The sequence below is a fragment of the Fervidobacterium changbaicum genome, from assembly GCF_004117075.1.
Lineage (GTDB): Bacteria > Thermotogota > Thermotogae > Thermotogales > Fervidobacteriaceae > Fervidobacterium > Fervidobacterium islandicum.
The window spans coordinates 2,133,843-2,249,185 of sequence record NZ_CP026721.1; the positions used below are offsets into that span (position 1 = coordinate 2,133,843).

At 39.3% G+C, this 115,343-nt stretch carries 106 protein-coding genes, 1 tRNA gene and 3 pseudogenes (2 of these 110 cut by a window edge); 44 read left to right on the plus strand and 66 right to left on the minus strand.

What is annotated here, in order from left to right; genetic code table 11:
• The 7 genes from CBS1_RS09720 to CBS1_RS09750 form a co-directional block, all read left to right on the plus strand.
• Positions 1-573: the 3' portion of an acetyl-CoA hydrolase/transferase family protein gene (locus tag CBS1_RS09720; protein WP_090222382.1), read on the plus strand. The gene continues 711 nt to the left of window position 1, outside the view; 573 of the gene's 1,284 nt are visible here — the last part of the coding sequence; its start codon lies off the left edge, out of view; it ends in the stop codon at positions 571-573.
• 39 nt (positions 574-612) lie between these two features.
• Positions 613-1,773: an ABC transporter substrate-binding protein gene (locus CBS1_RS09725; RefSeq protein WP_090222384.1), complete on the plus strand. Its 1,161-nt coding sequence runs from the start codon at positions 613-615 to the stop codon at positions 1,771-1,773.
• 192 nt (positions 1,774-1,965) lie between these two features.
• Positions 1,966-2,727 carry an ABC transporter ATP-binding protein gene (locus CBS1_RS09730; protein ID WP_090222387.1) on the plus strand — a complete coding sequence of 254 codons (762 nt, stop codon included), beginning with the start codon at positions 1,966-1,968 and terminating at the stop codon, positions 2,725-2,727.
• Positions 2,728-2,764: 37 nt separating this feature from the next.
• On the plus strand, positions 2,765-3,502 hold the full coding sequence (locus CBS1_RS09735; protein WP_090222388.1) for an ABC transporter ATP-binding protein: 738 nt from the start codon (positions 2,765-2,767) through the stop codon (positions 3,500-3,502).
• The gene (locus CBS1_RS09740; RefSeq protein WP_033191092.1) at positions 3,499-4,377 is read left to right on the plus strand and encodes a branched-chain amino acid ABC transporter permease; all 879 of its coding nucleotides are present in this window, start codon (positions 3,499-3,501) and stop codon (positions 4,375-4,377) included. Before CBS1_RS09735 ends, CBS1_RS09740 begins: the two co-directional genes overlap by 4 nt.
• The gene (locus CBS1_RS09745; protein ID WP_090222390.1) at positions 4,377-6,089 is read left to right on the plus strand and encodes an alpha/beta fold hydrolase; all 1,713 of its coding nucleotides are present in this window, start codon (positions 4,377-4,379) and stop codon (positions 6,087-6,089) included. The genes CBS1_RS09740 and CBS1_RS09745 overlap by 1 nt, the downstream gene beginning before the upstream one ends.
• Before the next feature lie 113 nt (positions 6,090-6,202).
• Complete coding sequence (locus tag CBS1_RS09750; RefSeq protein ID WP_090222392.1) at positions 6,203-6,670, plus strand: hypothetical protein; 468 nt, start codon at positions 6,203-6,205, stop codon at positions 6,668-6,670.
• A 148-nt stretch (positions 6,671-6,818) separates the two neighbouring features.
• On the opposite strand, the gene CBS1_RS09755 is transcribed toward CBS1_RS09750, so the two are convergent.
• A complete protein-coding gene (locus tag CBS1_RS09755; protein ID WP_090222394.1) occupies positions 6,819-7,988 on the minus strand; it encodes a TM0106 family RecB-like putative nuclease in 1,170 nt (389 codons plus the stop codon).
• A 48-nt stretch (positions 7,989-8,036) separates the two neighbouring features.
• Positions 8,037-8,807, minus strand: a complete 771-nt coding sequence (locus tag CBS1_RS09760; RefSeq protein ID WP_090222396.1) for an SDR family NAD(P)-dependent oxidoreductase — start codon at positions 8,805-8,807, stop codon at positions 8,037-8,039.
• A gap of 150 nt (positions 8,808-8,957) precedes the next feature.
• Between CBS1_RS09760 and CBS1_RS09765 the strand changes: the two genes are divergently transcribed.
• The 3 genes from CBS1_RS09765 to CBS1_RS09775 are packed head-to-tail and all read left to right on the plus strand — an operon-like array spanning position 8,958 to position 11,692.
• Positions 8,958-10,340: an MATE family efflux transporter gene (locus CBS1_RS09765; RefSeq protein ID WP_052107053.1), complete on the plus strand. Its 1,383-nt coding sequence runs from the start codon at positions 8,958-8,960 to the stop codon at positions 10,338-10,340.
• Between the two features lie 25 nt (positions 10,341-10,365).
• Positions 10,366-11,202: a fumarate hydratase gene (locus tag CBS1_RS09770; protein ID WP_176759481.1), complete on the plus strand. Its 837-nt coding sequence runs from the start codon at positions 10,366-10,368 to the stop codon at positions 11,200-11,202.
• On the plus strand, positions 11,195-11,692 hold the full coding sequence (locus CBS1_RS09775; protein ID WP_090222397.1) for a FumA C-terminus/TtdB family hydratase beta subunit: 498 nt from the start codon (positions 11,195-11,197) through the stop codon (positions 11,690-11,692). The genes CBS1_RS09770 and CBS1_RS09775 overlap by 8 nt, the downstream gene beginning before the upstream one ends.
• 24 nt (positions 11,693-11,716) lie before the next feature.
• Here CBS1_RS09775 and CBS1_RS09780 read toward each other — a convergent pair whose 3' ends face one another.
• Together CBS1_RS09780 and CBS1_RS09785 are read right to left on the minus strand one after the other, a co-directional pair.
• Positions 11,717-12,211: a flavodoxin family protein gene (locus CBS1_RS09780; protein WP_090222399.1), complete on the minus strand. Its 495-nt coding sequence runs from the start codon at positions 12,209-12,211 to the stop codon at positions 11,717-11,719.
• 31 nt (positions 12,212-12,242) lie between these two features.
• Positions 12,243-12,698 (minus strand): YkgJ family cysteine cluster protein, encoded by a 456-nt coding sequence (locus tag CBS1_RS09785; protein WP_090222401.1) that lies wholly within the window; start codon positions 12,696-12,698, stop codon positions 12,243-12,245.
• 144 nt (positions 12,699-12,842) lie between these two features.
• On the opposite strand from CBS1_RS09785, the gene CBS1_RS09790 reads away from it, so the two are divergent.
• Positions 12,843-13,403, plus strand: coding sequence for a methionine synthase (locus tag CBS1_RS09790; RefSeq protein WP_407918644.1), 561 nt, complete (start codon positions 12,843-12,845; stop codon positions 13,401-13,403).
• Positions 13,404-13,530: 127 nt separating this feature from the next.
• Here CBS1_RS09790 and CBS1_RS09795 read toward each other — a convergent pair whose 3' ends face one another.
• The 5 genes from CBS1_RS09795 to CBS1_RS09815 form a co-directional block, all read right to left on the minus strand.
• Complete coding sequence (locus tag CBS1_RS09795) at positions 13,531-13,947, minus strand: type II secretion system protein (RefSeq protein WP_090222404.1); 417 nt, start codon at positions 13,945-13,947, stop codon at positions 13,531-13,533.
• 191 nt (positions 13,948-14,138) lie between these two features.
• The gene (locus tag CBS1_RS09800; RefSeq protein ID WP_164969267.1) at positions 14,139-14,591 is read right to left on the minus strand and encodes a type II secretion system protein; all 453 of its coding nucleotides are present in this window, start codon (positions 14,589-14,591) and stop codon (positions 14,139-14,141) included.
• A gap of 244 nt (positions 14,592-14,835) precedes the next feature.
• Entirely contained in the window at positions 14,836-15,429 is a 594-nt protein-coding gene (tsf, locus tag CBS1_RS09805; RefSeq protein WP_090222407.1) for a translation elongation factor Ts, read from the minus strand.
• Positions 15,430-15,482: 53 nt separating this feature from the next.
• Positions 15,483-16,211, minus strand: coding sequence for a PHP domain-containing protein (locus CBS1_RS09810; RefSeq protein WP_176759482.1), 729 nt, complete (start codon positions 16,209-16,211; stop codon positions 15,483-15,485).
• Complete coding sequence (locus CBS1_RS09815) at positions 16,208-17,785, minus strand: CTP synthase (protein ID WP_090222409.1); 1,578 nt, start codon at positions 17,783-17,785, stop codon at positions 16,208-16,210. Before CBS1_RS09815 ends, CBS1_RS09810 begins: the two co-directional genes overlap by 4 nt.
• Before the next feature lie 209 nt (positions 17,786-17,994).
• On the opposite strand from CBS1_RS09815, the gene uvrC reads away from it, so the two are divergent.
• From uvrC to CBS1_RS09840, 5 genes are all read left to right on the plus strand, one after another.
• Positions 17,995-19,686 (plus strand): excinuclease ABC subunit UvrC, encoded by a 1,692-nt coding sequence (gene uvrC, locus CBS1_RS09820; protein WP_090222411.1) that lies wholly within the window; start codon positions 17,995-17,997, stop codon positions 19,684-19,686.
• A gap of 136 nt (positions 19,687-19,822) precedes the next feature.
• Complete coding sequence (locus CBS1_RS09825) at positions 19,823-20,860, plus strand: ABC transporter permease (RefSeq protein ID WP_033191105.1); 1,038 nt, start codon at positions 19,823-19,825, stop codon at positions 20,858-20,860.
• 41 nt (positions 20,861-20,901) lie between these two features.
• Positions 20,902-21,816 (plus strand): ABC transporter permease, encoded by a 915-nt coding sequence (locus CBS1_RS09830; protein WP_033192413.1) that lies wholly within the window; start codon positions 20,902-20,904, stop codon positions 21,814-21,816.
• A gap of 27 nt (positions 21,817-21,843) precedes the next feature.
• Positions 21,844-22,860, plus strand: a complete 1,017-nt coding sequence (locus CBS1_RS09835; protein WP_033191106.1) for an ABC transporter ATP-binding protein — start codon at positions 21,844-21,846, stop codon at positions 22,858-22,860.
• Complete coding sequence (locus CBS1_RS09840) at positions 22,857-24,041, plus strand: ABC transporter ATP-binding protein (RefSeq protein ID WP_052107056.1); 1,185 nt, start codon at positions 22,857-22,859, stop codon at positions 24,039-24,041. Before CBS1_RS09835 ends, CBS1_RS09840 begins: the two co-directional genes overlap by 4 nt.
• A gap of 66 nt (positions 24,042-24,107) precedes the next feature.
• Here CBS1_RS09840 and CBS1_RS09845 read toward each other — a convergent pair whose 3' ends face one another.
• The 4 genes and pseudogenes from CBS1_RS09845 to CBS1_RS09860 all read right to left on the minus strand — a co-directional run bounded on the left by CBS1_RS09845 (position 24,108) and on the right by CBS1_RS09860 (position 27,128).
• Positions 24,108-24,395, minus strand: coding sequence for a hypothetical protein (locus tag CBS1_RS09845; RefSeq protein WP_052107057.1), 288 nt, complete (start codon positions 24,393-24,395; stop codon positions 24,108-24,110).
• A gap of 168 nt (positions 24,396-24,563) precedes the next feature.
• Complete coding sequence (gene tnpB, locus CBS1_RS09850) at positions 24,564-25,838, minus strand: IS200/IS605 family element RNA-guided endonuclease TnpB (RefSeq protein WP_206732138.1); 1,275 nt, start codon at positions 25,836-25,838, stop codon at positions 24,564-24,566.
• A 1-nt stretch (position 25,839) separates the two neighbouring features.
• Positions 25,840-26,241: pseudogene (tnpA, locus tag CBS1_RS09855) on the minus strand (IS200/IS605 family transposase); the annotation flags it as partial.
• A 14-nt stretch (positions 26,242-26,255) separates the two neighbouring features.
• Entirely contained in the window at positions 26,256-27,128 is an 873-nt protein-coding gene (locus CBS1_RS09860; RefSeq protein WP_033191108.1) for an ABC transporter ATP-binding protein, read from the minus strand.
• Positions 27,129-27,374: 246 nt separating this feature from the next.
• Between CBS1_RS09860 and CBS1_RS09865 the strand changes: the two genes are divergently transcribed.
• Positions 27,375-28,553: a hypothetical protein gene (locus CBS1_RS09865; protein ID WP_052107059.1), complete on the plus strand. Its 1,179-nt coding sequence runs from the start codon at positions 27,375-27,377 to the stop codon at positions 28,551-28,553.
• A 543-nt stretch (positions 28,554-29,096) separates the two neighbouring features.
• On the opposite strand, the gene CBS1_RS10760 is transcribed toward CBS1_RS09865, so the two are convergent.
• From CBS1_RS10760 to rnr, 9 genes are all read right to left on the minus strand, one after another.
• A complete protein-coding gene (locus CBS1_RS10760; RefSeq protein WP_338323361.1) occupies positions 29,097-29,639 on the minus strand; it encodes an extracellular solute-binding protein in 543 nt (180 codons plus the stop codon).
• Positions 29,573-30,352, minus strand: coding sequence for an extracellular solute-binding protein (locus CBS1_RS10765; RefSeq protein WP_256329730.1), 780 nt, complete (start codon positions 30,350-30,352; stop codon positions 29,573-29,575). Before CBS1_RS10765 ends, CBS1_RS10760 begins: the two co-directional genes overlap by 67 nt.
• Before the next feature lie 114 nt (positions 30,353-30,466).
• Positions 30,467-30,727, minus strand: coding sequence for a hypothetical protein (locus CBS1_RS09875; protein WP_033191110.1), 261 nt, complete (start codon positions 30,725-30,727; stop codon positions 30,467-30,469).
• A gap of 32 nt (positions 30,728-30,759) precedes the next feature.
• Positions 30,760-31,452, minus strand: a complete 693-nt coding sequence (locus tag CBS1_RS09880) for a ComF family protein (protein WP_236938659.1) — start codon at positions 31,450-31,452, stop codon at positions 30,760-30,762.
• Positions 31,433-31,945 carry a metallophosphoesterase gene (locus tag CBS1_RS09885; protein ID WP_236938657.1) on the minus strand — a complete coding sequence of 171 codons (513 nt, stop codon included), beginning with the start codon at positions 31,943-31,945 and terminating at the stop codon, positions 31,433-31,435. The genes CBS1_RS09880 and CBS1_RS09885 overlap by 20 nt, the downstream gene beginning before the upstream one ends.
• Positions 31,890-32,954: a lysylphosphatidylglycerol synthase transmembrane domain-containing protein gene (locus CBS1_RS09890; RefSeq protein ID WP_033191111.1), complete on the minus strand. Its 1,065-nt coding sequence runs from the start codon at positions 32,952-32,954 to the stop codon at positions 31,890-31,892. The genes CBS1_RS09885 and CBS1_RS09890 overlap by 56 nt, the downstream gene beginning before the upstream one ends.
• Positions 32,955-32,994: 40 nt before the next feature.
• Positions 32,995-33,711, minus strand: a complete 717-nt coding sequence (locus CBS1_RS09895) for an IspD/TarI family cytidylyltransferase (RefSeq protein ID WP_090223269.1) — start codon at positions 33,709-33,711, stop codon at positions 32,995-32,997.
• Positions 33,708-35,726, minus strand: coding sequence for an NAD-dependent DNA ligase LigA (gene ligA, locus CBS1_RS09900; RefSeq protein WP_090223267.1), 2,019 nt, complete (start codon positions 35,724-35,726; stop codon positions 33,708-33,710). Before ligA ends, CBS1_RS09895 begins: the two co-directional genes overlap by 4 nt.
• On the minus strand, positions 35,674-37,983 hold the full coding sequence (gene rnr, locus CBS1_RS09905; RefSeq protein WP_090223266.1) for a ribonuclease R: 2,310 nt from the start codon (positions 37,981-37,983) through the stop codon (positions 35,674-35,676). The genes ligA and rnr overlap by 53 nt, the downstream gene beginning before the upstream one ends.
• 215 nt (positions 37,984-38,198) lie before the next feature.
• Here rnr and CBS1_RS09910 point away from each other — a divergent pair, with 215 nt between their 5' ends.
• The 6 genes from CBS1_RS09910 to CBS1_RS09935 are packed head-to-tail and all read left to right on the plus strand — an operon-like array spanning position 38,199 to position 43,492.
• Positions 38,199-39,335 (plus strand): CD0519/CD1768 family membrane protein, encoded by a 1,137-nt coding sequence (locus CBS1_RS09910; RefSeq protein WP_090223264.1) that lies wholly within the window; start codon positions 38,199-38,201, stop codon positions 39,333-39,335.
• A gap of 35 nt (positions 39,336-39,370) precedes the next feature.
• Entirely contained in the window at positions 39,371-39,988 is a 618-nt protein-coding gene (locus CBS1_RS09915; RefSeq protein WP_033191116.1) for an MBL fold metallo-hydrolase, read from the plus strand.
• A gap of 19 nt (positions 39,989-40,007) precedes the next feature.
• Positions 40,008-40,946 (plus strand): ribonuclease, encoded by a 939-nt coding sequence (locus tag CBS1_RS09920; protein WP_090223263.1) that lies wholly within the window; start codon positions 40,008-40,010, stop codon positions 40,944-40,946.
• A gap of 50 nt (positions 40,947-40,996) precedes the next feature.
• The gene (locus tag CBS1_RS09925; RefSeq protein WP_090223262.1) at positions 40,997-41,638 is read left to right on the plus strand and encodes a Maf family protein; all 642 of its coding nucleotides are present in this window, start codon (positions 40,997-40,999) and stop codon (positions 41,636-41,638) included.
• Positions 41,601-42,260: a RadC family protein gene (gene radC / locus CBS1_RS09930; RefSeq protein ID WP_090223260.1), complete on the plus strand. Its 660-nt coding sequence runs from the start codon at positions 41,601-41,603 to the stop codon at positions 42,258-42,260. The genes CBS1_RS09925 and radC overlap by 38 nt, the downstream gene beginning before the upstream one ends.
• Positions 42,261-42,295: 35 nt before the next feature.
• Positions 42,296-43,492: a hypothetical protein gene (locus CBS1_RS09935; protein ID WP_090223258.1), complete on the plus strand. Its 1,197-nt coding sequence runs from the start codon at positions 42,296-42,298 to the stop codon at positions 43,490-43,492.
• Between the two features lie 19 nt (positions 43,493-43,511).
• On the opposite strand, the gene CBS1_RS09940 is transcribed toward CBS1_RS09935, so the two are convergent.
• Complete coding sequence (locus CBS1_RS09940) at positions 43,512-44,711, minus strand: IS110 family RNA-guided transposase (protein WP_241685479.1); 1,200 nt, start codon at positions 44,709-44,711, stop codon at positions 43,512-43,514.
• A gap of 213 nt (positions 44,712-44,924) precedes the next feature.
• On the opposite strand from CBS1_RS09940, the gene CBS1_RS09945 reads away from it, so the two are divergent.
• The 4 genes from CBS1_RS09945 (at position 44,925) to CBS1_RS10370 (ending at position 48,002) form a co-directional block, all read left to right on the plus strand.
• A complete protein-coding gene (locus CBS1_RS09945; protein WP_033191121.1) occupies positions 44,925-46,055 on the plus strand; it encodes a DegT/DnrJ/EryC1/StrS family aminotransferase in 1,131 nt (376 codons plus the stop codon).
• A 1-nt stretch (position 46,056) separates the two neighbouring features.
• Entirely contained in the window at positions 46,057-46,284 is a 228-nt protein-coding gene (locus CBS1_RS09950; protein ID WP_052107060.1) for a hypothetical protein, read from the plus strand.
• Between the two features lie 89 nt (positions 46,285-46,373).
• Positions 46,374-47,738: an NCS2 family permease gene (locus CBS1_RS09955; protein WP_033191122.1), complete on the plus strand. Its 1,365-nt coding sequence runs from the start codon at positions 46,374-46,376 to the stop codon at positions 47,736-47,738.
• Between the two features lie 111 nt (positions 47,739-47,849).
• Entirely contained in the window at positions 47,850-48,002 is a 153-nt protein-coding gene (locus tag CBS1_RS10370; protein WP_158510126.1) for a hypothetical protein, read from the plus strand.
• Between the two features lie 28 nt (positions 48,003-48,030).
• Here CBS1_RS10370 and CBS1_RS09960 read toward each other — a convergent pair whose 3' ends face one another.
• Positions 48,031-48,996, minus strand: a complete 966-nt coding sequence (locus CBS1_RS09960) for an alpha/beta hydrolase family protein (RefSeq protein ID WP_052107061.1) — start codon at positions 48,994-48,996, stop codon at positions 48,031-48,033.
• Between the two features lie 45 nt (positions 48,997-49,041).
• Positions 49,042-49,716 (minus strand): phosphatase PAP2 family protein, encoded by a 675-nt coding sequence (locus CBS1_RS09965; protein WP_052107062.1) that lies wholly within the window; start codon positions 49,714-49,716, stop codon positions 49,042-49,044.
• A 148-nt stretch (positions 49,717-49,864) separates the two neighbouring features.
• Here CBS1_RS09965 and CBS1_RS09970 point away from each other — a divergent pair, with 148 nt between their 5' ends.
• The 5 genes from CBS1_RS09970 (at position 49,865) to CBS1_RS09990 (ending at position 54,017) form a co-directional block, all read left to right on the plus strand.
• Entirely contained in the window at positions 49,865-51,139 is a 1,275-nt protein-coding gene (locus CBS1_RS09970) for a S41 family peptidase (protein WP_033191123.1), read from the plus strand.
• A gap of 29 nt (positions 51,140-51,168) precedes the next feature.
• A complete protein-coding gene (locus tag CBS1_RS09975; RefSeq protein ID WP_090222507.1) occupies positions 51,169-52,233 on the plus strand; it encodes a SpoIIE family protein phosphatase in 1,065 nt (354 codons plus the stop codon).
• A gap of 121 nt (positions 52,234-52,354) precedes the next feature.
• Complete coding sequence (locus CBS1_RS09980; protein ID WP_052107064.1) at positions 52,355-52,651, plus strand: ArsR/SmtB family transcription factor; 297 nt, start codon at positions 52,355-52,357, stop codon at positions 52,649-52,651.
• A 5-nt stretch (positions 52,652-52,656) separates the two neighbouring features.
• Positions 52,657-53,748, plus strand: coding sequence for a permease (locus CBS1_RS09985; protein ID WP_090222544.1), 1,092 nt, complete (start codon positions 52,657-52,659; stop codon positions 53,746-53,748).
• Positions 53,749-53,777: 29 nt separating this feature from the next.
• Positions 53,778-54,017, plus strand: a complete 240-nt coding sequence (locus CBS1_RS09990) for a thioredoxin family protein (protein WP_033191124.1) — start codon at positions 53,778-53,780, stop codon at positions 54,015-54,017.
• Between the two features lie 293 nt (positions 54,018-54,310).
• Here the strand turns inward: CBS1_RS09990 and CBS1_RS09995 are convergent, their stop codons facing one another.
• From CBS1_RS09995 to CBS1_RS10075, 18 genes are all read right to left on the minus strand, one after another.
• On the minus strand, positions 54,311-57,277 hold the full coding sequence (locus CBS1_RS09995; RefSeq protein WP_033191125.1) for a DEAD/DEAH box helicase family protein: 2,967 nt from the start codon (positions 57,275-57,277) through the stop codon (positions 54,311-54,313).
• Between the two features lie 4 nt (positions 57,278-57,281).
• The gene (locus CBS1_RS10000) at positions 57,282-59,843 is read right to left on the minus strand and encodes a site-specific DNA-methyltransferase (RefSeq protein ID WP_236938521.1); all 2,562 of its coding nucleotides are present in this window, start codon (positions 59,841-59,843) and stop codon (positions 57,282-57,284) included.
• Positions 59,830-60,312 carry a hypothetical protein gene (locus CBS1_RS10005; RefSeq protein WP_033191126.1) on the minus strand — a complete coding sequence of 161 codons (483 nt, stop codon included), beginning with the start codon at positions 60,310-60,312 and terminating at the stop codon, positions 59,830-59,832. The genes CBS1_RS10000 and CBS1_RS10005 overlap by 14 nt, the downstream gene beginning before the upstream one ends.
• Before the next feature lie 15 nt (positions 60,313-60,327).
• Positions 60,328-62,310 carry an AAA family ATPase gene (locus CBS1_RS10010; RefSeq protein WP_033191127.1) on the minus strand — a complete coding sequence of 661 codons (1,983 nt, stop codon included), beginning with the start codon at positions 62,308-62,310 and terminating at the stop codon, positions 60,328-60,330.
• Positions 62,311-62,361: 51 nt separating this feature from the next.
• A complete protein-coding gene (locus CBS1_RS10015; protein WP_033191128.1) occupies positions 62,362-62,577 on the minus strand; it encodes a hypothetical protein in 216 nt (71 codons plus the stop codon).
• Positions 62,574-63,932 (minus strand): DEAD/DEAH box helicase, encoded by a 1,359-nt coding sequence (locus CBS1_RS10020; protein ID WP_052107065.1) that lies wholly within the window; start codon positions 63,930-63,932, stop codon positions 62,574-62,576. Before CBS1_RS10020 ends, CBS1_RS10015 begins: the two co-directional genes overlap by 4 nt.
• Before the next feature lie 232 nt (positions 63,933-64,164).
• Positions 64,165-64,947: an MBL fold metallo-hydrolase gene (locus CBS1_RS10025; protein WP_090222510.1), complete on the minus strand. Its 783-nt coding sequence runs from the start codon at positions 64,945-64,947 to the stop codon at positions 64,165-64,167.
• A 135-nt stretch (positions 64,948-65,082) separates the two neighbouring features.
• Positions 65,083-66,798 carry a hypothetical protein gene (locus CBS1_RS10030; protein WP_090222512.1) on the minus strand — a complete coding sequence of 572 codons (1,716 nt, stop codon included), beginning with the start codon at positions 66,796-66,798 and terminating at the stop codon, positions 65,083-65,085.
• Between the two features lie 225 nt (positions 66,799-67,023).
• Positions 67,024-67,362, minus strand: coding sequence for a carboxymuconolactone decarboxylase family protein (locus CBS1_RS10035; RefSeq protein WP_033191130.1), 339 nt, complete (start codon positions 67,360-67,362; stop codon positions 67,024-67,026).
• Positions 67,363-67,658: 296 nt separating this feature from the next.
• Entirely contained in the window at positions 67,659-68,915 is a 1,257-nt protein-coding gene (locus CBS1_RS10040) for an FAD-dependent oxidoreductase (RefSeq protein ID WP_241685524.1), read from the minus strand.
• 229 nt (positions 68,916-69,144) lie between these two features.
• Positions 69,145-69,522, minus strand: coding sequence for a YkvA family protein (locus CBS1_RS10045; RefSeq protein ID WP_090222513.1), 378 nt, complete (start codon positions 69,520-69,522; stop codon positions 69,145-69,147).
• Positions 69,509-69,679 carry a hypothetical protein gene (locus CBS1_RS10375; protein WP_155804085.1) on the minus strand — a complete coding sequence of 57 codons (171 nt, stop codon included), beginning with the start codon at positions 69,677-69,679 and terminating at the stop codon, positions 69,509-69,511. The genes CBS1_RS10045 and CBS1_RS10375 overlap by 14 nt, the downstream gene beginning before the upstream one ends.
• Before the next feature lie 23 nt (positions 69,680-69,702).
• Positions 69,703-70,377 (minus strand): M48 family metallopeptidase, encoded by a 675-nt coding sequence (locus CBS1_RS10050; protein WP_014451156.1) that lies wholly within the window; start codon positions 70,375-70,377, stop codon positions 69,703-69,705.
• A 5-nt stretch (positions 70,378-70,382) separates the two neighbouring features.
• Positions 70,383-73,589, minus strand: a complete 3,207-nt coding sequence (locus tag CBS1_RS10055) for a type I restriction endonuclease subunit R (protein ID WP_090222515.1) — start codon at positions 73,587-73,589, stop codon at positions 70,383-70,385.
• Complete coding sequence (locus CBS1_RS10060) at positions 73,579-74,877, minus strand: restriction endonuclease subunit S (RefSeq protein WP_090222516.1); 1,299 nt, start codon at positions 74,875-74,877, stop codon at positions 73,579-73,581. Before CBS1_RS10060 ends, CBS1_RS10055 begins: the two co-directional genes overlap by 11 nt.
• Positions 74,878-74,932: 55 nt before the next feature.
• Positions 74,933-76,246, minus strand: a complete 1,314-nt coding sequence (locus CBS1_RS10065) for an AlbA family DNA-binding domain-containing protein (protein WP_090222518.1) — start codon at positions 76,244-76,246, stop codon at positions 74,933-74,935.
• Positions 76,233-78,677, minus strand: coding sequence for a type I restriction-modification system subunit M (locus CBS1_RS10070; protein WP_090222520.1), 2,445 nt, complete (start codon positions 78,675-78,677; stop codon positions 76,233-76,235). The genes CBS1_RS10065 and CBS1_RS10070 overlap by 14 nt, the downstream gene beginning before the upstream one ends.
• 135 nt (positions 78,678-78,812) lie before the next feature.
• A complete protein-coding gene (locus CBS1_RS10075) occupies positions 78,813-78,962 on the minus strand; it encodes a YkvA family protein (RefSeq protein ID WP_158510125.1) in 150 nt (49 codons plus the stop codon).
• A gap of 396 nt (positions 78,963-79,358) precedes the next feature.
• Between CBS1_RS10075 and CBS1_RS10910 the strand changes: the two genes are divergently transcribed.
• The gene (locus CBS1_RS10910; protein ID WP_082204731.1) at positions 79,359-79,655 is read left to right on the plus strand and encodes an RsiV family protein; all 297 of its coding nucleotides are present in this window, start codon (positions 79,359-79,361) and stop codon (positions 79,653-79,655) included.
• A gap of 1,486 nt (positions 79,656-81,141) precedes the next feature.
• Here CBS1_RS10910 and CBS1_RS10085 read toward each other — a convergent pair.
• Positions 81,142-81,852 carry a DUF3298 and DUF4163 domain-containing protein gene (locus CBS1_RS10085; protein WP_052107070.1) on the minus strand — a complete coding sequence of 237 codons (711 nt, stop codon included), beginning with the start codon at positions 81,850-81,852 and terminating at the stop codon, positions 81,142-81,144.
• A 734-nt stretch (positions 81,853-82,586) separates the two neighbouring features.
• Between CBS1_RS10085 and CBS1_RS10090 the strand changes: the two genes are divergently transcribed.
• The 3 genes from CBS1_RS10090 to CBS1_RS10100 all read left to right on the plus strand — a co-directional run bounded on the left by CBS1_RS10090 (position 82,587) and on the right by CBS1_RS10100 (position 86,622).
• A complete protein-coding gene (locus tag CBS1_RS10090; RefSeq protein WP_164969269.1) occupies positions 82,587-85,118 on the plus strand; it encodes an HD domain-containing phosphohydrolase in 2,532 nt (843 codons plus the stop codon).
• Between the two features lie 116 nt (positions 85,119-85,234).
• Complete coding sequence (locus tag CBS1_RS10095; protein ID WP_164969270.1) at positions 85,235-85,756, plus strand: hypothetical protein; 522 nt, start codon at positions 85,235-85,237, stop codon at positions 85,754-85,756.
• Positions 85,757-85,833: 77 nt separating this feature from the next.
• Positions 85,834-86,622, plus strand: a complete 789-nt coding sequence (locus CBS1_RS10100) for a TspO/MBR family protein (protein WP_090222525.1) — start codon at positions 85,834-85,836, stop codon at positions 86,620-86,622.
• Between the two features lie 64 nt (positions 86,623-86,686).
• Here the strand turns inward: CBS1_RS10100 and CBS1_RS10105 are convergent, their stop codons facing one another.
• Positions 86,687-88,678 (minus strand): hypothetical protein, encoded by a 1,992-nt coding sequence (locus tag CBS1_RS10105; RefSeq protein WP_090222526.1) that lies wholly within the window; start codon positions 88,676-88,678, stop codon positions 86,687-86,689.
• 195 nt (positions 88,679-88,873) lie between these two features.
• On the opposite strand from CBS1_RS10105, the gene CBS1_RS10110 reads away from it, so the two are divergent.
• Positions 88,874-88,949, plus strand: a tRNA-Ala gene (locus CBS1_RS10110).
• A 56-nt stretch (positions 88,950-89,005) separates the two neighbouring features.
• Here the strand turns inward: CBS1_RS10110 and kamE are convergent.
• Genes kamE through atoD form a run of 11 tightly spaced genes read right to left on the minus strand, consistent with a single transcriptional unit; the run spans position 89,006 to position 99,349 of the window.
• On the minus strand, positions 89,006-89,800 hold the full coding sequence (gene kamE / locus CBS1_RS10115) for a lysine 5,6-aminomutase subunit beta (protein ID WP_090222527.1): 795 nt from the start codon (positions 89,798-89,800) through the stop codon (positions 89,006-89,008).
• A gap of 25 nt (positions 89,801-89,825) precedes the next feature.
• The gene (kamD, locus tag CBS1_RS10120; RefSeq protein ID WP_090222529.1) at positions 89,826-91,394 is read right to left on the minus strand and encodes a lysine 5,6-aminomutase subunit alpha; all 1,569 of its coding nucleotides are present in this window, start codon (positions 91,392-91,394) and stop codon (positions 89,826-89,828) included.
• Between the two features lie 46 nt (positions 91,395-91,440).
• Positions 91,441-92,871 carry a lysine 5,6-aminomutase reactivase ATPase KamC gene (gene kamC / locus CBS1_RS10125; protein WP_090222530.1) on the minus strand — a complete coding sequence of 477 codons (1,431 nt, stop codon included), beginning with the start codon at positions 92,869-92,871 and terminating at the stop codon, positions 91,441-91,443.
• Between the two features lie 17 nt (positions 92,872-92,888).
• On the minus strand, positions 92,889-93,959 hold the full coding sequence (gene kamB, locus CBS1_RS10130; protein ID WP_090222532.1) for a lysine 5,6-aminomutase reactivase subunit KamB: 1,071 nt from the start codon (positions 93,957-93,959) through the stop codon (positions 92,889-92,891).
• A gap of 7 nt (positions 93,960-93,966) precedes the next feature.
• Entirely contained in the window at positions 93,967-94,368 is a 402-nt protein-coding gene (locus CBS1_RS10135; RefSeq protein WP_033191144.1) for a MaoC family dehydratase, read from the minus strand.
• Positions 94,358-95,641, minus strand: a complete 1,284-nt coding sequence (kamA, locus tag CBS1_RS10140; protein WP_090222533.1) for a lysine 2,3-aminomutase — start codon at positions 95,639-95,641, stop codon at positions 94,358-94,360. Before kamA ends, CBS1_RS10135 begins: the two co-directional genes overlap by 11 nt.
• 21 nt (positions 95,642-95,662) lie before the next feature.
• Positions 95,663-96,700, minus strand: a complete 1,038-nt coding sequence (gene kdd / locus CBS1_RS10145; RefSeq protein WP_090222535.1) for an L-erythro-3,5-diaminohexanoate dehydrogenase — start codon at positions 96,698-96,700, stop codon at positions 95,663-95,665.
• Between the two features lie 26 nt (positions 96,701-96,726).
• Entirely contained in the window at positions 96,727-97,542 is an 816-nt protein-coding gene (gene kce, locus CBS1_RS10150) for a 3-keto-5-aminohexanoate cleavage enzyme (protein WP_090222537.1), read from the minus strand.
• A 38-nt stretch (positions 97,543-97,580) separates the two neighbouring features.
• A complete protein-coding gene (gene kal, locus CBS1_RS10155; RefSeq protein WP_176759485.1) occupies positions 97,581-98,000 on the minus strand; it encodes a 3-aminobutyryl-CoA ammonia lyase in 420 nt (139 codons plus the stop codon).
• Positions 98,001-98,040: 40 nt separating this feature from the next.
• Complete coding sequence (locus CBS1_RS10160) at positions 98,041-98,691, minus strand: 3-oxoacid CoA-transferase subunit B (protein WP_164969231.1); 651 nt, start codon at positions 98,689-98,691, stop codon at positions 98,041-98,043.
• A gap of 1 nt (position 98,692) precedes the next feature.
• Positions 98,693-99,349 (minus strand): acetate CoA-transferase subunit alpha, encoded by a 657-nt coding sequence (gene atoD / locus CBS1_RS10165; RefSeq protein WP_090222538.1) that lies wholly within the window; start codon positions 99,347-99,349, stop codon positions 98,693-98,695.
• Positions 99,350-99,706: 357 nt separating this feature from the next.
• On the opposite strand from atoD, the gene pgeF reads away from it, so the two are divergent.
• Positions 99,707-100,516: a peptidoglycan editing factor PgeF gene (pgeF, locus tag CBS1_RS10170; protein ID WP_033191151.1), complete on the plus strand. Its 810-nt coding sequence runs from the start codon at positions 99,707-99,709 to the stop codon at positions 100,514-100,516.
• A 21-nt stretch (positions 100,517-100,537) separates the two neighbouring features.
• A complete protein-coding gene (locus CBS1_RS10175) occupies positions 100,538-101,260 on the plus strand; it encodes an Mpv17/PMP22 family protein (protein WP_090222540.1) in 723 nt (240 codons plus the stop codon).
• A 22-nt stretch (positions 101,261-101,282) separates the two neighbouring features.
• Here CBS1_RS10175 and CBS1_RS10180 read toward each other — a convergent pair whose 3' ends face one another.
• The 3 genes from CBS1_RS10180 to CBS1_RS10190 are packed head-to-tail and all read right to left on the minus strand — an operon-like array spanning position 101,283 to position 103,494.
• The gene (locus CBS1_RS10180; RefSeq protein ID WP_090222541.1) at positions 101,283-101,861 is read right to left on the minus strand and encodes a cysteine hydrolase family protein; all 579 of its coding nucleotides are present in this window, start codon (positions 101,859-101,861) and stop codon (positions 101,283-101,285) included.
• Between the two features lie 44 nt (positions 101,862-101,905).
• Positions 101,906-102,238, minus strand: coding sequence for a hypothetical protein (locus tag CBS1_RS10185; protein ID WP_090222543.1), 333 nt, complete (start codon positions 102,236-102,238; stop codon positions 101,906-101,908).
• Entirely contained in the window at positions 102,238-103,494 is a 1,257-nt protein-coding gene (locus CBS1_RS10190) for a DUF1576 domain-containing protein (protein ID WP_033191154.1), read from the minus strand. Before CBS1_RS10190 ends, CBS1_RS10185 begins: the two co-directional genes overlap by 1 nt.
• Before the next feature lie 212 nt (positions 103,495-103,706).
• Between CBS1_RS10190 and CBS1_RS10195 the strand changes: the two genes are divergently transcribed.
• On the plus strand, positions 103,707-104,906 hold the full coding sequence (locus CBS1_RS10195) for an IS110 family RNA-guided transposase (RefSeq protein ID WP_241685499.1): 1,200 nt from the start codon (positions 103,707-103,709) through the stop codon (positions 104,904-104,906).
• Positions 104,907-105,114: 208 nt separating this feature from the next.
• Here the strand turns inward: CBS1_RS10195 and CBS1_RS10200 are convergent, their stop codons facing one another.
• On the minus strand, positions 105,115-105,807 hold the full coding sequence (locus tag CBS1_RS10200; RefSeq protein ID WP_033191155.1) for a queuosine precursor transporter: 693 nt from the start codon (positions 105,805-105,807) through the stop codon (positions 105,115-105,117).
• Between the two features lie 128 nt (positions 105,808-105,935).
• Between CBS1_RS10200 and CBS1_RS10875 the strand changes: the two are divergent.
• From CBS1_RS10875 to CBS1_RS10590, 3 genes and pseudogenes are all read left to right on the plus strand, one after another.
• Positions 105,936-106,007, plus strand: a pseudogene (locus tag CBS1_RS10875) (hypothetical protein); the annotation flags it as partial.
• A 114-nt stretch (positions 106,008-106,121) separates the two neighbouring features.
• Positions 106,122-106,865 carry a DDE-type integrase/transposase/recombinase gene (locus CBS1_RS10585; protein WP_338323362.1) on the plus strand — a complete coding sequence of 248 codons (744 nt, stop codon included), beginning with the start codon at positions 106,122-106,124 and terminating at the stop codon, positions 106,863-106,865.
• Positions 106,866-106,874: 9 nt separating this feature from the next.
• A pseudogene (locus tag CBS1_RS10590) lies at positions 106,875-107,513 on the plus strand (DDE-type integrase/transposase/recombinase); the annotation flags it as partial.
• Positions 107,514-107,539: 26 nt separating this feature from the next.
• Here the strand turns inward: CBS1_RS10590 and CBS1_RS10205 are convergent.
• The 6 genes from CBS1_RS10205 to CBS1_RS10230 form a co-directional block, all read right to left on the minus strand.
• Entirely contained in the window at positions 107,540-107,872 is a 333-nt protein-coding gene (locus CBS1_RS10205) for an STAS domain-containing protein (protein WP_033191156.1), read from the minus strand.
• A 46-nt stretch (positions 107,873-107,918) separates the two neighbouring features.
• Positions 107,919-109,292 (minus strand): ArsB/NhaD family transporter, encoded by a 1,374-nt coding sequence (locus tag CBS1_RS10210; protein ID WP_090222355.1) that lies wholly within the window; start codon positions 109,290-109,292, stop codon positions 107,919-107,921.
• 34 nt (positions 109,293-109,326) lie between these two features.
• On the minus strand, positions 109,327-110,274 hold the full coding sequence (locus CBS1_RS10215; RefSeq protein WP_033191158.1) for a SufB/SufD family protein: 948 nt from the start codon (positions 110,272-110,274) through the stop codon (positions 109,327-109,329).
• 12 nt (positions 110,275-110,286) lie between these two features.
• The gene (locus CBS1_RS10220; protein ID WP_090222353.1) at positions 110,287-111,021 is read right to left on the minus strand and encodes an ATP-binding cassette domain-containing protein; all 735 of its coding nucleotides are present in this window, start codon (positions 111,019-111,021) and stop codon (positions 110,287-110,289) included.
• 26 nt (positions 111,022-111,047) lie between these two features.
• The gene (locus CBS1_RS10225; RefSeq protein WP_062946212.1) at positions 111,048-111,788 is read right to left on the minus strand and encodes a 2-phosphosulfolactate phosphatase; all 741 of its coding nucleotides are present in this window, start codon (positions 111,786-111,788) and stop codon (positions 111,048-111,050) included.
• Positions 111,789-111,942: 154 nt separating this feature from the next.
• Positions 111,943-114,492 carry an EAL domain-containing protein gene (locus CBS1_RS10230; protein ID WP_090222350.1) on the minus strand — a complete coding sequence of 850 codons (2,550 nt, stop codon included), beginning with the start codon at positions 114,490-114,492 and terminating at the stop codon, positions 111,943-111,945.
• A gap of 179 nt (positions 114,493-114,671) precedes the next feature.
• Here CBS1_RS10230 and CBS1_RS10235 point away from each other — a divergent pair, with 179 nt between their 5' ends.
• Positions 114,672-115,343: the 5' portion of an NAD(P)-dependent malic enzyme gene (locus CBS1_RS10235; RefSeq protein ID WP_090222348.1), read on the plus strand. Its footprint extends 450 nt past the window's final position; the window shows 672 of its 1,122 coding nt (coding positions 1-672); its start codon is at positions 114,672-114,674; the stop codon falls past the right edge of the window.

Genomic DNA, 115,343 nt, shown 5'->3' on the forward strand with positions numbered 1-115,343 from the left:
GAAAGCATGATAGATCTCTTTGAAGCTGGTGCCATAACGAATAAAAGAAAGACGCTTTGGAACGGGAAATTTGTCTGTACGTTTGCTTACGGCAGTGAGAGAATGTATAAATTCATCGATGATAACCCAGCTGTATTGTTTTTAAGAGGACGCTACGTGAATGATCCATTCGTAATCGCACAAAATGAAAAGATGGTTAGTATAAACACTGCACTTATGGTTGATTTAACTGGAAACGTATGTTCGGAAGCGATAGGAACCAGTCATTACAGTGGTACTGGAGGTCAGCTTGATACTCACAGGGGAGCTGTAAAGAGCAAAGATGGAAAAGGCATCATTGCGATAAGGTCAACTGCAAAAGACGGACAAATTTCAACGATAGTACCACTGCTCCCTCAAGGTTCGCCGGTAACAGTCCCACGGCAAGAACTTGATTATGTTGTAACAGAGTGGGGTGCTGTGCGACTTAGAGGACTACCAACGCGTAAACGTGCACTTGCACTGATATCGGTGGCCCATCCGGATTTTCGCGATTATTTAACCAAAGAAGCCCAAAAACTAGGATTAATCTGATTTTAAGCTTTTCCTATTCCATCAGAGGAGGTGTGTCATATGAAAAAGTTTCTAAGTGTTATTCTTATGCTTGTATTTTTGGTAAGCTTGTTTGCGGAAGTTGGGGTTTACGATGACAAAGTAGTCATTGGAACTTTCCAAGCACTGTCCGGTCCATATGCGATTATTGGCCAAGAGATGAGCAAAGGTATGAAGGCATATTTCAACTGGATTAACAGCAGAGGCGGAGTTTACGGAAGAAAGATAGAGCTCATAATTGCTGACGACCAACTCAACCCGGCAAAAACTGTTGTTGAAGTCAAGAGGTTAGTTGAACAAGACAAAGTCTTTGCAATAGTTGGTGGACTTGGAACGTACGGTTGTTTAGCGGTTATGGATTACCTTGAGCAGAACAAAGTTCCATTCGTGTACCAAGGTGCAGGTACATCAAAACTTGTTATCCCACCGAAAAAGTACATCTTCGGAGTCCAACCAGACTATACACTTGAAGGAACACTGATTGCCAAGTACGTCGGAGAGATTGCAAAATTCAAGAACCCGGGGATTATTTACATGAACAACGATATTGGTTTGGAAGGATACGCAGCGTTCAAGGCTAAGCTGGAAGACTACAAGATGAAGCCAATTGTAGAAATTTCTTACAATCCAGCAGATACGGATTACAGCGGGCTTGTTGTAAAACTTCTTGAAAAGAACCCAGATGTGATAGTTATTTACGGATTAATTACAGATACAATCCGCTGGATAAAGACCATTCGTGACTACGGTCTCAACAGCAAGATAATTACGATATATCCGAACGCAGACCCATCATTTATAACACTTGCTGGAAAGTACGCTGAAGGTATCATCTTCACTGGTTGGGTACCACTTGCAACACCAGACAGACCAGAATTTGTAAGAGACTATCAAAGGGCAATTTCCATTTACCAACAGACGTACCCAAAAGAAGTTATGTCGTCCTACGCAGTTGCAGGTTTCATTGCCGCTGAAGTTTTCACGGAAGGTTTGGTCAGGGCAGGAAAGAACCTAACAAGAGAAGGGCTTGTAAAAGCACTTGAAAGCTTCAAGAACTGGAACGGTATACTTGCCAAAGATATCACGTGGGGTCCGAATATCAGACGCGGTAAGACGTCCATGTACTTCATGGTTGTGAAAAATGGACAGTTTGTACCTCTTACTGATTTAATCAGGCCGTGATCACCGTAATTCCAATACTATAAAGAAACTATATACCAAACAGCTGGCTACTAAGAGTGGTACGCCGCGGGCTACAAGGTTAAGGTTAATTACAGACCCCTCCCGATGAAGCCCGCGGCTTTTGTAAGTAAAAGTACGTCTCATAGAGAGCTGTTTAGCGACAAGAACAATAAAGACAGGAGTTGAGAAGAGATGCTAAAACTTGAGAATATAAGTGTAAGGTTTTCGGGTCTTGTTGCTGTTGACAACCTTACTATGGAGGTTAAAGATAAAACGATACATTCGTTAATAGGTCCTAACGGAGCGGGAAAAACAACGGTTTTTAATGCTATATCCGGCTTAGTAAAACACGATGGTAGAGTCCTTCTTGACGGCAAGGATATCACACACTTACCAGTGCACAAAAGAGTCTATCATGGTCTTGGAAGAAGCTTCCAAAATATCATTATCTTCAAGTACATGACCGTGTTGCAGAACTTGATGCTCGGTTATCATTCGAAACTTCAATACAATCATTTCGATGAAATTGTCTACACAAATAGATTTACTTTAGAGGAACGTAAAGCGAGATTGAGAGCCATAGAAGTTGCCGATTTGCTTGGTATTAAGACCATATTGGGAGTTTACGCTGGAACGCTTCCTTATGGTTTTCAAAAACTTATTGATGTAGGAAGAGCACTTATGACGGAGCCAAAAATACTCCTTCTCGACGAACCTGCTGCGGGTTTAACGGAGAAGGAATCAGATATCCTTAAAGAGAAAATCATTAGGATAAGAGACAACGGCATTACGGTATTTCTCATTGAGCACGATATGAGAATGGTCCTTGATATATCAGACAGAATAACCGTGATCAACTTCGGCAAAAAGATCGCAGAGGGAACAACACAGGATGTGGTAAATAACGAGGAAGTTATTAAAGCGTACTTGGGAACAGCTGTAACAGTTCAATGATCACATCCAGTTGCATTAGCATAGTGAGGTGAAATTGATGGAGAATGAAAAACTTGGTGAGCATTTAGATGTGAAAGATATCCTCGTTAAAAGCCTTAATGTATGGTATGGACCAGTGCATGCAGTTAAGGGTGTTGAACTTAGCATTCCAGCTGGAAGTATCACAGCGATCCTCGGAGCAAATGGAGCAGGCAAGAGTTCAACGTTGAAGGCGTTTGCGGGAAGTGTGAAATACTCAGGGACAATAATTGTCGGTGATGAGTCTATCGATAGACTGCCCGTGCATGAAAGGGTAAGAAAAGGTCTTGTTCTCTGTCCAGAAGGCAGAGGGATATTTTACCATATGACGGTAAAAGAAAATCTTCTGGCCGGTGCTTACACAAATAAAAAAGCGAACCTCGATTTCGTTTTTGGCATATTCCCATTTTTGAAGGAACGGCTCAATCAAATTGCCGGTACTTTGTCTGGTGGGGAGCAGCAGATGCTGGCAATAGCACGTGCACTGATGGCAGCCCCAAAGTATCTAATGTTAGATGAACCTTCTCTAGGCCTTGCGCCTATCGTTGTTCAGAGAATCACGGACGTCATAAAATACATAAACGAGAATTTAAAGATCACCGTAATATTGGTGGAGCAGAATACTTCTGTGGCTCTGAGTATCGCTCACCATGGTTATGTTTTAGAAAATGGAAAAGTTGCACTCCAGGGAAGAGCCGAGGAGCTCAGAGACAATCCTGTCGTGCGTGAGAAATATCTTGGGGGTGTTAAAAAGTGATAAACCAAATCCTTCTTGGACTTTCAACAGGTGCCATTTACTCTCTTGTTGCTATAGGGCTCGTCATGATGTACAAAGTGAGCGGTGTGATGAACTTTGCGTATGGAAATATGGGGATGTTTGTAACTTATGTAATCTGGTGGTTGAGTTCTTCCGCGGGTTTGAATTTGTATTTCTCAATAGCTATAGGGATAATTTTCGCGGCGATTATGGGTATCGCTGTTGAACGCTATGGTCTGCGCCCTATAAGACATCTTTCGCATGCTTCAATGCTAATCGTCACATTCGGAATTTTGATGATTTTAGAAGGTCTCGCAGTTGAAATTTGGGGAACCCAATACAAGGCATTCCCTGAAATCGTTACGGGTACACCGTTTGTTATCCGCGGAGATTTCGGTATTGTGGTTATTCGTAGGCAGGATATTCTTGTATTCTCAATACTTGCCATCATTTCCCTTTTGTTAGCTCTATTCACGAAATTCACAAAATTTGGGATTGCTGTGCGTGCAGTTTCTGAAAATGAGGAAGTCGCCGGTTACATGGGAATAAATGTTGGATCTGTGCTTGCATTTTCATGGGCTTTTGGAACAGCCATGGCGGCGATTGTTGGTGTGATTTCTGCACCAAAAGTGTTTGTTTCGCCTACAATGCTTACATTTTATCAAATACAAGGCTTCACCGCCGCTGTCTTAGGAGGATTTGAAACTTTCACAGGAGCTGTTCTTGGTGGCTTGTTGCTTGGTGTCTTAGAGAAAATTGTAGGTAACTACATCTCCGAAGGTTTTAAGGCTTCCTTCTCACTTGTCATAATCGTTTTGGTATTAATTTTCTTCCCGAACGGGCTGTTTGGAAGAAGATTAAGGAGGCGAGCTTGATGCTGTGGACTTGGCTGTTACTTGCACTACTGCCTTTCTTGCTTTTGAAGAGCGCGTTTATGATAACTATACTTAGCCTTGTTGGGATTTACGCACTCGCCGCCTTAGGTTTGAATTTGATAATGGGCTATTCAGGTCAGATTTCAATAGGGCATGCCGCTTTTATGAGCATAGGTGCATATACCTCAACGCTACTGGTAATGAATTTTAATGTCCCTCTTGTCTTTGCGATGTTAATCGGTGGTTTAATTGCATTTGCCTTCGGCATTTTGATAGGTTTTCCTGCATTAAGGCTATCCGGATTTTACCTAGCCATTGCAACTATGGGATTTGTCGTAGCTATTGAGCAGATTTTTGGATACTTCGAACATATAACCGGCGGACATGCAGGTATAAGGAATATCCCGTTTCCACATTTGTGGAATTCTGATGTGGAAAAGTACCTCCTCGTGCTTTCTGTGCTCTTTGTGAGCTATGTCATCTCTGAGAGGTTGATAAATTCGAGAACCGGTAGGGCTTGGATGGCAATAAGAGAGAACGAAACAGCTGCTGCAGTCATGGGAGTAAACAACGCATGGTTCAAAGTACTTGCTTTTGCGGTAGGTTCCATGTTCGCAGGACTTGCCGGCGCACTTTATGCGCATGTTATAGGTTACATAGCACCAAGCGATTTTGGAATTGCCAAGTCACTCGATCTATTGGCAGTCTCGGTCATTGGTGGAATGGCATCCGTTGATGGACCATTTTACGGAGCACTTATTTACGTTGCTATGCCATTTCTATTCAGCAGATCCAATGTCCCACTTTCTATAATCTTCGGCGCTCTTTTGATCTTTGTTGTCCTCTTCATGCCGTTAGGAATTAGCTACTACATTAGAATGTTCAGAATGAACTATCTCAACGCACTACTTGTGCATTTAAAGAAATCCAGAAGGCCGTATGGAATGCTTGTTCAAACTCCAGCTGGACGGATTCACTACATAAAGTACGGAAATGGGAATATTCCTATCGTGTTGGTTCACGGGAACTTCGCTTCAGCAAGATTTTTTGAACCACTTATAAAGAAAATTCCTCAAGAGAAATACACAGTCTACGCGCTTGACTTGCCAAATTTCGGTTTCTCAGACGAACTCCCAGGAGATGTTAGCATTGAGAAATACGTTGATGCGCTAGAAAAATTTGTAGAAACTCTCGGGATAAGGAATTTCATTTTACTTGGTCACTCGCTTGGCGGTGCAGTTGCTATGGGCTACGCTGTGAGAAACCCCAAGAATCTGATTAAATTGATTTTAGTTGACCCAGCACCCGTCTTCGGTATGCCGCGATACGATGAATCAGCCTACAAAATTATAGATGTCTACAGGAAAAATCCGGAGCTGATTAAACGAGCCTTAATGATGAACGCTCCAACTTACGATGATGAAAAATTCTTCGAAAGAATAACAGCAGATGCTCTTAGAATGGCAAAGAAAGCCTTTATAGGCAACGCAAAGGCACTGGCTGAATACAACTATTCTGACAAAGCCAAGAACGTTGAGATTCCTGTTGTTGTCATCTACGGCGACAAGGACGTGATACTTGATTACATAAGTATGCAGAAAACCGCAGCGGCTTTCCCAAATGGTAAGTTAATAGTGCTAAAAGACATTGGGCACAGTCCTGCTATTGAATCACCGGAAGAGGTAATAAGACATTTTTCTGCCCGAGTTTAAACAACGACTGTGCTTGAACGATTTTCATTTTCAGAAGGTCTAAATTAATGAGTAGTAACAGTTAGCAACGAAGAGTTTTCAATTTTCACACCACATTCGGAGGAGGGATAAAGATGAGAAAGTTGCTGTTGGTAGCTGTTCTTTTGGTGTTATCAACTGTTGGATTATCGTTCATTGGTGTTGAAGCGGCCAACCTTCAAGAACAAATGTATGAACTCTATGCGCGCTTTGATGCAGGTATATTAGCGTTCTTGTATCCTGTGGGATATTACGATTTCGAGACACAGGAGTTCAGTCTATCACAAGAATTCAACGTTGAAAATCTCTATTTCGGCCTGAATTTGAAGCTACCACTCAGCATGTTCTATCTGCGAGGTGCGGCTTACACAACTGTTGGCGATGTGATGAGCTTTACTGAGACAAACAAGTTAGGTATATTTGGAAGAGTAGGCGCTGGGATCGACCTGTTTATTCTGAGTGCAGAGGCCGGAGTAAGGATTTATTACCTGTTCGGCGATCCGGAATTCGAAACCAGCTTCAACCCAAGTTTGTTCTACGTTGCACTCGGACTTTCTTTCTGAATTGATATATTGTCAGTGAAGTGTTGACTGGTTACATAGCAAGATTGGAAAGCGAAAGAGCAAAATAGTCAAAAGCGCCAAGAAAAAATTAAACCTTCTGGAAGGTTCGGTTTTTTGAACTTTCCGGAAGGTTTTTTTATCATGTATTTTAGAAAATTTCTTTCAGTTTTTTCAATATAAATTCCGTTGCTCGCACATCGTCCTCGTTGTACACGAGTATTTCTTGCAGTATTCTTTCATCACCTGTGGCCAAATACTCAGCATAGGAATGTACTACAAGCTGACCGTTTAATTGAGTGCGCCAATTAAAGCCAAAGTATCGTGCAATGCTCTTCAACGAATACGATGGGACTGGCAAAGCTACGTAGTCAACGTACAGTTTGTAAACATCGATAAACCGACTGAAGAAACTTTTGGGAAGTTCTATGTTGTACCTTCGAGCTAACTTCTTGAATCGATTTACTTCGTAGTTATGGAAATGGTATACGGGATTGCCACTCTTAGAGATATATTCTATCACTTTCTTAAACGTGTCCTCTTCATGATTTGGGTCTGGGGCTAAGAATGGTACATACAAACCGTTGTCCAAGATCCCGAAAAGGTAATCGAAGCTTATGGGAGTATAACTTTCAATATCAAGATACAGCCCCTCTGAAATCTTAGGGAGCGGTTTTATGAGTATTGGCTTATTGTTCAAAATGCTCTGCGCTTGGAAGACAAGTCGCTTGGTTTTCTCTTTACCGATGAGTTCTTCAATAATTGGGCTCATGTTGATTACATCCTTCAAAGTCCTGATTCCATACGATTTCAATTTTTCCAAAGTCTTTTCCTTAACACCGTGAAGGAAGGTTAGGCTTTCTGTGTTCACTATTTCTCTAAAGCATTCTGCCGAATACTGACATGTGCGACACAAGTGTGTTTTCACTACCCTGAAATCGTCTGTTTCGCAAAAAGTTCCTATCATCGAGAGCATCTTACTGACATATGGTTTCCAATTAACGGTCACGCTGTAATATGGACTTTCGACTATTATTGATTCTAAATGCTTCCCGCAGCTTTCTATGACGTACCCTACAAACGCACTTTCCAGCATGTGGTATTCTGCTAACTTCTTGCCGGTCTTTGATACTTTCACGATAAGCGGCTTTTCCGAAACAACTTCGTCCACATCTGCGACAAGCGTGCAACCGAATGCATCCGTCTGAAAGTTCGTGCCGCTTGACTGTAAACCAGATGTCTGCTTTCTACTTCTTATTTCGAACTTCGCCTTTCTTGGGCAAAAGTATATGGTCTTTACATCCTTACTCGAAATTACCATCTTTCACACCTTCAACTTTTACAACTTTTTCCATCATAATACTAGAGGCTAAAAATACTTAGCCAAAAAGTTTGCAATGAACTTGTCACCAAAGAACTTTCTAACGAAATAGTAAGTCAGCTTATTCCCAAAACCGGGCACGTATAGTGGATTACCATTTTCAAATGCTTTTAGTGCACCTGCAACAACATGCTCGGGCTTCATTAATTTCCCTTTTGTCTCCATCCGTGCTCTTTCGAAAAACCTTGTCTCTGTGGGACCGGCTGCAACACAAAGCACGTTGACGTTCTTGTCCTGCAACTCCGCCCATAAGCTCATTGACAAGCTGTAAACATATGCCTTCGTCGCGGAGTAAACGGCTAAATGTGGAATTGGGAAAAATCCTGCAACTGATGCGATATTTATAATCCCGCCGCTTTTTCTTTTAGCCATCTCCGCACCGTAATAATGCGTAAGCTTCGTCAGTGCAGAGATATTCAAATCAATCATTCTAATGTAGTCGTCCAAAGAGTTGTTAAAGAAGTCTCCGTAAAGTCCAAAACCTGCGTTGTTTACAAGTAGGTCGATGTTAAATCTTGAAGTGTTATCGAATATCATATCCAAATCCTTGGTTAAGTCTGCCTGTAATATGACAACGCTTGAACTGGATATCTTATGTATCTCATCTGCTACACTTGTTAATGCGGGCATACTCCTTCCTATCAGTATTAAATTAAGCCCCTTTTTGGCAAGCTGGTAAGCGAATTCTTTACCGATTCCGGAAGAAGCCCCAGTCACGAGTGCCCATCGATATATTCGTAAGTCGTATTTTTTTGCCATACCATATCAACCTCCTCACATTGAATTATACACTCTCTATGGTAGAATAGGAAGTGACAATTTCGCTCCTCGAACAAAACTGTGAATTCGGCAAGGGGATTGTTTAGAATTTCGGCTAAAATTCTTCACAGAGAGGTGAAAAAGCTGCATATGAGTAGCACTGTCAAAGACATTCTCAAAATAGCGATACCCGTTTCGGTAGAAAACCTGATAGCTAATACCGGTACTTTCATACTCACTGTTTTTCTCTCCAGAATGGGAGAAAAGCAAGTTACAGTGAACGGAATTGCTAATCAAGGGTCTTTTCTCGTCATTCTTTTTCTTTTCGGTTTGAACACAGGTGGAGCTATCTTTGTCTCGCAGTATTGGGGTAAAAAGGACAGAGAAGGAATTAAGCGCACATCAACTTTGATGATTTACTCATCTTTAATAATCGCACTTGGCTTTTTTGTTCTCACTTTCTTCTTTCCAGAAATGTTCTCTTCAATATTTACTAAAGACAAAGAGGTTATAGCAGCTTCTGTACCTTTTCTCAAGGTTATCTCGATTTCGTATTTTGGTTTTGCCTTGGAAATTGCGTTCAGAACACTTCTACGTGGCATAGAACTTGCTATTATTCCTATGGAATCCTACGTTTTCGGTACAGCTTTGCAAATTTTTCTTGCCTATAATCTCATTCACGGATTGTTAGGCTTCCCAAGACTTGGACTGCTTGGAATAGCGATTGCTACTACGGTTGCAAGGTTTTTCATCCCGGTATATCAAATAATACGCGCATCTTTCTTGAGGGTTCCTTACAGCTTTGCATTCTCGCACATCGATAGAAATTTTGTGAAGAAATTCTTCGAATTTGCGACACCTACGACACTCAACGAAATCTCGTGGTCCTTGGGGATGACCGTATACGGCATCATCTTTGGCCGCATGGGAGTCAGCGTGTACGCCGCAAGGAACATTCTATCTTCTTTCGAGAACTACGTCTGGACAATCACATTTGGTTTGGTCATAGCTGCCTCTGTCATGGTGGGAAAGATGATAGGTAGATTGGAGTACGAAAGAGTTCACAAGTTCAGTGCAAAGATGTTGGTCACAAATTCGGTAACCGGCTTAGTATCAGCAGTAATAATTATCGTTATTTATTATTCGTTGCTCCCGACTTTTAAGATAGACCTTGCAACAAAAAGAATGCTCACAGCTACCATGTGGGTCATGCTCGTCGGTGCGCCTATAAAATCATTCAACGGTGCTGGTATTGTCGGAATCTTGCGTGCCGGGGGCGATGCGAAATTCGCGTTCCTTCTTGAAACATTCACACTCTGGGCTATTGGTATACCGCTTACCTTAGTTGGAGCATTTGTATTGAAATTATCGCTTCCATGGGTCTATTTCCTAACCCTGTCCGATGAAATTGTAAAGGCTATAATTGTTCTGCTAAGAATAAGAGGAAAAAAGTGGATAAAGAATGTGACCATAGAAGGCAAAGAAGGCACAGAAAGTGATATTGGGCTAACTATCCCTGAAGAGCATCTATAAAAATTACTAACAAGGGGAGATATCAATGCGACTGGTCTCAAATCAACAGATATACGAAAAGGTTTGCGAAAAACTTGTAGAGATGAATACAAGACTAAACCCAGACATGCGAAAGGTTTTTGAAAATTACTCCGGACCATTCGCTGATGAAATCAGGCAAAACATAAAAATTGCAGCGGAGAAAAAGCTTCCGCTATGCCAAGATACAGGGATGGTTGAGTTCTTCGTGTTCCGACCTTACGATTTGCTGCTCGAAGAACCGCTTCAACTAACTTTATCCAAAGCAGTTAAAGACACGTACGAAAAGAACGGCTATCGTAAAAGTACTGTTTTAGATCCGCTGTATTCAAGAAGGAACAACCTCGATAACTTACCAGCTGTAATCCACGAGTTCGAAGTTGAAGATTCAAATGAATTGGAAATTTGGATGCTAGCCAAAGGCGGGGGAAGTGAGAATTTAACCGCGCTCTACATGATGTCACCGTCTTCTTCAGAGGACGAAGTGATCGCCGTAGTGACTCAGCACATTCAAAAGAACGGACCGAACGCATGTCCACCAATTAACGTTGGGATAGGTATAGGTGGAACAGCCGACATGGCGGTCCTCTTATCGAGGCTGGCTCTATTCACAGGTGAGGAATACACGCCCAGAATCGGTTATATTGAAACATACGACAAACTTGCTGACAAACTTCATAACCTGCTCAACAAGCTCCACATCGGCGTTCAAGCGCTCGGTGTTGGACCTACCTGCAATGCGGTAAAGGTTTACGCATATCCGACTCACATAGCAACACTACCCCTTGCAATAAGTGTGGACTGCTACCTTTCACGCACAGGGAGAGTGATTATAAATGCGTGAAATAGATTTGTGCATGTTGAAAGCTGGAGAACCTTTCTACTATTCGGGCACACTTATTGTTATGCGGGATGCAGCGCACAAGAAAATTATAGAATTTGAGAACCAAACGGGAAATCTGCCCCTACCTCTCAACGGCAGAATTATATTCTACGCAGGTCCAACGTTTTCGAACGAAAAGATGGTCATAGGTCCGACGACTTCAAAGAGAATGGATAAATTCTTGGAATACACACTTTCAAAAGGTGTCATAGCAACCATCGGAAAGGGCGAAAGAACACCCGAAGCAGTAGAGATTATAAAAAAATACAGAGCACCGTATCTCATTGCTCCAAGTGGCTGTGCCGCGTACCTGTCGGAAAAGATATTGGGATGGAAAATCGTGGCGTTCGAAGAACTTGGACCAGAAGCAATTTATGAAATCACCGTCGAAGACTTTCCACTAATTGTAGCGATTGATTGCAACGGCAACACGTTCAATCAAAATCGATAGTTTTCAATACCGTAATCTATTCTATCAGTTATTTATTGCTTGAACCCAATCTCTTATCTTCTTGACAATTTCCTCTTCTTTATCTTTCGAAGGGTTAACAAAATGAAGGGGTTCTAAGAACTCGTTGCCCGTAAGTGTCTTTTGAATCTGCTTGACGCACTTACTTATTGACCCACCACCGTTGGTGACCAATACGGCTATTTTCTTGCCCTTGATTTGTTGGTCTTTGGTTATACTTACCAAAAGTGAATTAATTGGTGATGCACACTTTCCAGCCCACACAGGTGTTCCTATGACAATGATGTTGTAGTCTTTCAGAGAAGGAATCTTGGTTTTCAACTCGGGTTTTTCGTTGAACACGGCGGATTTCCCGCACCAGAAGAACTTGCTGAAACCTCTTGTTGGAAATGGCTTGGCCAATTTCAACTCAAGTACCTCTGCTTTCAACTCCTTTGCTAAAAGCTGCGCAACCAACTTCGTGTGTCCTTCAAGAGAGTAATAGATAACGATGCTTTTCATACCCCATCCCCCTTTTTCAAATCTCAGTTCTTCAGAAACTGACACTTTCCACTTCGATAGCCACATCCATAAGAATTTCGTAGTATTCCTTCCAGCGCTGCGACACAACGGCCCGTGTATAACCCTGCGGATCGCACCTTTCATCGATCTTTGGCACAAGCATCCTGCAACTTTCAGGACGATTTTCAAAAGCAAGCTCACAACCATTCGGTGTTAGAAAAGTACATTCTCCAGAATACCTGTGGTCGAACACACTACCTTCAAATCCTTTTACAGCAGGCCTAACGAAATACAGCCCCTCGTCTTGATTCACCCAGTCAACCGTCCACCTACCTGATGACAGGGCTTTAAATATGTTTTCTCTTAATTTCTCAATGTCCGGTGCTCCAAAATCTTCGGGTGTAGCAAGCCCCGGGTAGGTTTTACAACACTTCCCACCACAGACTTTGCAAATTTCGGGGTTTTCAACACCTACGGGCTTATTCATCGACAGAACCTCCTGACTTAAGTAAAAATCTTGAATCTTAACTTGGCGAGATTTTGTGATATTATAAAATGAAGATGCATTTACTACATATATTTTACACCTTTTCGCGTAAATACTCAATGTTAAATGCCGGAGGTGTCTGGATTGAAAATATTCATTCCAGAAAAATACCAGTACATGCCACCCAAGAAAATCTTCCTTGCACGAGCAGGGGCGGTTTATTCGAAGATTCTGAACGATGAAACTTTGATGGAAGTTGCCAACAGGATATACCTGAGAGGGCTTGATATTGCAAGACCGGTGGTGTATTGGGAGGTTTTCAAAAAACACCAGCTTCCAGAAAATGCAGTGCCGGGGATTTACAAAACTTACGAAACTTTTCTCATCTGCGTTTCCACGCTTGGTGCGGAAATCGACGAAGAGATCGAAAGACTTTCGCATATTTCCACACTTGAAGCAGCGCTCCTTGATGCATGGGGCTCGGAAGCGTTAGAAAAGCTCAACGACAGCTTTGAAGAAACCTTCAAAAAGCAAAACAACAGCAAGCTTACGATGAGATTTTCTCCTGGATACGGTGATTTACACATCAGTGTGAATAAAATCTACGTTGAACTGCTGGGCATAGCTGATAAAGTAAGAGTGCTCGATACTGGGTTGATGATTCCAAGGAAGACGACGGCGTGTATAGTGGGGATTGGTGAGTGAATATAGATGCCATCACTGATGAAAAAGATTGCTGAAACTGAAAGCGAGAATTAAGCAAAAGTTAAACAAACAAAAATAAAATGCCCCTGCCATCCGGCAGGGACGTTCTGTAATTACACTCTTAAATTTACCACCATTTTTGGACTTGGAATGTGAGCTTTGGGTTATCACCTGTTGTGTCAACATCTTGTAGTGTTTTCTTTAACACGTTTTTGTCAACATCTCCCGCTGTATATTCAATTGTCACCTCGTATACTCCATTTCCTTTATCTGCTACTGTCAAAGTATTATTAAAACCTGTTGGAACACTGCTGAGATATCCATTATCTTTGAGTTGTTGCAAAGTCATATTTCCAATCGTGGTTGGCTTTTCCGTGTTGAACCAATTTTCATATGCCGTCTTGATGTTTCTGAAGTTCTGCGCAACCTGACTTGCCTTTGCGTTCTTTACAGCGTTCAACGCAAGTGGTGTTGCAACCGCCATGAGTGCCGCGATAACCGCAAGGACGATCAAAAGTTCAATCAACGTAAAACCTTTTCTCATACTACCGACCTCCTTCTCTTAGGGTTTTAGTTTTTCTCTACCTTGAAACCGAAATGTTTAAACTGTACACTTATATTATCGCACAATTTTCGAAAGTTATACCACTCCGTGGTTGAACTGCTCAAATTCAAAGATGAAATGCAAGAAATCAAGGACGAACAGCAGTAGTATAGGGATGTATGCAAAAAAGATTACTTTCGAACGTTGAACGTGTAAACTATTGACCTTGTTCCATTTGAAGTACCTTCCTCAACATCTGGCAACATGCCTTTTACTTTCTCAAAGTTGACATCGTCTTTCAAATACATAATTTGAACTTTGTAACTGCCCAATTCATCAGAGCCGTCGACAATGATTGAAAACCCATTAGGAACATGGGATATGTACTTTTTATCGGCAAGTTCTTGAACGTTTGAGAGGGCATTATCCTCGGTTTGGAAATACGCCTCAACAGCCTTCTTTAAGTTTACAAAGTTTTGGGCAACTTGGACAGCTTTGGTATTGGACACAACTGAACGAGCGGGAGTTAGGTATACCGCAACGACGATAAGAAGGGCTATTATAGCAATCGCTACAAGAAGTTCTACCATTGTAAAGCCTGATTTTGAATTTTTCAAACTGCTAAGAGTTTTTAGGTTTTTCATAATCATTCTTCCCCTCGTTTTGATAAAACGAATGAGAAAAATTAGACCCCAGGTTTAAAATATTAATCTTTGATAGTGTACGCATATTTTATACCACGATTCACTCGAATTTTATCGCTGGCGGGATGAAAGGAAGAAAATAGAGGATGAACTGCGGAAAATGGCAAATGAAAGTAAGAAAATAAAAAACCACCGCAACAAAATCAGAAACTTGCGGTGGTTTGTGATTGTCCTTGTGTAAGCCTTATTCTCCTACCTGCATTCTAACAAATCTTGAGACTTGGATGTTTTCTCCTATCTTTGCGATTGCTTGCTGGATCATGTCGTTGATTGTTATTGTCTGATCAAGTGCGTATTTCTGTTCGAGTAAGCAGTTGTCCTGGTAGAAGCTTTCGAGTTTTCCTTCGATTATCTTTTCAATAACTTGAGCAGGTTTACCAGAGTCTTTGAGCTGTTCTCTATATATTTCTTTTTCTTTTTCAATTACGTCTGCTGGAACGTCTTCTCTTTTGACCCATCTTGGTGCCATAGCTGCGATGTGCATTGCGATTTTGTTTCCAAGTTCTTTGAATTCATCTGTTCTGGCAACAAAGTCTGTTTCACAGTTGAGTTCAAGAAGGACTCCAATTTTACCGTTGTGGTGAATGTAAGAAATGATGAGACCTTCTTTTGTTTCTCTTCCCGCTTTCTTTGCAGCTTTTGCAAGACCCTTTTTTCTGAGTATCTCAATAGCCTTTTCCATATCGCCGTTGGCTTCTTCAAGTGCGGCTTTACAATCCATCATACCTGCGCCTGTTCTTTCGCGAAGTTCTTTAACCATCTGAGCGCTAATTTGCATGCTTTCCAACCTCCTCTATGTGATGTATTTGAAGATAATTTTGATAGAACTTTTTAAATTCTTACTTCTCGCCATTCAGCGTCGAACACTAAGATATTATTGTAACCTAATTCCTTGAGTATTTCAATACCTCTCTCGATGCCTCTGCCAATCTGCTCAAGTGAGTGCGCATCGGAACCGATGGTTATGTTTCGCCCTCCAAGTGATTTGTATAGCTTTAGTATTTCCATTGAAGGATGCGGTTCACCGTAGAGTTCTATTGTAGCAGTGTTGACTTCAAGCATCTTCCCGTTCTTTATAACCAGCTTCAGAATTTCGGTTATTAGGTCGTAGAGCTCTACCGAGAATGGTTCCCTTGTTCTGTGGTATCTTCTTGGAAAATCAAGATGCGCAAGTGCATGGTATTCGTCAAAGCGCTGCATAATGTCAAGAAGTCTAACTAAGTAGTTTTTATAGCTCTGTTGAGTTATCGGTTCTTCTACATAGTGGTGTGAAAGCAAGACGTAATCGAACTTTTTGGTATCTATGTTCAGTTCTTTGATTCCATCCCAACCCAGCTCTACTCCAACTGGAAGGGAGTATTTCTCCATTACGTTTCGGTAGAGATCGATATTTAGCGTGTTAGCATGTTGATCGGCAAGTTCGTAATGGTCCGTGATGATGATGTACCTTATGCCTTTTTCAGATGCAGTTTCGATTATATCTTCTATCTCCGACTCAGAATCTGGGGAGAAACGGCTGTGTATATGATAGTCAGCGATGATTGTCTTCTTCGCGCTCACCTACTAACCTCCTCTATCGCTTTAATTAATGCTGTGAAAAGCGGATGCGGTGACCCCACTTTTGACTTGTACTCCGGATGGTACTGAATACCTACGAAAAACGGATGGTCATCGAGCTCAATCGCTTCAAGGAATTCGGACCTTCCAGATATCGTCAGCTTGTAACCTTCTTCTCCTGGTAGTTTGTACATGTAGCCAAAATTGATCGTGTCTGCTTCGTATCGGTGCCTGTGCCTTTCGTAAACTTCTTCCAGTCCGTAGATGTTGTAGAGCTTCGTTCCTTTAAGGACCTGCATTTTCTGCGCACCAAGACGCATAGTACCACCGAGGTTCATAATCTTCTTTTGTTCTTCCATCATGTTGACAACCGGATAAGGTGTTTCAACATCGAATTCCGTTGAGTTTGCACCTTTCAAGTTGAAGACATTTCTTGCAAATTCTATCACCATCAGCTGCATTCCAAGGCAGATTCCCAAAATTGGCTTTTTATTTTCCCTTGCGTACTTGATAGCCTTTACCTTCCCTTCTATTCCGCGCCTGCCAAATCCACCAGGGATAATCAGTGCGTCGAAGCTGGAGAGCTTTTGCGCAACGCCGTCATCGTCCAATTCCTCAAGTTCCTGCGCATCTATCACAACTGGTTTTTGAACGCCGGAAAGGAAGATCGATTCAATGATACTTTTGTAAGCATCGTCGGTTCCAAGGTATTTACCAACGAGTGCTATTCTGTAAGGTTTGAAAGACTTTGGATAAGTCCAGTTCAGTGGTTTGTCTTGAATTTCGATGTTCAATCTGTTGGCAACAAGCTTGTGCACTTGTGCTTCATAGAGTGTTTCTGGAATTTGGTAAACGTTGCCAACATCCGGCAGATTAATGACCATGTCCCTTGGAACTCCGCTGAAGAGCGCAATTTTGTATAGGCTTTGGGAGTCTATCGGCATTTCACTTCTAACAACGATAACATCAGGTTGGATACCTATCTTCCTAAGCAATTGAACAGACTGTTGAGTTGGCTTTGTCTTGAACTCATTGGTAACCCTGAGGTAGGGTACGTATGTAACGTGGATAAATAGGAAATCGTTTCTGTTCTTCTCAAACGCAAGTTCCCTTACAGCTTCAAGGAAGACTTCACCCTCAATGTCACCGACGGTCCCACCAATTTCGATCGATAGGACCTTTCCTGGCATGGAGGTGATTCTTTCCTTTATCTCAGACGTCACGTGTGGAACAACTTGGACAGTAGAGCCGAGGTACTTTCCTTCGCGTTCGCGTTGTATTATTGTCGAATAGATCTGCCCTGCTGTGATATTGTTCCTTCTGGACATGCTGACACCGAGGAATCTTTCGTAGTGGCCAAGGTCGAGGTCAGCTTCGTAACCGTCGTCGGTAACAAAGACTTCCCCGTGCTGATTTGGGTTCATCGTACCTGCATCCACATTCAGATACGGGTCGATCTTCAAAACGTTTATATCTACTCCGACTTCCTTCAGCAACCTTGCAAGCGATGCTGAGAATATCCCTTTGCCTATTCCGCTTAGAACACCGCCTGTTACCACTATATACTTTTCAGGCATCATTGCACCCCCACCAAGCAGTGTGAGATTTTTTTAGCTAATTCACTCAATCAATGTTAAGTTTACTCTCAAATAGATTTTTCTTCAACGAAAAACTCATTAACTTTAGTTAACTTTTGCGTTGAATATGCAACTTGAGTGAAGGGTAGTATAATAGAACATGCAGCAGGTAAGTGTGGTCGAGCAAAGAAGAGGTGAGAAGGTGTGCTATGCTCAGTGTAGATGTTTTAAATGATATTCCGCACAAAGCTGGGGTTTATTTGTTCAAAAGAGAAAAGGAATATATTTACATAGGTAAGGCGAAAGATTTAAAAAAGCGTTTGACATCTCACTTCAAGGCGACTGCGGGAAAAAGTAAGTTAATAGTTGAGGAAGCGGATGACCTTGAAGTAATACTTGTTTCAAACGAGAAGGAAGCACTCATTCTCGAAGCAAATTTGATTTTTGAATACAAGCCTAAGTACAACGCTATGCTAAAAGATACGCAAGTGTACCCGTATATACGCATAAGTGATGACGAGGTTCCGTACTTGGAGATTGTTCGTTCTCGCAAAGGTGCTGGCAGTTTCTACGGTCCTTATACTAATGTTACTTTTACACGCCAACTTTTCGAAGTACTTAGGAAAGTTTACAAATTCAGAACATGTAAGAGAGATTTAAAGTTGATAAAGAAACCTTGCATGGATTATCACCTCGGACTATGCTCCGGAGTATGTGTGGGTGAAGAAAGTACTGAAGAATACAAAAAAAGATTAGAGAAATTAAGGACAGTTTTGAGCGGGAAATTTTCGGATGTTGTTGAATACGTAAAATCTAAAATGGAGCAACACGCAAAACTTCTTGATTTCGAAAATGCCGCAAAGTACAGAGACGTACTGTTGAACTTCAATAAGGTCATGGAAACACAGGGAGTTGTACTACCAGAGCAAGTTAATATCGATGTCATAGCCGGTAAGGACAACACTTATTTGGTCTTGAGGATACGCTCAGGATATCTAATTGGTAAACTACTTTACGAATTTGAAGGCACTCTGGAAGACTTTGTAGAACAGTTCTATGTGTCGAAAGGTTCAGAAACACCTGAGATTGTCTTGGTTGAGCACAAGACTAAAGAACTGGAAAAGTTGTCGAAAATACTTGGGATAAAGATTTTAGTTCCAACGCAAAAGGATGAGCTCTATTACCAACTGCTCGATAAAGCCGTGGAAAATCTCAACTACGAGATCGGACTCATTCTGTCCAGCAAAGCGGTGCTCAGGCAGATGAAAGAGCTCTTAGGACTGAGTAAGGTTCCGTACAGAATAGAAGGTGTTGACATATCTCACACATCCGGTAAGAACACAGTTGCTTCGCTTATTGTTTTTAAAAACGGGGAAGTCAAAAAGGATGAGTACCGTAGGTACAAATTGGGTGATATATTAGATGATTACGAGAGCATAAGGCAGCTTATTAAAAGAAGATACACGAAACATGAGTTACCAGACCTAATATTCGTTGATGGTGGTATTGGGCAGGTCAACGCAGCGTACGAGGCACTTGAAATTATAGGTAAAAAGTGTGATGTGGTCGGTCTTGCCAAAGAAGAAGAAATCATCATAACAAACCACGGGAATATAAGGTTGGATTACGAACATCCCGTTTTAAGACTCTTGGTTAAGCTCAGAGACGAAACGCACAGGGTTGCGAATACGTTTGCAAGACAGCTGGCAACGAAGAAGTCACTGAGGAGTTTCTTGGATGAGGTAAAATGGATAGGACCTAAGAAGAAGAGATTATTGCTCGAGCGTTACTCTTCGATTGCTGAATTGAAAAAAGCGTCAAGGGAAGAAATTGAGCAATTAATTGGAAAAAAGGCAGCTGAAAGTTTATTAAACGAACTATCTTACCTGAAAGACATTTAAAATACTGTTAAGTAAGTTGATAAACGGTTCATTGGTGTTATAATTTAACCAAGGAAAAACTCGGCAATGTTTCAAGTAGTTAAGAATTAGTCTAAATAAGCAATTTCGTCAAAATATCCTCGGGAGGTGGATGTAGTTGACTACGTTTATCATCAGAAGACTGCTTTTGCTACCACTCATCGTTCTTGGTGTATCACTGATCATCTTCTCACTCTTCCAAATACTTGGTCCAGATAAGCTTCTTGCTTCGTACGTCAACCCGAACGTGTTTGACAAGATGACACCGTCCGAATTGGAGGCTCTGAAAGAGAAGTACGGGCTGAACAAACCTTTTGTGGAGAGGTATGCCAAATGGTTGTTTAATGCCCTCAAAGGTGACCTAGGCTGGTCTCAGGTAGGAAAAGAACCTGTGTTGAAAGCTATCTGGAGCAGATTCCCATACACCTTGGAATTGGCACTCTATGCGCTCTTCCCAGTGGTAGGAGTTGGTATTTGGCTCGGTGTAGCGGCCGCGGTTAATCGTGATAAGTTCTTGGACCACTTCATCAGAATTATTGCGATCATTGGATGGTCTTTCCCAGATTTTGTCTTTGGTTTGCTTGTTCTGATGGTCTTTTATTCCGTTCTCGGTTGGTTCCCTCCAGGAAATCTTTCTCAGTGGGCGGAAGAAATTGTCAAATCTTCTGGCTATTTAAAAGTTACACATCTTCTTACGATTGATGCATTAATTAATGGTAGGCTCGATATATTCTGGGATGCACTTAGGCACATTATCGGACCTGTTATAACGCTTTCGTTCCTCTGGTGGGCGTACTTGTTGAGAATTACAAGGTCCAGCATGCTTGAAGTTCTTTCGAAAGAATATGTCAGAACAGCAAGGGCAAAAGGTGTTCCTGAAAAAGACGTTATTCACAAACATGCCAAAAGGAACGCTATGATTCCGGTTGTAACGGTAGCAGGTGCTATGGTCATTGGGTTGTTGTCCGGTACGGTTATAATCGAGGTTATATTCAATAGAACAGGTATAGGAAGGCTTGCAGCAGAAGCTGCTGTTCAGCTCGATTATGCAACGGTACTTGGAACAACTTTGTTCTATTCGATAATTCTTGTTCTCGGTAACCTCATTATCGATATACTTTACGCAGTCTTTGACCCAAGAGTCAGACTTGGTTAAGGAGGTGCCAAAAGATGAGTGAGACGGCAACAAAAACAAAGATGAACACAGAATTTAGACGTGTTTTAAGGAAAATACTTCGAAATCCTTCTGCAGTTCTTGGATTTTCTCTTCTGATATTTTTTATCGTAGTTGCCATATTAGCACCAGTCATTGCAAAACCATTAAATCCTATGATGATTGATGAAAATGGGAAGCCTATGAAACTAGATAATCCATACATAATGCCTATTATTACATGGAGTTCTGAGCCCGTACCACCATCACGCGAGCATCCGTTTGGTATGATCCAAGGAAGAGACATCTTTTATGGTGTTGTATGGGGCACAAGGACAGCGTTTTACATAGGTTTGACAGTTACGATACTCTCAACGCTCTTTGGTATCATTATCGGCTCGATCGCAGGTTATTACGGTGGCTGGATTGACGAGATATTGATGAGAATTACCGATGTATTTATGTCCATCCCGTTTCTTTTGGCGGCGATGGTTTTGACTACTATTCTTGGTAACGGTCTTGATAAGGTTATGATCGCTATGACTGTCTTCGGCTGGATGGGTGCAGCAAGGCTTATCAGGGCGAATATTTTGCAAGTAAAAGAGGAACAGTTCGTACTTGCAGCAAAGGCATTGGGAATTAAGGACCTGTTCATAATTTTGAGACACGTGTTACCAAATACGATATTCCCAGTTCTCATTCAGGCATCGATGCGTATGGGTTCGCTCGTTATTACTGCAGCAGGTCTTTCATTCTTGGGACTTGGTGCACCACTTGGATACGCTGACTGGGGTTCGATGCTTAATTTCACAAGGAACTGGATTCTTGGAACAAGTGGTTCTGCTTTCACTTATTGGTATGCTGTCTTTTATCCAGGTATGGCAATGGTCTTGTTTGTTCTTGCTTGGAACCTTGTCGGTGATGCTCTAAGAGACGTATTCGACCCAAGATTGAAATAATTGGTGGAATGGCTGGAGGTGAATGAATTGAGCAAGCAACCACTTTTGAGCGTAAGAAATCTGCGAACGTATTTCTATACAGAAGACGGTGTTGTAAAAGCAGTTGACGGTGTTGACTTCGATGTTTACGAAGGAGAAACCCTTGGGATCGTTGGTGAATCCGGAAGTGGTAAGAGTGTTACCTCCCTTGCCATCATGAGATTACTTGACCCCAAAGGTAGGATTGAAGAGGGTAGCCAGATAATCTTCAATGGGAAGAACCTACTTGAACTGAGCGATGATGAAATGAGGAAGATTAGAGGAAATGAAATCGCTATGATATTCCAAGAACCGATGGTGGCTCTCAATCCAGTCTTCACAATTGGCGAGCAGATAATGGAGGCTATCCTCCTGCATCAGGATGTGGATAAGAAGACTGCGAGACAGATGGCCATCGATATGCTGAGAAAAGTTGGAATCCCAGAACCGGAAAAGCGCGTCGATGAATATCCACATGAGTTGTCTGGTGGAATGAGGCAAAGAGCAATGATAGCTATGGCTCTTTCTTGTAGACCTAAACTTTTGATTGCCGACGAACCAACAACTGCACTTGACGTTACAATTCAGGCGCAAATACTCGAGCTTATGAAAGAGCTTCAAAAGGAATACGGAATGGCTATAATTCTTATTACACACGACGTAGGCGTTATTGCCGAGAATGCTGACAGAGTCGTTGTTATGTACGGCGGAAAGGTTATGGAAACTACGGATGTAAAGACACTATTTAAGAAGCCAAAACATCCTTACACCTGGGGACTTTTGAATGCCATACCAAGGCTCGACATTGAACAAGAAAGGCTGTACAGTATCCCGGGTATGGTTCCAGACCCATTACACTTCCCACCAGGATGCAGATTCAGTAATAGGTGCGACTTCAAAGAAGAGAGATGTACAATCGAAATGCCTGATCTCTACGAGGTTGAGCCAGGACACCATTCAAGGTGCTTCTTCTATCACAAATTGGAGGAAGCTCAAAAGATAATCAAGGCTGGTGAGGGTGCATGACGGAAAACAAGCAGACAGCTATTCAAAATGGCAGCGTTGTTAAACCGGAACGAGAAGTTTTGTTGAGAATAGATAACCTTGTCAAGTATTTCCCCATCCGTGCAGGTGTTTTTAGACGAATAGTGGCGTGGGTGAAGGCAGTTGACGGTGTAAGCTTCGATGTCTACAAAGGTGAAACCGTAGGACTTGTTGGAGAGTCCGGCTGTGGTAAAACTACGGTTGGTATGACGCTGCTGCGACTTTATGAACCCACATCCGGACGAATAATTGTGGAAGGAGAAGATACCACTCACTATTTCCTTCCTACATGGAAGGCTAAGAATTACGTAAGAAAAACATACATAGAGAGGTTTAAAGAGAAAGGGTTTGTTCCAAAGGACGATATCGATAAGAAGTATTTCGATATATTCACTAAGAAGGGTGAAAACGGCCTTCTTGAATATCTAACAGGTGACCTCGAAGATAAAAGGCTGGCTTTTAGGCGAGAGATCCAGATAGTTTTCCAGGATCCTTACAGTTCTCTAAACCCAAGGATGAGGATTAAAAATATACTTGCCGAAGGACCACTCGCTCACAAAATGATAACTAAAAAGCAAGCAATTGATACTGTTGGAAAGGCTCTCCAAGAGGTTGGAATTCACCCAACCCACATGTACAGATTTCCACACGAGTTCTCAGGTGGTCAAAGGCAAAGAATTGGTATCGCGAGGGCACTTTTGATGAACCCAAAACTTATAATTGCAGACGAAGCCGTTGCAGCGCTTGACGTTTCAATCAGGTCGCAGGTTATAAACTTGATGATGGATCTGCAAAAAGAACACGATTTGACGTATCTTTTCATTTCGCACGACCTGTCGCTTATCAAATACATTTCAAGTAGGGTTGTTGTTATGTACCTTGGTAAGGTTGTTGAAACTGCACCGAAGAAAGATTTATTTGACGAGCCATTGCATCCTTACACAAAGGCCCTTATGAGCGCTATTCCTGTTCCAAATCCGGAGTTCAGGAAGCAGAGGATAATACTTCAGGGAGATGTACCAAGTCCAGTCAATCCACCAAGTGGATGTCCATTCCACCCAAGATGTCCGGTTGCAAAGCCGACTTGTTCGAAAGAAAAGCCAGAGTTGAGAGAAGTAAAGCCAGAGCATTTTGTCGCTTGTCACTTCCCAGGTAGCCTGTAAGTTATCTTCCTCAATAACCTTAGAGCAAAAATCCCGCCAAAACGGCGGGCTTTTTCCATCTAATACCTAAGCGTATATGTCCTTTCTTTCATAATATACTACTGAAAAGAGAATTCCAGCAATGTATAAGATAAAAACCAAAATCAGGGCAAGGTTATTGAATGATTCCGTCTTTATTATATCGGCCGGGTCAAATACCCCAAATGGTGTTAGATTTTTCAAATACGCATATTTTTCGTAAATCCTGGCTATAAGTCCAATTATATAGAAAAAGCCAAGCAAGAAAATTGTAATTGCATCAGCTGAGACCCTTTTTCGCGTAACCGTTGAGGCAATTATTCCGATGAATGCCATAAAGAAATGAACACCGAAGGAAAGTGCAATGTACCAGAATTGCGTAGTACTAAAAGGCTTGACCTTGTAAGTGTTGCACATGTAGAAAAGAGATATCGCAATAGCCAAGTCGTAGATCAGTAAATTTGTGGTAACCAGTAAGGTCTTGTGAACTGCTCATGACTGAAGTCACGAGCTTCCTGCTTCACAGACAAGACTTGCTACCAGTGACGTACCACCGATAGTAGAGGTCTTGCCTCCACAGGCATCGCCTTCCGGCTCGGACCGTCCCAGCCCTACGGGTTTATTAATCTCGCTAAGCAACTTCAGACCTTCTGCAAGTATATTCCTCGCCGCATTGAAATCTCTGTCGTGTACACTACCACACCTTGGACACTCCCAAATTCTCACACTCAGGTCTTTCACTTCTTCGTTCTTGTATCCACAATCACTGCATGTTTGTGATGATGGAAAGTTGGGCGATACCTGTATGAATATCCTGCTTCGTCTCTCAGCTTTGTATTTGAGCATTCGCAAAAATTTCGACCATGATGCATCATGTATGCTCTTTGCAAGCCGCCTGTTCTTTACCAGGTTTTTAACACGCAAATCCTCGCAGATAATTACTTGGTTTTCGTTAATCACCTGCAAGGATAATTTCTCCAGAAAATCATTTCTGATATTTGATATTTTCTGATACAGCTTAGCAAGTTTGATTCTGGCTTTTTCAAAGTTCTTGCTTTTTACTTTCTTTCTTGATAAATCTTTTTGCAGTTTCTTTAGTTTTTTCTCATATTTAGCAAGCACCTTCGGTGCTTCGACACGATTACCGTTGCTATCCACGTGGAAACTTTTAAGTCCAAGGTCGAGTGCAACTGCATAGTTGATTGGCTCTGGTGTTTGGTTTTTGTTATTAACTTTATCAACCTCAACAGCGATTGAAACGTAGTAGTGTCCACTGGGAAGTAACGTAACTGTTGCAGTCTTTATCTTACCGTTGAACGTTCTGTGTATTCGTGCTTTAATCCAACCAAGTTTCGGTAGTCTTATTTTTCCCCAACAGCGGTTCTTGGTCTTATCTTTTGCCATAACTCCGAAATCAATCTGGATGTTGTTGTTTGTAGAATACGTTGTATATGAAAACCTGTGTGATTTTTTCTTCTTAAAGTGAGGTTTACCGGATAGACCCTTGAAGAATCTGTTATATGCATTATCCAATCTTATCAATGCATCTTCCAGAGCAAACTTATCGACTTCCCTAAGCCAAGGATACTGCTCTTTGAGCACACTATTTAGGTGTTTTCTACACTCAGCCTCAGTGGTTGCGAGTTTTTGTTCTTTATATCTTTCCTCTCTCCAAGCAAGAAAATAGTTCCACACAAATCTTGTGCAGCCGAATGTTTTGGAAAGTTGTAGTTTTTGTTGCTTGTTTGGATATATCCTATATCTGTACGTGACTATCAACTTAACTTCTCTCCTTTTGTGAGAGAATATACTGTCTGACTTTTTCTTCTACGTTGTTGCCAACACTTACCACAAAGTAACTTGGATTCCAAAAATGACCGCCCCAGAGACGAGTTTTCAGTTCAGGAAAAGCTTGGAACAACCTCCTTGCACTTACACCTTTCAGAGCTTTCACAAGGTTTGGTATATAGACCTGAGGCGATGCGTCAACTAATATGTGCACATGGTCTAAGCTTGCCTGTAAGGCTAGTACAGTTACACCCTGCTCCTTTGCAATTTCGTAGAGGATATCGATTAGCTTGCGTTCTATGTCTCCAGTAAGGATTTTGTGCCTGTACTTAACGCACCAGACGATATGGTATTGAATGGAATAAACGTAGCCTCTTGCTCTATGAAGATGAGCCGCTGTCTAACATACTAACTCCTACTCATGTCTGAGGACACGAGAGTGTCTTTAGCTTCAATGGTAATGTTTTCAAATTCGAGTTCGTTGATGAGCTTTTTGAAATTTACGCTATTCCACTTGAAATAAAGGGTTACTGTGCTATTTTCAATTATCAAATCCGTTACTTCGGGATATCGCTCGATAATCTTCTCTAGACCTGCGGAATTTTCATTAACTGTCAACACTATCTTCTTGAGGTCTCTTCTGAAATCTTTCGGTTCGACCATGTGCCCTTCTTTAATAAATATCACCCTATCACAGAGATGTTGAACTTCGCTCAGTATATGAGATGAAAAGAGAATGCCAACACCACTTTCTTTTAATTCGATAAGTGTTTTATAAAGCATCTTTTGGATGAATGGGTCAAGACCGTTAGTTGGCTCATCCATAATGATAAGTCTTGGCTTATGTGCAATTGCTTGAACGATTGCGACCTTTTTCTTATTTCCCGTTGATAATTCTTCAAACTTCTTTTTTAAGGGCAGATCAAACCTTTTGCAAAGCTCTTCACAGTAATTATCATCAAAGTTTTCGTAGAAAGACTTGTAAAACTTCAGTATGTCTTCTACCCTTACGTCATCATAATAGCTAACCTCTCCAGGAACATATCCAACCATCTTTACGAGATTTTGGAAATTACTTTTATCCAATTTCTGGTTGAACATCGTAATGGAACCCTTATTTGGTCTTAAAAGCCCCATAATGCACCTGATTGTTGTGCTCTTTCCCGCACCGTTCGGCCCGACAAATCCCAGTATTTCTTTTTCTGAGAGTGTAAAGCTGATATTCTCTACTCCTACCTTTTTTCCATAGTACTTGGTCAAGTTTGAGACACTTAACAGCATTCTATCACCTCTTTTAAGCTTATTCAAATATCCATTCAGGATTACTTAAGGATTAATTCAATTATACCATGTTCTGAAGTTATTATTGGAATGCAAAACACTACAACTTGCCTAAAGTACCGCATTTTTTGCAGGTTAGTTTCAGGACTTATTTGAACGAAAATCGAAAGTAGCAAATCTAAATAATTGTTTAGGATAATTGACCAAGTTGTAACTTCCTATAAAACTCGAAGGGAGGGATTGTGCATGAGAACAAGTTTATCTAAGTTGCTTGTCGGAGCTTTTTTGTTAGTTTTCCTAACTCTAATTTTTTCAGCGGGTGGGATTTCCTTAACAGAAAAGGTGAAACTCGTAATCCTACCTGCTAAAGTTGGCAGTGGTTGGAACATGGATGAGGTAGACTACCTTCTTGCGATATTGGAAGAGCAGGCGCTTGAACTTGGAAGATTTCAACTATTTCCAAGAGCGGATCTTAGTCAGATTATGAAAGAAAGGAACATGAGCGAGTTTGGTGTATCAGAAGCACTGCAAATTGGAAAGCTTGGAGGTTCAAAGTATGCATTGCTCCTGACTTTGACTGAACTATCGTCATTTTGGAGCAGCCAGTCGAAGTCATACATTGCTGTTTCGCGCTACACTATTAAGCTTTACAACATCGAAGATGGTAGCTTACTGGCATCCAAGACATTGGAGTCTGAGGGTTCGTCGAAAGATTCTGCTCAAAAAGCTATCAGCGAAGCACTCAGAACCACTGCAAATGACATATGGTATGAACTACGACAGATTTTCAAACTGGAAGCTTATGTGAAGTCTATAAATGGCAACACGGTAGTATTATCAGGCGTCGATCCAAAAATTGTAAAGAAGGGATACATTTTTCAAATTGAAACTTCCTCAGGAGAAATTGGATACGTAAAGGTTGTCGGATACAACAAGAGCGAAGGAACAGTTATAACTACCTTTATGTATGGAGCGATGCCTTCTGAATATGATGTAGCAACCGAATTTCCGGTAATGCCATTTAAGGGCGGTATCGGATTAGGAATGTTTTCTAACTACTTTGGACTTGGTATTTCAGCATGGGGAAGTACAGAAGAGATACCATTGCCGCTTTACATTGGTGTTGGAACATTCTTAGGTTCCATCGCTGGTTATACGCCTGTGTATCTCAATATGGGAGCAGGTTTAAATATTCTCGAAATGGGGAGAATAACTGTTGGCATGAACGGTGGACTTTCTTTGATAGGTTTAGTTGACCTGGATACATTTGAATCCCTAAGCTATATATTTGGTGCTTTTGGCGGAGCATTAGTCACATATGAATTCAATCCAAGGATGGGAGTGTACGGTAGTGTTGGATACTCACTTTATTTAGGCACGAACGGTCCCACTGGTATTGTATTCCAGCTCGGTATGTATTTCTGACTTTTTCCATTTTGAAAGCTTCAAAGCAAATGCGAACAACGGAAAGTATGAAAAAGTACTTGTAGAGGAATAAAAGGCATTAGATAGCATTGTATGTATTTATACCAGTAGATTTCCAAAATAGTCTAATCTCTGTGGCTTACTAATCAGGGTGAAAAGATGTGGGTAGACCTGAACTAGACGCATCGGATTTAGGTTTTAGATTATTCATATTGTTCTTATTTGCAAGAATGCAGTAATACAGAAGGTACTTGTAGATTAAATGAGAAACAGAGACTGAGACGGACAACCCCGAGGGGAACAGAAAAGGTATAGACGCAAATGCTATTGGTCACTACACGTTTTACTTTAATTTAAAGAAATTGGCAAGCTTGACACGGAAAAACTGGGAATGAGATCCTAGAAAGGGAAAAATCTGAAAGTCTTATTAGAATTTTTCTCAAAAGTACCTTCGAAAATAAAATCCCACTTTTCATTTTTCGAAAAGTGGGATTTGCTAAAAATCTTTAAGTCCCCCGAAAGGGGGACTTAGTTCTTTAAAAATTATTTGTATTCTTCTGCAAGATATTTCTTAATTTCGGCGTCTGCTTTCTTTATTGCAGTTTCCATGTCAACCTTTCCGTTTATGAAGTCGTTAAACATTGTGCTAACAACGTTTCTAATTTCCGTCCAAACAGATAGTTGCGGGTCCATCTTTGCGTTATCAATCTGTTGCAGTGGGATTTCGATAAGTGGGTCGGCTTTTGCTGCTTGCTTCCAAATTGTTGTTTGAAGTGCTGACCTTCTAACCGGTAGATAACCTGTGTTAACCGCCCAGTAGGCCGTAACTTCTGGAGAAATGAGGTATTTCATGAATTCCCAAGCGGCGCGTTTTTCTTCTTCTTTGGCTGTTGAGAACATGATTACGTCTGTTCCTGCAAATGGGACGTTTCTTGTTTTCCAAACGGGAACTGGTGCCCATGACCACTGGAATTTACCTTTTGCTGATTGTTCAACGTACGTTCTTCCTGCAATCGTATCTATGTACATAAGGACTGTACCCTGACCGAATATATCGTTGAGGTATCCACCTTGTGCAAATGCGATTTTATCATCGAGTAGCTTTTTGAAGAAAGAACTTCTCTTGTTTCAGGTGAGTCAATAGCAGAGACGTATTTTCCACTGCTGTCTTTTTTGACAATATCCCCACCGCGCATCATTAGGAATATCTGGAATGTATCGACCGTTGTTCTGAATGCAAAACCGTAGACATCAGGTTTTCCGTCCTTGTTCTTATCTTTAGTAAGAGCTCTTGCAGAGTAGAGCAGTTCGTTGATTGTTTTCGGAACGCTTATACCAGCTGCTGAAAGTGCGGTTGCATTGTAGTACATGATGTAAAGGCTCTTGTTGAACGGAACGGCATAAACTGTGTTACCCCATGTACAGTTGTCTCTGAATGCTTTGAAAACATCTTCCCACTCAGCTTTTGTAATACCTATCTTTGGATCGTTCATGTACTTGTTCAGTGGTTCGACGATCTTGCTCTGGAGCAATTTCGCTGTCCAGTTTGCGTACGCTTGTGAAATCGTTGGAAGTTGCCCTGCCTGAGCACCTGCAAGTAATTTCTGTTGCAGAGCGTTATAGTTGCCTATGTAAACTGCTTCAACAACGATATCTGGGTGCGATTCGTTGAATGCCTTCACGATCTGGTTAAGTGTGTCTCCTTGTGCTCCACCCATAGCGTGCCAGAACACTACTTTCGTTGCACCAAAGAACGTTACTGAGAGAACCAACAATAGAACCAAAAGGAACTTCTTCATACCCTGCACCTCCTGCTATAAAAAGTGATGTTTTGGATGGGAATAATATTCTCGAAATTCGTACACCGTAGCAAATTATTATACCACCAAACCACTCAGATTTCATTAACATTTTTAAATATCCAGTTTGAAGGATCGGACGGGTCCACCCTGTTTTCTTGCAATTTCATTCAGTTCCCTCAAAATTTCTTGTTTTTCCAAGCCTAACCTCTCTAATTCTTCGCCTATCGTTCCCCATTTGACATCTCCGCATACTATTACTTTAATACCTCTTTCAAGTAAAGGCTGTATTAAGTACGGAAAATGTTCTGCGATCTCTTCAAAACTTGTGTTCTCTGTTATGTATACCTCTTGCATGTTATGAGCATTATCCATACGATTCCCTCCCAACACCTTATGACTTTTTATTAACCCCTGTTTAGAGCTATCACACAAAGATAGATTTCCTTTGGTTTTGCACCTTTCAAGATTTTCGCAGCTTCCAGCATAGTATTCCCCGTTGTTAAAACATCGTCTATTAAAAGCACTTTTTTGCCGTTCAGATACGTCGAATTATCCGTTAAAGCGAACTTCCCCTTAACAGCTTCTGCTCTATCATTTGTTAGCAATTGGTCGGTTTCACGGACGGCTCTTAATGCGTCTATCGAAGGTAGACCTGATATGACTTCGAGCTCTTTTGCTATCAGTCTCATATGGTCGTATCCACGTTTCTTCTTTGCACTCCTTGTAGCTGGCACGTAAGTGATTAGGTCTATTGAAAGCTTGTTTGATTGAATGGTACTGTAAAGCATTTTTGCAAAAGCTTTGGCAAGCGAGTGATGATTTTTGAATTTGTAGGATATTATGAACTCCCTGAGCCTTTCCTCGTAGAATCCAAAATAGTGTACTGAAGCTGTACCAATTCTCTTGGTCGTTACAGCAGGAGGTCCGTCTATAACTAATGCACATTCAGTGCAAAGCCTTTTTCCATGGCTTGGTGAACCACAAACTATACACTCAGTATCCGTGACCAGATTTAGGAGGTTTTCGAGGAAACTTTCAAACGCATTACTGACTACTGATAAACTTTTTCTAAAAACCCTAAATCTCGATGACTTCATACTCACGTGTTTCAGGCCTAAGAATAACAGCCGTAGCCCTTCCAGTGAGGTAGCCACAGGATTCGCCTGGGTTAATCACCAATGTTCTTCCTTCAGTTCTAATATCCAATTGGTGTGTATGACCGTAAAACACGAAGTCGTACAACTGGGACTTTATTGCAGGAAGCAGCGCGTACGGTTCATGCATAAGAAAAATTCTGAAACCTTCTTCTTCTTTTTCGTACGGTTGGTTGTGAAGCGTGTTTTGAAATTTTTGCATCAGGAATAATTTCTCACCATCGTTGTTACCAAATATCCCGAAGAACTTGATTTCTTCTGCAAGAAAGTACGGAGCCATAAAAGGTGAAACGATATCTCCTAAATGGTATATGTGGGTAACTCCTCTTTGTCTCGCTATTTCCATAAATTTTTTCGCATTGGATATGTTATCATGCGAATCACTTATTATCATCCACAGAAGATTGGATTGATTCATTTTCATTCTTGACTCCATCAACGTGCGACACCTCCTCCCTGAATCTTGCAAATCTCCACATAAAGAAAACTCCAAGTAGTATAATTAGATAATAAGTTACAAGCCTGAATACAAATATCCCAGTCATTGCAGATTTCGGATCGTAGAGATGGGAGAAAATCAGTTGGTAAAAACCCTCAACACCGCCACTTGAACCTGGTGTTGGGATATAAAACACTATAGTGTTAAGCATGTTAAACGCACCCCAGATAACTGTAAGTGGCACTTTTACACTGCTCACCGCTTCGATAGAGTATTTCAGCATAAACGCCGGGATAGGCGATATCACCAACCCGAGTACGAAATCTATTATTAGGGTCCAGTAGTTTTTGCGAAACAGTTCTTTTGTGGACTTTGTCATTTTGTCAAGCCATTCTAATGCCTTTTTCTCTTTTTCCTCAAGTTTCTTTGATTTCGTCATCCGTGAGAAGAATTTAAAAGCAGAGAAAAGAAAATTCTTGTTAGTAAAAGCTAAAATACCTGCAACTGTTATTCCCAGCGTAACTAAAAAGCCAACCATTATCACGGACAAACCTACTGTGTTTTTAAGTTCTCTGAGTATTGTTTTCAACATTATCATGTTTACTGTAAATGTAATAAACACACCTTCGAACATTCGCGTCAAAGAAATGTTAGTAGCTTCGTGGGAGGGAATTCCCAATTTGGTAAAATGGTAGATCTGCAGAGGTTGACCACCTATTGACATTGGGGTTACGAAGGAAAAGAACACGGTAAGAAAAAAGTTCTCAAGGGATTGAAAGAATGTTATTTTGTAGCCCAAACTACGCAAGACTATTACCGTTCTTATGGACTGTGAAGCATAATCCAAACTAAGTAAAAGTATGAGAACCAGAACGGCTTTAAAAGGATAGGTCTTGAGCGCTATTATCGGATTCTGTTTTGCAAAGAAGATGCCTATGATATTCACTATGGCTATTCCTATTACCAGTGCTATTAGTACGTTTTTCAGAATCTTCTTTACATCCAAGCAAATCTCCTCCTATATCGGCTAAGATTATTGCGTCTCCTTAGATAAGACTATCATCTTCCAAGTGTCTTTTAAGAAAAATCATATCCTCCATTGTTGTAACTTTTAGGTTTAACCTGCTTCCAGTGACGTAGTAAACATCATGCCCTGCGTTTAATACTATCGACGCTTCGTCGGTAAAAAGATGCAAAGAATCTAATTGGGACTCCATAGCTGATTTGATAAGGTGATACTTGAAACTTTGCGGTGTTTGATGGATAAACACCTTACTGCGTGGAATTATTTCATCGACCTTACTCCCGTCTTCCGAATAGCTTACTGTCTCCGTCGTGTTTATCGCAGTCACCACAGCTCCATATCCACTTGCAGCCTCTATATTTTGCTGAACAATCTTCTTACTTACAAGAGGTCTTGCCCCATCGTGAATAACAACGATATCCTCTTGACCTGCTAAATCTTTTAAAAAGTTTAGTCCGTTCCAAACGGAGTGTTCTCTAGTGCCCCCGCCAGTAACAAAATCAACCAGATTAATGTAATCACTAAGCAATGTCTTTGATTCACTCAAATAGTTTTCGGGACAGACAATAATTATTCTATCAAAAAGCTTGAAATTAACAAACTTTTCAACAACGAATTCCAACAGAGTTTTATTGCGAATTTCGTCGATAACGTAGAACTGTTTAGGTTTATCCCAGCCAAATCGTGAACCAATGCCACCAAACATCAAAAGAGCAAAAACTTTTTCTTTTTGGCTCATTCCTGTTGTCCACCCTTTTGCGCTCTTCTTTCTTCTACCATTTGTAGAAATTCGTCTTCAGTTATGGTTTTGACCCCATATTTCTGCGCTTTTTGTAGCTTACTTCCGGGGTTTTCACCAACGATTAGATAATCCGTTTTCTTGGAAATATTATCGGTGAAGTGACCACCTAAAGATTCGATGAATCTCTTTATTTCTTCCCTTGAGAAAGATTTAAGCGTTCCTGTTACGCAAAAAGTTAAACCAGTTAGCACATCTTCCTTGACTTCGATATCGCTCTTTGTGTTCACACCAGCCTTTTTAAGTTTTTCTATAATTTCCTTCGTCTTTGGAAGTTTGAAATAGTCGTATATACTCTTTGCTGTGTCCTCACCTATGCCCTCTATTAACAATAAATCAGCTATTGTAGAATTCGTGAGTTCATCCAGCGAGCGGAATTTCCTTGCCAATATCTTGGCTGTGCGCTCACCAACACCAGGAATTCCAAGTCCAACAATCAATCTGTCAAAACTCACGGATTTTGCTTTCTCAATTTGCGATAGTATGTTTGAAATCATCTTAGGTCCAAGACCACTAATTTGTGCGAGGTCAAAAACTGTCAAGTAGAATATATCAGCTATGTCTTTAACTAAACCTGCATCAACGATCTTTGAAATAATTTTCGGTCCGAGACCTTGTATATCGAGTGCCTGCCTCGAAACGAAAACCTCCAAATGTCTTTTCAACTTCGCCGGACAGTGTGGATTTAAACATTTGTACGCAACGTATTCCTTTGATTCCTTTCCTACGGGACCACCACATACAGGACAGTTGTCGGGAACGGTTATAGGTTGTTCCTGCCCAGTTCTTAAGTCTTTAACCACATGGACGACCTGAGGAATTATACCCCCGGCTTTTTCTATCAAAACATAATCACCTATTTTTATGTCTTTTTCCTTTATATAGTCAAAATTATGCAAAGAAGCTCTTTTAATGATAGTACCCTCGAGTTCAACGGGCTCGAATTCGGCAACAGGAGTTATCACACCTGTGCGGCCCACTTGATAGGACACAGCTATAATTTTTGTCCGTGCTTGTTGAGCGGGGAATTTAAATGCGATAGCCCAACGCGGTGATTTTGCAGTCCAGCCAAGTTCATTTTGTTTTTCAAAATCATTTACCTTTACAACTACACCATCGATCCAGTATTCAAGATTGCTTCTTTCCTTGGACCACTTGCGCCAGTACTCAATGACCTCTTCTATCGACTCACACAGTTTGTTGTGTGGGTTTACTTTGAAGTGTAATTTTTTGAGAAATTCCAAGGCCTCCCACTGACTCTTCAACCCATACTGCTGTGGTTTAACTACGTAGTACATGAACGAGTCCAAATTTCTCTTTGCAACTTCTGCCGGATCTAATAGATGGAGCGTACCTGCAGTTGCATTCCTTGGATTTGCGAAGGGCGCAAGGCCTTCTTCTTCCCTTTGCTGGTTGTACTCTTCAAAGTAACTCACGGGCATGAATATTTCGCCACGAACTTCTATCGTAATCGGCTCCGGCAGTCTAAGAGGGATAGATTTCACGGTCTTCACGTTAGCTGTAACATCGTCACCTTTTAATCCGTCACCTCTTGTAATTGCTTTTAACAACAATCCGTTCTCGTACCTGAGAGCAATGGAAACTCCATCTATTTTCAGTTCGGCAACGTACTCAACATCTCCAACCGTTTTTCTGACGCGCTCATGGAAGTTCAGTATTTCAGCCTCGTTATAGGTGTTATCCAAGCTCAGCATTGGTTCGCTGTGCTCAACTGTTTCAAAACCTTCAATAGGCTGACCACCAACCCTCTGGGTTGGTGAATCTGGCGTTCTGAGTTCCGGATATTTTTCCTCAAGCTCGATAAGCCTTTGCATTAATTTATCATATTCTTCATCGGTTATAACTGGGCTTGCCAAAACGTAGTAACGATAGTTATGATACTCAATCTCTCTTCTTAGCTTTTCTACCTCTTCCCTTATTTTTTCTGGAACCATCGCCATCCCCTCTTTTATCCTTCTTATCCTTTTTCTTACTTGGTTTCTCCTTGATTTTCACGCCTTCTATAAGCTTATCTATTTCTGATTCACTTTCTGCCTGGATTGATTTACCCGATTTTTGTTTCTCAAGCTTTTTAAGGTCTTCAGCTGAAGCTATTTCAAAATCGATCTCCATTCTCACCTTATCTGCTCTTACAACTTTCGCTTTCAGCACGTCACCGATCCTATAAACCGTTCCAGTTCGTTTACCGACGAGAATGCTTTTGACCTCATCGTAGTAATAGTAATCATCAAGAGTTGAAACGTGGATTAAACCGGAGATATATTTATCAGGTATTTCAACAAACATACCGAACTTTGTGACCGATGTTACAACAACATCGTACACTTCACCAATGTGCCTTGAGATGTAATCGATCTTCTTCAATGCCTCGTAATCCCACTCTGCCTCATCGGCAACCCTTTCTCTCTTGCTGCAGTGAACAGCAGCCTTGGCGAGGTACTTTTCGAGCTTTTTAAGCTCCTTTTTAGATATTGCGCCACCAGTTTCCAAGTACAGCTTCAGCAATCTGTGGACAATCAAGTCTGGATACCTTCTAATTGGTGAAGTGAAGTGAGTATAAGCTTCTGATGCAAGGCCAAAATGTCCCACATTGCTCGGTGAATATATCGCGCGTTTCATTGAACGAACCAAGAGCCTTTGGATACTGCTTCTGAGAGGGTGGTCCTTTGTCTTTTCAAGAAGTTCTTGGAGAACTCTTGGGTGTATTTGTTGCGGGAGTTTCATTTTTATCCCCAGCGCACTTAGGTAGTTCTTTAACTGGAGCATCGTATCAAAATCTGGTTCTTCGTGTATTCTGTATATAAAAGGAATGCCCGCGTTGTGGAATATTTCGGCAACGGTTTCATTTGCCTTTATCATGAACTCTTCGATAATTACCTCGGACTCACCGCGTCTTCTCGGTACTATATCAACTGCGTGACCCTTCTCATCAAGGATGATTTTTACCTCATCGCCTTCGATGTCGAGTATAGCACCCCTTCTTCTTCTGTTCTCCCTCAGAATGTCTTTCAATTCTTTCATCAAATATATGTGTTCGGCCAAGTCTTTGAGTTTATCACCTTCTGTTCTGCCCTCAAGGAAGGCATTGACATCATCGTACACGAGCCTTCTGTAACTTCGGATCACCCCGTTTCCAACCTTGTAGTCTACAACGTCACCTTGTTTGTTGATTTCCATAATCAACGACATCACAAGCCTATCTTCACCTTGCACAAGGCTACACAAACCGTTCGAAAGTTTGAATGGTAGCATAGGGATAACCCTATCTGCTAAGTAAACACTCGTTGCTCTGTTGTACGCCTCGTTATCCAGTGCAGTCCCCGGTTTTACGTAATGTGATACATCTGCAATGTGTACACCAAGAAGGTAATTACCGTTTGGGAGCTTCTTTACCTGTACCGCATCGTCAAAATCCTTTGCATCAGGTCCGTCTATTGTTACTATCACTTCATTCCTAAAATCCCATCTACCTTCCAGGTCTTCTTCTTGAACGCTATCTGGTAAAGCAGCAGCTTCTTTAAGCACTTCTTCCGGAAATTCGACGGGGAGATTGTGCTTAATAACAACTGTTGGGAAATCAGTAGCCGGGTCTTCGACTTTTCCAAGCACTTCAACCACGCGCGCTTGAGGAGATTTCGTTGGAGATGGATATCTGATGATTTCAGCGACAACCTTCATTCCAGGTTTCGCACCATTTATCTCCTCGACTGGGATAGAGAACTCGAACGGCAGTTTCGGATCATCGGGGATGACGAAAGCAAATTGTCCTCTTGTTTGGAAAACGCCGACGAATTGCTTAATCCCTCTCTCGAGTACTTTGACAACTCTCCCTTCCGGTAATTCGTACCATTTTCCTATAATCTGGACTAAAACCTTATCTTTGTGCATTGCATAATTTGTTTTCTCAACAGGAACAGCGATTTCTGACCCGTCATCGGTCGTTACGAAAGCGAGATTACCGCTTCTTGTGAACTCAATTATTCCAGTGAGCAGATTCCCTTTAGTTAGCGTGTATCTCCCGTCGTCGCCTCTGAAAATGTACCCTTGATTGACTAAATCTTCGAGCATCGCTTTGAGTTTTTGTTTGTCACTTTGCTCAGTGATTTCAAAATGCCTGCACAATTCTTTGAACGTCATGGGACTATACTCTGGAGATTTGAAAAAGTTTTTCAATTCGGATTTTTTTAACACAAAAGCCCCCTCCTTATTTATCTTTTTTCACTTCTTTATCATTAATTATACCATACAGAAGTGCCGTTGAGTGCTACAAAACATTAATTACTATCCTGCGATTAAAAAGAATACATTTCTGATTTTTCATTTCAAAAAGTTTTGACTATGTTCCCTGTAGATGATAGACTTCCATTATGAGCTTAAGAAGTAGAAAGTTAAAGGGAGGTAGTCTTGTGCAGAAGAAGCTTATCTTTTCATTGGAAAGCTTTATTTTCTTGGCCATTGTACTCATATTCCTCTGGGGCTTTATCGCTGTTATGGGTAGTGCGAACTTTTTCAAAACACTCATGGCAACCGCGCACGACCTGCTGCTCAACACGGTCTTTTTCATCATGGCCGTTGCCGTTCTGACAGGTGCTTTTGCTGGATTGTTATATGAATTTGGTATAGTGCATTGGGTTCACCTGCTACTCGACAAACTGATGCGCCCTCTGTATGGTCTTCCCGGCGTCGCAGCGATGGGAATAATATCGACTTACTTTTCGGATAACCCTGCAATAATTGCTCTTGCGAAAGATAAAGCGTTCATTTCACATTTTGAAAAATGGCAGGAACCGTTGCTGTGCAACCTAGGAACATCATTTGGAATGGGTATGATAGTTTCAACATTTTTCATCGCACAAGGTGGTAAGACTGGCATGAATTTACTCCCAGCGGTTGTAGTAGGAAATATAGCTACAATCATTGGTAGCATTGTGAGTGTTAGGTTATTTTCTTTCTGGACTAAGAGACGTTTGGGAAGTGTTCATAAAGATGTTGACAAGAGTGTTCCGCACCTTAGGGACGTACGCGAAGGTAACGCGTTTGAAAGGTTACTTGAAGCCATGCTTGATGGCGGTAAGACAGGTGTTGACATAGGCCTTGGCATAATCCCAGGTGTGCTTGTCATAAGCACACTGGTCATGATGCTCACATTCGGTCCAAAGAATCCGGCAGTTGGCTATCAAGGTTTACCTTACGAGGGTATTGCACTTTTTGACAAACTTGGTAAGTTACTATACTGGCCGATTAAGGCTCTCTTTGGATTTGATAGTCCACAGCTTATCGCATTCCCCATCACTTGCCTTGGTTCAACAGGTGCAGCACTCGCACTAGTTCCAAAATTCTTAGAACACGGATTACTCAAACCGAGCGACGTAGCTGTCTTCACAGCTGTGGGAATGACTTGGAGCGGATATCTTAGCACACATGTAGGCATGATGGATGCATTAGGATACCGGTACCTCACAAGTAAAGCAATTGTATCGCACACAATTGGTGGAATAGTTGCTGGATTTTCAGCAAATATTTTGTACAGGTTTTTCATCTAAAAGTCGGAACTTTTACTATACAAGGAGGGCTCCTCATGAACCTTACAAAACTCAGCGTTTCATCAATCGAAATCTTAAAGACATCTGGGGAATTCGAGACCAACACTTACAAATTCAAATTAGACGATATAATTCATGTTATTGACCCGGGTTTTGGAATTGGTGAGTTCCTCGGAGAAGAAGAAAGGGTAGATGTTATCATTACGCATGGTCACTACGATCACATAAGTGGACTTCCCGAAATCGAATTTGAAAAGGTGTACGTTTCGCCTGAGGATAGTATCGCACTCACGGATCCAACATCAAACCTTTCAGTGTTTTTTACAGAACCTTTCGCTTTTGAAGTAGAGTGGTATAATATAGACGAATATTTTCAAACTGTGTTGGCACCAGGGCACACACCGGGGTCAAGGATAGTAATCTTCGATGGAGTCATCTTTACAGGTGATGTGGTCTTTTCAAATTCCATCGGTAGAGTGGATCTCTATGTAGATAAATCGGAACAAGCTGCAATGAGAAAGCAAATGACAGCAACAATAAAAAGGTTGAGAGACCTTTTCAAATCTTTCCCCGAAGAGTGGTATATATGCCCAGGACACGGTGAGCTCGTTACAATTAAGAGATTGTTTGAACTAAACCCGTTTTTCAAGTGACGTTTTAGGGAGTGGTATGTTGCCAAAAAACTCAAGAAGTACGGATATATACGACCAGTCTTACTTGGAACGACTAAAGAGCCTAGAGATTAAGCGAAAGGTTATTGTAGATATTTTGAAAAACTATAAAAATATCGATAGGGCTAAAGTAGAAGTGCTAATCAACAATTTTGAACATCCCGATAGTCAAGGATTGAGAAAAATCAATCCTATTATTTTTTCATTTCTGCTTGATAGCCTTTTTAATATTCAAGAGAATATTGAGATAAAAATAGCGGAGTTTGAAAAAAATAGGATATCGCGGTATGTACTTTTCGAAATTCTATTTTGGGCAAAGCCTTCTGCATATCCTTTTCCAAACGAACGAATAGAGAACTACAAGGCATTCATTTCGAAAAAGCGTCTAAAACTAAAAGAGATAAAACTAGAGAACTTTCTTCAACTTTACGCCATCGAAAGTGTTGAAAGCGAAACTTTCTTGAAGGATGTTAAGGAGGCCATTTTCAAAGTTAATCCGGAAAATTTGGAAGAATACCTTTGGGTTAAAGATTTTGTTGAATACCTAAGCCCAATAGAAAAGAGTGAAATAAAGAAGAAGGTCCATCCTTACGTGTGGAAGGTTTTGAGCTCGAAGGAGCAGAATATCCCCGTTATAATAGATGGAAATAACGTTCTTCTTGCACCTGAATTGAGAGGACCTGACAAGATCGATTCACTTCTGGAGCACATTTCAAGATTGGCTCCCACCTATTTCCCGTTCTATCTGGTCTTCGATGCTAACGCAAAATATAAATTTCGAACGAATTATTTCAATTACAAACGCACCTACTATCACTCACCTGCCGATGAACTGATACTGGGCCTTGCAAAAGAGGTAAAAGGTGTTGTCTGCTCAAAAGATAAATTTAAGGATTACAATACGGATATCAAAAACATATGGTATGACTTGAAGTTCTGATACGAAAAGTTTGAATCATACTAAATCGTATAATTGTAGGAGGTATCGCCTTGATAGTACTCGGTAGTTCCTCGCCAAGGAGAGTTCACTTAATGTCTTTACTCAATTTGCCTTTCGAGGTAGTCAAACCTGATGTTGACGAACATCTCCCTGAGAACAGAGTTTACGATCCTGCCTCGGTAGTTATACACCTTGCGGAACTGAAAGGAAGAAATGTTCTTGAGAAATTAGTAGTAAGAAGCCAAATGAATGAATTAGCTCTTGACCAAGTCGATGCAATTATCGCAGCCGATACGATTGTCTGGTTAGAGGGAGAGGTACTCGGCAAACCTCTAAATGAAAAAGATGCATGGAGGATGCTCAGAAAACTTTCTGGAAATTGGCACAAGGTTTTCACGGGAGTGTATGTTAAAATATCCAATGAAGAGATAAAATTCTTCGAAGAAACAGAAGTCAAGTTCAGAAATTTGAGCGACTCAGAAATTTCGTACTATATTTCTACAGGTGAACCGTTAGACAAAGCTGGTGCATATGGTATACAAGGACTCGGTGGTGTTTTTGTAGAAAAAATCGTGGGGGATTATACAAACGTTGTGGGATTACCTATGCCAAAGCTGTGGCAGGTACTATTTGATAGGGGGGTCATAGAGAAATATGCCACTCGAAAATGGTCCGAGGGAAAGATTACTTAAGGAAGGCCCGCAGTCTCTTGGTACTGAAGAACTAATTGCGATACTTTTGCGAACAGGAACGAAAAACAAGAACGTCTTAACAGTTGCGAAAGAAATATATGAACGGCACGGAAAGAGTTTGTACAAATTATCAAGGGCAACGATACAAGACTTAAAAAAAGTAAAAGGTCTTGGAATGGTCAAAATAGTAACACTGCTTGCGGCATTGGAGATAGCGAAGAGATTAGTAAAAGAAGAAATAAGAAATACGGAGAAATCACTAAGTTCACCTGAGCACGTTTTTCAATACTGCTTGGATATGCAGAATTTGCCACAAGAAGTTGTGAGGGTTATATTCCTTGACTCAAAACTAAAAATCATCGGCTCTTCAGATATCTCGAAAGGCACATTGACGACGTCTATAGTTCATCCGCGAGATGTCTTTAGAGAAGCCATTTTAAGAAATGCACACGGCGTAATCATTGTTCACAATCATCCATCAGGTGACCCAACGCCAAGTGAAGACGATGTAGAAATCACAAAGCGTATCATTGAAGCTGGAAAACTTCTGGGGATAACGGTCCATGACCATGTTGTAATAGGAAATACCTACTACAGTATCATGCAACGCTTAAGACAATAATATAGGTATAGCAAGATGCGATAAGAGGTGATAATATGTCTGGTGGTTTTGAAAATGAAGATGAAAAACTCAAAAATTTATTAAAGCTCAAAGAGGAACTTGAAAAAGATTTGAAAAAGAAAGGCTTACTAAAAGAGAAGAAAAGTGAGAAACAAAAAGTTGCGAGTACCGACGAGGAAACAATTAAGAAGCTAAAAGAAAGCGTTGTCACAACAGCCCATTTATCAGAAGAGAAGAGTTTAACGCTTTACGACATAAACTGCCAGGATTATGACGCAAGCATTGACGACGTCATCAAAACACTTAGGACCTTCATGAACAAAACAACGAACATGAATTTGAAAATCATCTATGAAGGTTTGTCGCGGCTACTTGAGGGAAATATAGCAAAAGCAAAAGAGTCTTTTCAACAAGCAACTGGTGTCGAAGCAAAATACAACACATTGCTGGCAGCGATGTACAACGGCGAGGATATATCTCAAGAAGCCGTGATGTTCTTAAAGACATATCCTGAGCAGATTTACTCACTACTTCTTTTACTCGAGAGGGAGCTACTTAAGGGAACAGGTGAAGGGATCGAAAAACTATTGATACTGCTTTCAAGAAAGTCAACAATATGGAATCTAATTTACGAACTGTACCTGGGGAAAGCAAGCGAAGATAGCTTGGCCGCCGCAGTTCGTGAAAAAGGTTTTGCTTCACTAATGGTGCTTTTGGGAGTGTATATCGATAGCAGCAGGGATTATCCTATCCAAAATCATACTTGTCTGAACGTCCATAAAGCTTACTTGCGTGGCGAAACGATAACTGCTCCTGAGTGGTGTGTGTTCGGTCAGTTGGCTGTAGAGGCTAGGAAATTTCTCGCAGGATATCAAGTTGATTTGAACAAAATAAGAAGATTCGAAAGAACACCAGAAGGTAAACTCTTTTTAGGAATGCTTTATCTAAACATGAAGAACCACACCATTGCTGAGCAGTATTTAAGTGCTTTTGAAAAGCAAGTTGGGGCGTACAAACTATACGCAAAACCGCTAAAACAGTCCAAAATAGGGATGGAACAATTCATTCATATACCTAACGATTTCCAACCAGTTGGTGAGGGAAAGAGCATTCTGCAGTTCATTGAAGAAAACACAGGATACGACATCTATGTGAATTTCAGGAACGTCGAATTTGTGCGACTAATGTTTTCTGAAGAACACTGCAAAATAAGTTACTCGCACGTAAAATAACAATTTTAGAAGGAGTCAACTATGCAAAATTAAATTTTTGTTTTGAGTGTGAGATAGCATAATCAATATTGAACTTCTCTTTCTTTCTCAACATTGCGTACAACGTTCGCAATAACTTGTGTACTACTGACATTATCGCTTTTTTGTACGGTAAACCTTGCTGCCTTTTTCGTTCATAGTATGTTCGGAAATATTCGTTGTGAATCACTACACTCACTGCCATTAGCCATAGTATTCGTCTTAGGTGGGCATTGCCCCTTTTCGATATGTGTCCTTCTACTTTGCTTTTGCCTGATTGGGCAATGCTTGGATCGAGTCCACAATACGCAATGAGTTTTTTGTATGTACTAAATCTTGAGATATCTCCAACTTCTGCCAAGAAATGCATCGCGCTGTTTTCACCAATACCTGGTATTGACGTGAGTATCTCGATATCAAGGTTTATCGCACTACATTCGCAATATTCTTTCATCATCTTGTCGTATTCTTCAAGCTGTTGCTGTAAAAATTGTAGTTCTTTGATATTTTGCACAAGAATCTTTTCTTTCATCGGCCAATATTGAGCAATCGAGTTATTAGCGAGTTCTTTAAGTTTTTGAGCATTAAGTTTTGTACTTCTGCCACGGTCTTTGGAAAAGAACACATCCAGATTACGAGCCTTTTGAATAGCCTTGGCAGAAGGGAAATGAGAAAGAAGATTGAGGATAGTGTCACTGTAGATATTGGTAACTCTTTCGAGTTCAGGGAAAAGAACGTTGAGCAGTTTTTCGATATTGCCTTTAACTTTTGCGATGCGGTGGATAATGTTTTCGCGTGCTCTGACAATATCACGAAGCTCAGAGTTGACAAAAGCAGAAGAAGGAATTTGATGTTGTAGGTAAAACAAAGCAGTAGCGATAATGCGAGCATCGATTTTGTCGGTTTTGGTCTTTCGAAGAGAAGCAAAGTTTTTAACAGTTAGAGGATTAAAAACAGCGCAAGCAAAGTCGTTGGAAGAAAGGAAAGCCAGAAGGTTGAGATGATAACAGCCAGTAGATTCCATAGCGATGATGATGGATTGTTTTGGGAAGGCAGAGAGTTTGTTTGCGAAGGAGGAAAAGCCTTGCTGGGACATATCGAAAGAAGATTCGAAGATGATGGAACTGGGATTAGAGATAGCGCAGACGTTGAACTTATCCTTGGAAACATCGATGCCGACGAAAACAGGGAAGTTATCCATGAAAAATCCTCCTTTCGAATGATGAGGGCAGGGAGCCTGCTGAACCAATCCTCCATGCTGACGAGGGCTGAAAGCCCAACCAACTAATCATGGTTAAAGGCAGGCAACAGACTCCTTAAATGGCTTAAAAGCCAAGGTGACATAAGTTGTCCTGCCCTCAATTTTTTTAAGCTAAATTATTTATACCATATTTTTATGTAGGAGGTCGTTCATATGATTCCTCTCTTTGATTTGACAAGACAGTACCAGAAAATTAGAAGCGAAGTCTTAGAGGCTCTGGACCAAGTTCTATCAGACGGAAGAGTTATACTTGGCCCTGCTGTAGAAAAATTTGAAAAAGAACTCGCTGAATATTTAAATGTTAAGCACGCTATCGGAGTAGCAAACGGAAGCGATGCATTAGTTATCTCTCTCCATGCCATTGGAATAGAGAAAGGTGAAAAGGTCGTAACCACACCGTACACCTTCTTCGCCACGGCTTCTTGTATCGTCAGGAACGGTGGTGTTCCCATATTCGTAGATGTAGAACCCGACACATACAATATTAACCTTGATCAAGTTGAAAGCGTGCTAAAGAAAGAAAAAGTGAAGGTTGTTATACCCGTTCATTTATTCGGCCGAACAGTTGATTTTGAAAAAATGGACTTTCTCAAACAGAGGTTTGGTGTTAAAATATTGGAGGATGCCGCGCAATCGATAGGAAGCGAAGGCAAAATCGGCAATATCGTCAAAAAATCAGGAACATTTGGTGATATTGGTATTTTTTCTTTCTTCCCAACGAAAAACCTTGGTGCTTATGGCGACGCAGGTGCGATAGTAACAAACGATGACGAATTAGCTGAACGTGCAAGGATGCTGCGACAGCACGGTTCAAAAAGAAAGTACTACCATGAAATGGTTGGCTACAATTCACGACTCGATTCCATGCACGCGGCGATACTCAGCATCAAACTTAAATATTTAGACGAATGGACACAAAGAAGGATAGAAATAGCAAAGCTTTATCAAAAGCTCTTTGAAGAAAAGAAACTCCCTGTGAAATATCCAAAAGTGGAAGAAAAAGATTATAAAGTACACGTTTATCACCAGTACGTTGTTGAATTTGAAGATGAAAAAGCAAGAGATAGGGTCAAGGAACACTTGACCAAGAACGAAATCGGCACTGCATTGTATTATCCACTTCCTCTGCATTTACAGAAGTGTTTCAGCGAATACGGTTACAAGGAAGGGGATTTCCCGGTTGCAGAAAGGTTATCAAAAACGACACTTGCGCTACCAATATTCCCAGAACTAACCGATGAAGAAGTTCAATTCGTTGTAGAAAAAATAAGTGAGGTGTTATAACATGGCAGAAATTATCAACGATGCGCAGAAAGAACAGTTTTTGCAAACACTCGAAAACTTCGTGAGAAGGTACTTGAGAGTGAAAGAGACAATCAAAGAGCTGAACAAAGAAAAGAAGGACCTTGAGGATGCAATTATCCAAATGGTCGAGGGCACTGATATCGACCATATAATCGTTGATGGTGTCGTTGTAGAGTTTGAGAACAAAACAAAGATTAAATTGAAATAGGATAGTATAAAGAAAACTGGGAAACAAGAGAGAGAAAAACAAAGTTTCCCAGTAAGAATTCCCAAAATCTTAGCGTGGGGGGAAAGAGCATGGAAAGTGTCGACAGGTACTTCGGTATTTCACAGGTAGGTTCCACGGTCCGAAGAGAGATCGTGGCAGGTATTACCACGTTCCTGACGATGGCTTACATCGTCTTTGTCAACCCATCCATCCTTGTCCAAGCTATCCCAGGCATATTTGACCAAACTGGAAAAGTTCTCGACCAAGCTCTTTACAACACATACTACGGTGCATTTATGGTCGCAACGATAGCTGGCGGTGCCATTGCAACGCTCATCATGGGATTGTTTGCAAATTACCCATTCGCACTTGCACCTGGTATGGGGCTCAATGCCTACTTTACCTACACAGTGTGTTTGAAGCTCGGCATTCCTTGGCAGTTAGCTTTAACCGCGGTTTTCATCGAAGGTCTCATATTTGTCTTCCTAACGGTAACAGGTGCCAGAGCGTTCGTTGCAAAAGCAGTTCCACAACCAGTGAAAGCGGCAACTGGTGCAGGTATTGGACTGTTCATCGCTTTGATAGGTATGAAAAATGCTGGGATTGTCATGGCCGATCCGGTAACGGCTGTAACGCTCGGTCATCTGAACAGACCAGACACATTACTTGCCATCGTAGGATTCTTTATAACCGTTGTTCTGTTCGCCTTGAATGTTCCAGGCTCTATTCTTCTTGGTATCATTTTCACAACGATAATTGGTGCAACTCCTCTCTTCAATGTTACTCACTATCAAGGAATAATAGGCAAAATACCCGATATATCTCCAACATTCCTCAAACTTAGATTTGATGCACAGACGCTGCTTTCGGGCACTTTCTGGGTTGTTGTTGGAACCTTCTTCTTCGTTGACTTTTTTGACACATTGGGAACTCTAACTGGACTTGCTGAAGGTACTGGATTCACAAAGAAGAACGGCGAGCTCGAGAGAGGAACAAGGGCGTATCTTGCAGACGCAATAGGAACCGTTGTAGGAGCTCTTTTTGGAACTTCGACAGTTACAACTTACATTGAAAGTAGCACAGGTATTGCAGTTGGAGGAAGGACTGGCTTAACCGCTGTTGTCGTTGCCTTACTCATGCTTGCCATGTTGTTCTTCTCGCCACTTGCACTGACCGTACCAGCAGCAGCAACAGCCCCAGCTCTCATATTCGTCGGCGTCCTCATGGTTAAGAGCCTTTTGAACATCAAATGGGATGATATAACCGATGCGGTTCCTGCGTTTGTCACACTTACGATGATTCCGTTCACGTACTCAATTGCAAACGGTATTGCCCTTGGAATAATAACATATCCTATCGTCAAAACGCTCTCTGGAAAGCGCAAAGAAGTCCACTGGTTCACATGGATGCTCGCAATCCTCTTTATCGCATATCTGACGTTCTTTAGAGAATAATCATAACTCTACCAGAAAAATCCCCTGGCCTAAGGTCAGGGGATTTTTCGTATTTTGTGATATACTAACATTGGGGGCTGTGCAACATTTCTGTGGATGGGGGAAAATTCCATGAAGTTAAGGAAATCTACTTCCTCAGACACGAATTTAAAGTTCAGACGCGGGAGTGTGCTTGTTGCTGTACTTGTCATTCTAATCATAACCGTTGTTATCCTCAGCAAACTTTGGTTTCTTCTAGGACTACGATTGAAGGGCTATCCATGAGACACTATCAACGTTTGCCAAGACATCCTTAAATAGCTTTTGAGCTGAGGTTTTGAGTTCTCTTTTCGACCAAATGCTCCTTTAGGAACTTCTCGCTTGCCTTACCAATGAATCTTCTAAACAAATAAGACGACTTGTGCCCTGATGGTACAGGAATTTTTTTAGCATTCGGTAGCAATCTGTAAAATCCGTTGGATGCTTGATGAGGTATAACCTTATCGAACACACCGGTGAACATTAGAACTGGCTGATTAATAAACTTCGCATACGATATGGGGTCGTAGTGGAAGCACGTAGGTGTAAGCGAGAATATCTCCTCTATACTTTTCAATGCGTGGACTTTCTTCCTGCTTGCACTCCTCAACTCAACACACTTTGCCTCATCCTTACAGCCCCACTCATTGCTGTACTTCTTGTAGCCCTCTCTAACTGGTTCAACGTACGGTGAATACCAATTTATCCAGCGCCAGTCCCCACCTGAGAACGCTATAATTCCAGCCTCCAGACGCTTATCCAAAGCCAAACTCATCGCTGTTATCATGCCGCCAAAGCTGAACCCCATAATCCCAGTCGGAAGGTTCGCTACTTCCTCAAACGTTTCTATCAAATCAAGAGTTCGTCGGACGTCTTTAATTGCTTGATGGAACCTGACAATGCAGTGGGCTGGAGAATGGTGGAAAAACGGCTCGCCACCGTTCCAATCAGGTTTTGCGCGTTGCATATGGTAAGGATGAATCATAAAGAATGTCTCAATACCTCTTGAGGCAAAATATTCACCAAACCACATCAGATAAGGTACATGCCCGTTTCCTATCCCGTGCAAGAATATCAACTTTGCCCACGGACTTTCTGAATGGAACCGATATGTGTAGATACGCTTTGATTCTGGAATATCAGGCTCGTAGACTGTATCGTACGATAAAAGGTCGTATTTTTCAGTTCTTTCAACTTTCAGATTAAATGGTACCGTCTTATCGTATTCGTATATGAACAAAGCAATCCCCCCATTAAGATAACAGCAGTCCATCAATTAGTCCAATCATTGGCTTTTAGAATCGTAAAAGACAACACCTGTCGTGTATCCAATAAGACTTCCGTAATAAACATCCGAAAACCAATGATTATTTGACCAAAGTCTTTGCAACGCAAACAGCGTTGGGATACTGTACCAGAACTCACCAAATTTCTTTGCAACGGGTGTAAATATCGCCCAGCTGAGTGCACTGTGTCCTGAAGGAAAAGATTGGTAAGCCTCGTCTGTGGAAAAGAACTTAAAAGTGTACGGGCTGTCAGAAACATACGGCCTTGCACGTCCTACAAGAAACTTAACGACACCAGTAATGGCCGCGCTCACAACGAAACTTTCGAGAACTGCCAGCGCGGTATAACTGTCAAATGGAAGCACTAAGCCCGCAACAGCTACCGAAAGCACGGCGAAATGGAAAATATTCATATTGTTCAGCGCATTAAGAAAATCAGATCTTGGGAAAGCTCCGTTAATAGGCTCATCAAAAGCAAAAGAGAGGATACCTAATGAAAACAAGGGCATTTGAGAACCAACAGAACTTGCTATTTGAAATAGCTCATGCTTTATTTCGAATTTCTCGTTAGACTCAGCGTATGCTTGAGCAAAGGATATATTGACATTAGCTGACACGAATAGGTAAAAGAATATAATAAAGACAAAACTTCTCAAAAAAGTGCAGCTTCTCATATATCAACGCCCCCAATACAAGCACTCTATAAAGATTATACTCTCCACAATACATTTTTCAATCCAACCAGCCGCGGACAGTTGCACCCAATTACTGAGAAAGTAGTATAATAAAATTGAGTGTCTCAAATTGGAGGTGGGGATGAGAATGAAAGGTTTTAATTTCACAGTTATTTTCATAATTGCTGTATTTGTAATAGGTGGATTTGCAATCTATGCATATGAGCACTTTAGATACTCGCCGTACGGTCTGCAAGTAGATTTAGAAGTAATCAAAGAATGGCTTAAAGACAGACATGTTGACCTTGTTGACCTAAATACCATAGAAAAAATCAACAGTTCCAAAATATTAATCAACAGACGACAGACGGCGTATGAATTTGCACTTTCAGTTTATCCAATGCTCTCACTTTTGGAAGACGACGTGACGCGTTTGGAAGTCCCTCTAAAATCTACGGATAAAGTGTTGCCTTTGAGATTCAAGTACATCAACGAAAAAGTTTTTGTATCGATGAGTAAATGTGAAATACCTGTTGGTTCGGTTATATTAGCTATAAACGGTTTCCCTATCGACGATATATTAGAAAAATACAAAGGCCTGTATCCAACACTCGATGACTTCCAGCAAAAATACTCATTTGTCGACAAACTACTGCCGTACTATCCCAAAATAATCGATGCGAGTACTTTGCAAATCAAGTACCAGCTTCCCGGTTCCATTGCCCAGCGTACGTCCTACATAAAAGCCATTTCTTTTAAAGAATTCCAAGAGTCTATGCATATCGCCCCTGTGGAGTTGTACGACTTTGAACAGTGCAAAGTTGTGAGGATCAACACGTTTAGCATTTCAAAAAGGGAAGATATGAAAGTTGTTGAAAACATATTCAAAGAACTATCAAACGAAATACAAAAAGTAATCTTCGATTTGCGCTACGCTTATGACGGCGACAACACCATTCCTTCAGCGATTATTTCAAAGCTCATAGATAAACCAACAAATCTTTATCCCAAATTGTTAACACGCCACAAATATCGCCAGGTTGAAAAGGAACAGCTCCCTATCGAACCCGACCAAGATAGGATTCATGCGAAGGTTTATTTTCTTGTGGACAGCTCGTGCTTCTACACGCCTCACAAGACGCTGCTTGCTTTTGTAGCTTCGAACGGAACTGCCAAAATATTAACAACCGAAAGTGCAAGAGATAGCATTCTCTCAAACCTTTCATTTTACACAGATGAATTTTGGAAGGTCCTTCCCAACACGAGAAGTTACATAGTTATGCCTTTATCAAAAGTAATCGTTGAACACTCACCAAGCGATGACCAAGTCCATTTAATTGACCAAGTCCCTGATGAGAAACAACTACTCGACGAAGCACTGTATAAAGAATGGTTAAACAATCTCATCTCAGTTATAGAATAGCTTAACTGAAAAGTATAGGTGGTGGTGCTATGGTTTCTTCAGAACTTATCGAGTACCTACGAAACGCAAAAGTAATTGATTTCATCGACGAAATAGAAATCCCAGCATATGTTGTGGACACAGAGAGACGAATTGTTTATTGGAATAAGCAGGCCACAAAACTAACAGGTTACGAGGCTTCTGAGGTGATTGGTAAACCGTGCGCTCAGCAGGTTTTAAATCATGTCGATAGAAGCGGTATTCCTGTGTGTTCTACAGAATTGTGCCCTTTGTACCAATCTATCAAAAACGGAATCCCTGTTCAGGTACCTTTTGCAGTCTATGGACTTACAAAGTCTGGGAAAAGACGACCGTTCTCCGTGGAAGGCTTGCCAATAAAGGTTGAAAACAAGGTTATAGGTGCTATCGAACTATTCACCGATGCCGAGAAAATAGACGCAGACATGGCAGTTGCAATAAAGGTTCAAGAAAGTTTTGTTCCAAAGAGTACCGATAACATTGACTTCTTTTATCGCCCTTCAAGCGGACTTGGCGGTGATATGATTTACTACAATCCTCCATGGATTGGTATCATTGATATCAGCGGACATGGAATTGCCGCCGCACTTGTCAGTATGCTCATTCGCACTATTTTGGACCAAATAATAGCATTCGATCCACAACTTAACGGACTACCATTTTTGTTGGAGAACGAACTCAAAAAGTTTGACCTTCAAAATATTTACCTTACAGGTATCATTGGCCAACTGAATGAAGAAATTTTTCACTTTATCAACATGGGACATCCATCTCCCGTTAATGTAACGAAGAAAATCGTACTGGACACAAAGAATGTTGTCCCAGTTGGACTTGGTTTATCAGAAGAATACGATTCAACGGTGATAAACACCCATGATTTGTCCAGTGGGAACCTACTTTTGTTCACAGACGGACTCACTGAAATGAAAACAAAAACAGGAATGTTAGGCAAAGAAGGCTTACTGAACTTACTTTCCTCTGATGATAATCCATCTAAAATCTACCTAAAAACAATGTCACAGCGCGCCTCAGGACTGCAAGAAGACGATATAACGATGATACTTATAAAAAGATGAACTAATTGCATCCTACTATCCGGGCTCCAGAGACGCCCGGTTTTCTTTCAAGTTCTATATTGACATATTCGAATATTCTTATATAATGAAATTAGAAAGTGTTAAGGAAGGTGGTGAAGAGATGGACAAACTTAGCGAGTACGCGGAAATGTTCAAAATATTAGGACACCCTGTTAGATTGCAGATACTTCTTTTACTAAGAGAACATCAAAGACTGTGCGTATGCGAGATGCTACCAAGAATCAGAATCAGTCAACCAAATCTTTCCCAACATCTGAGCATATTGAGGTTAAGTGGACTCATTGAATCTGAGAAAATAGGTGCTACGGTGTATTATAGCTTACCGGAAAACGACTTTCTTTACAAACTGTTGGATTTACTAAAAGCCGAACAAAAGCAGGAGGTGCATTCGGATTGAGCGAAATAAAACTCTTCGTTTTAATTGTTGCTGTATTCTTGTTATTTTACTTTGTTCCGTTTGACTCAGAGATAGTCCAGCAGAGCATCCTGAATGGTTTCAAGATGCTCAATGAGTACGCAAGGCAGCACGTTTTGTTATGCCTTGTTCCTGCTTTTTTCATTGCAGGAACTATTTCTGTGATGCTGAAAAAGGATGCCATACTGAAATTCCTTGGCCCTGATGCAAAAAGAATCATATCATATCCTTTAGCTGCAATTAGTGGTGCAATTCTTGCAGTTTGTTCTTGTACAATACTTCCAATCTTCGGTGGCATATACAAAAAAGGTGCTGGAATCGGTCCTGCCACAACCTTCCTTTTCGCAGGTCCAGCGATTAACATTGCAGCGATATTCTTAACTGCGCGCGTTCTTGGTTGGAACCTTGGAATTGCAAGAATGGTTGCAACAATAACTGCGTCAATACTAATAGGCCTTGTCATGGAAGCTATATACAAAGGAAAAGGCAGCGGAGGATTCGTGCAGACAGCAGAAGCGAATACAAGCAGTGCAAAAGCTATAGTATTCTTCGTACTTCAGCTTTTGTTCCTTGTATTCAGTGGACTTAAGATAAACCCCACAATCAAGAATGCAGGTTTAGGAATACTTGGAATATCAGTATTAAGCATGGCCTTCTTCGGCTTTGAAAGAGACGAAACAAAAGCATGGATTGCTGAAACATGGGATTTTGCGAAAAAGATACTCCCGTACTTGTTCATAGGCGTCTTTCTTGCTGGAATAATAACGAAACTCTTACCGCAGAATGTAGTAGTATTTTTGCTTGGGAAAAATAACATACTTTCGACATTTTTCGCTTCCGTTATAGGTGCTTTTATGTACTTTGCAACGCTTACAGAAGTTCCAATTGTGCAAGCCCTTACACAGCTTGGTATGGCAAAAGGTCCTACTTTGGCACTACTTATGGCCGGCAACTCTTTGAGCTTACCGAGTATGATAGTGATTACTCGACTTCTTGGTAAAAAGAAAGCATTCACATACTTTGGCTTAGTCATTCTCTTCTCAACACTGTTTGGAATGATTTACGGGCTATTGGCATAAATCACTATCAAAACAGGAGGGATTCAAAAATGGTGAAGAAGGTAGAAGTACTTGGTTCGGGATGTCCAAAATGCAAACAGACCGTAAAAATCATGGAAATGGCAATTGCAGAACTCGGCGTCGATGCAACAGTTGAAAAAGTAGACGACATTAACGAGATAATCTCAAGAGGAGTAGTTGCGACACCAGCAGTAGCCATCGATGGAAAAGTTGTTCTAAGTGGAAAAGTTCCGACGTTGGAAGAAGCAAAGACGTTGCTGAGCAAATAATTCACAATATTGGTTAATAACAACCACGCCACTACCCGGTGGCGCGGTTTGATTTCGGCAATTTGTGATTTGAATTCGCGTTTCTTTTATATCTCCTTATTTTGCGCAATTTTTTAATATCAAGTCTTCAAGAATACACTATTCGAAATCCTAAGTGATATCGAAAAGTACGACCTTGAATCTGAAACCGATGAGTATGGAAAGATAATCTATAAGTTCACAGTGGAAAAGTCATGGTAAAAAATCCCCCGAGAGTTGGGGGGGTTTGAATTTTTGTGCAATTCTAAAGAATACTACCAGTTGCTTTGAAATTCCTGATTGACACGGTTCACGAGATCATCAATGCTGTTGAGCCAGTAATCAGCATATTTCCTCGGCGTTTCTATGTTTTGGTCTGATTTATAAAGATACAGCTTGACTTTAACTTCATACCCTTCTGCTTTGAACTTCTTGGGAACACTATTTTCAACGAAGAGTTCTTCGAATCCATCTATCTTTCTTTCAGCATCAGTATGCTCTGTCCCTTTTGGATCGACAAAAACAACAAGGTACTTACTTCCTTTTCTAAACCAGAAAATGAAATCTGGGTAGAAATAAGCCTCTTCGCCTTCCTTAGTGCGATAAGGAACGAAAACTTTATCCTTTTTCTCCACTATCTTGCTGAATAGCCACCAATCTACCTCAAACCTATCGGAAACGGACATGAGGTCATCGATAAAATTAATCTCACTTCTCTCTTTGATAATGTCCAGTATCTTACCAGCTAAAGCTTCTCTATTCAAGGCTTCTAAAACTGGGATGTAGTAATGCTCTTGTATGAACCTTATTAGTAAATCCATACTATCCTCCATAACTACAGGTACAAATGATTGTCTTTTTGGGCCAAAGTATACTTCTTTTATTGACTCACTTACTCTTTCTACTTTCTTCTCTGGAAGTCTAATTACGATCCTTTTGTAGTGCTGAATGTACTCTTCATCTTCTGAAGACAACGTCAGCTCGTATTTGTAACCAAACTCTCTTTCAATAGCTTTGACAACCGTACGAATTGTGTTGTACCATCCAATATGTTTGTTCGTGTTCCTTTCGATGATAAAGAATCTTATTTTGTTTGCTTCGTCAAATATTTCTCTCAGCAGTTCTATTTTTTTAGCAGCACTCTTGCTCTTCAAGAAGAACATAAAGTAAAGCATTTCGTCTGACATATTCATAACAACGTTTCTCGCATCTATGTAGTCGCTTTCAGAGATTTGTATTGGATGAAACCGTTGTATTGCGTCAAAATCGAGATCTGTAGGCACCTTTACGAATACGGGTATGAATACCCGGTTGTTAGCAATTCTACGTTCATTTTTGTACAATCTTACCTCAGTTCCAGAGCTTTCTTTAAGCGTCTTAACACCTTCAAGAATTTTCTGTATTACATCCTTTTTGGTTCCCCAAACATAAAGTGTTTCTATCGGTTTTATTATGTTAATGTACCTTCTGAACTTCTTGTCCATTTCCAATCTTTTTCTGTCGCCATTTTTTGTTGGTTGGATTCTCAATCCCCTTCCTATTGATTGGAGCACAAATTTTTTAGCATCCTCCCCTGTTCCTATATTGACAAACACAATAACATTTGGCCTGTTTGAATCCCAACCTTCGTAGAATGCCCTTGAACCTATTAATATGTTTATATACTCATGTTCGTCCAAGGTTGCAAAGTACTCAGTGTTTTCAAAACGCTCCTGAATCCTTAGGCCAAACTCTTGGACGAGCGTGTCAACAAGTTTCTTGGCTTCACCAACTTTGACAAGAGCAAATGGCTTGTCGCTTGTCATCAGCTTGATGGCAAATTCTTTTCCTGAAGTGGATGTAATCATTTCAATCTCTCCGGGAGCTTCTGCGTTAAAAACTTCTCGCAGTACATCACCGGGTGTTACCTCGGAGAGTTCGTTCTTGTTAAACCTCGGGTCTTCTTCATCATCAAATGGATGATTTGGGATTGAGTTGATTAACGACTCTTTCGCCTCGAGGAAAGGCTTTCCATTGAGGTAGTTTTCAAAACCTTCTATTGAGGACAAAAACCTCAACCTTTCAAATATTAGTTTAACATCTGAATCCTCAACGTTTACTGAGTTTCCGAGGAACACGGCAAGGGGCGAATGATACTCAACCATTAGTTCTTCGTTGGACCTTAATTCTCGTGACTTCTTTTTTAGGTATGCTAAAAGTATGAGTATTTTTAGAAAAATAATTTCTTTCTCTTCTATGGTGAAGTCTTTGCTGTCTTTAGAAATCTTAGCAGACAATTTAATGTTTTCATCGAATATTCTCAAAACTTTTCCATAGCCCTCTCGAATGTATGAACTAAGGTTGAATTCATACACTGTCATTAAAATATCGCGGATGTCAGTAAACGTAGCAGAGAAGTTGAAAAGAAATCCATTTCTTGACAATATCGAAAAGTACTGCTGGCTTTTGCTGGATTCCTTATCACCTTTGTGAGCTTCGTCAAGTATGATGTACCAATTCCCGTGGTTGTCGTAGTCCTTAAAGTCAAGGGTTTTGTCCCCTTGTCTGTCTTTAATGTTATTCGAGCGATAGTAGAAAACTGGAAAAACCAGAAAGTCGTTTAATTCTTTTGCTTTACCGAAGTCCTTTAATTCAAATAGCTTAGGTGTCTTACCGGTGCTAAATTTGTATTCTGTGAAGTGTCTCTCAAATTGTTCAATCAGGTCATCCCTATAGGTCAGGAATAGAATGTCCTTTTTTGGCATTAGTCCACGTTCCATGTATGTTGCCAAGATGTCAATTAGTTTTACTATCAATAGCGTCTTACCACTGCCAGTTGCCATCCAAAATCCCATTCTGTTGCAGAAGTTTCCAAATGATATCCTGTCCTCAACGCTGTAGAAGAAGCTGCTTAGGATACTAAAGATTTCACTATCTGAGACTTTAATACTCAACAATTCATCAACGTCTAAGTCATACCTTTCTAAACAATAATCTTTGAACTCTTCCCAAAAAGACAATTTGTCGGCATCTTTGACTGCATAGTAATAATACAGTGCACGAATTGCGAATTCTATTGCTTCCACTTGGAAATCCCAAAGCCTTTTCTCTTTAGAGAAACCTTCAATGTCTATATCTTTCCACTCTCTTGGAAGTTCTTCATAGCTTGGTGCGTATTCGTCTATGAATTCTCTAAGTAAAGGTGTTATTTTTACCTCGTCGTTTCTATTCCTTGTTTTTCTTCTTGTCACTGAAGCTGGCATATAATCACCACCATATCAAGTTGCTTATGTACTCTACAGGGATTTTATCGAAATCTATCCTGCCTGTTTTCTCTAAAACAACGTAATTCTCTGAAATCTTGATTATTTTCTCGCCTAAAACATTTGATAAAGTCTCGGCAATGTCAATGCTTTTCTCCGGATACAGCTTTTCAAAAGATATCTTAAATTCGTTGTTTTCTTTTTTAACAACATCTTCCACAAATTTAGGTGCTCTCATGAAGATATACTCGCTAAATTCATCTTTTCCAGCTGAAGGTCGCAAGTATATATCAGCGTGCTCGTATTTTGTATTTCTTAGCACGTCCTCATATTGTTCGAGTTCGTAATATTTGAAAAATCCACCTGCATTCTTTTCGTTATACTTATCCTTAACATCCTGTTCTTTCGAAATACCGGACTTATCGTATGCTAATACCTTCTTTATTCTTGGTAGTATAACCGTATAGAAATGCTCTCCCATTTCTATTCCTATCCACTTTCTCTTAAGCTTGTGGGCAACCGCTATTGTTGTTCCAGAACCAAGGAAGAAGTCCATTACGAGGTCACCTTCATTGGACGTGGATTCAATAACACGCTTTAAGAGAATTTCAGAGTTTTCGGTAGGGAAACCCCAAGATGTTGAGTAACCATAAATATCCGTCCAATTCGAATCCAAAACTTCTTTGATTTCTTCCTCCACCCAATACTTAGGAACTGGGACGTCAGAACCACATTGCGGACAACCATTCCACAACCCTTTCGTTTTATCGTGGATATAACCACAATTTCTGCATTCCAGAATCAATTTTCCTTCACTTATCATTTGATCTATTCTCTCTTGAGAAAACTTCCAGTGTTTACCTTCCGGTGGAGAAAGGTGTTTTCCAAAAAATACTTTAGGTGTGCCTTGACCAGATGAGTCTCCCATGTGTCTCCAGAAACCTTGCCTCTTTTCGGATCTTAATTTATATGGGTTCACAAATGAAAATGCGCTACTTACAGCATATAAAAAGATCGTATCTAACCCTTCGGGTAGCTTTTTAACATTGTTTTCCATAACATTTTTCTTAAATCTTCTAACTGTTATCTCATTTCTAAAGTTTTTTGCTTCAAAAATCTCGTTCATCACTCCCCGTACTATCCAATTACCGTTGTAATCACATCTTACAAAAATACTACCACTATCCTTTAAAAACTCGCGAGCTAACGTTAACCTGTTCTCAAGCATGGAAGCCCATGTGGCGTCTTTGTATTTAACGTTATACAAGTAATCAGCATCTTGTTCTTTGTTAAATGGAGGATCAATATATATTGTTTGAACTTTTTCTTTGAACTTCGGCAAAATTGTTTTCAGTGCTTGGTAGTTCTCACTGCGAATGAGTATTCCGTCAAGAGCTTCGTCTAAATTATCAAAAAGGGATAGAATTTCAGGTTCTAAGTCTTTAAAGTATCTTGTATCTATAGGCAAATATTTGTACTTTTTGTTCTTTGTTTCGAAAAGATCCGTGTTCAGAACATCTCCAAACGTAAATCCTTCTTCTACGATGCCAAGTTCGACCCATTCTTTTACTTGCAGCCCTAAGTTCGGGTGATTCGCAATTTTGTTAATGATTTCATTGGGGAGTCTATCTATTGTGATAACATAGTTACTGTTGAAGACAAACTTAGGCTTGTTCCAAATCTTTACTAACTCATTTTCGAATTGAGCTATAAATTCAATTATTTTCCCCGCTACATGCTTAAATGTTTGTATTTCCATTACTCTTTTCGGTGTCCAAATATTCTCTGAATCAAACATGTATTGATATACAAACATATCAAGTTGTTCTTTGAGGAACTTTTCTGCATCCTTGTTTATGAAATAATCCACTTCAGATTGCTTATTAAATATGCTTATAGCCTTCTCCACATCATCCGTAGTTACTCTCTCAAGCATCTCTGCAATCTCATGTGACTGAATCTGCTTAGATTGTGCTCTTACCTGCCTGACTATGTCCTCAACATTTGTTTGCTTATTACCCTCTTTGTAGTAACCTTCAAGTACTATTCTGCCTTTTTCATCTATTCCCTTGAATGTGAAGTTCATCTCTTTTTTCTCATTAGCCTTTTTGTGCTCCAGGTTACTGACATCGAACCAGAATACAATATCAGTACCGTTAATCCCTTTGATTTTTACTTCCATGCTCTGATATCTTTTTTCTGTTTTAACGTAATAAAGCATTCGTGTCTTCCAAAAAAGCGCAACATCGTTTTCTGGATCATATATGCGTTCATATATCTTCTCACTCCAAGAAGTGTATGTAAAGTAGATCGACCCACTTTCAGAAAAGTATCGTTTGAAGAAAGTATATAGTTTCTCGAACAGTTCTTCTCTGAAATCTTCTATGCCTTTAGTTTCAAGTTCCTGAGTTATTAGATCAGCAAGTTTTGGTTTAACGACATTGTTGTAATATGCGCTTTTGAATTTCATGAGGTTGATGTATCCTGATTTACCCTCAATTTGAGCACCAATGAATAGATCCTCAAGGGCTTTATAGAAATCCGATTCGAACTTACTCATTTCCATAGTCTATTTCCTCCTGTTCTAAGGATTCAAACCCGAGACTCTCATATGCTTCCTGAATTCGAAGCTCTAATTCCTCGAGGAATTCCTCTGAGCTTTTGCAATTTTGAAGCAGGTTATATAGTTCATCAACACCTGTGTTCACAAATTCTTCGAAAACAGCATACATATCCTTCGATGATTTCTTCTCACTGCCCTCTGCATCGTTCTTAGAAGTCAGTTCATATATTGCGGCAATGTATTTTTGGAAGTCCTTGTACTCATCTTTTTCAAGGAATTCACCACGTGAAACGTCTACTTTATCACCATTTGAAACTCTGCGTTCGCTAAGATAAAAACCATAAAAACCTGCAAGTAGATAAAGTTTTATCTTTCGTACCTGCGATAAAATTTCTTTCGTCCTGGAGATTATCTCATCTAATTTTTTGTTTCTTTCAGAATCAAGCTTAAGTATTATTGTTTCTGCCCCCATTGTATTCACAGCTCCTTACTTTATTTTTATAACATTTGTCACGTAATAACTTCCTCTGTTTTGTGGTTCGAGATAATGAATAGTTGATGAATAGTTCATAAGTTCTTTCTCTAAGCTGTTGTATTCCTGGTCAGTCATTGTGATAATGATTTGTCTTTCTTCGGAAAGTTTTGAGAGAAGATGTATGAGTTCATAATATGCTTCTCCTGAAATGTTAGTCAGGGGTCTATCTATAAAGATGGGAAGCTCAACACCTGCTACTTGATGTATTGCTAAAGCAAGAGCCAAAGTTAAAATGGAACGTTCGCCTCCGGAAAGCTCTTTAATTTGAACTTGGCCAAATTTGTCCGTGACCGTAAGATCGAAGTTTTCTGATAGTGAAATGTTTTCTATAAGTTCTTTTTTCCACATTACTCGGTTAATAAATTCTCTCATATGTTTCGTAATCTCCGTACATATGCGTTTACGAACCCTCTCAACGCTCTTTTGGATAATATCTTCCACTTTTTGGACAAAATCGAGCTGTTTTTTGATAGAATCCAATCGTTCGTTTTCAGTAAGGTTCTTATCGAGCTCTTCCTTGTACTTGTTAAGACTGCTTACAGTCTCCTTTATGTTGTTCTCAAGGTCAAATATTTTTCGTTGTATGTCTGACTTAAAACTTTCTAAACGTTCCCTTTCTTTATGGTAGTACTCTATTTTGTTAGATATATCTTCAGGAAGAAGTTTTCCAAGTTCTTCTATACGCTTCTGTATATCTGCTATTTCTTTTTCGAGTGTTCCTATTCTATCATTTGTTCTCCTTACCTGGAGCATGTTGTTCCTAATGTTTTTCTTCAGGACTCTGTGATAATCTTCCGTAATAACAACATGGTCTGAATTTAAAAGTGCCTTGAGTTGTTCAAGGACATGCTCATGAAGCCGGCTGCCACAAATGGCGCAGGTTTTTTCAGATAACATCTTCTCAATTTCACTTTTTGGCAACATGATAGGTATGGATATGGTACTTGTACTTCTCATATTGTACGCTTCGTCGATAGCATTCCAGCCAAAGACATAACAACCAAGATCTAAGAGTAGTTGTGCTTTAACTCTGAGTAGTTCACTCAATTCGTCACGCTTTTTCGTTTCTTCTTTTACAAGATCTTCGAATTCAGACTTATACTTCTCATAGTTTCTGAGGGCTTCCAGCTTTTGGTATATTTCTCTAAGGTCATCGTTTATCTGAGCTTCTTGTTGTTTTGCTTGTTCAAGTCTTTCACGAAGTGATTTGAGAGTTCTCTCAGTTTCCTCTATCTGTTTTGAAAGCTGCTCTATAAGCCTATTATTTTTCTCTTTATCTCGTAGGTCTTTATAAATTAACTTCGTCCGCACGTTTCCAAGAAAATTTAGAAAAGCTTCAATATCTGCTATTTTTGAGAACTTTTCAACTGTAGGTTTAATATGCATGCCTCTGACTTCCTTAAGGTAAACATCCAGACTTTCACCATCAAAGAAAAAGTGTTCACGTAACGCTTTTGGAAAGCGCTTCTCTATTTCTAATTCTTTGTCTGCAATTGAAATAGAATCATTGACATGGACACTAAGTGTCAGCCCATCCAAGCTTGGACTTACGCGACCATCAGAAACCGAGTATTTGTAGCTTCGAATGACCCTGAATGTCTCATATGAATCTCTGAAAAGCAACTTTACTGTGGTCCTATATTCACCATCAGATACTAAACGCACTTTTGACAAAATGCTTGCTGAGGATTGTTGATATTTTCCTATTGAACTCGGAATTTCTGACGTCGTATCAGGAGGGTAAGGACGTCTGGATGAGAAGAGTTCTTCACCAAAAAGCCCCCAGTTTACGGCTTCAAGGAATGTCGTCTTGCCCGACCCCATTTTTCCAACGATAACGTGTAAATCTCCAATTTGGCTATCATTTTTTGTAAAAAGAAACCTTCCCTCAACATACTGACGATAGTTAGTAATTTCAACACTCTCAAGGCGCATAAACTACATCCCCTTTATATATGAGAAGTTAAATCCAGCTTCAGTAAAGGGTTAAACTAACTCATTCTCAACAAATCTGCTTATCTTTTCCCTGACTTTTTCCAACAATTTTCGCTCATTGCTCTCTGAAAATCTTGCCTCACTAAGGTAATAACTCAGGAGTTCAAGTATGAAGTTGGCTACAATTTCACTATCATTTCCAAAGTGTTGAGATGCCTCATCTACTAATATATCATAAAGAAACTCGGAAATTTTCGAGGTACTCATACTATGTACCCCCTTTCAATATTGTTAACCACCTGAATTGCTTCATACAAATTTTCAGCGCACTGAGCCATGATTTCAACTCTTGAAAACTCAACTTCTAAGATGCGCTTATAAACACGGTTATCTTCAAAACCTGTAAGCTTTGGAAGTACAATAACATCATACACATATGCATAATCTTTTGCAGGAGAAATTCTTAATACACGTCCCAGTCTTTGGATGTATTCTCGTGGATTTGTAGAACTTGAAAGTATTATTGCTTTATCAACGCCTGGAACATCGACACCTTCGTCTAACATTTTTATCCCTACGAGCACCTCAATCAACCCTGATTCAAAAAGTTTTAAAATATGTTTCCTTTCAGCATATGAGAGCTCTTGAACAAACTTCTGGGCTATTACACCTTCATCTTGTAAAATTTCCATTACCCTGTCAATAAGCTTTTCGTCACAAAAGACTATTGTCCTCTCCACATTTCCATTACTTTTGATTTCGTTTAGGATATATTTTAGCGCTGAGTACTTCGAGCTTGAGGTCTTCAAGATCTTGCTTCGTTGAAATAGTAGTTTTCTGATCTCTGGGTCGTCTTCAAGGTCGGCATAAGTAATGTTGTCCAAATTTCGAACCCTTTTCACTATTTTTTCTGTCAGAATTCGGTATTTTCTCATTTCATCATCAGTTAAATAACACGGAATTGGATAATAATAGTACGGTGTTAGGTACGTTCTTTGAGTGTCAGGATTTATATTGTTCACGGCCTTGCACAAAGAAAATTCATAAATCACATCACCAAAGAAATAGCGCAAAAATCTGTTTCCAATCTCATCATACATTCGCTTGGGTGTAGCGCTGAGCCCTAATCTATAATTGAATGCGTCTGAGAGATTTTCTCTTCTCATTTCAGAACCAATCCCGTGAACTTCATCGGCAACAATCGTGAGATTAATTTCTGAGTTTGAAGGCAATGAGCTGATCAGTTGATTCACTTTTTCACCAACTAACGTGTTGTGAGTTGATAGGAAGATCAATCTTTTAAAGATACCTATTCGAAGTTTCCTTAACGCATTTTCAGCTTTTTCATGCCATTTGGCAGCTTTTGAGTGGCACTCTAACACGACGTCAACGTGAAGACCGTACTTTTTAATTGAACTCTGCCACTGGTTAACTAAATGAGCATATGGTGCTGAGATAAATATTACATGTTTTTGCTGATCTTGGATTAAACGCTCCAAAGCTCCAATTGCGGTAAATGTTTTTCCTGTACCAGTTGCCATCGATATTATTCCTCTGCAATTATTAGCAAACCAGGCATCAATAGCTTCTATTTGATGTTGGTGTAAAGTTATGTTTCCCAACAATTCTCCCCCTTAGCCACTTGCTGAACATAAATTGTTAACAAACATTTTGCTATTATTTTATTATACACCTAATTTTCCCCACCTGACAAAGTTTTTTAGAAGCTGCTGATGGATGAGTAATTTGAATATCAATGTACGTATGTACGTCTCGACATCACTAATTGTAGGCTTCTATTTAATAGCCTTCAAACTTTTGAGCTAAAGAGGTGTGGTTAAGAATTTCGAACGATTATAACAAAATCTCCCTAATCAATTCCCCGCTGCAGTGGAGTGGGATTATTTGTTCAATGGAGAGTTGTCTGAGGATAGAAACAACCATTTGAATCTTTTCTCTTGGTGATTTGTACAGATGGAAGCCACCGATTAGAAGTCTGACTTTCTTGCCAAACAGTTCAATAGCATCCTGAACAATGTTTATTATCCCCCTGTGTGCACAGCCGGTTATTAGGATTATACCATCACCTTCATCGATGACGAGGTTCAGCTCTTCTTCAAAAAAGTCTCTGACTTTTTCTCCATTCTTTATAACCTGAAAATTCGGATCTGGCTCCTCAAAGTTATTCTTCATCCAGGCTGGTCCAAATGCGTAGATTGAGTTTGTAATTTTGACAAGTTTTTCGTTTATAATCACAAACTCAAATGCATCCTTTATAGATTCCCAATCTATTCCTGTGAACCTCTCGCCGCTGTATTTTGGTAGGAAGGCATCTTTCCTTAAGAAGACTTTGAATTTCTTTCCGAATGTAGTCAGGTACTTCAGCCCTCCTGCGTGATCGTAGTGGCCATGGCTTATGACGATGTATTCTACTTTCGAAAGATCTTTGCCAAAAATGGATGCATTCTTAATGAATACATCAGTCGTTCCAGTGTCAAACAAGACCGTTGGTTCACCGGATTTTTCGATAAGTATGGAGAAACCGTGCTCGGAATGGAGCGGTGGGTTGAGTTCGTCGTTGCAGAGAATTGTTAGTGTTGATGAACTAATATTAATCGTTGTTGACGCATTTTTCATGCTGAAACCTCCAGAAGATTTAGAATTTTCATTTAATTGCACCATCACTATTATACTACTTCGATTGAAAGTTGGAAGAAACGCCCTGGGAATCCCAGGGCGCTGAATTCTTTGATTATTCACCTATCAGAAATTTTACTCGGCATATTCACTTCTTGGTTCAACATAGAGGATTACACTTATCATTCCGTTGATAATCTCTGAATAGATGCCATTTTTTTCATAGAGTATATCCACTACGTTTTCCGGTGCAACATCGTAGTAAGAAACGTCTGTGTGGATGATAACATAAACTGTACCATCGTTCATAACTACACTTTTCACGTCGATGTCGTCGGGTATATAATCGATATAACCGTATTCATACAAAGTTCCTAATGTAACATTTTGTGGTCTCTCGTTGTTAATGAGGTCGGCACAAGTGTTAAATATGTAAGCTATCTTATCAGCCAATTCGTATTCGAGTTCAGAGTAGTAGGTCTCATCTGTGTACTCTTCTTCGTATTCCTCTTCATATTCATCATAATATTCTTCTTCGTATCCCTCTTCTGCATCCTCTTCAGATTCTTCGTAATACTCTTCCTCTTCGTAATCCCATTCTTCTTCGTACTCTCTTCTCGAAGCTCGCTCGGCTATCTTGTTCAAGAACCAGACTAAGTTGTTAAATTCACCAGATATAAAGAGATTGCCGGTGTCCAGTACTTCTGCTTTCATGACGATTTTTGCGGATTCTTCTTCGTCTGAGTAGTTCAATTCAAACAAAAGGTAGCTATTGTCATTTATCTTTTTCAAGGAAGACTTGTCGATTTCAGATGGATAGATATTGATAACGCGGTTTTCAAGGGAAACTTGGTAGCCTTGATCTCCGAGTAGTTTTTTCATGAATGAAGCAGTAAGTTTTGCATCTTGTTCGTACTCTGGCTTGTAAATTCCAGAAAATGTAAAATATCCGTCAATAGTTAGGGAGAATGAGACAGCTCTGAAAATTTCGATGAAAGAAAACAGTTTTTGGATTTCTTCCGGAATATCGACGTCCAGGTCTGCAGTTAACAAGGGGCTGTCGCCCATGTTGCTTGTATCGAATGCGATTATAATGTTAGCGCTGTCGATGTAAGATAGGTCTCTCAAAATGCCTCTTTTTGCAAGCGCGAGCTTTTTCTCGTAGTTTGAATATGTTTTAACAATAGTCGCTTCAAATCGGTATTTTTCATCTTTCTTAGTAATGATAAGCTCGTCAGAAATCGGAATTCCAATGTAATCACCAGTAATGTAGAGAAGCTCTCCTATAAGGGACTTTTTGTATGTTTTAAAATAAACTACAACACCGTCCTTTGTTGACAGCGGTATGCTCGAGATTTTTCCAGTAAGCATGTCTTTTGTGAAGGTGGAGATATCTTTATTAAAGCAAAGATAAATACTATCCTTGGAACGTATGATGTAAAGTTTTTGGCTTTTAAGTAAGATAATGGAAGGTTCATTAATCGTTAGTTTAGGAACTTCGATAGTTGAATCAAACAGCGAGCTAAGTACGTATCCAAGGCTCTTATCACCGATGTTCCCTGGAAGAACGATTCCTAAAGGTAAGCCGAGCAAATTTTTGAGTGAAAATTCTGCACTTTCATCCAGATTTAAAAACCCCAGCGCATTTCCTAAGGATAGTTTTCCATAAACAGACACTACTGTTGGAATCCCCGCTTCTTGAAAGACAGGAAGCCAATCCTGGTTTTCAAGTACACTCAGGTCAAGATACATGACAAAGTCGGAGTTTCCAGGAACAATCACAGAAATTGCAAAAAGATAAAGCGAGGAAAAAAGAACAAGCAAAGCAACCGTAAAAAGTTTACCTTTCATATCCATACCCCCTTTCCAAAGATCGAGATAGCTTAACCCACCTGCTCTTTTTGAGTTGTTATCGTTGAGAGCGTTCATTATACTTACTTTTGTCAGCTCAGCCAGTTACGATAAATTCCTTTTCAAGAATTTCCTAAACGTATTATACCACTCTTTTTTACGAATTTTTAAAAACAAAAATCCCGGGTTTCCCCGAGATTTTCTAGTTCTTTATGAAACCTTGTATTATTTCGCTTGAAACGCATCTAATGCTTCCAATACAAGCGTTATATACGCTATTGCCGGTCCACCACCCATGAGACCTGCCACTTCAGCAGCTTCGAGAATTTCTTCACGTGTTGCACCTGCATCAAGTGCGTTTTTTGTGTGAACCGCTATGCAGTAAGAACATCTTTCAGATACAGCAACTGCAACCGCAATAAGTGCTTTTTGCTTTGCACTCAATGCTCCTGGTTTTTCTGCTTCTTTGAAGAAGTTCATAAATGCATCGACATATCCTTTGTCAAATGCCGAAAGCTCTTTCATTGTCTTCATAAAGTCATTTACTGATTTTCTTGCGTCCATTATTCTTCCTCCCTTTTGTTGGTGGTTTTTCTTTTTTCGTAAATCGTACATGATAATTTTATCACATATAGTGAATTAGTCAAGACTTAGTTTCTTCGTTAGAGAACATGATAATGCAAAAAGTTGAACAAAGCAATCTATTTTCAGTACTCTGAGCATTATCGTTGTGTTAAAAACTTTCCTCAGAAGCATGATATGAAAGTAATTTCTGGAGAGGTATGCTTGCTGTTTCAAATAAAAAAGCCTCGGGATTTAGTGCAACCCCAAGGCTTTCTAAGATATGTAATCAACCAACGTTATCTATTGCAAATTTTTACAAGCGCATCGAGAGCTGCTGCGTTAATTGGATAAGCTATAGGAGATGCTGTAACGAGAGGATGTGTTGCAACCTGCATGGTGCTGAGTTCGTTAGCTGTAATTCCTTTTTGTATAGCCAAGCTTAGTATATTAATCATCTCTCCCACACTGTCTCCACCAACGATTTGTCCACCGATAAGTACTCCAGAATTTCTTGAGAAGATGAGTTTAACTTCCACTTTACTTGCGCCTGGTAGAGAACCTGGGTGTCTATCCATAGTGGCAGCCTTACCAACAATGTAGTCGAAACCGTCTTCTTTAGCAAATCTTTCAATTATACCGGCAACACCGTAGGTCTTATTGAATATCTTTGTTGAAAATGCACTGACCGTTCCTCTATTTTCACGTATGAGTCTTATGCCGTACAGATTTGCTGCAGCGATTCTTGCTTCCATAGCTGCTGTGGATGCCAGAAGGATTGGAACGTGTCTGTTCGTGAAACAATCTCTTTTAACTGCACAGTCACCAACAGCAAAGATATCTGGAGCACTTGTCCTCATGTATTCATCAACAACTATTGCGCCTTTTCTTGTTAAATCAAGGCCGAGCTGTTGCGCAAGTTCAGTGTTTGGAACAACTCCCATAGACAGGATAACAGCTTGCGCATTTATTTTTTCTCCACTTTCAAGTTCAACAGCCTCGACTTTTCCATTACCGAGTATAGCCTTAACCTTTTCTCCAAGTTTAAGTGTTACTCCGTTGCTTTCAAGGTCTTGCTCTGCAATTGCAGCGATTTCATCATCAAATGCCTGCCAAAGAATCTTGTTGGCGATTTCGACAAGGGTTACTTGTTTTCCTGCCTTTGAAAGTTGTTCTGCAAATTCTACACCGATAAATCCTCCACCGATGATGACTACGTCTTTAATATCCTGAAGTTTATTTAGCATGTTTGCAAGGTATTCCTCGTCTTTAATAATTGGAAAGACATTTTCAAGGTCGTGGCCAGGTAGCCATTTTGGAATAACTGGAAGTGAACCTGTTGCGAGAACAAGTTTGTCCCATTTGATTTCCTCTCCACTCTTCAAAACCGCTACCTTGCTGTATTTGTCAATACTAATGACCTCGTCTATAATCAGTTCAACACCTGCACTTTTAACCATCTCATCTGGGATTCTGTTCTTTGATGTGTCGTAGAGGGTTCCAAAAATGTAAGGAATCCCACAAGGAACCATAACTGTTTTATTTTTCCTTACCATGACGACCTTCTTGTCTGGATAGATTTTTTTGCCGTGGTTGCTGTAAGTATACCACCTGCACTACCACCGATAACTAAAATGTCTGTTTCAATCACAAATAACTCCTCCTCTTTCTAGTAAGATAATGTTAACTAAAAATATTGAAACTTTCCAAAAACCGCATTACCGTTTAAATAGGTAACACCCCCAACTAACTCTTGACAAAAGCAGGTTTCCCAAGATGAATAACTCACCGTTTCCATTCTTTATACCTATCCAACTCAGCTCTAATTTGGTTTATTACTAGCGTAAATACAGCTGCATCATCCATCCAACCAAGAACAGGAATAAAATCTACTATAGCGTCAATGGGAGTAACAAAATAAATTACTGCTCCCAAAATAGCTAAGATTGTTCCTGTTGAAACTTTATATGTTCCACTTAACCAATCGCCTAATAATCCAAACATAAGTTGAATATCATCCCATATTTTGTCTAAAGGCCCTTGTTTTTTAGCCTTTTTCGCAGCTTGATCTAAAAGATTCCTGGTTTTTTCTCTATCATTTATATATTCTTCAGCTTTCTTTCTATATTTTTCATATTCAGATTCGTATTCAGAATTGTTCATAAATAATACCTCCTGCATAAATATCTTTATCTTGAAAGTTCTTTAATAGATACAAATCAAATGAATGCTTTTTATATATCTTTTTCATCATCAAACTTCTGTTTCTGCCGCTTAAATTAACCAACCTTTCTTTATATTTTTTAAATATCTCTTGCACTTTACCACCCTCCACAAATTTCATTAGAGTTTCAGTAAATACCCATTCTTTTTTAACCAATCTTCATATTTTTTATAATCAGGCATAAGCATCTTTACTTTTGTCCAAAAGGCCTTGCTATGATTTTTTTCTTCAAGATGCACAAGTTCGTGCACAACAACATAATCAATAACAGAAAGGGGGGCCATAATAAGCCGCCAAGAAAAGTTTAAATTCCCTTTAGAAGAACAAGTCCCCCATCTTCTTTGGGCATTTGTTATATTTACTTTGTTATATTTAAAACCTCTTTTTTGAGCCCACCAGTTTACCCGTTCTATAATCTTCTCGTAAGCAGCTTTTTTATACCAATCTATAAACACCTTTTTTGCTTCTGGCAAAGCACTTCTTGAAAGATAAAACCCATTTTCAAATTTAAGCGGCTGTTCTTGCCCATCTACTATATGCAATTTATAATACTTGCCAAGGTATAAAAATCCTTCTCCACTCACAAATTCTTTGGGCAAAACTTTTGGATCTCTTGCTTCTATCTCTTTTTTATTTTTATAAATCCATTTCTTATGTTTATTTATAACTTTCCAAATAGTCTGTTCATCTAACTCAAATGGTGCTCTAACGATTAGCGTTGCATTCTCTGTTATCTGCAAAGCTATGGTCTTTCTTTTCGAGCGTATTATCTTTTCAATTTTTATGTCTTCCATTAATCTCACTTCCTGAAGTGATGATAAGCAAGTTCTATTAATTTTTGAGCTATTTCATTTCTTTTGCCGAATACAATATCGGTTATAGAATTAACCATATAAGGTACAGTCTCTTCACTTACAGTATCATTATTTTTAAGAGTAGAAGATGATATTTTCTTAAGCAACTGTGAAGTTATATGAGATTTAAGCCTCTTTTGTTTGACTGCATTTTCCCAAAAATCAACATTCTGAGCCTCTCTACTTATTATTTCTATAATATCTTTAGTCGTGTTAACAAGAAAATCTATCTCGCTATCAGTTAGTTCACTGACAGGTTTTTTACCAAATATTTCACTTTTGAGCAGACCAAAGAATGGCATTTCTTTCTTAGGATCAAGTCCAAATGTTTGTTCAACTTCTCTTCCCTTTTTCATCTCTCCTCTTAATTTTTCAAGCTCATCATACAAAACGTCCCAATTTTCTTTATATTCTTCAAGTAGTCTTTTCAACCTATCAGAAAATCTTTCATAGAGTTCTGGGTCTTCTTCCCAATGTTTCTCAATATGCTCAACGATGGCATATTGAAGTTCTTGTGTCCTTGCTTTACTTGGTTCCTTGTGAAGTTTTTCGAGAAATTTGTCTTCAAAAAGCGGAGTGGGTGGTATTTTAGGATCAATACCTTGAGAATGTAGATACTCTTCAATAATCCCCCTTATCTTGTTACTTGTATCTTTTATACTTAGTTTGTCATCTCTGTATCTATTCCTTGCTGATTCTTTTATAAAACCCAGAATTTTTAAATCATGTACATATTTTAAGGCCTCTGGGTCGGGAAGAACTGCATCCATACTACGGTTAAATTGTCTTACAAGTGCTATGAATTCATCTCTAATCTCTTCATCTACAAGAATGTCAATACACTCGTCTATATTCTGACGCCAATTTTTAATCTTATATTTTTCAAAGAACTCTTCAATCCTGCGGTGATTCAACTTCAATTCATCAACGCTTTTTGCTTTGTTCCTAACTACCTGTGAAATCTCGTCAATATCTTCATCTGCGTAAATAGCAAGTGCCTCTTTCAAATGTTTCAAAACACCTACATAATCTACAACAAAACCACAAGACTTATTTTTGTATACTCTATTCACCCTTGCAATAGCTTGTAACAAGTTGTGTCCTTTAATCACATTGTCAAGATACATAACCTGCTCTACAGGTGCATCAAAACCAGTTATTAGCATATTTTGAACAACTAAGATACCAACATTGCCGTTGATACCATTTTCATCTACTTTGTCAAATGGGAGTTTAAAACTTTTGATTATCCTTTCGTGAACATTTGGGTCAGTATAAGGATGATACTCAGGTCGATCATTCTGAGCTCCTGAAATAACCACACCAACCTCTAACTTTTTCAATGTTTCTAAATCTATTTTTGAATTATTTTCTTTTTCTAATTCATAAATCTTTTCTTTGAGAGCCTCTTCAAGCGCCTTTTTATATCTTATTGCAGCACAGCGAGATACTGCAACAACTTGAGCTTTTAATCCATTTGGGAATACATGAGTTATATAGTGCTCTATCATATCTCTTGCTTTGTCACGGATAACTTCTTCAGCTTCAAGATATGCTCTCCATGTAAATCTTCCCATTATCATTCTTTTTGTATCTTTATCAGCGTCTTTGAAAACATCTTCAAACTTTGCATTTGCTGCCTCTTCGTCTGAAAGCTCTGCGTTGTGTACTCTTCCTTCATATACAATCTCAACAGTCACACCATCTTCAACTGCCTGCTTTATACCATACTTGTCGATGTAGTCGCCAAACGTCATCTCCGTCTTTTCTATAGGTGTACCTGTAAATGCTATTTTTGTTGCATTTGGAAGAGCTTTTCTTAAATTTGCGCCCAGAAGCTTGTACTGGGTTCTGTGTGCTTCATCTATCATTATTAGTATATTAGGTGATGTATTAAGGACGGGAAATTCACTTTTTAATTCCCTCTCTTGAAATTTATGAACCATAGCCATAACAAGTTCGGGTGTGTCAGTCTTTAAAAGTTCTTTAAGCTCTTGTATGCTTCTTGCTAACTTAACTGTAAATCCAACACTTCTTGATGTTTCATTTAACTGCTTTTCAAGGTCCTTTCTATCTGTGACAAAAACAACTTTGTAGTTTCCAAACTCAGGATTGTGATAAAGCTCTCGAACCATAAACATCATTGTCAAAGATTTACCGGAACCTTGAGTATGCCAAACAATTCCCCCTTTTTCGTCTGGTGTTTTGCCCTCTTTTAGTCTTTTTATCATCTTCTTTACTGCTCTAAATTGCTGATATCTTGCAACAACCTTAATCATTTTGCTCTTTGGATCTTCTTTAAAGATGGTAAATGTATGAAGCAAATCAAGAAGGTTTTCTTTTGAAAGCATACCATGAATCAAAATTTGCTGGCTTGTTACATTTCCATCTGGATTTACGTCTGACAGTGAAAAAGGATAAGGGTCTTTCCACTCAACAAAGTGCTCATACTCTGAGGTTATTGTGCCATACTTTGCAATCTGATTGGACGTAGCTACTACAAATAGGTTGTACCAGAAAAGCTTTTCATTTCCCTCAATTGCGCCGCGTCTATTACAATAGCGCATAAGCTGAGTAATTGCTTCAGAAATTGGGTCAGCAACTGCTGGAGATTTGCATTCAACCACCACAAGAGGCAAACCATTTACAAAAAGAACTATATCGGGAACAATATGTTTTTCAGTTCCCGTTATATTCACTTTAAACTGTGATATAGCAATGAATGAATTATTGTGCGGATTTTTAAAATCAATAAACTTAACAGTTGGGCTTTTTTCTCCTGTTTTTCTATTTTCAGAAACTGAGGTGTTCTCTAAAAGCAAGTCGTGGATTTCTTTGTTTGCCTCTAAAAGAGAGTTTGACTGTGGTGTTGTAATTCTTCGAACAACTTCACTTATTTGGTCATCTTCTATCCATGGATTTATCCTCTTTAAAGACTTCCTTAAAACTCCCTCAAGGATTACTTCTTTAAAGCTTTCTCTGAATTTTTGACTTTCCCCATATTCAGGTTCTAATGAAGAAGTGAACGATATTATTTCTTTTGTATCCTCAGGGTTATCTTTGTTTTGCCTATAAATCTTCCATCCAAGCCTTTGAAGCTGAAAGAGAAATGGATTTTCAACATAATGTTCTTCATCCAATTTAGTTACCATCTTTATTTTCCTCCTCAATAAGATGGTTTACTCTAACTTTGCCTGTCAGCAAATCTTCCATTAAGCCTTTTTTTATTCTTTCAAGTTTTTCCTTATAGGCTTGCTCTTTTTCTATGGCTTCATCTATTTGAGATAAAATTGAAGCTATGCGTTGTTGTTCGGGGAGATGGGGGAGGGGGATTTTTTCGTTGTCTAGGAAATCTTTGTATTTAAAGTTTCTAATCCCTGTTGTTCTTCTTTCGTATATTGCAGTTCTTCCAAGATTGTAGAGATAAAGCCAATACCAGTAAAAATATTTTGGTATTACTCTGTTTTGATCTGCTACCAGCTTCCTTACAAAATTAGAAAAACATACTCTTTCTACATGGTCGTATAGATGGATGTATATTCTTCCTACTGGCTGATCATCGCTACCACCGGATAACTCAATTAAAATATCGCCTTTAATTAACTTTCTGTTTTTAAAACTATTCTCTTTTAAGTATCTAACTTGAACATTGGAGAAATCACCCCCTTGAGCTTTAGGTAAATCTGTTCCCCTTAAAACAAATGCCTCAATATATTGATTATTTTCCTTATTTTCTTTGCCCCAATCTCCTCCTAACGACTTTACTACCATATCTCCCAATCTTACCACTTCCCACTCTTCTGGAATCCTCCCAAGCGGTGAGTCCTTGAATTTATCAATATTCTCATCTCTCAACCTCCACCTCTCACTTTCACCCTCACCCTCATTTACCACTCCCTTAGTAAGCAAATCTTGCATCAAACCTTGCTTTATGCGTTTATACTTTTCTATAATAGCGTCAGTTTTTTCAATTGCATTATCAATTGTCTCAAGTATTTCAGCGATTTTGCGTTGTTCGGGGAGAGGGGGAAGAGGAATTAAAAATTTAGAATATTCAGAAATCCAAAATCTTTTATGTTCACTTCCCGGTTTAAAATTAAGTAATTGCATTGAATTATAAACATAATAAAGGTTTACAAAGTTACACTTAGACCTAAGAATTTTAACCGCAGAAGATTTTAATTTGAATGGGAATGCAATATATCTACTTTCAGTGGTAAAATCATCAAATATTATCACAGGAATATTGTTGTATATTCCTTGATGCTCTTGAGTAAATCCTAATATGAAAGTTTTCCCTGGAGTTAAAACAGGTATTCCATGTCTTTTATCATATTGTTCATCTTTGACTATATACTTATTAGGCTGTTCATACGCTAAAACTTCCCCCAACTTTACCCATTTCCAACCTTCAGGAAGTTTTCTCTTATCCACTTTCACAGTCATACCTCCATTTAATTCCTTTGGTTTTTGGCTCATTCGGATCATTTTTGGCTCATTTTTGGTTCATAAGTATATAATGCAATGTCCTTTTACCCTCTCCACAAATCGAGAAAATACCCATATTAACAAGTTCTGTCAAATCTCTCGTTGCTGTTGCTTTTGAGATATTACATATTCCCTGATACTCCTTATTCGTGATTCTTCCTTTCTCCTTTACATACATAACTGCCTTTATCTGCCTTTCATTTAACCCAAGCTTGGCTAAATACTCTTCTGTGTATATGTCTTTATAAAATTCGACCACAAAACCGCCTTCTTCTTTAAACTCAGGTTCTGGCAGTCCTGCTTCCCTGCAAAGTTCAACCATTCTTTTTGTACCGCTTCCCCATTTTTCAATCAATCCTGCGAGGAAAAATACATTAGCAATATGCCTGTTGCGTGGTATTGATCCATGATCTTGTTTTAGCATCTCAATTGTTATTTCTTCTGGAAGCTTACCCGGATTGAAAAACCAAATTTTATTATCATAAATCTTTATTTGAATGTCCGCAAGGCTTAAATAATCCCTATGAATTAATGCATTTATTACTGCCTCTCTTATAGCTTCAAGAGGATAATCCCATATATCTTCTCTTTCTATCCCTTTTATTTCAAATCGAACATTCAAATGTTTTTTAATAGCTTCCATTAATCCATCAAGCTGTTTGAAAAGATTTCCACTAACATCTATGGTATCAAGTATGATGGTTGGAGTTTTAAATCTTCCAACACGGGCACCTGCACCGTGGATATACTTTTGAGGTTTTTTACCAAAAAGCAACAATCCTGCATTTGTAAGTTTATCCTCTTTTACAAGTTCAATGTTTTTGAGAATCTTTTCGATGGAATCTTCTTCGGATATTTCGGGCAATCTCTTCTTTGCCATCCTTTTAAACCTTTCTATTGTTTCGATGTCTACTTCGTCAACGCCTGCCTCAGAAGGTAATGAATCCCACGAAATTCGTTGTTTTTTTAACATAAATCTCACAAGTTCATTTCCGCTAAGTTGCTGAATGGTCGAACCTGTCCGAATGTAAAACTTACCGTCATATGAGATCGGCACTTCTGACTTTTCCACTTTTATTTTTATTACCTCCTGCCCTTTTACCATTTCAACATCAACATCTGCAATAACTCCAAGTTTGCTTAAAATTTTATTTGGTATGTCTTCAAGGAGTTTATCTATATTGGTTATTCCAATAGGATTGCCTTTGTCATCTACACCTATGTATATTATTCCACCTTCTGAATTAGCAAATGCACAGATTGTTTTAAGATGCTCGTCGTTCCAATGTGCTTTAAATTCTACTTGTTTAGACTCTCTCATAGTATCCAAGTTCCTCCAAAAATTTACTTAACCTACTGACCTCCTGCTCTCGTTCCTTTAAAAGATGTTCAAGAGACACATGATATTTATCCCAAAGCTTTTCAAAAATCTTTATCAGTTCTTTTTTCTCTGCATTTAAGTACTTTTCAAGTTGATTGCTAATTAATTCAAAGAACTTTTCGAGTAATAGCTCCTTGGCTTCTTCTTGGGTAATTGACTCAATCTTTTCATCAATCTTATTTTCAAGTTCCTTTTGCTTTCTGCCTATCTCACTTTTTACATTTTTAAATTCCTTTTCTTTTTGAGCAATATTTTCTAATAAATCTTTCCATTTTTTTGCTTCTCTTCTTGCAGCCTCGCTGTCTTTTGATTCTAAATCGTTAACCAAGTCCTTCAGAAACTCTTTGACCTTGCTTGCAGTTTTATTTCCTTGCTCTTCTTCATCCCAGTCTTCAACCTCTTCTAAAAGCTCACTTAAGTCTGCTTCAATTTCGGTAAGCCTGTTTTCAAGATCTTCAATTTCTTCCATATGTTCTTTAAAATATTTTTCTTTAATTTTTTCTCTTTCAACCAAATTCTTGTTCCAACCCGCAGAAACTATACTTTTAAAATCATAAACAAGTTCTTCCCACCAATTTGCAAATATGCCCGCTATTTTGAACTCATCAAATGTTCCAAATGGCAAGAGACTTTCTTTCAACTTTTTCAAAGCTTCATTTCTAAACTTCCAAAGATTGTTTTTGCCGTAAAACTGTTCAATTTCGGTCCTTACAATCTGCCACCACTCCAAAAGTTTTTCTTTGTGTTCTTCTATTGTATGTTTAACCTCAGCACAGTTATCAATCAGTTCCTTAATTTGATTTTTGTCAGTAATGTCTTTTCTAAACTCCAAATAATCTTCACTCTTCTCTGATAGCAAAATATCATAGCTCAACTTAAATTTCCTCAACTGGTTTTCATACAGCAATACTTCTTTCTTCGGTACACCACCAAAAAGATGGGCACGCACATCTTCGATTTCAGGGTCTGGGGAATTATCTACGTACCGTCGAATATTTAGATTAAAATCATTCTCCTCTATCTCTTTTATATCAACCAACCTGGAGTATTTAGGTATTTCTTTCTTTTCATCGAACACTGTAACTATTTTTTCTATGTCCTCTGGTCTCAAGAAATTCTGATTTCTACCTTCTCCATACTCTCTATCAGCGTTAATAAACAAGATCTTATTTTTTAAATGTTCTGGCTTGTTTTTATTAATCACAATAATACAAGCAGGTATTCCGGTGTTGTAGAAAAGCTTCGGTGGCAGTCCTATTATTGCCTCAATCAAATCATCTCTTACAATCCCTTCCCTTATAACCTTTTCCTGTCCACCTCTGAACAAAACTCCATGGGGCATAACTGTTGCCATTACTCCGTCATCTTTCAGGCTTGCAATCATGTGCTGTAAAAACATAAGGTCTGCCTTTTTCCCATTCTCAGGAGTAAAGCCATATTTAAATCTTTCTTCAAACTGCATATTTGCGCGGCTATAATTTTCTGAGAAAGGTGGATTGGCTAATATTCTATCAAACCTTTTTATGTATCCATTTTCCAAAAACATGGGGGTTGTTAGTACGTCTTCGTTTTCAATTTTTGCATCATTGATGCCATGCAAAATCATATTCATTTTGCATATAGACCATGTCAATCCATTGAGTTCTTGCCCGTAAAGAGCTAAGTTTCTTGGGTTTTGTCCTTGTTCCTCAACGTAGTGGAACGCTTCAATCAAAAAACCACCAGAGCCCACAGTTGGGTCATAAATTGACATGCCCTCACGGGGCTTAACTAATCTTACCATTAATTTTTTGACATGTGGCGGTGTGTAAAATTCGCCTCCTTTTTTACCAGCTGAATCGGCAAATTCCTTTAACAAATACTCATAAGCAGCACCAAGCAGATCAGGAAATTCAAAGTTTGAAGGTGTCAGTTTATACTTGTTGAAATGATTAATAAGGTCAATAAGCTGCTGATCCTTTAGTCGGGTTTTTCCCTTTACTGCGTTAAAATCTATGTGTTTCAAAACTCCATCAAGCTCTGGATTTGCTTCTTCTAAAGCGCTCAGGGCTTTATTTAGTTGATTTCCTACATCCTCTTTTAATTTCAAAATATTTTCCCATCTTGCCTTTTCAGGTACAAAAAAGGCATCGCCATAAGAGATTGGATCTTCTAAAAGCTCATGTATTTGCTCTTCAGAAAATCCCATGAGCTTATAGGTATCTTTTAACTCCTGTCTTTTTTCCTCAAAGACATCTGATGCATATTTTAGAAAAAGCATACCAAAAATATATTCTTTATATTCAGAGGCGTCCATCTTACCTCTGAGTATATCAGCTGCTTTGAAAAGATGTGTTTCAAGCTGTCTTAAGGTTATTTTGTCACCAGCCAAATCGATCCCTCCAATTAATAAATTTATTATAATGTTTATTAAAACTATTGAAACTTTCCAAAAAGCACATTATCCTTTAAATATGAGACACTCACAAACAACTCTTGAAAAAGGTAGGTTCGCAAGATGAATAAGTCATCGTTTCCATTCTTTGTATCTATCCAACTCAACTCTAATTTGGTTTATTATGAGCGCAAATACATCCGCATCATTTGTTATGCCAAGAGAAGGAATGCCATCTGGTAGGGCATCTATGGGATTAACAAAATAAAGTACTACTATCACAATAGCTAAGTTTGTTTTAAATGAAACTCCATATTTTCCGCTTAACCAATTAACCTAATATTCTTGCATAGGTAGTTGCCATTTCTTATAGATTTATTCTATCTGTTGATATGTTACAACTTTAGTATTCTATTACAATTATATCATATCGTTACCGCAAAAACATTTCAAATACTTTCTTTTTTCTTTACATTCAATCAACTTTTTAGACCTTTCAACGCTTTTGCTTTGCTGTCGAACCACTTCATTTTTCACCTTATCTTTGTTCATCCTTTAAAACGCATAGGCTTGATTTCTCAAGGCTCATATCCATCGCATCAATATGTTGTTAAATCTGGTGGAGCCGATGGAATTCGAATCCATGGCCTTTATCGTGCGCTGTATAATTAATAATGTATGCGAAGACATACTCCTTCATCTAATGTGGGAGGAAACAGAGGGAAAAACTTTGGTTTTTTAATCACACTTTTGGTAGCATTTATTGTCGTATTGATTATTAGCAGTGTTTTTTGTGAACTCAAAATCAATTTGCAGAAAGATGTTCACTTCGAAGATACCGTTGCGTATGTTGAAAAAGCCTCCCTGTCACAAAGACCATTTACGATAACAAAAGGTGCCTTGCAAATATGCTACCAAGATTACGAGATTGCCCCTTACTTAACTGGTATGCCAATCTTCGAAATTCCATTTTGAAAACTTGAAACCTGTTTGAGATATAAATTTCATTAGTGCTCATATTGTTACTTAGTATATCTATCATGATTACCATGACACAATTTAGTATGCCAATAGCAAGTAACGGCGCTTAACCACACTGTATATATCTTGACTACTTTATTATGCCTGACAAATGTACTTTTCTTATATATTATTTTCTTAGTCAGAACTGTGTAATTTCTACCATAGATATAACATAGCTATACCTAAGTTATATGGTCTTCCCTTATTCTTAGGCTCTTAAATTCACATTTCGTCAGTATTTATCTTACAGAAAAATAAGAAAACAGAGTACGGTCTTACAGTCGTCTATTATCGTATTAAATACTATCCTTCGCACCGCACTTCTCAATTGTTTGTATGCTAATCACATAACATACCGCGCAACAAATAGTATAAATAAAAGTTTTTGAACGCCACCCTTGTAAAATGCCCTATAACACATTCAAAAACGAGAAGATATATTAAGAATTATCGGCTGTCATGAAATGCTTTATAGGTCAAATAAAAAGGATGGTGTTTTAAATCGGCTTGAAATAATCTCAAATTAATTGTTTATATGAAGATTGACATTGGGAACAAAAACTGCAATATAAGAAACCTTATATTGCAATTTCTAAAGACAAGGTCTCGGTGGGGGAATGAAAGGTTAGATTGGTAAAAAATATTGATAAATAAACCTCTTTTGAAGGCTTGCTTCTAAAATCGGTTATAACGCATTCCAAAAGTTTGGAAAGTAGTTTTGTACATTTGTGTAATTCCGAGAATGTTATAGGTCAAAATAAAAGGATGTAATTGAAGGGGCGCTCGCTTTGTTCTGCGTGAAATATCCAAACATGGTCACGTATTGGGTTCCAAACTGTTTTTGGTATCAAAGTTCGTGAACTGACAAAATCTTCGGAAAGTCGGTGCAATTATGTGCAATAGTGAATACTGTGGAAGTAAGGACCATAATGTACACTTAGACATACCTATGCAACATCTTGTTATCTAAGACAATGCCGTAAATAATAAGAATTAGTAAAACAACAATTGAATAGTTTTATCAATTTAATTAGCTAGAGCGAATAAAAACAGAAACTAGAAGATAAGTAGGAATAGCTAATATAATTTAGATGACTTACGTAGGAATTGTTATGACTTCAACTTGCATTTCGTTCTATCTTGAGCCCAATTTTGCGTCTTTAGATTTAGAGTGCCTGGTCAAAGCACATCGTACTTTCTGCTCTTTTTGTTTCGGTTGGCAATGATATTAGGGCAACTATTCGAGTGCCTGTTTTACCAATGTGTAGCGGGTAAAGATTCTTCCTTTTGACATCTTACGTTAGACATGTGCAGCACAGACACATTGAGCAGTAGATTTGTTGCACGATCACTTTTCTCTCGGATTTATATAAAGCAAATTGGCACTTAAGTGCCGGTTTGGATGTATCTAAGTTTTGTGTAATCTTACTTTTTTCATTCACTTCAGATTATACTTTAGACAATTTCTGATTTTAGTTATATCAATCTTGAACACCGGCAAACCACTGCTGTGTGGGGCTATCTCGTAGTCCTGATAATAGATTTCTAAGCCATCTTTGCTTATTGTAAACGTACGTTCTGATATGTTCTCATTCTTCACGTATTCAATAGATTCTTCAAAGAAATCAGTCATTCTCTCTTCAATCTGTTTTAGAATTTCCTCTTTTATTATTGTTTCATAGTCGCAATTGGAGTTGAAAATGTCCTTTAACGTGATGATTTTGTTAGTGCTAAGATCCAAATTGTATGTCTCGATGATTGTGTTGCCGTGAGCTCCACCTGTAAACGTATAGTAATACATAACAAGACTTACGAAATCTCTTGACTGGTACTTAACTTGTGTAGAGATGTGAACCTCATATTTTCCATGAAGCATGTCGTCATTTGCGGCTTCCTGTGCCATCGATTTGACATCTTCGACGATTGCTTTTAGTTTGTCTTGAATCATGTTATTAAATTGATTTTCTAAATCGATATCTCGTGTGTTTTTTAGCTTCGGAATTTGAATAGTGATTTTCACGAAGTCATCTTCGGATTTTGTCTCGACTATTTCCACAACTCCTTTCTGCATACTGAGGACATATGCAACTATTGCTACGACAAATAGAATTCCCAATAAGAAATACCTTGAGTTGGTGTTTTTTTCCATGCAGTGTCATCCTTTCGAAGGTTGATTTTGCCAAAGTTATATACTTATACCTCAATTATATACCAAGTGCTTTCACAATGGAACTTAGAAGCCCCTTTATAACAAGATACTACGAGTGGATTTGTACATAAGGTAGTATTTAATTCACTTATACCAATGAGTGAAAACGCAAATAGACCATGATTGTCTTGATAAATTGACTTGCTAAAAAATAACCAAAGCAGGTCCATGTTTGTCTCAAAAGCTGTCTTAAGGGTCGGCCTAATGCTAAAAAATCCTGTACTCTTCTGTTATCGGATATAATATGCAATTCTCTATTAGGAACAGTCTTACCCTAGTACGAGAATAAGTGTTATACTTAGAGCACAGAGCTGAAGTATATGGTGAAAAAGCTCAGTGAATTCTTAATAGTTATAGGTATAATCCTTGTTTAGATTCGGTAGTAGCTCCTGTTTTCAGAAATAGATACGCGGATGTTTCCCACGATAAGCTTTGTTAAAGCAACGAATTAGTAAGTTTCTCTTTCATTTAATAAGCGTTAGACTTACAGAACGGTTGCCGAAAATCATGTTCCATTCTTGGGATTGTGATAAATAGCACTAATATCCTCTCTCTGTGTTACAATAATGTTCAAGAGTAATCCTCGCATCTTGAAAATTGTTATACAAGAAACCAAGAACCCCAGACCATTTATGAGAATGAAGAAAATTATACATCAATAGAAGGTGGTATTAGTGGTTTTTCTTTCTGCGTTGTTTGTCTTATCCAGTATAACAAGTTTATCATTAGGTGCAAACAGTTTGCTAAGCAATCCAAAAGATAGACTAAACAAGATCTTCTTCGTGTTAACTCTTGATATCAGTGCATGGGCGTTTACGTACTCACTGATGAATATTTCTCAGGATGTTGCTGTAGCAACAGCGTTTCATAGAGTTGGAACTATATTCTACAGCTTGATGTATGCCATACTTTTGCACTTTATTTTGGTTTTGGTTAAAAAGGATAAGTATTTAAGAAATATGCTCCAACTATTCCTTTTTTACATTCCTGCATTCATTTCTATATATCTTTACTTTTTCTATAAGCCTGTCACGGTAGCAGATCATGTAAAAACTTCATTGGGTTACGTTTACATATATCCAAAATATAACAACTTAATTCTGGATTATTTTTTCCACATTTACTATATTTCCTACACTGCAACAGGGCTCTACATGTTAGTTAAATGGTCTAAAGATTCAAAATACCTGAAAGAGAAAAAGCAGGCCAAGATTTTAATTGAAACTATTCTTGCACCCTTTGCCATAGGAAGTGTAAGTGATATAGTTATACCAATGATGCAGAAGATAGCTCTACCACCAATTTCTGTCATATTGTTCAACATACCTATAATTGGCATTTGGTATTCAATGAAAAAGTACAAGTTGATGAATCTCAAAGTAGAGGAACTTATTACTGAAGTGCTTGAGATGATGAAGGAAGGGATGATAATACTAGATCCATATCTAAGGATCAGAGACGTGAATAAAGGTATGTTAGAGTTAACAGGATACGAAAAAGATGAGATTTGTACCTTGACTTTAGATAGTATCTTTGACACAGAAATAGATCTTTCCTGTCGAGAGAGCAGCGAAATGAACATTATAACCAAAACTGGTAGAAGGGTACCTATCCTTTTAAATGTTGAAGAGACCAAGGATAAGTTTGGAGATAGCTACGGATATTTGCTTTTGTTAAGGGAAATAAGTCAATTAAAGGAACTGCAATCAGCGATTATTAGATACAATAAAGAACTTGAAAAGAAGGTTGAAGAGCGAACAGACGAGCTGAAACGTGAAAAGATTAATGAACAAAAGCAGAGAGAAAAATATCAGACTCTGTTTGATAATTCGCAAGACGCAATTGTTGAGTTTGATCTTGAGGGAAACATAGTCAACATAAATAAGAAGTTTGAAGAATTGTTTGGATATACGAAAATGAATGTGAAAAATAAGCCACTCGATGAGGTTGTTTTTGAAAAGGACAGATACGATTTTGCAAAGGAAATTGGTGAAACGTTAATGGGGGTAGTTATTAATAAAGAGTCAATTCGGCATACAAAGGATGGAAATCCAATCAGTGTCATTGTTAAAAGCACTCCAATTTATATAGGTGGAACTATTATAGGTGGATTTATTATATGCACTGATATAACAGAAAACAAACAATATGAGCAAAAGCTTTCAGAAATTGCAATCAAAGACTCTCTGACTGGATTTTATAATCTGAATTACTTTGTTGATTATACAAGCAAAAATATCGATAACAAAATGTTGCCAATGGCAATGCTGATTTTTGATATTAATGGTTTGAAACTTGTAAATGACTCTCTCGGAAGGGATGGTGGCGACAGACTGCTTAAAACTTTCGCCGAGATCTTGAAAACCTCTGTTGGAAAGGAAAATCTGTTGTTCAGAATTGGTGGTGATGAATTTCTGATCTTACTGAAAAACGCTGACAAGCCGACTGTTGAGAATGTCATAAGGAATATTCAAAGTGCATTTGAGGTTTATAATGAGAGTTTAAAAGATGAGGATAAGATTTTAACGTTAAGCGTTTCTTACGGATATAGTCTTTTGGAAACTGAGAATGACGACTATAGATTGAAATTAAAGGAAGCAGATGACATGATGAACAGAAATAAACTGTTGGAAGAAATGAGCAATAAGAATCAGGTTATAAACATACTAATGTCTGCGCTGTCAGAAAGAGATTACGTAACGTCAGGTCACACCGAAAGAGTTATGTCCATGTGTAAAATGATAGCTGCAAAAATGAATCTAAGTGAAGATGAAAGAGAAAAGTTGATTCTCTTAGCACAGGTACATGATATAGGAAAAATTGGCATACCTGATGATATCTTAAACAAGAAGGGAAAGTTAACAAAGGAGGAATGGGAAATCATGAAGAGCCATTCTGAAAAAGGATACAAGATAGCAATTAACTCACCGGAGCTATCAAAAATTGCCGATCTAATCTTGCATCATCACGAAAGATGGGATGGAAATGGTTATCCAATGGGGTTGAAAGGTACCGAAATACCTATAGAATGCAGAATATTAGCCATTGTAGATGCTTATGATGCTATGACAAGTCAAAGACCATACAACACTCCTAAGACACACGAAGAAGCAATAGAGGAGCTAAAAAGGAATGCAGGAACTCAGTTTGACCCTACTATAGTTGAAGTGTTCATCGAGTGTATGAACAAATCCAAAAAACACTGAACATAGAATTTGATATTGTGTTTGATTGCATGTCTTGTATTTACGTAAATATGAAATGGACTGGGTTCATATAGAACATGGATAAAGAAATGCTCTCGGAGCAGTGTGTGAGCAAGATGGCAGAAAGAACCTCTATTGACGATGTCCAGAAAGAAAGGTTTCGAACACATTCAAAAAAGTTGGTGAATTGCATGACTGGTCGATCGAATAAGGTTCTTGTAGTAATAGGTTTGTTTCTTGTGTGGATTCCAGTGATATCTCCTGTTTTCTTTTCTATAATAGCCCTTATAGAAAGAGGCAGATTCCTGTTTGACTTTTTAATGCCTGCTGAATTGTTTTTGGTCTTTCTACCAGGTGCTATACTTCTTCTCTTGGTTGCGATAAGAACGAAAAACTACGTCAAACAAATCGGCTTTGGTTTGTTTTCAGCAATTGCACTTTTATTTGGAGGTCAGGCAATAGCTGAGATAACAGGCCTTGCCTCAGGTGAAAGAGAATTTGGTGGGTGGGTTGCTGTGTTGGTGACGGCGATGATAATTCTCTACAGCTTTGCAATTGTTGAGGTTGGCCTATCAGGTTTCTATCTCCTCAGAAAGCTTACATCAAACACTCATGAGGATACGAGTATTAACAAGTAAAATCAAATTTTGTGAGGGCAAGGTACTCTATTTATGCCCCATCTACATCATCAAGATTTCAAGAGGAGGTAGGGAGTATGAGTAGAAGAACAAAAGCTTTGATCAGCGGTCTTCTTCTTGTTTTAACACTTGTTGTTAACGCCTTGGGTGCTTTTGGTTTTATTAACGGTCGTTCTCAAAAGGATATTTCCGATTCATATCCCACGTTGATAACACCTGCACCTTCTACGTTCAGTATATGGAGCTTGATTTATATTCTGCTGATTTCTTCAGTTATTGTTATGATAGTCCGAGCAAATGATGAGTATTACGGAAATATTATCGACGAAATAGCTCCACTCTTCTGGTTGTCGTGTATTTTCAATATTATTTGGATAGTACTATTCTCTTTTGATTTAATTGGGCTTTCAACTTTAGCTATCTTTGGATTGCTCATAGTAGATATCTTGATAGTTCAAAGAATTGGGAAACTTCAAACTCAAAGAAGATTTCTGTTTCCAGTGACCTTTGGTTTGTATTCTGGCTGGTTGTTTATAGCAACGGTTGCAAATATCACACTTTGGCTCGTAAGTATTAATTGGAACGGCTTTGGAATCAATCCAGAAATATGGGGTGTTGTGATACTTCTTGTTGCCGTTGTACTCACATGGCTGGTTTTGACAAGGATAAAGAACGCAATCTTCCCTCTACCCATTGCATGGGCGTATTTTGGAATTTACAAAAATCTCACTTCACCGGAGGGATTCAACAATCAATACACACTACTGCCTAAGATAGCAATAATTGGTGGAATTTTACTGATCGCAATTGCTGTATTCCAACTCTACAGGAATAAATTCTGCTCAATGCCAATAAGAAACGAGTAATGAAAAAAAGTGACGGCAGGTACACCTGCCGTCATTCGTTTCAAAGATATAAAGATTGCGTGCGTTAAAACTGGCCATACTGTTGTGTCTCTGGGATTTCTTCTTGATTTTGTTCAAGCTGAGGTTTTGAAGGCTGTTCTACTGGCTGTTCAGTTGCCGGTTTCACAGGTTCCTTTTTTGCTTCTTGTGTTTTTTGCGGTGATTGCTCTAAAGAAGCAAGGTTACCACCGTTTTCAAGTGTTTTTAAGATCTCATAAGATCTTGTTGTCCAGTCCTGGCCCTTGTAGAGAACCTGAACAACTTTGACTTGTCCGGCTGGTTCAACTGCAAAATTCATTTTCAGGTTATCGCTTGTATAGACAACCCTATCGTTAGCTCTATCAATTTCCCAACCAATAGGTCCGAGTATTTCCTCGTACGTTCTGAAAGTGAATACAGTGTTTTTGACAAGTTCTACAACGTTGCTGCCTAAAGTATCAACTTTGAAGATTTTTGAGATTATGTAATCTGAGACTTCGTCAATTACGTTAATACCGTCCATAAACATATCTTCAAGAACGGGTTCCCTACCAAAGTAAAGGTCGAAAACAAATTTGAAATTCCAGTTTTTTGTTCCATATTTTCCAACACCTGTCAATACAACCCTGTCTTTTTGTGCATCGTATGACCAAGACAAATTCCTAAGATAGCTCTTAAATGCCTCCTCGTTGTTTGCAAAACTCGAGTATTTAACTATCTTTCCTGATTTAATCTTTTCTATTTTCTCAACCCCTTCGGGGCTTGTTGTCTGAGCTACGGGACCTGTCTGCTGAATTGTTCCAGCAGTGAATATCTTGCTGGTTAGCTCGTCAAACTTTTGCTCTACGTTGTTGAGCATAGCTTTTGAGAGGTAAATCCCACCTTTTGTGAAAAGGAATTCCATGTAAACTTTATCATTTGAAGCTGTTTCCGCAGTAACCAAAAGTTTAACATTGTTGGTTGCATATTGAATATCCCATTTGTCGTTCTTAACATACTGTGTGAAGAACTCTCCAAAAGTCTTTGTTGAATTTGGAACTTTGGTAGAAAAGATGATCTGCTTATATCTTTCAATATCCCTATTCTTGTCAATAGATGAGTACCGACTGTACAGGTATGATATTAAATATGGTATATCACCAGCTTCCACATCCTGTCCATTTAGCTGAGCATATTCCACAACGGTTTCTCCGTCTTCATTTATCCTAAACCCAATCGTTATGACTACTTCCTTGTTGTCTATGTTGTCCATTCCGTTGAATTCAACCATTTTTCTGTTCTCATCTTTTATCGTCCATCTTGCATTGTTTACTTTGGAAAGAACTTGCTCGATCGATTCGTATGGATACTCTTTTAGGAAGCTGTTTTTTACAACTTCGATAAGATCTCTGTCAACAGACTTTTTATAAACCTTTGCAAGAAAAATCCTTTTTTCAGTACTGTTCAATAGCTTATTATTTACAAATACCTTGTCAGGGACTATTCGAAGCTTACCATCAACCTTAGCGATGTTATAAATAATCTGTACGGTATTTCCATTTTCGTCCTTTCCTATCAAACTAATGTATTCTCGATCGTTTTCTTGGAAATAGTCGTAACTAACATTGCGTATATAGTTCAACACGTTCTTCGGATCTGATGATTCGTAATCGGCTATGGGTTTGGTAAGAATTAGGTTGTAAAACGCCTTTGCGTATATTTCTCTATACAATTCTTCTGGATTAGGAACGTTTTCGTTATTAATACTGATACTCAATAACCCTTCTTTTGTCACTTTCGCTGTATAAACATTGTTCATCTCATCCATACCCGTTATATTTACTATCCCAAAGCCTGACGGCTGAATAGACACATTTTTAAATGCATTTTCAAAGGCTTCTTTGATTGTTAGCACCTTGAAATCATTGAACGGCTTGTCTACAATCTGTTTCAGTGAATCGTAGTAAACCACTGAGAGCAACATAACAGTAACTATACCGATTACAATTACTGAGAAGAAAGTGTATCGCTTGCCTTTCTTCAGATTGTACCTTTTCATGTACCATACCTCCTTGAGCGTATATCAATCATTGACTCTGATATAATTATACACCGTTTTCAAAAATCTTTAACTAACGCTTTCTGAATATTTCTTTGGTTTTGTGTTCGACACCCTCTTGAAAAAACGGAAGTTATATGTTAAAATTTCGAAGGTATCAAAAACGTGTGCTGTTGTGAACAAACGGTAATATGTGGGGCCGTAGCTCAGCTGGGAGAGCGCTACCTTCGCACGGTAGAGGCCGTGGGTTCAAATCCCATCGGCTCCACCAATTAGATCAAAAGCCCTGGTTAACCCAGGGCTTTTTCCTTTTTCTTTTGCATATTTTTATTTTTTACTACCGAATCTTCTGACCCATTCTTGAGCAATGAATGCCGCGACGTCTTCTGCAAATGTACCAGGACCAAACCCAGCATCGAATCCAAGCTCTTTTGCAAGCTCGTGGGTAATCCTCGGACCACCTACTATGGCTATGACTTTGTCTCTAATTCCTTCTGCTTCAAGTAGTTCTATCAGATGTGTTAAATTTTTTATGTGTACATTTTTTTGTGTTACTGTTTGTGAAACAAGCAAAGCATCAGCTTTTACTTCAATAGCTTTGGCTACGAATTCTTCATTTGGGACTTGGCTGCCCATGTTGTATACCTCAAACATTCTGTACCTTTCAAGACCGTAGTGACCTGCGAATCCTTTCATGTTCAATATTGCATCAAGTCCAACCGTGTGCGCATCTGTACCCGTTGTTGCACCAACAACGACAAGTTTTCTGCCAATGTTTTTTTCTATGAAATCATCTATCTCTTCCATACTCATCTTGTGCACTTGGACTTTGGGAACTTTGATGGCTGTGTAATCTACAGTGTGTACACAATCACCGTAACCTATGAAGAACGTGAAACCGGGTGTGAGTTCGTGGTGGTAGACCACCATGGGGTTATCCAATCCCATTTTTTTCATGAGTTGCTTCGCTGCTTCCACAGCTTCGTCTCCATCAGGAACCGGGAGTGTGAAACTTACCTGCACTTTGCCGTCGTTCATCGTATCTCCGTAAGGTTTTATGGCCTTTAAATTCAGTGTTTTATCAAAGTCCTTCTTTTCAAGTGAATAGAGACCTCCACCCATGCATTTTCACCTCACAAAACTGTTTTTAATCTTTCTTGGCTTTGAGCATCTTTTCTATGAACGGGTTGTAGTAGTATTTGCCCTTTTCGAAAACACCGTCAAGTCCTTTTCCTCCGTTTATTGGACGTTTTGTGTTTGCGAAAACTCCCTTTTCGAGAGATTTAAACAAGCCATCTTCCCTCATCTTTTCAAGCAGTTCAATTGCTTGATCGAGCACCTGCTGAGCTCTTCTTTGGATTATACCACCAGGTTTGAAAATGACTTCGTCACCGATGTTTCTCATATTATTGAATATATACTTTGCCGTGTCAATAGCTACGTACCTGTCAGAGAGGAACGGAGTGTGTATCGCCTCGGTCATCATACCAAGTAGCTGGATACCTTGTTTTGTCCATATACCGACAACATTGAACATAGCATCCTGAACAAGACCACGGAATATGTTGCCCGTCATGAATCTTGTTGGTGGCATGTATTTGAGAGGTGCTTTCGGGAAGAGCTCTCTTGACAATTGTGCCTGAGCTAATTCGTACAAAAATCCATTTTCCAATGAAGGATCCATTTCAAATGCGTGACCGAGCCCCATCTGTTCTTCCGGTATGCCTGCTAAAAGTGCGAGTTGTTCGTTTATTAGTTGCGAAGATATAACGGTATAGCCTTGCTCGTAAGCGTCGGCTGTTGTCAAATAGTTGTCTTCACCCGTGTTAATGATAATTCCTGCGTAACCTAAGATGATCCTTGAGAAGTACTGGTCCACCATAGTTCTTATCATGTTTATATCTCTAAACAAAATTCCGTACAGTGCATCGTTTAACATGACATCCAGTCTTTCAAGTGCACCCAAGGCCGCAATTTCTGGCATGCACAAGCCAGAACTGTAGTTCGTTTGTCTTACGTACCTTCTCACTTCCTTAGCAACTTCATCTAAGGCTTTTCTCATGATTCTGAAGTTTTCTTGTGTTGCATACGTTCCTCCAAAACCTTCGGTAGTTGCTCCGTAAGGAACGTAGTCGAGCAGACTCTGGGCAGTTGACCTTATAACTGCAATAATGTCTGCTCCTTGCCTTACCGCAGCTTGCGCTTGCACAACGTCTTCATATATGTTTCCAGTTGCAACTATGACGTATATGTACGGTTGTGGTGGATCGCCAAGTTCCTCAAGCATTCTTTGTCTTTCCGCCTTTTTTTCATCTATTATTCCAATAGCTTTGTCAGCTAATTCATCAACAACACCCTTAATGTCATCCACACTGTGCATTGGCAATTTGGTAAGATCAAGTTTATCACTTGCAACGGCTTCTGCAATTTCCTGAGGAGTCATACCTGTTTCGAGTACAGCATTGCCGATGTACAGTGCGGCACCATTTTCAAGAGCACCTTTTTCTTTCAAATGATCAACAACAACATTTGGTAAAGGCACACCTTCATCGTTGATTCCGTCTATACCAAAGAACCTGCAAATCGTTCTTTCAACACTCACAGTTGAGTACTTTTGAACGAAATTTGTAACATCGAGTGCTATGTCTCTTGCCAATTGTCGAGCCTTCTCAACCTTTTTTGGGTCTATTCCGAGTTTACTTTCGAAATGCTCCATCTATTCTTCCCTCCTCGCTGTCTTTTCATTTTGTTGGCATCATTAATTATTTCCTACTTTCCAAAATCTTCTTAGCTTGCAAGATTATTTCTTCATTCACGCCAAGTAATTCCATAACCTTTATCGCTTCTTTCGGAACAGAACTACCGTCATCGGGGACAAGTTCGTAATCCATCAGGTCCTGAATATCGTTGAAAGACTGAACACTTTTTAGAGCATTCTCCCTCAATCCTTTAACTCTGAAACGCATCGGACATTCTACGTCGTCGAAGTGCGTAACGATTAGCACGAACTTTTCTGTTTTTTCAAAGCATTTGACAAGCGCATTGACGATGGCTGTTCCTTCGTACGGGTTTGTGGTTCTTGCAGGTTCGTCTATTAACACGAGTGCGTTGTTATTTAAAGCGTGTTTGTAAGCTTCGTTTATCAGCGTTATCTCCGATGCAAATGAAGAAAGACCACTCAACGGTCGCTGAAAATCTTCAGTTATCAGTGCTATAACTTCTACGAATGGGAGTTCAGCATGCTGTGATGGTACGAAGAAGCCAAGCGAGGCCATGTACTGAATAAGTGCAACAGTTCTTAAAATAACACTCTTACCTGACATGTTGGCACCGACAATTACAGTTACGCCACGTTTGATTGTTATATCCACAGGCTGATATTTTTTGCCACGCCTTTCAAGCTCATCTTTAAGCTGGGGATTGAACATTCCCATTATGCGTATCTCGTCTACTGGATATTCTTTGGGATGCAAATTGGGCTTTGTCAGACCAATTTCCTTTGACAATTTAGCTTTTGCTAATATGATATCAATGTATTTAATTCTGGTGATTGACTCATGCAAAATTTGAGCACGATCATGGAGCTTTTCCGATATTTTCTCGAGCACTTCGTCTTCTATGGCCTTTTCTTGCTGAGTAAGCTCGATTATGTAGCTTTCGGTATTCTCTGCGTCTACATTTTGGAGTAATTCTCGCTTCTTTTTTCTGATGTCGCGAAGCCTATCATCGTAAGCATCGTAAATGTAGAATGTTGGTAATCTTAGCTTTTCGGGGTCAAGGAGGTCTATTATTTCTGTTAAATCTGGGAGTGTAAAACGTTCATGACCAGAGATTAAATTCTCGTTCTTGTTTTTGATTTCTTGCGCAACAAGGACGAAATTTTTCAATTCAAAGAGCTCTATCTCATCGAGAGTTTCACCATTTGATATTCTTTCAATCGTTTTCGAAACATCGACAATGCATTCTAAATCGTGTTCAAGCTCTTCTACAACTTTAGGATAGTTGGTCAAGAGATGGAGGAAAAACTCAGTATCGTTAAGATGTTCTAATATATGTTCATAATTTAAAGGTTGAAGGTATTTAAAATATCTTTTCCCCATAGGAGTTTTGGGCTCGATTTTGTTTTTGATGTATTCAAATCCCGTCAGCCTTTCAAATTCTTCCCTCTTTGGAAGAGTTGTTGTTAGTGTCATTGGATTGTCCACCCACTTTAGTTAATCGATTCTGTTTCAAGCCTAACATCAATCACGGGAACGTCAACGTGTTTCTTTAGCTCTTGGATGATTTCAAGTGAGTTCAGTACATAACCGGTCGGTGAGAACGGGTTGACCGTTATTCCTATTATCGTTGCGCTCTTCAGTACACTTATTTTTGGTTTGTACTTTACGTAGTTTTCGTACGAGACAAAGACCTTGGTGAAGTCCCTAACTATTATTTCTTCGATGCCCTTGCTGTTTATAAATCTCAAAATACTGTCAGTCAGTGCACCTGGAATGTATATCTTTTGTATCTTTTCGTTTATAGCATTTCCTTCGCGCAGGCCCTCTATTTGTGTCGTATCGTACTGTTTACTCAAGTGAAGTGCCGATTCAACACCCAAATCTTTCCAGCTTCCATTTTGAAAAACGTGGACAGTAGATGCTTTGCTTAAAGCATCTTTATCATTCTCATTTGCTTCACTCAGCTGGCAGAGTGAATAGATGTACCTCGTATGCTTTATTATCTCCCTCTTATCAAGTGAATAAGCTGCACCTGTTGCAAGTACTATTCCATCCGCGATAAACGGTGTTGCCTGACTGAAGCGAGACAGTGCTCCGTCGATGATGACCAGTTCTGACAATTTCTTTAGCATTCCTACGGTTTCTTCCATCCAAGCAGCCGTAGGAGGACCAGAAAGTACAACTTTTCCAGGTTCAAGTGCCCTTGCAATGACAATCCTGCCAGTTGGTGTTTGCTGCTGAGAAACGTGAAGGATTTCCGAAAGCACCGTTTTCTTCTTGAAAAACAGTTCAGTTGTTGTGTATATGAAACTATAATCAACATGTACGGATGGCTTAAATGTACCAAAGACCAGATCTTTCTCCTCGCCATCCGTACCGATTGATGTAAGTGCGAGCGTTTTTTGAGATTTTACGTTTTTCACGATAAAGTTCAAGGTCTCTGTTTTACCAGTGTTTTTCTCAAGTCCAATGATTGCAATAACATTTTTCTCGAGAATTTCAGAAACAAGCCTATCGAAGTCTTTTTCCAAACTTCTCAATTCTCCCGATGTCTTTTCCATACTGCTCTCAAATCTTTACCAGTGCCTCACCTTCTATGGCGTTCTCCCCGTTTTGCTTTACAACATATGTTTCCAAGAGCACTCTTCGTTTTTCCTTATCTATCTCCTTTACCACTAACCTTACGGTAACTTCCTCGCCTATATACACAGGTCTTTTGAATTTTGCATTTTGCATCAGATAAATTGTCCCTGAGCCTGGGAATTCCATGCCAAGAACCGAGGAAACAATACCAAGCGATAAGATCCCGTGTGCTATTCTTCCACCAAATATAGTATTCTTTGCGTATTCTTCATCGAGATGAACAGGGTTCTTATCCCCAGTGGCTTCTGCAAAGAGCTTGACCATTTCGTCCGTCACAATCCTCTTTACCTCGTAAACTTGACCAACGTAAATGTCATCAATGTTCATCACCTTTTCCTCCTTTTTTCTCCTTCCATTCCATAATCCTCTCATGTCTTTCAAGGTGTGCGGGTTCAATGCTTATCTTCTTGTCAGTGAACAAGCTTGCAACACCTGAGAATTTGTATTTTGCTCTGTATTCGGAATCGTCAACATCAGATGTGGTATCTTCTGGTTCGTGGTAAGCAACAATAACACCTTCGTAGTTTCTGAGTATTACAGTGTGGTCTGACATTGATATCACATAATTGGGCATAACCCTTATCTTTCCGCCACCTGCTGGTGCGTCAACAACAAACGATGGTACGCAGAAACCAGATGTGTGCCCAATAAGGGCTTCCATTATCTCGAGACCTTTCTTAATTGAAGTTCTGAAATGAGTTAATCCCATAGAAAGATCACATTGGTAGATATAGTATGGTCTTACCCTGATCTTCACAAGTTGATGTACAAGTTCCATCATTATGTAAGGACTATCATTAATGCCCCTAAGCAACACCGTTTGATTACCCAATGGTATACCTGCATCTGCAAGCATTTCACATGCTCTTGAGGATTCTGGTGTTACTTCTTTTGGATGATTGAAGTGGGTGTTCAACCATATTGGATGGTATTTCTTAAGCATGTTTGTAAGTTCTGGTGTAACAATTTGTGGCAAGACAACAGGTGCTCTTGTTCCTATTCTTATAACTTCTACATGCTTGATTTTTCTAAGTTCTTTTAGAATATACTCGAGCATGTCAACACCAACAAGTAGGGCATCTCCACCAGATAGCAGAACATCCCTTACCTGAGGTGTTTCCCTTATGTACTCAATCATCGCATCAATCTCTTGTTTTGTCCTTGCTCTGTCATGTTGGCCTGCAAATCTTCTGCGCGTACAGTGTCGGCAGTACATTGAACACATATCTGTGATCAACATTAAGACTCTATCAGGATATCTGTGTGTAAGACCTGGTACAGGTGAATCTTCATCCTCATGGAGTGGGTCTGTCATATCCCATGGAGATACGAAAAGTTCTTTAGCAGTTGGAACCGCCTGACGTCTGATGGGGCATTTTGGATTATCAGGATCCATGAGGCTGGCATAGTAAGGAGTAATCGCCATTCTAAGTGTTTTAAGAGCATTCCTTACGCCTTCTTCTTCCTCAGGTGTAAGATTTATAACCTGCTTTAGCGTATCAACATCCATAATTCTGTTTCTCAATTGCCATTTCCAGTCGTTCCATTCTTCTTCTGTAACGTTTTTCCAAAGTGGAATTTCCTTAAAGTGTCTCGCCATTCTCGAAATACCTCCTTTAGTTTAGCAGTACAACTTTTCAAATAGTTCCCTTATTTCTTTTGACTCTCGGAGAATGTTGAGTGCGACTTCCGCATGACCTTTTGTGTAGCCGTTGCCAATTATCATCGTGACATCTTTTCCCACACCTTCAGCGCCAAGAGCCGCTCTTGTAAATGATGTTGCCATGCTGAAGAAATAGACGATTCCCTCATCTTTTGTGATAAGTATCGAAGACATTTCCGTAGCGGGTACGTTAACGTTGTTGATGACCACATCGCAGTACTGACCACCGGTGATTTCCATAACTTTCTGGTATACTTCAACAGGCTTTGTAGCATCTGCGATAATAACGTGGTGGGCAAGTCCCAACTGTTCTATTCTTTTTGCATTTTCTGGGGAATATTCTACAACGATTACTTTTCCATCTTTTCCGACCGCTTTCATCGCTTCGTATGCACACAGTATTCCTGATTTTCCACCGCCGCCAATAATACAAACAGTCATACCTGGTTTGACGAGTTTGCGTGTTTGTGCGGGTGCTCCAGCTACATCAAGTACAGCCAAAGCAAGCTTTTCAGGTATATCGTCGGGTAGCTTAGCATAAATACCACTTTCAAACAAGATAGCTTTACCCTCTATATCTACTTGGTCTGTGTCGATGTTCACATTGAGAATCTTGTCTATTCTCAAAGGCGTAAGCGATAAAGAAACAAGCGTTGCTATCTTGTCGCCCACTTTTAAGTCTGTTGGAAAATCTGGACCGATCTCTTCGACTATGCCTATCAACATGCCGCCAGAACCTGTGACAGGATTTTGCAACTTTCCACGTTCAGCAACGATTTTCAATATTGTGTCTTTTATACACTCAACATTCCCGTGACAAGACTCTTTAATTTGCGTGAAACTTGCGGAGTCTACATTAAGCGTTTTAACATCAATCAGCATCTCGTTGGTATAAATCTCCATTGTATTGTCAATTTTCGTTGCAGCTTGTGGTAGTGTTCCTTTGGGTTCAATAACCCTGTGCGTTCCAAATGGACACCCTTTAACGTTTTTCATACCTATACCTCCACTAATTCAACGTTTTATTTCTTAATCCCCAATATTCTTCTTGCTTCATCAGGTGTTGCAATCTCTCTGCCCACTTCTTTTGCAATGCGTACGATTCGTTCAACAAGCTGCGCATTACTCTTTGCAAGCTCACCCTTTCGGTAGTAGATGTTGTCCTCGAATCCTACCCTTACGTGTCCGCCCATAACTATCGCGTGCACAGCCAGCGGTAGTTCGTATCTACCAACTCCTGCAACTGACCATGTACAGCCTTCGGGCAGCTTGTTGACAAGAAAGACCAAATCTTCTATAGTTCCAGTCATCGCACCGGGAACACCCAAAACAAAATCGAAGTGAAGTGGTAAGTCTAATAATCCTTTCTTAACAAGTCTCAGAGCATTTTCAATCATTCCCGGCTCGAATATTTCTATTTCCGGTTTGATACCCTTTTCTTTCATGGTTCTGGCAAGCAGTTCCATAAACGACGGGGAGTTCATGAAGACGTCGTTGCCGAAATTACATGAACCGGCAGAAAGCGTCGCCATTTCCGGCATGGCATCCAAGCACTGAATTCTTTCTTCTGGTGTATGCCATACAGCCCCACCTGTTGAGAACTGTATTATTATGTCGCACTTTTCTTGAATTTTACGTTTGATCTCGGCGTACACTTCTTTTGATTGAGTAGGAGTTCCATCCGGCAATCTCGCATGGATGTGTGCAATAGAAGCACCCGCCTGCCAACACCTGTAGACCTCCTCAGCGATTTCGTCAGGAGTTACTGGAAGATTAGGCTGTTGTTCTTTTGTAACTTCTGCACCTGTAACTGCAACAGTGATAATTAGCTTTTCCATAGGTGTTCACCTCACATGTTGCGTGTATTTACGTAATATCATTCCTCGTGTTTGTACCTTTGTTTGTCTTTTGGAACAACACATGTACCGCTTGCTTTACAAACAAGGATTGGCTCTTCTAAGACCTCAGCTGCACTGTCGTTTATATCCGGTCTTGAGCGAATAACCTTGTAAGCTTCGAATTTCATTTTCCTTGAAGTGCGTCCAACTTCAACTATTTCCCCATGTGCTTCGATATAATCACCTGCAAAAACTGGGGCGAGGAATTCTATACTGTCATATGCTCTGAAAAGTCCTTCATCGCCATCGTATCTAATTAAAAGTTCGGTGGCAACATCTCCGAAAAGTTGCAATATCCTGGCGCCATCAACTAAATTACCTCCGTAATGTGCGTCACCTTGGCTCATGCGTATCCTAATCATTGCTTTTGGTAACTGCATGTTTTTTGCATTTTCCATGTTCTCATCCTCCAAGCATCAGTTAGCAAAAACCTCGAGACTAAAACTTTTTAAGATTCTCTGAAACTATCAACCTTGCCTCGGTTAATTTGAAAACTTCTTCAACAGTTGTTTCTTCGGCGATTTCTTCAAGTACAAGTCCTTCATCAGTTGGTCTGATTACAGCCAGTTCGGTTACGATAAGATCCACACGCCTAATGGATGTCAGAGGTAGTGTGCATTCCTTAAGTATCTTTGGCTCACCTTTTGCTGTGTGGGTCATTGCAACAATAACTCGCTTGGCACCGGTAACAAGATCCATAGCTCCTCCCATGCCTGGTATCATCTTTCCGGGTATCATCCAGTTCGCAAGGTGCCCTTTTTCATCGACCTGGAGCCCGCCAAGAACAGTTACATCCAAATGCCCTCCACGAATCATCGCAAAAGAAAAAGCACTATCAAACGTCATTGCGCCGGGTAGAGCGGTGACAAACCCTGCACCTGCGTTCGTCAAATCTTTGTTTTCAAAACCTTTTTCCGGTTCTGGTCCCATTCCGATTATTCCGTTCTCGCTTTGGAAAAAGACGTGAACGCCCTTGGGAATGTAGTTAGCTACAAGTGTAGGAAGTCCAATCCCAAGGTTGACCAAATCTCCTTCTTTTAATTCTTGAGCAACTCTTTTTGCTATCTTTTCTTTTGGGTCAATTGGCATATCACTTCACCCCCTGAGAGACCACGACATAATCTACAAGTACTCCGGGTGTTCGTATTTCATTTGGTGCCAACGTACCAACCGGAACAATCTCTTCAACCTCAACAATAACAAGTTCAGCTGCCATTGCCATTAAAGGATTGAAGTTTTCTGCCGTGAAGTTGTAAACAAGGTTTCCATAATAGTCACATCTTTTCGCCTTTATCAGTGCAATATCTGCTTTCAAAGGTAACTCGAGCAAGTATTTCTTTCCATCGATTTCAATAATTTGCTTCCCATTCTCAACGATAGTACCAACACCAGTGGGAGTAAGAATTCCGCCAAGGCCAGCACCACCCGCTCTAATGCGTTCAGCAAGAGTGCCTTGTGGAACGAGCTCAACTTCTAATTCACCAGCAATCATCTGTCTTTGCGTTTCTGGGTTTGTACCTATGTGGGAAACTATGACTTTTCTGCAGAGCTTGTTTTTAACAAGCTTACCAACACCGCGATCCTCGAATGCAGTGTCGTTTGCAATAATGGTCAGATTTCCGATGCCTCTTTCAACAATTTTGTCAACTATTCCTTCTGGCGTACCTACACCGAGGAAACCACCAACCATTATGGTGCTTCCTGGCTTGATAAATTCAACAGCATCGTCAAAGGATATTACTTTCAAGTCCGTTCCCCCCTTTACAGTAATGTAAGATTGAAGAATTCAAATTATTCACGTTCTTCCAATATTCAGTATATCATTGTTAACATGCGCTTTCTAACATCGAGAACTCACAATTTTCAGTGCATACTTAAGCAAAAAAGAGATTTCTGAAGGAAAAGTTAGAAAGGAGAAATCTTAATGCTGTTAGAAAGAAGCGGTTTTGTTTTGAACTAGGTAGCCTATTCTGTTTGTAACAATACGTAAAGTATGGTTAGATAGTATTTGAAAACATGCTATAATTAATAATAAGTTGGCCTCGACGATGTGGATCGATTTCGCTGGTATTTAGAATCTGTGAAATTGGAAAGGGTGGAATACATGAACAATACAAAACACATAGGAAATTACATCCTTAAAGAAATCAACGGCGTTTGGGTTGCAAAATCACCATTGCTCGAGCAGTTTCCGGAAATTACACATTATGTAACCACACGTAAAATTTCACCAGAAGCTGAACCTACCGACCTCACTGAGCTTAATTTGGCTCTCAGTTGTGAAGATTTTCCGAAATATTTTGAATTCTTTGCAAATAAGGTAAGGATCACTCCAGAAAGGTCCGTTTTTTCACACCAGGTTCACAGCAGGAATGTCAAGGTGGTTACAAGTGAGGATATCGGAGAACCTTACTGGAACAGAAAGCTTCGGGAAGTAGATGGACTTATAACAAGCGAAAAGGGACTTTACCTTGTTACTACCTACGCTGATTGCATGCCTATAATTGCGTACGACCCAACAAGGAAAGTCGTAGGTGTTGCCCACTCAGGTTGGAGGGGAACACTTTTGGAAATTGCAAAAGAGCTCATTTTGAAAATGAACGAAGAATTTGGAAGTGAACCGGCTGAGATATTTGTTTCCGTCGGTCCGTCGATTGGACCTGATAGCTTCGAAGTTGGTCCAGAGGTTGCAGCGGAGTTCTTGATGAAGTTTGGTAAGGAAGTTGTCAAGGAAGTAGAAGGAAAGATATACGTAAACTTATGGAGAGCTGTCCAGCTTACGCTGAACTCGGTTGGGGTATTTAGAATAGAGTTCTCAAACATAGACACATATATTCACACCGAATTTTTCTATTCTTACCGCAAAGAAAAGACAAAGAAAAGGTTCGCCGTTGTAATTGGATTGAATAGCTGATTTTTCAAGGAGGATTACAAGATGGAGAAAAATGTTCAGAACAGTAAGGAAGTATCAAAAGGGATTTCGGTATTTCAAATGGGAGATGTTGTGTCTATTCTTATCTTCATACTACTGGCCGTTATTTTGTTAAACGAAAGAACAAGAAATGCGTACGTTAGCCTCAATTCCGCACATCCATATTTGTTGGGTTTCCTAAAGGTGGGGATTCTGGCCACATTTGGTGAGGTTCTGTCGTTAAGAATAACTAAGGGGAAATATATTCTTCCAGCTGGAGTACTTTACAGATTCCTAGTCTGGGGATTTTTAGGGATCGTATTTGTGGCTGTTTTTGAGCTCTTCGCTTCGGGAACAAAAGTCTTGTTAGATAAGAATTTACTGCCCTATGTAGAGAGCGCAAGAGCATTCTTTCAGGCGTTCTATACAAGCCTTCTTATGAACTTGATCTTTGCCCCAACGTTCATGTCATTTCACAGAATTACCGACGGATATATTGACTTATCTGGTGGGAGATTGAGAAAGATGTTTTCAACAAGTTTCGATGAGGTCTTACGAGCAGTGGATTGGAATTTTTTCGTGAAATTCGTACTCGGTAAAACAATTCCACTTTTCTGGATTCCTGCTCATACGATAACATTTTTGCTGCCTGCTAGTTATAGAGTTCTGGTTGCTGCGTTGTTGTCCGTTTTTCTTGGTATATTACTCTCTTTTAGGAAGCGTTCTACCAGTGTTCGACATGGATGAATTGTTTATAGTTTTAGAACGATTAGAATGCTTTAAGCTTTTCAACAACTTCTTGGCTCGTGGAAATTGTTGAAAAACCATGGGCCAAATTTTTTAGTGAAGCGTAATGGTACCACTCGTCTTTATCCCACAGGCAGTCTTCCACCATGACAATTTCATATCCTCGCACAAAACCAGAACGTGCTGTGGTTTCGCAGCAAAGGTGGGTCATAACACCAGTGATAATGAGTTGATTAATACCATGTGTTTTTAGAAGTTCATCGAGATTTGTTTGATAAAACGCATCGTACGTTTCCTTTTCTATCTTAAAGTCTATTAGCCTTTCGTCAATACATAACTTCGTCCACTGCTCTTCGACGATGTTACCCCACCATTTTTTCATGTTGTTGCTCCCGTTTTTGTGAATAGTGGCTATTATAGGTAGGGATTTGTTTATTGCTCGAATACTTTCGATGAAGTTTTTTATTCTTTCAAGTACACTTTCAGAGCCTCTAAGGTAAGCGGGGGAATTTTTATCAAAAAAGTAATTCTGAACATCAACGATTAAAACAGCGGGACTAGATATGGTAAGAGGATGCTTTGTTTTCTCAAGGTAGAACACAAATGATCACACTCCCACTGTATTAAAAGTGTTAGCTTCTGGATTCACCTGTCAACGTAAATTTCTATTTTTATCACGTTTTCATCGTTTGAAACTTCGAGTTTTTTCAAATACGGTGCAATAGCGTATATATCTTGTAGATTCCCTACGTGTGTTGCTAATGAGGAATAGTATTTTAATTCAGAATGATCCTTTATTTTCGAAAGTTTTTTTAGTTCGATCATCATATCTTCTGTTACACTCATGTGTGCTTCGATAACTATGTAGAAATTCTTTTCAAGTGCAACGATCTCAGAGGATATAATGTGTGCACCATTCTTCAGTAAATAGTAAGTCATTTCGTTTATCACCGATACGAGCAGCTTTTCAAGTTCCATCAGTTTTGCCCCCTTCCACTATTCCATTTTTCAAGCAAGTTCTTAATAATAGTATCTTTCAGGTTCTTAAACGCGTCGATTATTGGTAGCAAAAAGAGTGCTACGAATCCTCCGGAAAAACCGTTATTGTACAAGTTCATCCCAAAGTGTAAAGTACCTATGTTCAGCACAAGAGCACTGTGCAAGTATCCAGCGATAACTCCCCAAATAAATCCAAATTCCCCAGCTACTGGTGCAAGTGTTGTGCCAAAGAGTACCGCTAAAACCATGGCAGGACTGTTGAATTCCTGGGCGTTAGTAAAAGCACCGATAAGTACGCCAATTACAATTGGTAATATGTTCTTCGGATGTTTTCCGAGTGCACCAAAACCGGCAAGCGTCATTATGCCGCCTATTGTTGGCCCATTTAGTTCTGAACCGATGAGAAGTACGAATGTTGTACCAGCAAGTCCGAGAATTCCAATATTTATAAATGTTACTGCCGCATTTTCCAAAAGTATAAAATCTGTCAACAATTTGCCGGAGTAATTGAATATGTTTTTGTAACCTTTGAACGACCAGTTGTTTAGTTTTAATCCGTATAATAAAATCGCGTAGAAAAGAGCGTATATAAATATTGCAAGTAATAGCTGATGTTCTCTGTGCCAGATAAGTCGTTGCTCCGGATGGAGGTTATACGCTTTCAAAAGTGCACCTATAAACATTCCAAGCAATCCTGCTGTGAATCCTATATTGTAAAGGTTGTAACCGCGGTGCAAAGTTAACGAGAAACTTGCAAGAGGTGGTAAGAAGAAACCAATTAGTAATGCCAAGACTAATCCCGTCAAATTAAATCCCTTGTTCAAAACCAGATGTGTAGTGATAGGTGCAAGTGCCGTACCGAATAACGCAACATAGAGATATGTTCTAATATTCTCACCGATTAACAACGTATACAGAAACACTCCAGCAACAAGTGGCCAGACGTTGAATATGTTCTTTCCAAAGAGTGCAAATCCACCGATTGTCATTATTGAAGCAATGGAAACACCTGTAGGCTGTATCGTTAGTGTTTTGAGTAACAGTATAAATAAAAGCATAAGGAGACCGCTATTAAGAAAGGCACCTCCAACACCCGCAATTTCCAAGTAGTCTGTAATTAAATAGTCAGGTGAGTGAATGATAGCACTTAGCTCCGATAATAAGTCTACATTTCCTACCACCAGACCAAAAAATATGAAAGAAGTAGAAATAAAAAGCAGCAGTTTATAGACCACATGTCCCCCTCCTACATAAAAATATGGTATAAATAATTTAGCTTAAAAAAATTGAGGGCAGGACAACTTATGTCACCTTGGCTTTTAAGCCATTTAAGGAGTCTGTTGCCTGCCTTTAACCATGATTAGTTGGTTGGGCTTTCAGCCCTCGTCAGCATGGAGGATTGGTTCAGCAGGCTCCCTGCCCTCATCATTCGAAAGGAGGTTCTTGTATGAATAACTTCTCCATATTCGTCGGCATCGATGTTTCCAAGGATAAGTTCAACGTCTGCGCTATCTCTAATCCCAGTTCCATCATCTTCGAATCTTCTTTCGATATGTCCCAGCAAGGCTTTTCCTCCTTCGCAAACAAACTCTCTGCCTTCCCAAAACAATCCATCATCATCGCTATGGAATCTACTGGCTGTTATCATCTCAACCTTCTGGCTTTCCTTTCTTCCAACGACTTTGCTTGCGCTGTTTTTAATCCTCTAACTGTTAAAAACTTTGCTTCTCTTCGAAAGACCAAAACCGACAAAATCGATGCTCGCATTATCGCTACTGCTTTGTTTTACCTACAACATCAAATTCCTTCTTCTGCTTTTGTCAACTCTGAGCTTCGTGATATTGTCAGAGCACGCGAAAACATTATCCACCGCATCGCAAAAGTTAAAGGCAATATCGAAAAACTGCTCAACGTTCTTTTCCCTGAACTCGAAAGAGTTACCAATATCTACAGTGACACTATCCTCAATCTTCTTTCTCATTTCCCTTCTGCCAAGGCTATTCAAAAGGCTCGTAATCTGGATGTGTTCTTTTCCAAAGACCGTGGCAGAAGTACAAAACTTAATGCTCAAAAACTTAAAGAACTCGCTAATAACTCGATTGCTCAATATTGGCCGATGAAAGAAAAGATTCTTGTGCAAAATATCAAAGAACTACAATTTTTACAGCAACAGCTTGAAGAATACGACAAGATGATGAAAGAATATTGCGAATGTAGTGCGATAAACCTTGATATCGAGATACTCACGTCAATACCAGGTATTGGTGAAAACAGCGCGATGCATTTCTTGGCAGAAGTTGGAGATATCTCAAGATTTAGTACATACAAAAAACTCATTGCGTATTGTGGACTCGATCCAAGCATTGCCCAATCAGGCAAAAGCAAAGTAGAAGGACACATATCGAAAAGGGGCAATGCCCACCTAAGACGAATACTATGGCTAATGGCAGTGAGTGTAGTGATTCACAACGAATATTTCCGAACATACTATGAACGAAAAAGGCAGCAAGGTTTACCGTACAAAAAAGCGATAATGTCAGTAGTACACAAGTTATTGCGAACGTTGTACGCAATGTTGAGAAAGAAAGAGAAGTTCAATATTGATTATGCTATCTCACACTCAAAACAAAAATTTAATTTTGCATAGTTGACTCCTTATACATTAAAGAAATAGTAACTCCGAGTCCACTAAGTTCTACACAGATAATTCTATCATAACGTTCGTTCATTTAGAAAAAAAGAACGAGGGGCTTTGCCCTCGTTTTAATTCGAATATTTAAGTAATTTCGTTTTCATCATATCTCAAGACCAGACCAACAAAAAGTCCACGAAATTTTGTTTGATTTTGCATCTTGTTAAAGCTTTGCCACTTCAAAATTTCTATCGTCTTCTTTCAAAAAATTAACTCCAAGGTACACGACCCAGGTATCGACATAGTCAAGTGCGAATTCCACAACACTGGTTGTTAGAAAAATTTGCAGGTACGTCTTAAAATCAACAAGTCCAAGGAATGCAATTGTCACAAATATGAGGTTATCGACAATTTGTCCTATCTTTGTTGCAGCGTTATTTCTCACCCAGAGTTTTGTTTTTCCTTTAAGAGCGTGATGTATCCAGACTGCCGTGTAACCGGAGAGTATAAAAGCGGTCCAACTTGCAAATGCTATTCTGGGAGTCAAAGCAAAGACTTGTGATAGATAGCTCTGTGCAAAGTCGTTTTTAGATGGAACATAGCTTGTATAGACGAGGCCAAGTAAAACAAAGGCAAGTTGCGCAAAAAATCCAGTCCAAACAGCTTTTCTTCCCTCTTCTTTACCATAAACTTCTGTCAAAATAGAATAGATAACGAATGCCATGCCCATGCTCATGTTGGCAGCAGTTACTTCAAGACCGAATAATTTGAATAGCTTCGCAACACCAAGGTTCGATGCTATGATAAGCGTGGCTAGAGCTACGTAAGCTCCTTCTCTTTTCATAAACCGAAGTGCCAAAAGAATAATCAAGGTTGAAAGCATGTACTCCAAAAACAGCACAAAAACGTTGAACATACCAATACCTCCCTAACCTTCTTCGATGCTGTTAACTAAAAGTATTGAAAATTTCCAAAAACCGTATTATCTTCTTATTAGTGGAACACCCCCCACCATCAATTCTCACAAAAAGGAGGTACTCCACTATGCAAAATTCTGTAGTCTCTTGCCCCAAATGCGGCTCTACCAACATCTACAAAAACGGTCATGATAAGTACGGTAACCAACAATACTTTTGCAAAGACTGTAAGCGCACTTTCAGACTTGTTCATTCAAAAAAACACAAGCTCTTCTCTTTCCCTTATCCTAAATGCCCTGTCTGTGGAAAAACTATGCAAATCCACAAAGTCAAAAAAGCCTTCGTTAAGTTCCGTTGCCGTTCTTGCCATACCAGAGACGAAATCCCAACTAACTTACCTCAATTTGTCCCTCTTCCTTTCGACTCTTTCAAGTTCTTCCGTTTCCCTATCTTTATTGTCCTTAAAGCCTTCGTCCTTTATTTCAAAGCTGTGTCCTTGCGTTCCATCAGAGACTCACTTAATATCAAAGTCTCTCATGTCGCTATCTACAAGTGGATCCTTAAGTTGTCTTGTTTCTTTTCCATCCTCGTTCCTGTAGATGCTTTCAAAGTCCATGGTGATGAAACTGTCGTTTTGTTTAAATCCAAAAAGTACTACGTTTGGTTCTTAGTTGAGCACGATTCGAATCTTATTGTTGCTTGGCATGTATCCAAATATCGCGATATGGGTCAAGTGAAGATATTGTTAGAGAAGTTCTTTGGTAACAACGAAAGAACAATCGAACTAATTACAGATGGACTTGGTGCATATGGTGCAGTGAAGATACTATACAAGAATATCAATCATATTGTTGTGAGACTTGGGCAAAACAATCAATGTGAATCGAAGTTTTCGTTATTCCAAGACTTTGTACGAGCCAAGCGTGGATTTAAGAATATTGACAATCTTCCAATGTACGTGAACAGCTTTTGTGTAGTGAGAAATCTCTTGAAACTGAACAACAATGATATTGCGCGTGTTATCTGTGTTCTATTGTCTTCCATCACTACAAGTTAACAGGATCCTTTCGACTCTTTCAAGTTCTTCCGTTTCCCTATCTTTATTGTCCTTAAAGCCTTCGTCCTTTATTTCAAAGCTGTGTCCTTGCGTTCCATCAGAGACTCACTTAATATCAAAGTCTCTCATGTCGCTATCTACAAGTGGATCCTTAAGTTGTCTTGTTTCTTTTCCATCCTCGTTCCTGTAGATGCTTTCAAAGTCCATGGTGATGAAACTGTCGTTGTGTTTAAATCCAAAAAGTACTACGTTTGGTTCTTAGTTGAGCACAATTCGAATCTTATTGTTGCTTGGCATGTGTCTAAGTATCGTGATATGGGTCAGGTGAAGATATTGTTAGAGAAGTTCTTTGGTAACAACGAAAGAGAAATCGAACTAATCACTGATGGACTTGGTGCGTATGGTGCAGTGAAGATACTATACAAGAATATCAACCATATAGTTGTGAGACTTGGGCAGAACAATCAATGTGAATCTAAATTTTCGTTATTCCAAGACTTTGTACGAGCCAAGCGTGGATTTAAGAATATTGACAATCTTCCAATGTACGTAAACAGCTTTTGTGTAGTGAGAAATCTCTTGAAACTGAACGGGAATGATATTGCGCGTGTTATGAGTGTTCTATTGTCTTCCATCACTACAAGTTAACAGCATCCCTTCTTCTTTAACTTTGATTATTCATCTTTAATGGCATTACTGACTGTCTCGTAGATTCTTATGATTCTATCTAGACCAGTTACCTCGAATAATGTTCGAATATTCTTGTTGGGGGCAACAATCTTTAGATATCCGTCCTGTAAAACCAATCTTTTATAAATACCGACAAGAATACCTAAACCATAGCTGTCAATATTCGTGGCGTGTGTCATATCCAGTATTACGTACTTTTTTCCATTCTCTAAGAATTCAGAGATAACCCAGTCCTTAAAACTTTGCGCATTTTGTATATCGATAGATCCACCAATCTTAATGACCACAGCTTTTCCATGTTCGGTGTATGTGTACATAGTTTGTATCACCTCTTTCCACCAATTATGCCGAATCTACATAATATTAAGAACGCGAAAGAGCATAGACCAAATAGATCGCTATGCTTGTTGTGAATAATGTGAGCACAGCAACAAAGAAAGTTTCTTTCACAAATATTTTGTTGTTCATTTCTATACCGTATAGTTTCAGTATCCTTGACCACATGATACCTGCCAACGCACCTATGAGTGTTATGTTTCCACCTATGTTTGAACCAACAACAAGGCTCATAGCGTAGTTTATTGGCTTTTTGTGTAATGCTTGCGCAAAGAATATAGTCATTGGCTGGTTTATCATCACGTTCGCAGCGAAAGCTGTAATAAACGTCGTCAATACGGTGCCAACTAGTTCGTTTTTGAAGTTAAAAAGCGAGCCTACGTATTTCGTTATTCCAAACCTTGTAAAAATATGCACAAATACAAAGAACGTTAACACCATCGGTAGCATCTTCCAAGGGACTCGTCTTAATGTATCAACTAAGAAAGTAAGGTTGTAATCAAACCTTCCGACTTCAACTACGACTTCATCTCTTTCAGAAAGTACATCTGAGAAGGCCGTATTCAGAAGAAGATATATCCCTGAAAATATCAAAATTGCCTTCCAAAGTTGTAGACCAATCAAATCACCTATCGCTATTGTAATAAAGAACAACATAAAAAATCCGCTTGATAAAAAAGCATAGCGTTTGTCTTTGATTGCGTTTTGAAGTTCTACTCCATTTTCACTACTTTCGAGTGTAATGGTAATTTCTTTGGGTAGTGTATTTCTATATTTGAGATAAAAAGCAATGAACGATGTAATTATAGCTACAATCGTTGGAAAAAACATCAGTTTTGCGTATCCAAAAAAGGTAAGTGAATAAGCTTGAGCTACTATAACATTAGTTGGATTCCCAATGTAAAAGAACATACTCCAAGTATTTGATGCAAAGAAGACAGAAATCAAATACGGTATCGGATTAATTCCTGCGTACTGGCTTATGTAAACGATAATAGGCGTAAGTGTCAAAGTCACGATATCGTTAGATGTAAAGATCGTAAGTACACCAGCAATAAGGACGAGATTTACAAACAGCTTTTTCCCCGTCTTGGAAACGCTTGCAAATCTGTACGCAATGAGCTTAAGGACTCCGGAAGCATCGAGAGAACCACATATGTAAGCCGAACCAAAGAATATTATCAGTATCTGCCAGGGAACTATATTCATCTGCGGCATTATAGCTGTCTTTATGGTCGTTAACGACGCAATGCCTGAGGCTATCAACAATCCAAGTACTCCTAAGGATACTCTTGCGTAGTCTAAAACTACTCTCTTGTTTCTAAAAACAACTTCAGGCTCTTTTATAACAAGATACACGGTAGCGAAAAACAGATGAATCGTGATTATCGTTGCTATCATCCATATCACCCGTCGGACGATGAAGATAGAAAAATCACATAAGAAGGCCCTTAATAATCAGCTCAGTAGCTTCATCTTCTGTCAATCCTTTTGCCATAAGTGTTTCAAGTTGCTTCTCACTTACACGGCCTATCGAAGCTTCATGGGTCAACTCTGCAAGGTCATTTGTTATTTTTAGAATAGGGGTAGTTGATACCACAACTTTTTCGCCTTTTGTAATTTCCTCACAAGAGATGTGAGCTCTGGAATAAGGTGCGTTGCCGTAAGCTTCGTTTAGAACATTTACTTTAGATTCATCAAGTCCGACAACAACAGTCTTGGCAAGGCCCCTCGCTCTTTCTCCATTTAGATAAACTACTTCGTTTATGTCCACTTCATCATTCTTGGAAGCTTTTACTTTGCTGACAAGTTCACCTACGGCATTTTCTTTTAAGGTTAGGTTCATTTTCACTTCCAGTCTTCCGACTCTTGTCTTTGTAAGGTGGAACGTATTCCTGTATACTCCACCATTTTCAACTACAGCATTAGTTGTTGTCTTAAGCGTTATTGTCCCCGCATCACTATGGTAATGTTCATCGTTATATTCCATGATGGCTCCTTCTTCGACAACTACGTTGGAAACGGCTTCGTGTGTGAATTCCTCAGCTTGCGGAAAAACGCAGTGAGCGGTGAATTTAACCTTGGCGTTTTTCTTCACTCTTATGTTGAACACAACACGCTGGTAGCCCTTCTTTTCTAAATAGCCTGTGCAAACATGAATAGGAAACGGAATTTGGACATTCTCCTCTATTTCCATATCGACCTGGACACCATCTTGCATTGTTGTGGGAACTAATTTCAAACCTGGGACGTTGTTAAGACCTATTACACGGTTACCGCTTATTATGATTGAAGCTATCCTTTTATCCATAAAGTTCGAAGCATCAGTTCCAAGTTTTTCCGCTGTTTTAACAATTGCCTCAAATTCCTTTTTCACATCCATACTTTCATCTCCCTATTTCCCGAGTTCGTTATTTTGAGGAATATTCGGATGTGTACAAGCTTCACAGGTATTTCGGAATGCGTTTAAGACATTTTCTGTTTTACCGTGCATTAAAACCTTGCCAGCGCATATTAGATAACCGTAGTCTGTGTTGTAAGCCATCTCTTCTCTGTGTGTTATTATAATTGGTGTTCCACCATATTGCGCGATGTAATTAACAACATCGTTGATTATGTTCAAGCTCATCAAGTCGATCCCGGAATCCGGTTCGTCTAATATCGCGTATCTTGGTTTTAGCAATATTATTGATGCCAACTCTACGCGCTTTCTTTCTCCACCACTCAGCGTTTTGTCAACAAACCTTTTAAGATAAAGATTGGGATTGAGCCCTACGAACTCCATTGCCTCGATAACCTCGTTTTTTTGGAGTGCGAGTTTCCCACCTAATGTCAGGTAACTTTCTATGGTCATTCCCTCAAATCTTGCAGGCTCTTGCCACATTAAGGTAATTCCAAGCTTGGCTCTTTCTGTTACTGTTAAACTGGTAATGTCCTTGCCGTCAAGCATGATTTTCCCTTTGTAGGGTTTGTACGAACTCAGCCCCATTATAACGTATCCTATCGTGCTCTTTCCTGCACCGTTTGTTCCAATTACTGCGTATTTATAACCTGGTAAAAACTTCATAGTCACATCACTTAGTATCTCTTTTTCATTAGTTCTGTAGGATATCTCAACCAGCTCTAACATCCTTTTCACCTCGTCCAACAATTTTATTATCCTATTTTGACTATTTTTCCATTTTCGAACTTGGCTATTAATCGAAAATGATCTATCATCTGACAGAATTCCAAATCTTTCTCAAAGCCCAGTTCCCGCAACCTGTGTGCGTGCTCTCCTGAAAAATCTGGACGTTTCAGTGATTCCCAGAGTTTTAACGCTATAATGGAGCTATCTGACAACCGGTGAGAACGTTTTCTAACAATTCCAAAAATAATCGCTCCTGCAACTTGGATGTCTTCGTAAGATGCTTCACCGTTGTTCCCAGCACAAATAATCGCAATATTTGTATAAGCGTCGTAACCGCTGAGCATGTTGACCACCGAACTTAAATTGAGGAAAGAAGCTAATAGAACTTTCTGAGCTATCCTTGAAGCACTGAGTATAGAACTAGTTCCGTTTGTTGTAGTCAGAATAACAGTTTTTTCCTTTACGGTTTTTTCATCGTACTCGAAAGGAGAATTCCCCAAATCGAAACCTTCAATCTTCTGTCCTCCTCGTTCACCACCCAGAAGATAACCTGGGTTATAATACTTCAGACTCAAGGCTTGCGCGATATCTGAAACTGGTATAACACATGTTGCACCATTCGATAAGGCAGTAATTATCGTAGAAGTTGCACGTAGTACATCAATTACTACCGAAATATCGAAATATTTAATCACGTCAGGTACTTCCGAATCTATTTTCCGTTCAAATAACTCCACTTCTTTGTAGTTGAAGAACGTGTAAAGCAAAAAAATCACCTCAGAGACAATTATACACCTCTGAGGTGGGATTAAGTGAAAAACGTATTGTAGCAATTAGTACAGAGTATTAATTTTTCGTAAATTTAGACCTTTCGTGTAAAACCTTGGTAAAATCATCAACAGACATAGGTTTACCAAAGTACTAACCTTGGAACAACTTGTAACCGATCATCGTCAATATTTCGAGCTGCTTTTCATTTTCTACTCCTTCAGGAATCGCATCTAAGTTGAATGACCTTGCGATGTTGTAGACTGCCTCTAGTATTTTTATTGAGCGTGAATCTTCCGGAATTCGCGATACAAACGACCTGTCGACTTTTATCTTTTTCAAAGGTAGTACTGTTAAGTATGATAATGAAGAGTAACCGGTTCCGAAGTCATCTATACACAGCTGGCAACCAAAGTTCAAAAGCTTCTCAACATTGCTCTTCACCGTTTGGTTCATGTCGATAAGTATGTTTTCGGTAAATTCAATAACTATCTTTTTTGGTTTTATCTCATAAGCAGAAATGATTTCAATGAAGCGTTCAGCCATATTTGGATGTCTTAGCTGAACTGGGCTAACATTTACATCGACAAATGCTATAGAATCGTCGTTACTAGCCATGAACTCACAGACTTGCCTTAGCACTTCTTCACCAACAGATATAATCATTCCGTTTTCTTCTAAAAATTTTATAAAATCAAGCGGTGGGACTATAGAACCGTCTTTTTTTAGCCAGCGTAGAAGCGCCTCTGCTCCAACTATTTCTGAATAAGAGTTACAAATAGGTTGCAAGAAGATCTTGAGCTCGCCATTGAAAACAGCTTCTTTCAACGCCCGCTCCTTTGTTGCTAATTCTTGGAGTTCGTTGTCAATAAGAGCACTGTAATAAACCGTGCCATCTCTTGAAGACTTTGCTCGTGAAAGTGCGAGGTTAAGCTTTCTCAATACGTCTTCGGCATTGTCCATCGAGCTAAAGATATGTATCCCTGTTGAAAACTTTATCTCCAAGATTTCGCTATTTACATTGTAGAACTTTCTTAATTCTGCTTCAAGTTTTCCTACAATGTTTGCAACAGTTGCTTTTGCCTGCTTATAGTCTTTTCCAACTTTTTCGAGCAAGATCCAAAATTCATCCGCATAAGGTCTTCCTATAGTGTCTCCCTCTCGAAGAACTTGTTTTAATCTTTTTGCAATTTCTCTTAGCAACTCATCCCCAAAGCTATGTCCCCTGGTACTGTTGAAAAGGGAGAAATCCCTGATATCTATGGCGATAACTGCGTTGTAATCATCTATCGAAGAGAACTCAATCGTTGAGGATAGCTTTCTTATGAAATAGTGTCTTGAATAAAGTCCTGTTAGTGGGTCCCTTTGCAGAACATTTCTTGCGATGTTCATAGCTTCCCTTTCAGCGGTGATATCAGTGTATATTGCGTATATAAGCACTTCTTCGTCGGTTTCAATTACGGAGACAGTAATCCTAACATCAACCAGCGTACCATCTTTTCTTCGCCTTGTCGTTTCAACTCTCAAGAATTTTTGCTCAAGAACTAAATTTCTAAGTTTATCAGACTCTGTTTCCAAATCTTTTGGCAATATTAACTCATCAATAGGTTTTGCGAGAACTTCTTCCTTGCTATAACCAAACATAGTAAGAAATTGGTTGTTGCACTCCTTGACTATCCCATCTTTGTCCAATATCACAGCACCATCAGGGATGTTTTCGAAAAGTGTTTTAAAAAATGCTTGGGTTTTTTCTATGTGCCTCTTTGAAGCAATTTCACTGGTTACATCCTTTAGAATAACAAGCACTGTACCATCTTTTTCGTATTCGGTTGTGGAAATACTAAGAAACTTGTTATTTTCGAAAATAATCTCACCGTTTTTCTTGATTAAATTTCTTATCTTTGCTTCTACTCTCCCAATTGTAGCTTCTCTTCCCAAACCAAGATGTTGTGAGGCAGATTCATTCATATCAAGAACACGTCCGTTAACACTATCAACTACAATATACCCATCTTTGGAGTATTCGTACGCTTTAAACCTTGCTGAGAGCAAAATTCTTCGCCATGCGTAATTTATGGTCAAGAGATTTAAAAACATTACTGTATGCGATAGAATAAACGAAAGCAGCGTGTAGTTAAAATTTGCGAGATATACCGCAACTGTGCCAGACATGCCAAATATAAATATTAAGATGGTGCGTTTCTTCGTTTTCTCGTCAAGCTTCTTACTCTCAAATATGTATTTAGCAGCCAATGAGAGCAATATTACAGCGAAAATGAAGTATGTCCAAGGAATAAACGAACCATGCGGCCTAATTTTTTCTGGACCGTAAAATACAGTCTTTACCTCGCCAGACCAAAATAACTTGTGGTATTCGTTAGTGAGTGCTAAAATTAAATAAAGTGTTGGAATGGTATATAGAAATAACATCTTATTTTTGGACTTTTCTGTTCCTGAAAAATCCAAAGTAAATGAAAACACGGCAACCGGTAAGTAAAGTAAAAGTATGTCCTGAAATTTTTCTAATAACAAGATGTTAGTTACTTCGTATTTGAAAAACTCTGTACAACTAAATAGCAATACGTGCACAGCAACATGAAGAGCACCTTTTGAAATTCTGTAAACCTTTCTATCTAAAGCATACGCAAAGTTTACAACAGATACAAGTACACCTATCATGGCCAATATTTTGTTGACAATCAACGTAATATCAACCACTCCTCATGTGCTGCTTTCTTAAGTTCTTTGAAACTATTTCCAAAAGAAATTATACCATATCTTAAATCAAACTTGTGTGATATGACGTGGAAAAATTGTAAAATTAGGATAAAATATCCTATCAAGTGCTTTAATTTATAATCACTAAGCAGGGGGTGTCATCGATGGGACCGTTGGACATTCATAGATTGTTGCAAGGAAAGTACAAAATAACCGTGCCATTGGAAGTTACGGAAGAAAATCTCAAATACCTTTATACACCAGGAGTTGCAGAAGTTGCAATGGAGTGTGCAAGAGAGCCAAGTAATGCTTTCATATATACAAGGCGAAAACGCGTAATAGCAGTTGTAAGTGACGGGAGCGCAGTTCTTGGACTGGGAAACATTGGACCGTACGGAGCATTACCTGTCATGGAAGGAAAGGCGATGCTTTTTAAGGAATTTGGAAACTTGGATGCATTTCCGATATGTCTCGGTACTCAGAATACGGAAGAAATAATAAGCATTGTAAAAGCACTTGAACCTTCGTTTGGCGGGATAAATTTAGAAGACATTTCCGCACCAAGATGCTTCGAGATACTGAAACATTTGGATAGTGAAACTTCAATCCCCGTATTTCACGATGATCAACAAGGGACAGCTGTAGTTGTACTTGCGGGATTGCAAAATGCACTAAAATTGGCTGGTAAGAGAATATCCGATGTAAAGATAGTGGTGAATGGAATCGGTGCTGCAGGGTATAATATCACCAAACTACTTCTAGAATACGGTGCGAAGAACGTATATCCTTGTGACGTGTACGGATTACTGAATGAATCCACAGCTTTACACGAGTAT

Coding starts and splice junctions, on each gene's coding strand:
- CBS1_RS09815 (WP_090222409.1), bottom strand. CDS start 17,785: ATGCCTGAAAAGTATATAGTGGTAACAGGCGGTGTTCTAAGCGGAATA.
- CBS1_RS09945 (WP_033191121.1), top strand. CDS start 44,925: ATGATTCCTCTCTTTGATTTGACAAGACAGTACCAGAAAATTAGAAGC.
- CBS1_RS10100 (WP_090222525.1), top strand. CDS start 85,834: ATGAGTAGAAGAACAAAAGCTTTGATCAGCGGTCTTCTTCTTGTTTTA.
- CBS1_RS10185 (WP_090222543.1), bottom strand. CDS start 102,238: ATGGAACTTGAAAAGCTGCTCGTATCGGTGATAAACGAAATGACTTAC.
- CBS1_RS10210 (WP_090222355.1), bottom strand. CDS start 109,292: ATGATAGCAACGATAATCACGATTCATCTGTTTTTCGCTACCGTGTAT.
- CBS1_RS09795 (WP_090222404.1), bottom strand. CDS start 13,947: ATGAGAAAAGGTTTTACGTTGATTGAACTTTTGATCGTCCTTGCGGTT.
- CBS1_RS09840 (WP_052107056.1), top strand. CDS start 22,857: ATGACGGAAAACAAGCAGACAGCTATTCAAAATGGCAGCGTTGTTAAA.
- CBS1_RS09770 (WP_176759481.1), top strand. CDS start 10,366: ATGCGACTGGTCTCAAATCAACAGATATACGAAAAGGTTTGCGAAAAA.
- CBS1_RS09745 (WP_090222390.1), top strand. CDS start 4,377: ATGCTGTGGACTTGGCTGTTACTTGCACTACTGCCTTTCTTGCTTTTG.
- CBS1_RS10055 (WP_090222515.1), bottom strand. CDS start 73,589: ATGGTAACTAAATTGGATGAAGAACATTATGTTGAAAATCCATTTCTC.
- CBS1_RS09995 (WP_033191125.1), bottom strand. CDS start 57,277: ATGCCAGCTTCAGTGACAAGAAGAAAAACAAGGAATAGAAACGACGAG.
- CBS1_RS09990 (WP_033191124.1), top strand. CDS start 53,778: ATGGTGAAGAAGGTAGAAGTACTTGGTTCGGGATGTCCAAAATGCAAA.
- CBS1_RS10215 (WP_033191158.1), bottom strand. CDS start 110,274: ATGGATGTGAAAAAGGAATTTGAGGCAATTGTTAAAACAGCGGAAAAA.
- CBS1_RS09775 (WP_090222397.1), top strand. CDS start 11,195: ATGCGTGAAATAGATTTGTGCATGTTGAAAGCTGGAGAACCTTTCTAC.
- CBS1_RS10195 (WP_241685499.1), top strand. CDS start 103,707: ATGAATAACTTCTCCATATTCGTCGGCATCGATGTTTCCAAGGATAAG.
- CBS1_RS09895 (WP_090223269.1), bottom strand. CDS start 33,711: ATGAGCCAAAAAGAAAAAGTTTTTGCTCTTTTGATGTTTGGTGGCATT.
- kamA (WP_090222533.1), bottom strand. CDS start 95,641: ATGGCGAGACACTTTAAGGAAATTCCACTTTGGAAAAACGTTACAGAA.
- CBS1_RS10040 (WP_241685524.1), bottom strand. CDS start 68,915: ATGGTAAGGAAAAATAAAACAGTTATGGTTCCTTGTGGGATTCCTTAC.
- CBS1_RS09725 (WP_090222384.1), top strand. CDS start 613: ATGAAAAAGTTTCTAAGTGTTATTCTTATGCTTGTATTTTTGGTAAGC.
- CBS1_RS10205 (WP_033191156.1), bottom strand. CDS start 107,872: ATGTACACATACACCGAACATGGAAAAGCTGTGGTCATTAAGATTGGT.
- radC (WP_090223260.1), top strand. CDS start 41,601: ATGCCACTCGAAAATGGTCCGAGGGAAAGATTACTTAAGGAAGGCCCG.
- CBS1_RS10160 (WP_164969231.1), bottom strand. CDS start 98,691: ATGCCAATTGACCCAAAAGAAAAGATAGCAAAAAGAGTTGCTCAAGAA.
- CBS1_RS09875 (WP_033191110.1), bottom strand. CDS start 30,727: ATGGATAATGCTCATAACATGCAAGAGGTATACATAACAGAGAACACA.
- CBS1_RS09735 (WP_090222388.1), top strand. CDS start 2,765: ATGGAGAATGAAAAACTTGGTGAGCATTTAGATGTGAAAGATATCCTC.
- CBS1_RS10005 (WP_033191126.1), bottom strand. CDS start 60,312: ATGGGGGCAGAAACAATAATACTTAAGCTTGATTCTGAAAGAAACAAA.
- kamB (WP_090222532.1), bottom strand. CDS start 93,959: ATGGAAAAGACATCGGGAGAATTGAGAAGTTTGGAAAAAGACTTCGAT.
- CBS1_RS10015 (WP_033191128.1), bottom strand. CDS start 62,577: ATGAGTACCTCGAAAATTTCCGAGTTTCTTTATGATATATTAGTAGAT.
- CBS1_RS09760 (WP_090222396.1), bottom strand. CDS start 8,807: ATGGCAAAAAAATACGACTTACGAATATATCGATGGGCACTCGTGACT.
- uvrC (WP_090222411.1), top strand. CDS start 17,995: ATGCTCAGTGTAGATGTTTTAAATGATATTCCGCACAAAGCTGGGGTT.
- kamE (WP_090222527.1), bottom strand. CDS start 89,800: ATGGGTGGAGGTCTCTATTCACTTGAAAAGAAGGACTTTGATAAAACA.
- kdd (WP_090222535.1), bottom strand. CDS start 96,700: ATGAAAAACGTTAAAGGGTGTCCATTTGGAACGCACAGGGTTATTGAA.
- CBS1_RS10585 (WP_338323362.1), top strand. CDS start 106,122: ATGCAAATCCACAAAGTCAAAAAAGCCTTCGTTAAGTTCCGTTGCCGT.
- CBS1_RS09765 (WP_052107053.1), top strand. CDS start 8,958: ATGAGTAGCACTGTCAAAGACATTCTCAAAATAGCGATACCCGTTTCG.
- CBS1_RS09780 (WP_090222399.1), bottom strand. CDS start 12,211: ATGAAAAGCATCGTTATCTATTACTCTCTTGAAGGACACACGAAGTTG.
- CBS1_RS09935 (WP_090223258.1), top strand. CDS start 42,296: ATGTCTGGTGGTTTTGAAAATGAAGATGAAAAACTCAAAAATTTATTA.
- CBS1_RS09785 (WP_090222401.1), bottom strand. CDS start 12,698: ATGAATAAGCCCGTAGGTGTTGAAAACCCCGAAATTTGCAAAGTCTGT.
- CBS1_RS10035 (WP_033191130.1), bottom strand. CDS start 67,362: ATGGACGCAAGAAAATCAGTAAATGACTTTATGAAGACAATGAAAGAG.
- CBS1_RS09800 (WP_164969267.1), bottom strand. CDS start 14,591: ATGAAAAACCTAAAAACTCTTAGCAGTTTGAAAAATTCAAAATCAGGC.
- CBS1_RS09965 (WP_052107062.1), bottom strand. CDS start 49,716: ATGAGAAGCTGCACTTTTTTGAGAAGTTTTGTCTTTATTATATTCTTT.
- CBS1_RS09845 (WP_052107057.1), bottom strand. CDS start 24,395: ATGGCATTCATCGGAATAATTGCCTCAACGGTTACGCGAAAAAGGGTC.
- CBS1_RS09755 (WP_090222394.1), bottom strand. CDS start 7,988: ATGGTAATTTCGAGTAAGGATGTAAAGACCATATACTTTTGCCCAAGA.
- CBS1_RS09865 (WP_052107059.1), top strand. CDS start 27,375: ATGAGAACAAGTTTATCTAAGTTGCTTGTCGGAGCTTTTTTGTTAGTT.
- CBS1_RS10370 (WP_158510126.1), top strand. CDS start 47,850: ATGAAGTTAAGGAAATCTACTTCCTCAGACACGAATTTAAAGTTCAGA.
- CBS1_RS10065 (WP_090222518.1), bottom strand. CDS start 76,246: ATGAGAGAGTCTAAACAAGTAGAATTTAAAGCACATTGGAACGACGAG.
- CBS1_RS10220 (WP_090222353.1), bottom strand. CDS start 111,021: ATGTTAGAGCTGGTTGAGATATCCTACAGAACTAATGAAAAAGAGATA.
- kce (WP_090222537.1), bottom strand. CDS start 97,542: ATGGAAAAGCTAATTATCACTGTTGCAGTTACAGGTGCAGAAGTTACA.
- CBS1_RS09830 (WP_033192413.1), top strand. CDS start 20,902: ATGAACACAGAATTTAGACGTGTTTTAAGGAAAATACTTCGAAATCCT.
- kamD (WP_090222529.1), bottom strand. CDS start 91,394: ATGGAGCATTTCGAAAGTAAACTCGGAATAGACCCAAAAAAGGTTGAG.
- CBS1_RS10765 (WP_256329730.1), bottom strand. CDS start 30,352: ATGAAGAAGTTCCTTTTGGTTCTATTGTTGGTTCTCTCAGTAACGTTC.
- CBS1_RS10085 (WP_052107070.1), bottom strand. CDS start 81,852: ATGGAAAAAAACACCAACTCAAGGTATTTCTTATTGGGAATTCTATTT.
- tsf (WP_090222407.1), bottom strand. CDS start 15,429: ATGCAAATTAGCGCTCAGATGGTTAAAGAACTTCGCGAAAGAACAGGC.
- CBS1_RS10175 (WP_090222540.1), top strand. CDS start 100,538: ATGGAGAAAAATGTTCAGAACAGTAAGGAAGTATCAAAAGGGATTTCG.
- kamC (WP_090222530.1), bottom strand. CDS start 92,871: ATGACACTAACAACAACTCTTCCAAAGAGGGAAGAATTTGAAAGGCTG.
- CBS1_RS10000 (WP_236938521.1), bottom strand. CDS start 59,843: ATGGAAATGAGTAAGTTCGAATCGGATTTCTATAAAGCCCTTGAGGAT.
- CBS1_RS09730 (WP_090222387.1), top strand. CDS start 1,966: ATGCTAAAACTTGAGAATATAAGTGTAAGGTTTTCGGGTCTTGTTGCT.
- CBS1_RS10010 (WP_033191127.1), bottom strand. CDS start 62,310: ATGCGCCTTGAGAGTGTTGAAATTACTAACTATCGTCAGTATGTTGAG.
- CBS1_RS09980 (WP_052107064.1), top strand. CDS start 52,355: ATGGACAAACTTAGCGAGTACGCGGAAATGTTCAAAATATTAGGACAC.
- CBS1_RS09885 (WP_236938657.1), bottom strand. CDS start 31,945: ATGGAGTCAAGAATGAAAATGAATCAATCCAATCTTCTGTGGATGATA.
- CBS1_RS10910 (WP_082204731.1), top strand. CDS start 79,359: ATGCGAAGACATACTCCTTCATCTAATGTGGGAGGAAACAGAGGGAAA.
- kal (WP_176759485.1), bottom strand. CDS start 98,000: ATGGAAAATGCAAAAAACATGCAGTTACCAAAAGCAATGATTAGGATA.
- CBS1_RS10025 (WP_090222510.1), bottom strand. CDS start 64,947: ATGAAAAATGCGTCAACAACGATTAATATTAGTTCATCAACACTAACA.
- CBS1_RS10105 (WP_090222526.1), bottom strand. CDS start 88,678: ATGAAAAGGTACAATCTGAAGAAAGGCAAGCGATACACTTTCTTCTCA.
- CBS1_RS09975 (WP_090222507.1), top strand. CDS start 51,169: ATGGTTTCTTCAGAACTTATCGAGTACCTACGAAACGCAAAAGTAATT.
- CBS1_RS09955 (WP_033191122.1), top strand. CDS start 46,374: ATGGAAAGTGTCGACAGGTACTTCGGTATTTCACAGGTAGGTTCCACG.
- CBS1_RS09880 (WP_236938659.1), bottom strand. CDS start 31,452: ATGAAGTCATCGAGATTTAGGGTTTTTAGAAAAAGTTTATCAGTAGTC.
- CBS1_RS10050 (WP_014451156.1), bottom strand. CDS start 70,377: ATGGAAGACATAAAAATTGAAAAGATAATACGCTCGAAAAGAAAGACC.
- CBS1_RS09970 (WP_033191123.1), top strand. CDS start 49,865: ATGAAAGGTTTTAATTTCACAGTTATTTTCATAATTGCTGTATTTGTA.
- CBS1_RS09940 (WP_241685479.1), bottom strand. CDS start 44,711: ATGGATAACTTCCCTGTTTTCGTCGGCATCGATGTTTCCAAGGATAAG.
- CBS1_RS09750 (WP_090222392.1), top strand. CDS start 6,203: ATGAGAAAGTTGCTGTTGGTAGCTGTTCTTTTGGTGTTATCAACTGTT.
- CBS1_RS09950 (WP_052107060.1), top strand. CDS start 46,057: ATGGCAGAAATTATCAACGATGCGCAGAAAGAACAGTTTTTGCAAACA.
- CBS1_RS10095 (WP_164969270.1), top strand. CDS start 85,235: ATGGCAGAAAGAACCTCTATTGACGATGTCCAGAAAGAAAGGTTTCGA.
- ligA (WP_090223267.1), bottom strand. CDS start 35,726: ATGGTTCCAGAAAAAATAAGGGAAGAGGTAGAAAAGCTAAGAAGAGAG.
- CBS1_RS10200 (WP_033191155.1), bottom strand. CDS start 105,807: ATGTTCAACGTTTTTGTGCTGTTTTTGGAGTACATGCTTTCAACCTTG.
- CBS1_RS10135 (WP_033191144.1), bottom strand. CDS start 94,368: ATGAACATTGATGACATTTACGTTGGTCAAGTTTACGAGGTAAAGAGG.
- CBS1_RS10045 (WP_090222513.1), bottom strand. CDS start 69,522: ATGAACAATTCTGAATACGAATCTGAATATGAAAAATATAGAAAGAAA.
- pgeF (WP_033191151.1), top strand. CDS start 99,707: ATGAACAATACAAAACACATAGGAAATTACATCCTTAAAGAAATCAAC.
- CBS1_RS09860 (WP_033191108.1), bottom strand. CDS start 27,128: ATGCTGTTAAGTGTCTCAAACTTGACCAAGTACTATGGAAAAAAGGTA.
- CBS1_RS09915 (WP_033191116.1), top strand. CDS start 39,371: ATGAACCTTACAAAACTCAGCGTTTCATCAATCGAAATCTTAAAGACA.
- CBS1_RS10030 (WP_090222512.1), bottom strand. CDS start 66,798: ATGAAAGGTAAACTTTTTACGGTTGCTTTGCTTGTTCTTTTTTCCTCG.